Annotated in this window: 82 protein-coding genes, 1 tRNA gene, 2 rRNA genes and 1 pseudogene; 55 read left to right on the top strand and 31 right to left on the bottom strand. The window is 63.1% G+C overall.

The genetic code is table 11. The features are described 5' to 3' along the window. The 12 genes from EPO50_RS00975 to EPO50_RS00920 form a co-directional block, all read left to right on the top strand. Positions 1 to 330: ribosomal RNA gene (locus EPO50_RS00975) — 23S ribosomal RNA — on the top strand; the annotation flags it as partial. Positions 331 to 412: 82 nt separating this feature from the next. Beyond that, positions 413 to 527: ribosomal RNA gene (rrf, locus tag EPO50_RS00970) — 5S ribosomal RNA — on the top strand. 55 nt (positions 528 to 582) lie between these two features. Further along, a tRNA-Met gene (locus tag EPO50_RS00965) sits at positions 583 to 659 on the top strand. A 472-nt stretch (positions 660 to 1,131) separates the two neighbouring features. Then, complete coding sequence (locus EPO50_RS00960; protein WP_296340767.1) at positions 1,132 to 2,718, top strand: hypothetical protein; 1,587 nt, start codon at positions 1,132 to 1,134, stop codon at positions 2,716 to 2,718. Next, a complete protein-coding gene (locus EPO50_RS00955; RefSeq protein WP_296340766.1) occupies positions 2,715 to 3,140 on the top strand; it encodes a hypothetical protein in 426 nt (141 codons plus the stop codon). Before EPO50_RS00960 ends, EPO50_RS00955 begins: the two co-directional genes overlap by 4 nt. Positions 3,141 to 3,293: 153 nt before the next feature. Beyond that, on the top strand, positions 3,294 to 3,689 hold the full coding sequence (locus tag EPO50_RS00950; RefSeq protein WP_296340765.1) for a DUF4440 domain-containing protein: 396 nt from the start codon (positions 3,294 to 3,296) through the stop codon (positions 3,687 to 3,689). Between the two features lie 16 nt (positions 3,690 to 3,705). Further along, positions 3,706 to 5,145, top strand: a complete 1,440-nt coding sequence (locus EPO50_RS00945; protein WP_296340764.1) for an amidase — start codon at positions 3,706 to 3,708, stop codon at positions 5,143 to 5,145. A 69-nt stretch (positions 5,146 to 5,214) separates the two neighbouring features. Continuing rightward, a complete protein-coding gene (locus EPO50_RS00940) occupies positions 5,215 to 6,168 on the top strand; it encodes an ABC transporter permease (RefSeq protein WP_296340763.1) in 954 nt (317 codons plus the stop codon). Then, positions 6,165 to 7,058 carry an ABC transporter permease gene (locus EPO50_RS00935; protein WP_296340762.1) on the top strand — a complete coding sequence of 298 codons (894 nt, stop codon included), beginning with the start codon at positions 6,165 to 6,167 and terminating at the stop codon, positions 7,056 to 7,058. Before EPO50_RS00940 ends, EPO50_RS00935 begins: the two co-directional genes overlap by 4 nt. A gap of 41 nt (positions 7,059 to 7,099) precedes the next feature. Next, the gene (locus EPO50_RS00930) at positions 7,100 to 8,803 is read left to right on the top strand and encodes an ABC transporter substrate-binding protein (RefSeq protein ID WP_296340761.1); all 1,704 of its coding nucleotides are present in this window, start codon (positions 7,100 to 7,102) and stop codon (positions 8,801 to 8,803) included. A 5-nt stretch (positions 8,804 to 8,808) separates the two neighbouring features. Continuing rightward, positions 8,809 to 9,804, top strand: a complete 996-nt coding sequence (locus tag EPO50_RS00925; RefSeq protein ID WP_296340760.1) for an ABC transporter ATP-binding protein — start codon at positions 8,809 to 8,811, stop codon at positions 9,802 to 9,804. Then, the gene (locus EPO50_RS00920) at positions 9,785 to 10,780 is read left to right on the top strand and encodes an ABC transporter ATP-binding protein (RefSeq protein ID WP_296340759.1); all 996 of its coding nucleotides are present in this window, start codon (positions 9,785 to 9,787) and stop codon (positions 10,778 to 10,780) included. Before EPO50_RS00925 ends, EPO50_RS00920 begins: the two co-directional genes overlap by 20 nt. Positions 10,781 to 10,786: 6 nt before the next feature. On the opposite strand, the gene EPO50_RS00915 is transcribed toward EPO50_RS00920, so the two are convergent. Together EPO50_RS00915 and EPO50_RS00910 are read right to left on the bottom strand one after the other, a co-directional pair. Next, positions 10,787 to 11,614, bottom strand: a complete 828-nt coding sequence (locus tag EPO50_RS00915) for a helix-turn-helix transcriptional regulator (RefSeq protein ID WP_296340758.1) — start codon at positions 11,612 to 11,614, stop codon at positions 10,787 to 10,789. 62 nt (positions 11,615 to 11,676) lie between these two features. Further along, positions 11,677 to 12,594 carry an alpha/beta hydrolase gene (locus EPO50_RS00910; protein WP_296340757.1) on the bottom strand — a complete coding sequence of 306 codons (918 nt, stop codon included), beginning with the start codon at positions 12,592 to 12,594 and terminating at the stop codon, positions 11,677 to 11,679. Between the two features lie 200 nt (positions 12,595 to 12,794). Here EPO50_RS00910 and EPO50_RS00905 point away from each other — a divergent pair, with 200 nt between their 5' ends. The 4 genes from EPO50_RS00905 to EPO50_RS00890 all read left to right on the top strand — a co-directional run bounded on the left by EPO50_RS00905 (position 12,795) and on the right by EPO50_RS00890 (position 18,580). Then, positions 12,795 to 13,319 (top strand): RNA polymerase sigma factor, encoded by a 525-nt coding sequence (locus EPO50_RS00905; protein WP_296340756.1) that lies wholly within the window; start codon positions 12,795 to 12,797, stop codon positions 13,317 to 13,319. Between the two features lie 107 nt (positions 13,320 to 13,426). After that, positions 13,427 to 14,386, top strand: coding sequence for a FecR domain-containing protein (locus EPO50_RS00900; protein WP_296340755.1), 960 nt, complete (start codon positions 13,427 to 13,429; stop codon positions 14,384 to 14,386). 118 nt (positions 14,387 to 14,504) lie between these two features. Further along, positions 14,505 to 17,009 carry a TonB-dependent siderophore receptor gene (locus EPO50_RS00895; protein ID WP_367268016.1) on the top strand — a complete coding sequence of 835 codons (2,505 nt, stop codon included), beginning with the start codon at positions 14,505 to 14,507 and terminating at the stop codon, positions 17,007 to 17,009. 17 nt (positions 17,010 to 17,026) lie between these two features. Further along, positions 17,027 to 18,580 (top strand): PepSY domain-containing protein, encoded by a 1,554-nt coding sequence (locus EPO50_RS00890; RefSeq protein ID WP_296340754.1) that lies wholly within the window; start codon positions 17,027 to 17,029, stop codon positions 18,578 to 18,580. On the opposite strand, the gene EPO50_RS00885 is transcribed toward EPO50_RS00890, so the two are convergent. The 9 genes from EPO50_RS00885 to ccoN are packed head-to-tail and all read right to left on the bottom strand — an operon-like array spanning position 18,528 to position 26,486. Beyond that, positions 18,528 to 18,722 carry a hypothetical protein gene (locus tag EPO50_RS00885; protein ID WP_296340753.1) on the bottom strand — a complete coding sequence of 65 codons (195 nt, stop codon included), beginning with the start codon at positions 18,720 to 18,722 and terminating at the stop codon, positions 18,528 to 18,530. The two genes, EPO50_RS00890 and EPO50_RS00885, sit on opposite strands and share 53 nt — an antisense overlap. Before the next feature lie 10 nt (positions 18,723 to 18,732). Beyond that, positions 18,733 to 18,873: a cbb3-type cytochrome oxidase assembly protein CcoS gene (gene ccoS, locus EPO50_RS00880; RefSeq protein WP_296340752.1), complete on the bottom strand. Its 141-nt coding sequence runs from the start codon at positions 18,871 to 18,873 to the stop codon at positions 18,733 to 18,735. Beyond that, positions 18,873 to 21,260 (bottom strand): heavy metal translocating P-type ATPase, encoded by a 2,388-nt coding sequence (locus EPO50_RS00875; protein ID WP_296340751.1) that lies wholly within the window; start codon positions 21,258 to 21,260, stop codon positions 18,873 to 18,875. The genes ccoS and EPO50_RS00875 overlap by 1 nt, the downstream gene beginning before the upstream one ends. Then, positions 21,257 to 21,733, bottom strand: coding sequence for a FixH family protein (locus tag EPO50_RS00870; protein ID WP_296340750.1), 477 nt, complete (start codon positions 21,731 to 21,733; stop codon positions 21,257 to 21,259). Before EPO50_RS00870 ends, EPO50_RS00875 begins: the two co-directional genes overlap by 4 nt. 12 nt (positions 21,734 to 21,745) lie before the next feature. Next, entirely contained in the window at positions 21,746 to 23,233 is a 1,488-nt protein-coding gene (gene ccoG / locus EPO50_RS00865; RefSeq protein ID WP_296340749.1) for a cytochrome c oxidase accessory protein CcoG, read from the bottom strand. A gap of 18 nt (positions 23,234 to 23,251) precedes the next feature. After that, positions 23,252 to 24,112 (bottom strand): cytochrome-c oxidase, cbb3-type subunit III, encoded by an 861-nt coding sequence (gene ccoP / locus EPO50_RS00860; RefSeq protein ID WP_296340748.1) that lies wholly within the window; start codon positions 24,110 to 24,112, stop codon positions 23,252 to 23,254. Between the two features lie 13 nt (positions 24,113 to 24,125). After that, positions 24,126 to 24,275 carry a cbb3-type cytochrome c oxidase subunit 3 gene (locus EPO50_RS00855; protein WP_296340747.1) on the bottom strand — a complete coding sequence of 50 codons (150 nt, stop codon included), beginning with the start codon at positions 24,273 to 24,275 and terminating at the stop codon, positions 24,126 to 24,128. Positions 24,276 to 24,285: 10 nt separating this feature from the next. After that, positions 24,286 to 25,011 carry a cytochrome-c oxidase, cbb3-type subunit II gene (gene ccoO, locus EPO50_RS00850; RefSeq protein WP_296340746.1) on the bottom strand — a complete coding sequence of 242 codons (726 nt, stop codon included), beginning with the start codon at positions 25,009 to 25,011 and terminating at the stop codon, positions 24,286 to 24,288. Positions 25,012 to 25,022: 11 nt separating this feature from the next. Beyond that, positions 25,023 to 26,486, bottom strand: coding sequence for a cytochrome-c oxidase, cbb3-type subunit I (gene ccoN / locus EPO50_RS00845; RefSeq protein WP_296340745.1), 1,464 nt, complete (start codon positions 26,484 to 26,486; stop codon positions 25,023 to 25,025). A 124-nt stretch (positions 26,487 to 26,610) separates the two neighbouring features. On the opposite strand from ccoN, the gene EPO50_RS00840 reads away from it, so the two are divergent. After that, complete coding sequence (locus tag EPO50_RS00840) at positions 26,611 to 27,432, top strand: DUF2189 domain-containing protein (protein ID WP_296340744.1); 822 nt, start codon at positions 26,611 to 26,613, stop codon at positions 27,430 to 27,432. Here EPO50_RS00840 and EPO50_RS00835 read toward each other — a convergent pair. After that, positions 27,407 to 28,144 (bottom strand): sulfite exporter TauE/SafE family protein, encoded by a 738-nt coding sequence (locus EPO50_RS00835; protein WP_296340743.1) that lies wholly within the window; start codon positions 28,142 to 28,144, stop codon positions 27,407 to 27,409. The genes EPO50_RS00840 and EPO50_RS00835 overlap by 26 nt on opposite strands. A 101-nt stretch (positions 28,145 to 28,245) precedes the next feature. Here EPO50_RS00835 and EPO50_RS00830 point away from each other — a divergent pair, with 101 nt between their 5' ends. From EPO50_RS00830 to EPO50_RS00805, 6 genes are all read left to right on the top strand, one after another. Next, positions 28,246 to 29,082: a universal stress protein gene (locus tag EPO50_RS00830; RefSeq protein ID WP_296340742.1), complete on the top strand. Its 837-nt coding sequence runs from the start codon at positions 28,246 to 28,248 to the stop codon at positions 29,080 to 29,082. After that, entirely contained in the window at positions 29,082 to 30,425 is a 1,344-nt protein-coding gene (gene hemN / locus EPO50_RS00825) for an oxygen-independent coproporphyrinogen III oxidase (protein ID WP_296340741.1), read from the top strand. Before EPO50_RS00830 ends, hemN begins: the two co-directional genes overlap by 1 nt. Before the next feature lie 15 nt (positions 30,426 to 30,440). Then, positions 30,441 to 30,656, top strand: a complete 216-nt coding sequence (locus EPO50_RS00820; protein ID WP_296340740.1) for a hypothetical protein — start codon at positions 30,441 to 30,443, stop codon at positions 30,654 to 30,656. A gap of 59 nt (positions 30,657 to 30,715) precedes the next feature. Continuing rightward, positions 30,716 to 32,269 (top strand): PAS domain S-box protein, encoded by a 1,554-nt coding sequence (locus EPO50_RS00815; protein ID WP_296340739.1) that lies wholly within the window; start codon positions 30,716 to 30,718, stop codon positions 32,267 to 32,269. Then, positions 32,259 to 32,864 carry a response regulator FixJ gene (gene fixJ / locus EPO50_RS00810; RefSeq protein WP_296340738.1) on the top strand — a complete coding sequence of 202 codons (606 nt, stop codon included), beginning with the start codon at positions 32,259 to 32,261 and terminating at the stop codon, positions 32,862 to 32,864. Before EPO50_RS00815 ends, fixJ begins: the two co-directional genes overlap by 11 nt. A 95-nt stretch (positions 32,865 to 32,959) precedes the next feature. After that, positions 32,960 to 33,616 (top strand): helix-turn-helix domain-containing protein, encoded by a 657-nt coding sequence (locus EPO50_RS00805; RefSeq protein ID WP_296340737.1) that lies wholly within the window; start codon positions 32,960 to 32,962, stop codon positions 33,614 to 33,616. 15 nt (positions 33,617 to 33,631) lie between these two features. Here EPO50_RS00805 and EPO50_RS00800 read toward each other — a convergent pair whose 3' ends face one another. After that, positions 33,632 to 34,033, bottom strand: a complete 402-nt coding sequence (locus EPO50_RS00800; protein ID WP_296340736.1) for a translational machinery protein — start codon at positions 34,031 to 34,033, stop codon at positions 33,632 to 33,634. Continuing rightward, complete coding sequence (locus EPO50_RS00795; RefSeq protein WP_296340735.1) at positions 34,030 to 34,239, bottom strand: hypothetical protein; 210 nt, start codon at positions 34,237 to 34,239, stop codon at positions 34,030 to 34,032. The genes EPO50_RS00800 and EPO50_RS00795 overlap by 4 nt, the downstream gene beginning before the upstream one ends. Positions 34,240 to 34,442: 203 nt before the next feature. Here EPO50_RS00795 and EPO50_RS00790 point away from each other — a divergent pair, with 203 nt between their 5' ends. The 5 genes from EPO50_RS00790 (at position 34,443) to EPO50_RS00770 (ending at position 38,778) form a co-directional block, all read left to right on the top strand. Further along, complete coding sequence (locus EPO50_RS00790) at positions 34,443 to 35,585, top strand: acyl-CoA dehydrogenase family protein (RefSeq protein WP_296340734.1); 1,143 nt, start codon at positions 34,443 to 34,445, stop codon at positions 35,583 to 35,585. A gap of 193 nt (positions 35,586 to 35,778) precedes the next feature. Then, the gene (locus tag EPO50_RS00785; RefSeq protein ID WP_296340733.1) at positions 35,779 to 36,753 is read left to right on the top strand and encodes a tripartite tricarboxylate transporter substrate binding protein; all 975 of its coding nucleotides are present in this window, start codon (positions 35,779 to 35,781) and stop codon (positions 36,751 to 36,753) included. Positions 36,754 to 36,913: 160 nt separating this feature from the next. Further along, a complete protein-coding gene (locus EPO50_RS00780; RefSeq protein ID WP_296340732.1) occupies positions 36,914 to 37,771 on the top strand; it encodes an IclR family transcriptional regulator in 858 nt (285 codons plus the stop codon). A 155-nt stretch (positions 37,772 to 37,926) separates the two neighbouring features. After that, positions 37,927 to 38,295 carry a DUF6152 family protein gene (locus EPO50_RS00775; protein ID WP_296340769.1) on the top strand — a complete coding sequence of 123 codons (369 nt, stop codon included), beginning with the start codon at positions 37,927 to 37,929 and terminating at the stop codon, positions 38,293 to 38,295. Positions 38,296 to 38,307: 12 nt separating this feature from the next. Further along, complete coding sequence (locus EPO50_RS00770) at positions 38,308 to 38,778, top strand: DUF6644 family protein (protein ID WP_296340731.1); 471 nt, start codon at positions 38,308 to 38,310, stop codon at positions 38,776 to 38,778. Between the two features lie 161 nt (positions 38,779 to 38,939). Here EPO50_RS00770 and EPO50_RS00765 read toward each other — a convergent pair whose 3' ends face one another. Then, positions 38,940 to 40,871 (bottom strand): primary-amine oxidase, encoded by a 1,932-nt coding sequence (locus EPO50_RS00765; RefSeq protein ID WP_296340730.1) that lies wholly within the window; start codon positions 40,869 to 40,871, stop codon positions 38,940 to 38,942. 37 nt (positions 40,872 to 40,908) lie between these two features. Further along, positions 40,909 to 41,352, bottom strand: coding sequence for a MarR family transcriptional regulator (locus tag EPO50_RS00760; protein ID WP_296340729.1), 444 nt, complete (start codon positions 41,350 to 41,352; stop codon positions 40,909 to 40,911). A gap of 280 nt (positions 41,353 to 41,632) precedes the next feature. On the opposite strand from EPO50_RS00760, the gene EPO50_RS00755 reads away from it, so the two are divergent. From EPO50_RS00755 to EPO50_RS00690, 14 genes are all read left to right on the top strand, one after another. Then, entirely contained in the window at positions 41,633 to 42,727 is a 1,095-nt protein-coding gene (locus EPO50_RS00755) for a substrate-binding domain-containing protein (RefSeq protein ID WP_296340728.1), read from the top strand. A gap of 123 nt (positions 42,728 to 42,850) precedes the next feature. Then, entirely contained in the window at positions 42,851 to 43,708 is an 858-nt protein-coding gene (locus EPO50_RS00750) for a branched-chain amino acid ABC transporter permease (RefSeq protein WP_296340727.1), read from the top strand. A gap of 2 nt (positions 43,709 to 43,710) precedes the next feature. Continuing rightward, positions 43,711 to 44,940 carry a substrate-binding protein gene (locus tag EPO50_RS00745; RefSeq protein ID WP_296340726.1) on the top strand — a complete coding sequence of 410 codons (1,230 nt, stop codon included), beginning with the start codon at positions 43,711 to 43,713 and terminating at the stop codon, positions 44,938 to 44,940. Beyond that, positions 44,934 to 45,998, top strand: coding sequence for a branched-chain amino acid ABC transporter permease (locus tag EPO50_RS00740; protein ID WP_296340725.1), 1,065 nt, complete (start codon positions 44,934 to 44,936; stop codon positions 45,996 to 45,998). Before EPO50_RS00745 ends, EPO50_RS00740 begins: the two co-directional genes overlap by 7 nt. Before the next feature lie 7 nt (positions 45,999 to 46,005). Continuing rightward, positions 46,006 to 46,740 (top strand): ABC transporter ATP-binding protein, encoded by a 735-nt coding sequence (locus EPO50_RS00735; protein WP_296340724.1) that lies wholly within the window; start codon positions 46,006 to 46,008, stop codon positions 46,738 to 46,740. Next, complete coding sequence (locus EPO50_RS00730; RefSeq protein ID WP_296340723.1) at positions 46,733 to 47,434, top strand: ABC transporter ATP-binding protein; 702 nt, start codon at positions 46,733 to 46,735, stop codon at positions 47,432 to 47,434. The genes EPO50_RS00735 and EPO50_RS00730 overlap by 8 nt, the downstream gene beginning before the upstream one ends. 32 nt (positions 47,435 to 47,466) lie before the next feature. Next, on the top strand, positions 47,467 to 48,981 hold the full coding sequence (locus EPO50_RS00725) for an amidase (protein ID WP_296340722.1): 1,515 nt from the start codon (positions 47,467 to 47,469) through the stop codon (positions 48,979 to 48,981). Between the two features lie 204 nt (positions 48,982 to 49,185). Beyond that, positions 49,186 to 49,665, top strand: a complete 480-nt coding sequence (locus EPO50_RS00720) for a sigma-70 family RNA polymerase sigma factor (protein WP_296340721.1) — start codon at positions 49,186 to 49,188, stop codon at positions 49,663 to 49,665. A gap of 77 nt (positions 49,666 to 49,742) precedes the next feature. Then, on the top strand, positions 49,743 to 50,720 hold the full coding sequence (locus EPO50_RS00715; protein WP_296340720.1) for a FecR family protein: 978 nt from the start codon (positions 49,743 to 49,745) through the stop codon (positions 50,718 to 50,720). A gap of 116 nt (positions 50,721 to 50,836) precedes the next feature. Beyond that, positions 50,837 to 53,257, top strand: coding sequence for a TonB-dependent receptor (locus EPO50_RS00710; protein WP_296340719.1), 2,421 nt, complete (start codon positions 50,837 to 50,839; stop codon positions 53,255 to 53,257). Between the two features lie 7 nt (positions 53,258 to 53,264). After that, positions 53,265 to 53,579, top strand: a complete 315-nt coding sequence (locus EPO50_RS00705) for a hypothetical protein (protein ID WP_296340718.1) — start codon at positions 53,265 to 53,267, stop codon at positions 53,577 to 53,579. 1 nt (position 53,580) lies between these two features. Then, positions 53,581 to 55,134, top strand: a complete 1,554-nt coding sequence (locus EPO50_RS00700) for a PepSY domain-containing protein (RefSeq protein WP_296340717.1) — start codon at positions 53,581 to 53,583, stop codon at positions 55,132 to 55,134. Further along, positions 55,131 to 55,841 carry a cobalt ABC transporter substrate-binding protein gene (locus tag EPO50_RS00695; RefSeq protein WP_296340716.1) on the top strand — a complete coding sequence of 237 codons (711 nt, stop codon included), beginning with the start codon at positions 55,131 to 55,133 and terminating at the stop codon, positions 55,839 to 55,841. The genes EPO50_RS00700 and EPO50_RS00695 overlap by 4 nt, the downstream gene beginning before the upstream one ends. A 407-nt stretch (positions 55,842 to 56,248) precedes the next feature. Further along, the gene (locus EPO50_RS00690; RefSeq protein ID WP_296340715.1) at positions 56,249 to 56,524 is read left to right on the top strand and encodes a hypothetical protein; all 276 of its coding nucleotides are present in this window, start codon (positions 56,249 to 56,251) and stop codon (positions 56,522 to 56,524) included. Between the two features lie 76 nt (positions 56,525 to 56,600). On the opposite strand, the gene EPO50_RS00685 is transcribed toward EPO50_RS00690, so the two are convergent. Next, a complete protein-coding gene (locus EPO50_RS00685) occupies positions 56,601 to 57,467 on the bottom strand; it encodes an amino acid ABC transporter substrate-binding protein (RefSeq protein WP_296340714.1) in 867 nt (288 codons plus the stop codon). A gap of 84 nt (positions 57,468 to 57,551) precedes the next feature. Then, positions 57,552 to 58,769, bottom strand: a complete 1,218-nt coding sequence (locus EPO50_RS00680) for an LLM class flavin-dependent oxidoreductase (protein ID WP_296340713.1) — start codon at positions 58,767 to 58,769, stop codon at positions 57,552 to 57,554. A gap of 179 nt (positions 58,770 to 58,948) precedes the next feature. Between EPO50_RS00680 and EPO50_RS00675 the strand changes: the two genes are divergently transcribed. Then, the gene (locus EPO50_RS00675) at positions 58,949 to 60,214 is read left to right on the top strand and encodes an acyl-CoA dehydrogenase family protein (RefSeq protein WP_296340712.1); all 1,266 of its coding nucleotides are present in this window, start codon (positions 58,949 to 58,951) and stop codon (positions 60,212 to 60,214) included. A gap of 205 nt (positions 60,215 to 60,419) precedes the next feature. After that, entirely contained in the window at positions 60,420 to 61,604 is a 1,185-nt protein-coding gene (locus EPO50_RS00670) for an alanine--glyoxylate aminotransferase family protein (RefSeq protein WP_296340711.1), read from the top strand. Positions 61,605 to 61,613: 9 nt separating this feature from the next. Here the strand turns inward: EPO50_RS00670 and EPO50_RS00665 are convergent, their stop codons facing one another. Next, positions 61,614 to 61,949 carry a GIY-YIG nuclease family protein gene (locus EPO50_RS00665; protein ID WP_296340710.1) on the bottom strand — a complete coding sequence of 112 codons (336 nt, stop codon included), beginning with the start codon at positions 61,947 to 61,949 and terminating at the stop codon, positions 61,614 to 61,616. Between the two features lie 62 nt (positions 61,950 to 62,011). Here EPO50_RS00665 and EPO50_RS00660 point away from each other — a divergent pair, with 62 nt between their 5' ends. Continuing rightward, a complete protein-coding gene (locus tag EPO50_RS00660; RefSeq protein WP_296340709.1) occupies positions 62,012 to 62,599 on the top strand; it encodes a DUF2239 family protein in 588 nt (195 codons plus the stop codon). A 7-nt stretch (positions 62,600 to 62,606) separates the two neighbouring features. Here EPO50_RS00660 and EPO50_RS00655 read toward each other — a convergent pair whose 3' ends face one another. Next, positions 62,607 to 63,368 carry a pyridoxamine 5'-phosphate oxidase family protein gene (locus EPO50_RS00655; protein WP_296340768.1) on the bottom strand — a complete coding sequence of 254 codons (762 nt, stop codon included), beginning with the start codon at positions 63,366 to 63,368 and terminating at the stop codon, positions 62,607 to 62,609. 96 nt (positions 63,369 to 63,464) lie between these two features. Here EPO50_RS00655 and EPO50_RS00650 point away from each other — a divergent pair, with 96 nt between their 5' ends. Both EPO50_RS00650 and EPO50_RS00645 read left to right on the top strand, forming a co-directional pair. Beyond that, the gene (locus EPO50_RS00650; RefSeq protein WP_296340708.1) at positions 63,465 to 64,973 is read left to right on the top strand and encodes a PLP-dependent aminotransferase family protein; all 1,509 of its coding nucleotides are present in this window, start codon (positions 63,465 to 63,467) and stop codon (positions 64,971 to 64,973) included. Between the two features lie 67 nt (positions 64,974 to 65,040). Continuing rightward, positions 65,041 to 66,630, top strand: coding sequence for a serine hydrolase (locus EPO50_RS00645; RefSeq protein ID WP_296340707.1), 1,590 nt, complete (start codon positions 65,041 to 65,043; stop codon positions 66,628 to 66,630). 28 nt (positions 66,631 to 66,658) lie between these two features. Here the strand turns inward: EPO50_RS00645 and EPO50_RS00640 are convergent, their stop codons facing one another. Both EPO50_RS00640 and EPO50_RS00635 read right to left on the bottom strand, forming a co-directional pair. Next, positions 66,659 to 67,471 (bottom strand): glucose 1-dehydrogenase, encoded by an 813-nt coding sequence (locus EPO50_RS00640; protein ID WP_296340706.1) that lies wholly within the window; start codon positions 67,469 to 67,471, stop codon positions 66,659 to 66,661. A gap of 74 nt (positions 67,472 to 67,545) precedes the next feature. Then, positions 67,546 to 68,346, bottom strand: coding sequence for an IclR family transcriptional regulator C-terminal domain-containing protein (locus tag EPO50_RS00635; RefSeq protein WP_296340705.1), 801 nt, complete (start codon positions 68,344 to 68,346; stop codon positions 67,546 to 67,548). A 57-nt stretch (positions 68,347 to 68,403) separates the two neighbouring features. On the opposite strand from EPO50_RS00635, the gene EPO50_RS00630 reads away from it, so the two are divergent. Genes EPO50_RS00630 through EPO50_RS00620 form a run of 3 tightly spaced genes read left to right on the top strand, consistent with a single transcriptional unit; the run spans position 68,404 to position 70,300 of the window. Then, on the top strand, positions 68,404 to 68,880 hold the full coding sequence (locus EPO50_RS00630) for a MaoC family dehydratase (protein WP_296340704.1): 477 nt from the start codon (positions 68,404 to 68,406) through the stop codon (positions 68,878 to 68,880). Between the two features lie 11 nt (positions 68,881 to 68,891). Then, entirely contained in the window at positions 68,892 to 69,341 is a 450-nt protein-coding gene (locus tag EPO50_RS00625; RefSeq protein WP_296340703.1) for a MaoC family dehydratase, read from the top strand. After that, positions 69,338 to 70,300 (top strand): tripartite tricarboxylate transporter substrate binding protein, encoded by a 963-nt coding sequence (locus tag EPO50_RS00620; protein ID WP_296340702.1) that lies wholly within the window; start codon positions 69,338 to 69,340, stop codon positions 70,298 to 70,300. Before EPO50_RS00625 ends, EPO50_RS00620 begins: the two co-directional genes overlap by 4 nt. A gap of 26 nt (positions 70,301 to 70,326) precedes the next feature. Here EPO50_RS00620 and EPO50_RS00615 read toward each other — a convergent pair whose 3' ends face one another. Continuing rightward, on the bottom strand, positions 70,327 to 71,751 hold the full coding sequence (locus tag EPO50_RS00615; RefSeq protein ID WP_296340701.1) for a carotenoid oxygenase family protein: 1,425 nt from the start codon (positions 71,749 to 71,751) through the stop codon (positions 70,327 to 70,329). Positions 71,752 to 71,781: 30 nt separating this feature from the next. Further along, positions 71,782 to 72,387: a TetR/AcrR family transcriptional regulator gene (locus EPO50_RS00610; protein ID WP_296340700.1), complete on the bottom strand. Its 606-nt coding sequence runs from the start codon at positions 72,385 to 72,387 to the stop codon at positions 71,782 to 71,784. A 67-nt stretch (positions 72,388 to 72,454) separates the two neighbouring features. Here EPO50_RS00610 and EPO50_RS00605 point away from each other — a divergent pair, with 67 nt between their 5' ends. Next, the gene (locus EPO50_RS00605) at positions 72,455 to 73,075 is read left to right on the top strand and encodes a glutathione binding-like protein (RefSeq protein ID WP_296340699.1); all 621 of its coding nucleotides are present in this window, start codon (positions 72,455 to 72,457) and stop codon (positions 73,073 to 73,075) included. A gap of 115 nt (positions 73,076 to 73,190) precedes the next feature. Beyond that, a complete protein-coding gene (locus tag EPO50_RS00600) occupies positions 73,191 to 73,898 on the top strand; it encodes a DUF4198 domain-containing protein (RefSeq protein ID WP_296340698.1) in 708 nt (235 codons plus the stop codon). Here the strand turns inward: EPO50_RS00600 and EPO50_RS00595 are convergent. Beyond that, positions 73,895 to 74,728, bottom strand: coding sequence for an enoyl-CoA hydratase (locus EPO50_RS00595; RefSeq protein WP_296340697.1), 834 nt, complete (start codon positions 74,726 to 74,728; stop codon positions 73,895 to 73,897). The two genes, EPO50_RS00600 and EPO50_RS00595, sit on opposite strands and share 4 nt — an antisense overlap. Further along, a complete protein-coding gene (locus tag EPO50_RS00590; protein WP_296340696.1) occupies positions 74,725 to 75,921 on the bottom strand; it encodes an amidohydrolase family protein in 1,197 nt (398 codons plus the stop codon). Before EPO50_RS00590 ends, EPO50_RS00595 begins: the two co-directional genes overlap by 4 nt. A 38-nt stretch (positions 75,922 to 75,959) precedes the next feature. Here EPO50_RS00590 and EPO50_RS00585 point away from each other — a divergent pair, with 38 nt between their 5' ends. Then, the gene (locus tag EPO50_RS00585) at positions 75,960 to 76,703 is read left to right on the top strand and encodes a fumarylacetoacetate hydrolase family protein (protein WP_296340695.1); all 744 of its coding nucleotides are present in this window, start codon (positions 75,960 to 75,962) and stop codon (positions 76,701 to 76,703) included. Positions 76,704 to 76,732: 29 nt separating this feature from the next. After that, on the top strand, positions 76,733 to 76,966 hold the full coding sequence (locus EPO50_RS31460; RefSeq protein WP_367268015.1) for a DUF1127 domain-containing protein: 234 nt from the start codon (positions 76,733 to 76,735) through the stop codon (positions 76,964 to 76,966). Between the two features lie 8 nt (positions 76,967 to 76,974). Here EPO50_RS31460 and EPO50_RS00580 read toward each other — a convergent pair whose 3' ends face one another. Together EPO50_RS00580 and EPO50_RS00575 are read right to left on the bottom strand one after the other, a co-directional pair. Then, entirely contained in the window at positions 76,975 to 77,304 is a 330-nt protein-coding gene (locus tag EPO50_RS00580) for a hypothetical protein (RefSeq protein WP_296340694.1), read from the bottom strand. A gap of 103 nt (positions 77,305 to 77,407) precedes the next feature. After that, positions 77,408 to 78,187, bottom strand: coding sequence for an enoyl-CoA hydratase/isomerase family protein (locus EPO50_RS00575; protein ID WP_296340693.1), 780 nt, complete (start codon positions 78,185 to 78,187; stop codon positions 77,408 to 77,410). Positions 78,188 to 78,267: 80 nt separating this feature from the next. Between EPO50_RS00575 and EPO50_RS00570 the strand changes: the two genes are divergently transcribed. Further along, positions 78,268 to 79,008 (top strand): carbonic anhydrase, encoded by a 741-nt coding sequence (locus EPO50_RS00570; RefSeq protein WP_296340692.1) that lies wholly within the window; start codon positions 78,268 to 78,270, stop codon positions 79,006 to 79,008. A gap of 21 nt (positions 79,009 to 79,029) precedes the next feature. Here the strand turns inward: EPO50_RS00570 and nirD are convergent, their stop codons facing one another. From nirD to EPO50_RS00555, 3 genes and pseudogenes are all read right to left on the bottom strand, one after another. Beyond that, positions 79,030 to 79,356 (bottom strand): nitrite reductase small subunit NirD, encoded by a 327-nt coding sequence (gene nirD / locus EPO50_RS00565; protein ID WP_296340691.1) that lies wholly within the window; start codon positions 79,354 to 79,356, stop codon positions 79,030 to 79,032. 5 nt (positions 79,357 to 79,361) lie between these two features. Continuing rightward, positions 79,362 to 81,812 (bottom strand): nitrite reductase large subunit NirB, encoded by a 2,451-nt coding sequence (gene nirB / locus EPO50_RS00560; protein ID WP_296340690.1) that lies wholly within the window; start codon positions 81,810 to 81,812, stop codon positions 79,362 to 79,364. Between the two features lie 287 nt (positions 81,813 to 82,099). Continuing rightward, a pseudogene (locus tag EPO50_RS00555) lies at positions 82,100 to 82,295 on the bottom strand (serine--glyoxylate aminotransferase); the annotation flags it as partial.

Below are 82,295 nucleotides of genomic sequence, written 5' to 3'. Positions count from 1 at the left end.
GCCGATTAAAGTGGTACGTGAGTTGGGTTCAAAACGTCGTGAGACAGTTTGGTCCCTATCTGCTGTGGGTGTTCGAGACTTGAGAGGAGCCGTCCTTAGTACGAGAGGACCGGGATGGACGTACCTCTGGTGTACCGGTTGTGACGCCAGTCGCAGCGCCGGGTAGCTATGTACTGGAGGGATAAACGCTGAAAGCATCTAAGCGTGAAACCCGCCTCAAAACTAGGTCTCGCTGAGAGTCGTGGTAGACCACCACGTTGATAGGCCGCATGTGCAAGTGCAGTGATGCATTCAGCTTAGCGGTACTAATAGCTCGATCGGCTTGATTTCATTCGTTCCGTGCAGCGGTCGACATCCGCTGCCGGCCTTGTGCACGACAGACCCAAGACTTTCTTTCTTCGCGCTTTGACGATCTGGTGGCACTAGCGAAGGGTGTACACCCGATCCCATTCCGAACTCGGACGTGAAAACTTTCAGCGCCAATGGTACTGTGTCTTAAGGCACGGGAGAGTAGGTCGCTGCCAGATCTTCCAAGCGCGAAGAAACCTCTTCCGATTACGATCAATCAACGCACGGATTTGACGCGGGGTGGAGCAGCCCGGTAGCTCGTCAGGCTCATAACCTGAAGGTCGTAGGTTCAAATCCTGCCCCCGCAACCAATTCCTCTCGCGATACCAGATCGTGCAGCTCAGCCGCCCTCGTCAGGGCGGCTGTTTTGCGTTGTGGCGAACGTGGTCGCGACTGCATGTAGATCAACGCTTCATCAGAGAAATTAAATACACCGCCGAAGGTGTGGTTTCTGCGCCGTAGCGGAGCGTCACCCAATTGTGTGAAGCGGACGGCGTGGAAAGAGGCTAAATTTCGAACCGAAGAGGTCCGTTTGACAGGCTCGATCGGACGCTGCGATCTCAGTGAGGCGCAGCCAGGTGTAAAAGCGTTGAACACCAGTACGCTGAAGATCAAAGCGTCGTTGGCGTCTCCGGAGTTCATCCGGAATTTGCCTAGTACTTTCCGCTCTTAGTTCACGAGAATCGTCGCAATCCACTCAAGCGGTCTCTGTCTACGACGGAGGACACTATGATCTGGGCTCACCACCGTGAAAGGCAGCCTTCCTTTGCGCGCGCCGCGTGCATGACCTTCCGCACCACCTTGATGGCTGCCGCCCTGACTTCGGGTGCCGGTTTCATCCATCAAGCTTCGGCGCAAGCGAACCCCGAGCAACTTGGCACCGTACATTTCGAGACTTCATGCACTCCGGAAGCGCAGAAGCTCTTCGACAAGGGAATGCTGTATCAGCACTCGTTCTGGTACAGGGCGTCGCAGCGAACTTTCGAGGAGGTCCTCAAGAAGGATCCCGAATGCGGCATCGCCTACTGGGGCATTGCGCTCAGCCTACTCTGGAATCCCCACGTGCCGCCCCCTGCGAAAAATCTCGCGGATGGCGCGGCGGTTTTGACGAAGGGAAAGGCCGTCGGTGCAAAGACCCAGCGCGAACGGGACTATCTCGATGCGCTTTGGGTCATGTATGCCGACTACGACAAGGTCGATCACCGCACGCGCGTCGTGGCCTATGCCAAGGCAATGGAGCAGCTGGCACAGCGCTATCGCGACGATGACGAGGCCCAGATCCACTACGCACTTGCCCTGAACACGTCGGCTTCGCCGGCGGACAAGACCTATGCCAACCAACTCAAGGGCGGCGCGTTGCTGGAGCCTATTCTTCAGCGGCAACCGGATCATCCCGGCGTGACCCACTATCTGATCCACCTCTATGACTATCCGCCAATCGCGGACAAAGGCCTCGATGCGGCGCGCCGCTATGCCAAGATCGCTCCTGCTGCGGCGCATGCCCAGCACATGCCCTCACACATCTTCACGCGCCTCGGCCTTTGGGACGATTCGATCAAATCGAACGCCGAGTCGGCACGTGTCGCAAAAGAGGACGGAGAACCCGGCGATCAACTGCACGCCATGGATTACCTCGTCTACGCCAACCTGCAGTTGGGGCAGGACCGCAAGGCCAAAGCCGTTATCGACGAGATGACTGTGATCAGGGGCGGCGACGCCTACTTCCCGGCCCGCTATGCGCTGGCCGCTTCACCGGCGCGGTACGCCATCGAGCGCGGCGACTGGAAGGAGGCGGCGGCACTGCCGGTGCTTGCCGGAGCGCAGCCGCACGTGCAGGCGATCAGCCACTGGGCGCGGGCGCTCGGTGCGGCGCGCAATGGCAACCCGGCGAGCGCCAAGGCCGATATCGCCAAGCTGGTGGAACTCCGGGACAAGCTCCGCGAAGCCAAGGATGCCTACTGGGCCGAGCAGGTCGACATCCAGATCAAGGTCGCGAGCGCGTGGGTTCTCTACGCCGAAGGTAACTACGACGAAGCACTGAAGGCGATGAGCGCCGCGGCGGATGCCGAGGATCGTTCGGAGAAGCATCCGGTGACGCCAGGTGTCCCCAAGCCTGCGCGCGAACTCTACGGCGTCATGCTCCTGGAGCGCGGAAACGCCGCGGAAGCGCTGGTCGCCTTTGAGGCAACGCTCAAGAAAGAGCCCAATCGCCTCGCCGCGCATGCAGGGGCGGCAAAAGCTGCTGAAATGAGCGGCGACAAAGCCAAGGCGCGACAGCATTTCACCAAGGTGACGACAATTGCTGCAGGCGCCGATGAGGAACGGGCGGAAATTGCCGACGCACGCCAGTTCCTGGCCAAGAATCAATGACCGCCTGGCTTCCATTACCAGGGCGCGTCGCGAAAGCCGCGCTGCTTGCGGCCGGACTGATTGGGTTCGGGGCAACAGCGAACGGCGAGTCCCTGCAGATCACCGGTTACATAGGTGTGCTCGGCGAATGGGAGCTGACGGGTAATCTCACGGCCACCGGCTCAGACCGGGCGAAGGAATTCGTAGGGCCGGTGAAGATGCTGCATGTCGGTTACTGCACACAGGATGGACCGGAGGAAAGGACTGGTGAAATCCGCGTTCGTCTTTCGGGGACATCCCCCTCGCGCATGACGGCCGCTCTGATCGTCAATGGCGTCGAGTGCTCCTACAGCGGCCGCCAAACGGATACATATACGGGCATGCTCAAGTGCCCGGATAGGCGAGCTGTTCCACTGACCATCTGGCTCAAGCCCGAGGGCTGAGCGGCAACAATCTCCAATGGGTCTGGCCATCGGGTTCGATGGCCGGCGAACTGCTTTGGGAAAATCCACCGGCCGCGGAATTGCGCAAACGCGGTCACGTACCCCGTCGCTGCATACGCCACTGTCTCGTCAACACGAGAGAGTGGAGCGCATATGAACAACGGATCGACCGTCCGGCAGGAAATCGAAGCGGCTGTGCAGCGCTTCGCGACGCTGGCGAATGCTGGCAGCCTCGAGGCTTTTGCTGATCTCTACACCGAGGACGCACTGATCATGATGCCGGGCATGGCGGCCGTGAGTGGCCGTCATGGCGCCGTGATCTTTGGCGAAAGCATCCGATCGCGTCGTCCGGCGCGTCTTGCGCTCGCTACCCAGGAGGTGGAAGGCAGCAGTGATGTCGCTTGGGAGCGTGGTACTTCCGAGTGGATCCAGCCCGATGGCCAGGTGACGGATCGCGGCAAGTACATCGTGATCTGGAAACGCACCGAGTCTGGCTGGAAGCTCCATCGCGACATCATGAACAGCGATGTCCGCCTGGTGCGCGGCTGATAGCGGATCACGGCTCATGAGCGACATCGCCGAATACGATTCCTGGGATGGCCTCGGCATGGCCGAGCTGGTCCGAGCGCGCCAACTTCACCCCGGCGAACTGTTGGAGGCGGCGCTGGAGCGGGCCGCCCGTTGGAACCCGCACCTCAACGCGCTGTCGGCTTCATTTCCCGACCGCGCCCGTGCCGCGATCGCCGATGGCTTGCCCGATGGGCCGTTCCAGGGCGTGCCCTTTCTGCTGAAGAGCCTGTCGGCCATGCTTGCTGGCGCACCCTCGACCCTCGGCTCGCGGCTCTTCGCTGATTTCGTGTCCGATCATGATTCGACGTTGGTTGAACGCTACAAGCGCGCCGGTCTGGTCATCTTCGGCATGACGACGACGCCGGAAATGGGTCTCTCTGCTTCGACCGAGACCAGCTTCACCGGCACGACACGCAATCCCTGGAATCTCGCCCACAGCCCGGGCGGCTCGTCGGGTGGTTCGGGTGCGGCCGTTGCCGCCGGCATCGTGCCTTTCGCCCACGGCAGCGATGGCGGTGGCTCGATTCGCATTCCAGCATCGGCGTGCGGTCTGTTCGGACTGAAGCCAACGCGCGGCCGCACCCCGTCCGGGCCGATGGCCGGTGAGGGCTGGGGCAGTCTGGCGACCAGCCACGTCATCTCCCGCTCGGTGCGCGACAGCGCGGCCGCCCTCGATGCCACGCACGGCCCAGCGCCCGGCGATCCCTATTGCGCACCTCCGGTCGGCGAAAGCTATCTCTCGGCGTCTGGCACCGTGCCTGGTCGCCTGAAGGTAGCACTCCAACTCGAACCCTTGTCGGGCGTGTCTGTGGCGCCCGAATGCCACAGCGCCGCATTCGATGCTGCCAAGCTGCTGGAGGCACTCGGCCACCATGTCGAAGAGGCGCGACCGGAAGGCTCCTGGGAGGAGCTTCAGCACGCGTCGTGGGTGCTGGTGGCCAGCAATGTCCGCTTGGCCTTGCGTCGCCGCGCGCAGGCATTGGGACGCACGCTGTCCGCGGCCGATGTCGATCGCGTGACGTGGGCCGCAGTCGAGGACGCCGCCTCCATGACCGCCGAGGCCTATGCCGCCTCCGTGCAGACGATACATCGCCACAGTCGGCGCATGGCGGCCTTTCACCAGACCTACGACATTCTTCTCAGTCCAACGCTTGCGACGCCGCCCGTGCCGTTAGGCGCCCATCACATGGACAATCCCGATCCGGCGGCCTGGCGTGAGGCCATGCGAGCTTTTTCACCGTTCACCAGCCTGTTCAACATGAGTGGCCAGCCGGCCATGTCGGTGCCGCTGGCCTGGAGCGACGGCGGTTTGCCGATCGGTGTCATGTTCGCCGCCGGATTCGGTGAAGAGGCGACGCTATTCCGGCTCGCCGGTCAGCTCGAAGCAGCGCGGCCATGGATGCATCGGCGTCCTTCTCTGCCGACAGGCACCTAAGGGCAAATTCGCAATCGCGGCGCCGCACCCGGCGGTCGCTGTCTCTATCAAGGCCGCTGGAGTGGAGCGATGCAGGCTTTTGTCATTCGCCGGATTGGGGCTTTGGTGCCGACGCTGTTCTTCGCGAGCGTCATCGTATTTGTGGTCGTGCGTCTGATCCCTGGTGACGTTATCGATCTGATGCTGTCGCAGGACAGCGGCGCCGACAAGCTCGACCGTGAAACGCTGGAGCGCGCGCTCGGCTTCGATCGGCCGATGGTCGAGCAGTACCTGCGCTGGATCGGTGGCGTACTTTTACATGGCGATTTCGGCCTCTCGCTGTGGCGCCAGACGCCGGTGGCGGACATGTTGCTGGCCCGCTTGCCTGTCACGCTCGAGCTGTCGCTGCTGGCGCTCACGGTGGCTCTCCTGATCGCCTTGCCGATTGGCATCCTGTCGGCGGTCCGTCAGGACACCGTTGCGGACTACATCGCGCGATCTTTCTCCATCTTCATGCTGGCCGTTCCGGGCTTCTGGATTGCCACCATCGTGGTCGTGTTTCCCGCGATCTGGTGGGGGTGGTCGCCCGAGGTGAGCTTCACGCCGTTCCTCGAAAGTCCGCTGGCCAACCTGAAGCAACTCATCGTGCCGGCGCTGATCATGGGAACATCGCTCTCCGCCGTCACCATTCGCATGATGCGCACGACCATGCTGGAAGTGTTGCGCCAGGACTATGTGCGTACGGCTTGGGCGAAAGGGCTCAGCGAGCGTGTCGTGGTCACGCGGCACGTGTTGAAGAATGCGCTGATCCCGGTCGTCACGGTGATCGGCCTGCAGGCGACGCTGCTGATCGGTGGCTCGGTCATCATGGAGCAGATCTTCGTCATCCCGGGCATGGGCTTGTTGCTGATCGAGGCCGTATTCGACCGCGACTACCCGATCGTCACCGGCGTCTTCCTGGTGACTGGCGTGGCGATCGTGCTGATCAACTTCCTCGTCGACCTGTCCTACGGCCTGCTCGACCCGAAAGTGAGGCTGGAGTGACTGCCATCGCCCAAACCGCGCCGTCACGGCGTGAGCGCGGTCCTATCGTCTCGTTTCTGCGCCGCCTGTTTCTTGGCAAGCCGCTCGGTGCCGCCGGAGCGATTATCTTCGCCGTCTTTCTGGTCTGCGGGCTGTTCGCCGACGTGCTGGCGCCCTACGGCTACAATCAGGTCGATCCGATCAACCGCCTGAAGCCACCGTCGCTGGCCTTCCCGTTCGGCACTGACAATCTCGGCCGCGACATGCTCTCGCGTGTCCTCTATGGCGCACAGCTCTCGGTCATTATCGGCTTCTGCGGCGCAGCGCTCGCTACCGTGGTGTCGATCGTGATCGGCATCCTGAGCGGCTATCTCGGCGGCAAGTTCGATGTCGTCGTGCAGCGCCTGGTCGATGCCTGGATGAGCTTTCCCGACCTCGTCATCCTGATCGTCGTCGTCTCGGTCCTCGGGCCCGGGATGTGGCAGGTGATCGTCGTGCTGGGGTTTCTCTACGGCATCGGCGGCTCACGCATCATCCGGGGTGCGGTCATCTCGGTGCGCGAGAACACCTATGTTTATGCCGCGCAGTCGATCGGCGCTGCCACCGCACGCGTTCTGATCTTCCACGTGCTGCCCAACGTCATGCCGACAGTGATCGTGCTCTTCACCATGCGTGTCGGCGCGGTGATCCTGGTCGAAGCGGGCCTGTCGTTCCTCGGTCTTGGCATTCCGCCGCCGGCGCCGAGTTGGGGTGGCATGCTGACCGGCTCGGGCCGCACCTTCATGTATCTCGCGCCCTGGCTGGCGCTGGCTCCCGGCATCTGCCTCACGCTGGTGGTCTACGGCATCAACATGTTCGGCGATGCGCTGCGCGATCTTCTCGATCCGCGCATGCGCGGCGGCCGTCGGTAGGAAATTTCACTAGCGATCTTTCTCCGGGGGATGGAGGCACTATGGGACAAGCATTCAAGCGACTGCTGCTGGCCGCGATCGCCGCAGCCGGCCTTACGACGGCGGAAGCGTCGGCACAGCAGGTGTCACAGACGCCACGGCACGGCGGGAGCATCGAGATCGGCACTGTCTATCTCACCCTGGCTCCGCTGTCGTGGGATCCCCGCGACTGGGGTTGGAAGTTCAACCACGATACCGGACAGTTCTACGAGCAGCTCTTTGCCGCCGATCTGTCCAAGTCGGAGGGCAGGGGCGGCAACCACAAGTTCGTGGCCGACGCCTGGCTGCCGGCGGACGCCATCCGCGGCGAACTCGCGGAAAAGTGGGAGTGGCAGGACGATCCGCTCGCCGTCGTCGTCACGCTGCGCAAGGGTGTCATGTTCCCGGAGAAGCCGGGCGTGATGGCCAGCCGCGAGCTCACTGCCGACGATGTTGTCTTCGCCTTCGATCGCGTGAACACCAGCCCGCAGAACGCCCGGGGCTTCTTCGACTACATCGACAAGATGTATGCGCGCGACAAGCATACGCTCGTCATCCAGATGAACCGCTATCACTCCGAGTGGAACTACCGCTTCGGCTATGGCCACTATTCCGGGATCGTGCCGCGCGAGGTGATCGAGGCCGGTGCGACCAACTGGAAGAACGCCAACGGCACCGGCCCCTTCATGCTCGCTGACGTCGTGCAGGGGAATTCCAACGTCTATGTGAGGAACCCGGTCTACTGGGGCAGTGAGGAGATCGACGGCAAGGACTACAAGCTGCCGTTCCTCGACAAGGTGGTGTTCCGTTTCATCAAGGATGAGGCAACCTGGATCACTGCATTGCGCACGGCAAAGCTCGACATCCTGGAATCGGTCCGCTGGCAGAACGTCGAGAGCCTGAAGAAGAGTTCGCCGGCGCTCAAATGGCGCCGCTGGCTCGGGCAGGCGGGTATCTTCCTGTCGATGGACGTCAACACCAAGCCGTTCGACGATGTGCGCGTACGTCGTGCGCTCAACATGGCGGTGAACAAGCGGGAGATCGTCGACGCCTATTACAATGGCCACGCCGAGCTCTTCGCCTATCCGCAGCATCCCGACTTCGGCGGTTACTTCCAGTCGCTGCAGGAGATGCCGGCCTCGGTGAAGGAGCTGTTCGACTACAACCCGCAGAAGGCGAAGGCGCTCCTGGCCGAAGCGGGCTATCCCAACGGCTTTACCTTCAAGACGCAGGTCTGCTCGTGCTTCCCCGACCATATGGAGCTGTTGCCCCTGGTCGCCGGCTACCTCGCGCGAGTGGGCGTCAAGGTCGAAATCCAACCGATGGAACCCGGCGCCTACTTTGCTGCCCTCAGTTCGAGGAAGATGACTCCGGGTTACTTCTTCTCCATCGGCCATTCCAATCCGACGACGACGATTGCGCGTAATTTCCGTTCGGGTTCGCCCTGGAACCCTTCCGGCTGGGCCGACCCCGAGTTCGACGCCAAGATCACCGAGATGTACGCGATTCGCGACGAGGCCAAGCGCCAGGAGCACGTACGCGCCATGACGGTCGAGATGCTCGACAAGGCGCCGTACATCTGGCTGCCGACACCTTACGCCCATACGGCGTGGTGGCCGTGGGTGAAGAACTACAATGGCGAGCTGCGTGCCGGAGCGGTGCGTCCTGGTCCGATCTATGCTCGCATCTGGGTGGACCAGGACCTCAAGAAGAAGCTGGGGTACTGAGCGCCATGACTCCGGTCGCAACGCCCCTCCTCGAAGTCGACAATCTCTCTGTCCGCTTTCACACCGATCGCGGCATCCTGCCGGCGGTCGACGGTGTGTCGTTCGACGTCGCGGCCGGCGAGACCCTGGCCATCGTCGGCGAGAGCGGATCGGGCAAGAGTGTGACGGCCATGTCGATTCTGCGGCTGGTGCAGCGCCCCGCCGGCGAGATCGCCAGTGGCCGCGTGATGTTCGAGGGCCGGGACCTTCTGAAGCTGTCCGAGCAGCAGATGCAGGAAATCCGCGGCGACGGCATCGCCATGATCTCGCAAGAGCCGATGTCGTCACTCAATCCGGCGCTCACCATCGGCCTGCAGGTCGGCGAACCCCTCAACCGTCATCGCGGTCTGTCCTGGTCGGCGGCGCTGCAGGAGGCGGAAGCCCTGTTGCGTCGGGTGCATATCCCCGACGCGGCGAACCGTGTGCGGGCCTATCCGCACGAATTCTCCGGCGGCATGCGCCAGCGCGCGATGATCGCCATGGCGCTTGCCTGCACGCCGCGGCTGATCATTGCCGACGAGCCCACGACCGCACTCGACGTTACGGTGCAGGCGCAGATCCTCGAACTGCTGAAGCAGCTCACGCGCGAGGTTGGCTCGGCGATGATCTTGATCACCCACGATCTCGGCGTTGTTGCACGCTATGCCGACCGCGTCTGCGTGATGTATGCCGGACGTGTCGTGGAAAGCGGTACAGCCCTCGAGATCTACGAGGATCCCCGCCATCCTTATACCTTGGGGCTCATGGCCTCCGTGCCGCGGCTCGACGACGATGCGCGCCAGCGCCTGGTGCCGATCGACGGACAACCGCCGGACCTTGCCAACATGCCGCCTGGTTGCGCCTTCGCGCCGCGTTGCCGCTTTGCCATCGATCGATGCCGACGCGAACAGCCGGCTCTCGACCCCGTCGACGGCAGTCAGCACAGAAAGGCTTGCTTCGCAGATGTCACTGAGATCCACTGAACCGCTACTCGCCGTCGAAGGCCTGCGCGTCCATTTCCCGGTGCGCCGTGGGCTGCTGGCCAAGCGGCACATCGGCTCCGTCAAGGCCGTGGACGGGATCGATTTCACCCTCGCCGCCGGTGAGACCCTGGGCCTGGTGGGCGAGTCGGGGTCCGGCAAGTCCACGGCCGGTCTTGCTGTCTTGCGCCTGCTCGACGTCACTGCGGGCAAGGTGCGTTTCGAGGGGCGCGATCTCACAAACCTCAGCCGAGGCCAGATGCGGCCGATCCGCCGGCGTATGCAGATGGTCTATCAGGACCCGTTTAGCTCACTCAATCCTCGCATGAAGGTGGCCGATATCGTGGGGGAACCGCTGATCGTGCATGGCGAGGCCGGCGATCGCGCGGGCCGCCGCGAGCGGGTGGCCGAATTGCTGGACATGGTCGGCTTGCGGCCGGAAATGGGGCGCCGCTATCCGCATGAGTTCTCGGGTGGACAGCGCCAGCGCATTGGTATCGCCCGCGCACTCGCGGTCAATCCGGCGCTCATGGTGTGCGACGAGCCGGTGTCGGCGCTGGACGTGTCGATTCAGGCCCAGGTGGTCAACCTGTTCCAGGACCTGCAAGCCAAACTCGGCCTGACTTATCTGTTCATCGCGCACGATCTCGCCGTCGTGCGCCATATCAGTGATCGCGTGGCGGTGATGTATCTCGGCAAGATCGTCGAAGTGGCGGCGCGCGAGCAGCTCTACAAGCGGCCGCAACATCCCTATACCCGCGCATTGCTCGCGGCGGTGCCGATCCCCAATCCCCGACTCGAGGCGCAGCGTTCCCACCAAGCACTGGTCGGCGAAATCCCGAGCCCGCTGAAGCCGCCTTCCGGCTGCCGCTTCAATACGCGCTGTCCGATGGCGACCGATCTTTGCCGGACGGAGGAGCCGCCGTTGCGGGAACTGGCAGTAGACCACCGTGCTGCCTGCCATTTCGCCGGTGCCTAGAGAGATCTAAAGCAGCAGGGAAAGATCTTCCGGGCGGACGCCTGCTTCCAAGGGGATGTAGAGCCTGATCTTCTGCTCGACATCCACCCGATAGGAGGGGTCGTTCAGATAGCGCATCAGGATCGACCGGTCAGATGATCGCGCATTCTTCAATGCTGTATCGCGATCGAGGCGACGCCATACGGCATCTGGCTGACCGCTGAGACAGGCGTGCCAGCCGCCGTCAAGGCATCGCTGTTCCAACCGGAAGCGGCCATCGACAAAGTCGTTCTCCCGCGCGCAGGCATGGGCGAAGATGCGGGTTGGTGAGAACACGCCGAACACATTCTGGTTGAGTATAGGGACCGCGGCGATCTCGAGCCGACCCATGAGTTCATCGTAGGCCGACCAAGCGCCGGCCCAGCTCCGCTCGATATCCATGGTCCGCATCATCAGAGCCGGCAATTCGACGACCGTGGCGTCCACGCTTTCCAGGAGGCTGACGCATTCGCTTTGGGCGCTGGGAACGATACCGAACTGCCGACGATAGGCGCGGGTAAAGGCCTGGGAGCTCTCGTAGCCCGAGTCGAAGGCGATCTCGGTGACACTTATCGTCGGATCGGCGGCGAGACGTCGACGCGCTGTCTGCAACCGCAAGCGCCGCAAGGTCGCCTGCGGCGTCTCACCGACAGCCTGCTGGTAGAGGCGGATGAAGTGAAAAAGCGACAGGCAGGCGACGTCTGCCAGCTCCGCGAGTTTCATCTGCGCGTCGGGTTCGGCCTGAAGACGACGCTCGACATGACGCACCGCGCGACGTATGCGGCGGCGGCGCTCGACGCTCGTTGCTAGTCGCATGCCCATATCCAGCTCCGGCGGCCCCGTCCCCTCCCGAGACGGTAGCACAATCCAGGCCCAGCTCAGCGCCTGGCAGCGAAGGCGAGGGCCCGGTCGATCGCTGCCCGGACGTCCTCGCTGTCGGTCGCCGCGTCGAAATTGTGCGGCGCTCCTGGAACATTGATCAACTCGAATCCGACGTCGGCGGCCAGAAGATCGGCTGTCGTCTCGTCGAGCAGTTTCAGCAGGCCTGGCAGCGCATCGCCGCCGCCGCGCAGGATCAGGAGCTGTACCCGCTGGCTGGCGAGGCGCTTCGCGGCCGCGGAGAGGCTCATACGGGTGGTCAGCGCCGCATCGGTCACGGCGGCCGTCGGGCTACCGGGAACGACACCAGTCGACGGATAGAACATGGCGATGCGGTCGAAACGCAGGGGGCGGCTTTCATTCAGAAGCTCGGGCACGAACAGGCCGCCGGCCGAGAAGACGAAGGCACCGAGGCGCTGGGTGTCGAGACCGCGGCCGGGGCCTTCCTTGGCCAGCCAGGAGAGGACGGCATCCGTCTCGCCAAGTGCCTGGTCGAGACGGCGGCGCGGTACGCCGAGCGAATGGTCGAACATCACGGCGGCAACGCCGCTGGCCGCCAGAACGGTGCCCCAGTCGCGGAAGACCTGCCAGGCCTTCGGCCGGATCGAGGCTTCATCGGGTAGGCCGCCGTGAAGCAGGAGCACGACCGGAATCGGCTTACCACCGGACGGTCGCGGAAGGGTGAGGTCGATCACGATCGGCGTACCATCACTGCGCTTGCCGACTTCGGCACTGTGGCGATCGACGTTGGTAGCGTCGCGCAGAGGGTGCTTCAAAGATGCTTTCGTCGCTTCGATATAGCGCGCGATCGCCTGCGCGCGGGCGTCATTGGTCGGTGGAGTCTGGGCATGCGAGGCAACAGGCGCCGAGAGGGCTGCCACCAGAGCGAGCGATGCGAGTCGTTCGTTGATTTTCATGGCCAGGGTCCCCGTCCGGCAATATCACCGCACGTAGGGCGGCGGGGCCGATGCTAGGGCCGAGCCGATGCTGGCACGGTGCCGGGATTGCCAATTTGAGCTGATCTTCCTGGGCAAGGCCAAGGCGATCGTTTGTGGCGTGGGCTTGCAGATGTCCGGCGGATGATTCTATAGAGAATTGCGAATCATTCGCATTTGGAATGGATCTTTTGGCGCCGCTGAATTCCTCGCTTTCCGTCTATCTGGAGCATCGGGACGAACTCCTGAGATATGCGAGTCGAATCCTCCATGATCGGGCAGGCGCAGAAGACATTGTGCAGGAAGCGTGGTTCCGGTTCTCGTCACGCGATCCCGATGCCGCCGAGATCACGCAACCGAAGAGCTATCTCTTTACGATTGTCCGCAATCTGGCGCTGGACTGGTTGAGGCGGGCTTCAAACAGTGTGGTAGCGCCATCGCCTGGCGTTTCATTGGACAGCGTTGCGAGCGATGTGCCGTCGGCGGAACATGTCCTTTATTATCGAGACGAGCTGAAAGGACTGCAGGCCGCACTCTCCGAGCTGCCGGAAGGCACGCAGATGGCCTTCCGTTTCCATCGTATTGAGAAACGAACCCTCCAGGAGACGGCTGAATTGCTCGGCATCTCACTCGTAGCAGTTCATAAGCGCGTAAAGCGCGCTACGCTGCACTGCGCTAGGCGAATTTATGGAATTGAAGAAGATTGATGCCAAGCTACCTTTAGTGGCTGGTTAAAATTCGCGGACGTGACACGTCTTCAAGGTAAGCGCTGTAAAATGCACGACAAGACAGGATATCGGTGAGGAGCAGTAGCGTGAGCCCAGCGCCGAACAAGGGGCAGTCCCTTCGCGGCCAGGTGATCGACTGGCATTTCCGCCTCGAATCCGCGCCGGACGATCAGGCTTTGCGCGCTGAGTTCGACGCGTGGCTGGCTCAGAGTGACCGTCATCGGAAAGCCCATGAAACCATACAGTCGATCTGGCACGATGCTGAGCAGCTGCAGCCAGCAGCGCCGGCGCGCCAGCAAGCAGCGAACGTTGCGAAGCTCCAGCACCCTCGACCAAGGTCACGTCGTTTTTACTACGTAGCCGCGTTGGCGGCTTGTCTTGCTATCCTGATGCTGCCGGCGGTTCAGCTCCGCCTTGCAGCCGATCATATGACGGGCATTGCCGAACTGCGGGAGCTCATGCTCGACGATGGCAGCCGCGTTACCCTGGATGCGGCTAGCGCCATAGCAGTCGACTTTTCGACCGCACGCAGATCGATCAAGTTGTTGTCCGGGCAGGCGTTTTTCGAGGTTGTTTCCTTGCCAGACCGCCCTTTCGTGGTGACGGCATCCGACGTGAATGTGACGGTGACAGGGACATCGTTCAGCGTTGGAACATCGGATATGGGTGTCGGGGTAACGGTTGAGACTGGCAATGTCCGCGTAAGTCGAGACGGCAAGGAGCTAGCGGGCTTGGTGGCTGGCGAGCGCTTGCGAGTAGACCCGGATGGGGTGGCAGCTCAGGAAAGCGTCAATCCGGGCGATGCCGCTGCCTGGCGAAGTCAACGTTTCATCGTGCACGAGGCAACTGTTCGTGAAGTTGTCGAACAGATCGGTCGGTATGTCCCGGGTGCGATCATTTTCCGTGATCAACAGGTTGCGGACAGGCGCGTGACAGGCGTGATCGACCTCCGTCGACCTGACGAAGCCCTTCATGCCGTTGTGAATTTGCAGCAGGGAAAGATCCTGCAAATCTCGCCGTACCTTACGGTGATTTCGGCTCGATAGAGTAGGGCATTCCGGCAGCCAGGTTGTCGTCGGCTCTTTTTTTGCCGCACAGGTTAAAATGCCAGGGATCACTGCGTCACACCCCTGAGGCGTTCGCGGAGAACGCGCGTCACAATCCGTGATCCCGCCGGCACGGTTGCTTGGGGGATTCTCGGTGTCATCGATTACGGCGAAGGCCCTGGCGGGTCGTGAGGTTGTCTCTGCGGCTTGGCGATGGGGGGCCGTGTTTGGCCTTTTGGTTGGCTTGCCATCTTTCGGCGTCCGCGCTCAGGAATCCGGCCCGCAAGAAGCGCAGACGACCCGAAGCATTTTCTTCGCTATTGCACCTCAATCCCTCTCTTCCGCTTTGACGGACTTCGGACGCCAGTCCGGTCTTCAGATCGTCGTGGAGCCCGCAACGGTATCAGGCCGCACAAGCAGCGGAATCTCCGGCACGATGACAGCCGAGCAGGCAATCCAACGCCTTCTCGCCGGTACCGGTATCTCCTATCGCTTCACCTCTGCGAACTCAGTCTCGGTCGGAGCGACCGGATCGACGGGTGGCGCCATACAGCTCGATCCGGTGCAAGTGCAGGCGGGTGTGCCACCACAGGCGATGATCGACAACATCCCGCCAGCCTATGCCGGTGGTCAGGTTGCGACCGGCGGACAACTGGGCCTGCTTGGCAACCGCGACGTCATGGACACACCGTTTAACCAGACGAGCTACACCGCCAAGAAGGCGCAGGACCAGCAGGCGCAGAACATACGCGACGTGCTGATCGACGATCCGTCGGTGCGCATCGTCCGGCCGACCGGCAACAACGGCGCGCAGAACATGATGATCCGCGGCTTCACCGTCGAAAGCATGGACATCGCCTATGGCGGTCTCTACGGCCTGCTGCCGACCTATTCGGTGGGTGTCGAACTCGCCGAACGCATCGAGGTGCTGAAGGGGCCGAGCGCGATGCTGAACGGCATGGCACCCAGCGGCGCCATCGGCGGCACCATCAACGTCGTGCCCAAGCGCGCCCACGACGAGCCGATGAATCAGGCGACGATCGCCTACAGCTCGAACGCGCAGTTCGGCGGCGCCATCGACATCGGCCGCCGCTTCGGCCCGGAGAAGGAAGTGGGCGTGCGCGTCAACGGCTCCTACCGCGCCGGCCAGACGGCGGTGCTGTGGAACGCCGAGGAGACGGGGCTGGGCTCGATCGGCGTCGACTATCGCGGCAACGGCTTCCGGGTCTCCGTCGACGGCGGCTACCAGTCCCAGTACATCAGCGGCGGCATCGGCTACGTCAGCGTGGCGCCGGGGGCGCAGGTACCGGGCGTGCCGGACCTCAACAACAACTTCATCCTGCCCTGGACCTTCACGACCACCCAGGACCTGTTCGGCGCGCTGCGGGCCGAAGTCGATGTCTGGCCGAACGTGACGCTCTACGGCGCCATCGGCGCCCACGACAATCGCTGGGCGTCGCTGTGGTCCGGCGATCCCATCGTCACTAGCCTCAACGGCAACGCCACGCAGACGCCGCTGTACAACACCTCCTACGAATCGAAGTGGACGAGCGAGATCGGCCTGCGCGGCGAGGCCCGCACCGGCCCGGTCGATCACACCTTCGCCGTGAGCGCGATGCGCTATCAGCAGGTGTTCGGCTTTGGCCGCGGCATCGGCACCGCCTACGCCTCGAACATCTACACGCCGAACGTCATCGCGCGGCCCAACATCACGACCATGTCGCCGCAGAAGTCGAGCACGCTACAGCTCACCAGCTTCGCCATCGCCGACACGCTCTCGTTCGCGGAGAAGCGCGTCCAGCTCACGCTCGGCGCGCGCTACCAGCAGATCACCGGCGAGAACTTCGATCTCGTCTCGGGCAACCGGACCTCGAGCTACACCCAGGATGCGCTCAGCCCCTCGGTGGCGCTGGTCGTGCGGCCGTGGAAGCAGGTCTCTTTCTACGGCAACTTCATCCAGGGACTGCAGCCCGGCACGGTCGTGGGACCGACCTTCACCAATGCCGGCCAGATCTTCCCACCCTACCAGTCGACGCAGTTCGAGTTCGGCACCAAGATCGACTGGGGCAAGTTTACCACCACGCTGAGCGCCTTCCAGATCAGCCAGCCCAGCGCCGTCGCCAATATCGCCACCAACACGCTCACACAGAACGGCCTGCAGCGTAACCGCGGCATCGAGATCAACATGTTCGGCACGCCGACCGAGGGCGTGCGGTTGCTGGGCGGCGCGATGTTCCAGGAATCGATCCTGGTCAGCACGGCCGGCGGCGTGAACGACAACTGGCAGGCCGCCGGCGCACCCAACGTGCAGATCAACCTGGCGGGCGAATGGGACACGCCTTTCGTGCCGGGCCTGACGCTCGACGGCCGCATCATCTACACCGGCACGCAGTATGTCGGGCTCACTACGCCGCGGCTCAGCATCCCCGACTGGGTGCGCTTCGACATCGGCGCGCGCTACGTGCTCGACAATGTGAAGAGCCCTACCGGCAAGCCGGTGGCGATCCGGTTCAACGTCGAAAACGTGCTCGACACCAACTACTGGTCGATGGTGTCGTTCAACACGCGCCTCAATGTCGGCACGCCGCGCACCTTCCGGCTGGCACTGACGGCGGATTTCTAGAGCGTCGGTTAGCTGAGATGGAGACCGGCTTCCGCGCCTCCATGAACTGGCTGCATACTTGGGCAGGAGTCGTCCTGGGCGGACTACTGTTCGCCATTTTCTGGATGGGCACGCTTTCGGTGTTCGATCGCGAGATCGACCGCTGGATGGCGCCGATGACCCGGCTCCCGGTGACGGACAAGGCATTCTCCCTCGAGTCACTGCGGCCTTCCTACGAGGCTGCGGCGGCGGCAAAAGCGCCATCCTGGCTTGTGACCCTGCCAACCGAACGCGACCCGGTGCTTCAAGCAATCTGGCGCGAGGCCTCGGGCTTTGTCGTGCGCCTGATCGATCCCGCGACGGGCGCTGCGCTGCCCGATCCGGGCACATGGGGAGGCACGCGCTTCCTTTATCCCTTCCACTACATGCTGCATATCAAGCTCGGCTACTGGATCGTGGGGGTCGCGGCCATGGCCATGTTGGCGCTCTGCGTCTCGGGTGTGGTGATTCACCGCAAGATCTTCGTCGACTTCTTCACCTTCCGGGCCGGGAGACAGCCGCGCCGGCTGGTGCTCGATCTGCACAATGTCACCGGCGTGCTGGGCCTGCCGTTCCACTTCGTGATCTCCCTGTCTGGGTTGATCATTTTCTATTCCGTTTATTTCCCGGGCACGATTCAGATCGCCTACGACGATGAACCGCGGGCGTTCGCCAGGGAAGCGTACGGACACTATGAGAGGCCGAAGCTCGGCAAACCCGGCGAGCTTGCGTCACTCGACGCCATGGCAACCGAGGCGCTGCGCCGGTGGGATGGCGCGGCGCCGCGATACCTATTCGCCAGGAATCCCGGCGATGCGGCCTCCTCCCTGCAGATCGCGCGGCTCGGCGAGGGTCGCGTCTCCGGCAGCAACGACGTGGTGTATTTCGACACGGCCACCGGCGCACTGCTGCATCAGCGTAGCGAGCCGCAGCCGGTGTTGACGGTGCAGCGCTTCATCTCCGGCCTGCATCTGATCCAGTTTCGCCACTGGACGCTGCGTTGGGTCTACTTTGGGCTAGGCCTCACGGGCTGCGTGCTGATCGCGACCGGCTATCTCTTCTGGCTGGAATCGCGAAGGAAGCGACATGCGCAGCTCGGGCTGCATGGCGTACCCATCGTCGAAGGCCTGACGATCGGCTCTGTCACGGGCATCGTCATCGCCACGTTGGCGTTCTTCGTCGTTAACCGGCTGCTTCCTCTCGGAGTGACCTTTCTCGGCGAGGATCGCGCCGCGCTGGAGATATGGACCTTCTATCTCGTGTGGCTCGCGACCTTCGCCCATGCATGGTTAAGACCGGGCCTAGCCTGGGTCGAGCACTGCTGGGCCATCACCATATTCGCCCTCTCTGCGGTGTTGCTGAACTGGATCACCACCGGTGATCACCCCCTACGCAGCCTGTCTTACCGTCATCTCTGGCCCATCGCTGGCATGGATCTACTGCTGCTGGTCGGCGCGGCGATTGCAGCGCTGACCGCATGGACGCTCCAGCATCGCGCCGCTAAGCCTCACGCTGCGCGTCACTCCCTTCGGCTTCGTCGTAGGCCGTCTTGATCATCCACCAGCAGAACAGGATGGCGAACAGCGAGAGGGCGAGGCCAAAAGCCAGGATGCTGCTGTCGCGTGCCGCGCCGGCCATGAACAGGCCGGCGAGGCCGAGAAGGCCTACGAATACGCCCATAATCCAATGAGACATCTTTCTCTCCTCAATCGTCGTCGAACAGGATGCGGCCGGCAGACCCGTCCGGGTCGTCATATTGACCGTTGCGCAGCGCCCAGAGAAAGGCTGCCAGAGCCAACAGACCGAAGAAGAGGGCCGCCGGTACGAGAATGAGCAGGCTGTCCATCAGTGCACCTGCCGGAAGTCGGGAAGCCGTGGGGAGCGCGGACGGGCACCGAGGCGCAACGAGTTGCCGATCACCAGCAGCGAGGACGAAGACATCGCCACGGCGGCGATCAGCGGCGTGACGTCGCCCAGGATCGCGAGCGGCACCGCAGCGAGGTTGTAGAACAGAGCCAGTGCCAGGTTCTGACGCATCAGGCGATTGGCGCGGCGCGCCACGTGAAGCGTTTCGACGACCGGCTGCAGCGCATCACCCTGGAAAACGGCATCGGCGGCATTCTGCGTCGCTTCAGCAGCTGTCGTTGGGGAGATCGACGCATGCGCGGCGGCAAGGGCTGGCGCATCGTTCAGCCCGTCGCCGACCATGAGCACGCGTTTGCTCTGCGCCGCGAGGCCGGCCAGGTGTTGTGCCTTGGCGGCTGGCGTCACTTCGGCATGCCAGACATCGAAGCCTGCAGTACGTGCGGCGTCCGCCACGGCGGCTGGCCGGTCACCCGAGAGCAGTTCGACCGTAAGGCCGTCGCGATGCAATGCCGCAACGGAGCTTGTGGCGTCGGGACGAAGTCGATCGGCAAAGGCAAATCGAACCGGCTTACGGTCTGGCTCGGCGTACCAGAGTTCGGAGCAGCCATCGTCGACAGGGCTGTCGATGCCGCAGAACCTCGCTGACCCAAGCTGCGTGTTGCCGCTTTGCAGGCCTTCGCCAGGATATTCGACGACGTTCGAGACGGCGGTTGCGTCCGGTATGGCTCGCAAGAGCGCTCGGGCCAGAGGGTGACGGGAATTTGCCGCCAACGCGGCGGCGCGACGCCGAATTTCAAGGTCGGCCGGACCATCAACCAGTTCGGGCCGTCCCAGGGTCAGGGTCCCGGTCTTGTCGAAGACGACATGGTCGACCTGCGCCAGGCGTTCGAGTGCCGTGGGCGAGAGGAGCAGCACACCCGAGCGCAACAGGCGCGTGCCTGCCACAACCTGTACGACCGGCACGGCGAGGGCGAGCGCGCAGGGGCAGGTGATGATCAGCACCGCTGTCGCGATCAGCAGAGCGCGGTCCCAGGCAAGATCTCCCAGCAACATCCAGCCAAGGAAGGTCAGCAGTGCTGTAACATGCACGACCGGCGCGTAGGCGCGCGCGACACGGTCGGCGATCGCGGTGAAGCGAGACCGCCCGCGTTCGGCAGCTTCGACGAGCCGGACGATTTCGGCCAGCAGCGTGCGGTCGCCGGCAGCGGTCACTCGTACACGGATCGGCGCCCCGAGATTGACCATGCCTGCGAACACCTGAACGCCCGGCTCGACAGCCTGTGGCACGCTTTCGCCGCTGATCAGGGCAGCATCGAGCGACGACCTCCCTTCGCTGACGACACCATCGGCGCCCAGACGCTCGCCAGCCGCCACCAACAGCACATCGCCTGGCGTGAGTGCGTCGACACGGCGCGCGGCCGTGTTGCCGTCGGCTGAGATAACCGTGACGCTGCGGGCCGTCAGCGCCAGCAACGCGCGCACAGCATGGCGTGCGCGGCCGCGGGCGCGACGATCGAGGTAGCGGCCGACCAGTAGGAAGAAAAGCAGCGTGATCGCCGAATCGAAATAGGCATGTGGCCTGCCGACCCAGGCTTCGTGCAGGCTGACGACGCAGGCCAGGACAACGCCAATCGAGATCGGAACGTCCATGTTGGTGCGGCCAGCCTTCAGGGCGGTGATCGCCGAACCGAAGAAAGGTCGGCCTGCATAGGCGACAGCCGGCAGGGCGATGGCAGCCGAAAGCCAATGGAAGAGGGTTCGTGTTGCCTCGCCCATGGAGCCGTCATGGCCTGACCAGACAGCCACCGACAACAGCATGACGTTGGCTGCGGCAAATCCTGCGATGCCGAGTGCGCGCAGCAGATCGCGAGAGGCGCGATCGTCGTCGGCAGAGGCCGCGACGATATCGTAGGGTGCCACTCGGAAGCCGAGGGCAGCGACGAGGCCAGCATGGGCATTGGCGTCCTTGGCGGGGCCGCGCCATCCAAGAGAAAGGCGCCGCGTCGAGAGATGTACGCGAGCCTTGGTGATGGCCGGATTGCGCGCCAACAGGCTCTCGATCAGCCAGACACAAGCAGCGCAATCGAGACCTTCGACCAGCAGGTCGAGCGTTGCCTCGTTTCGGCCAGTCACGTGTGCATGGCCGGCGAAGTCGGTTTCGAGCGGCTCCGGCCGGCGGGCATGCCGCTCCTCCAGGCGCCGGTAGAAGGAAGCGAGGCCGGCCGCTCCGATGATGGCGTGCGCGCCGGCGCATCCGGCGCAACAGAACTTGCTGTCGGAGAGTCCGCGTAAGACCTCGCCACAGTGCGCGCAGGTCCGCTCTGCCGGTGCGACGGACGAGGGCGCGAACAGGGCGGCGTCAGTCATTGCAGGAACATCCGGCGCGTCTGCGCGAAGCGCTGGCCGTCTCGCTCGATCACGATGTCGATGTCCCAGTTCCCGCGGGCTGGCAGGTCCACCGTCCCGGCGAGCTGTCCCGGCCCGACAATGGCCATGGCGATGGCGAGCGGTGGTCGCTTTTCCGTGGGTCGGACCAGTTCGACGGTAGCGTGAGCGTTGGTGAGTGGCCGACCGTCGCGATCTAACAAGGTGAGGTCGAGCCGATGGCTCTCCGGTTGCCACCTCGATTCGATGCGCCATCCTAGAATATCCCGGCTTTGCTGGGCGGTGAGGACGTCGTTGTAACGCAGCCCACGATCGCGGGGCTTGGGCGTATAGAGGCCCGAGAATGACCCCACGGCAAACCAGATCATGGTGCCGTTGACCGCGACGACGAGCATGAACCCCAGGACGAAGAGCCAGGGAATGTAGCGACCGCGCGACGCGAGAGTAGTGCTCATCGGCAAGCTCCTTTAACGGACAGGTCCGACAAAGACGGCATCGTGCGAGGCTCGGCGGGCCTGTGACGTCTCGCGCACTTCGAACGTGATGGGCTTGGAGCCCGCGGGCGCCTCCTTCGACGGAACCGTGACAAGCACCCGGAAGGTGCCGACCATGTCGGGGTGCACAGCCAAGGTCGTGGCTCCCGACGCACCGTCAGCATCGGCGCCGACGAATCCCAGCACGGCCGAAGGCAGGCCTTCGATGGAGAGCCGGAAGTGAGCCTCTTCGCGGCGCTTGTTCAGGATCTTGAGGGTATAGGAGTTGCGAATGTCACCGTTGGACAAACGGACATAGTTCGGGCTGCGGTCGCGCTGTACCGTCAATTCTGCGTCGCTGCGCAGCAGGAACGCCACCAGCATGATTGCCGACACGAGGCAGAGCAGGCCCGCATAGAGCAGGGTGCGCGGCCGTAGCGGCCGCCACGCCACGCGGCCAGTGCCTTTGGTCGCGCTGCTCTCCTTGGCATGCTGGTTGGCCAAGGTGTCCCAGCAGATGAGGCCGAGCGGCCGGCCGACCTTGTCCATGGTCTGGGTGCAGGCGTCGATGCAGAGGCCACACCCAATGCATTCGATCTGCTGGCCATCGCGGATGTCGATGCCTGTCGGGCAGACGGCAACGCACAGCCGGCAGTCGACGCAGTCGCCGCGACCGTCCCAGGTATCGCCGGCCTTGTGCTTGCCGCGTTGTTCGCCGCGCCACTTCTGATAGGTGACGCTCAGGCTCTGTTCGTCGAGCATCGCTGCCTGGAAGCGCGGCCAGGGACACATGTAGGTGCAGACCTGCTCGCGCGCCCAACCTGCCAGGACGTAGGTGGTCGCGGTGAACAATCCGACGAAGGTGTAGACTTCGAGTGAGGCCTCACCGCGGAAGATCTTGATCAGCGTGGTCGGAGCGTCGACGTAGTAGAACACCCAGGCGCCGCCCGTCGCCGCTGCGATGACAAGCCAAGCGATATGCTTCAAGCCCTTGCGGGCGGCCTTGGTTGCCGACATCGGCTGGCGGTCGAAGCGCATGCGCTCATTGCGATCGCCTTCGATCCAGCGTTCGACCAGCATGAAGAGATCAGTCCAGACGGTCTGCGGACAAGTGAAGCCGCACCACACACGTCCGAACAGGGATGAGGCGAAGAACAGGCCGAGCGAGGCCAGAATCAGGAGGCCGGTGACGAAATAGACTTCCTGCGGCCAGATGACGACGTCGAAGAACCAGCCGCGCCGGCCATCGAGGTCGATCAGGATCGCCTGGGCGGGTGCATTGGGTCCGCGGTCCCAGCGCAGCCAGGGCACCAGATAGTAGAGGCCGAGCAGCAGGACGAGGACGGCCCATTTGATTCGCCGCCACTGGCCGGCAATCGCGCGCGGGTAAACCTTGATCCGGGTGACGTAAAGCGGCAGCTCGGCCTTCTGTGCGGCGAGCGAGACCGCTTCGTCATCCCGGACCTTTGTGTCGATACCCATGATCCGCCCGCATACTGCCTAGCGGCCGCCGCCCAGCGCGTGGACGTAGATCGTGAGCATCTTGATGGTCGCTTCGTCGAGGCGTCCGGCCCAGGCCGGCATGCTGCCGTTGCGGGCGTAGAAGATCGACCGGTAGATCGCATCACGATCGCCGCCATAGAGCCAGATCCCGTCCGCGAGGCTGGGCGCGCCAAGCTCCTGGTTGCCCTTTCCGTCGGGGCCGTGGCAGGCCGCGCACTGTTCCTGGAAGAGCTGCGTGCCTTCCGGTGTGGCTTTCGCCTTGCCGGACAGGCTCAGCACATAGTCCGTTACCGCGGCGACCTGGGTGCCCGTCAGCAGGCCGTCGACGCCGAAGCGCGGCATCATCGACTGGCGGGACTTGTCGTCGGTATTGCGGATGCCGTGCTCGATCGTGGCGCGGATCTGCTCGAGACTGCCGCCCCAGATCCAGTCGTCGTCCACTAGGTTGGGGAATCCGCGGCTGCCCGCACCACCGGCGCCGTGGCACTGCATGCAGTTCGTCTGGAAAGCCGAGCGACCGCCAGCCATCGCGAAGTTGAAGAGCTCCGGTTCCTTGGCGATATCGGCGAGCGAAGTGGCCCGAATGCGATCGACGAAGCCTGAGCGTGCCTTGGCCTGGGCATCGAGCTCCTGGGTAAGCTCGGCACGGCTCCAGTAACCCAGCATGCCCTTCGCGTGGCCGTTCAGCCACGGCCAGGACGGGTAGAGGGCGCAGTAGACGATGGCGAACACCACCGTGGCGTAGAAGGTATAGATCCACCAGGTCGGCAGTGGCGTGTTCAGTTCCTTGACGCCATCCCACTCGTGGCCAGTCGTGTTCTGGCCCGACAGCGTATCCTTCTCGATCTTGGTCGGCATGGCCGGTCCTTCGTCATTCGTCGTTGAGCGGGATGCGGGCGTCCTTCTCGAACCGGCGCCGGTTTTTCGGACGCCATGCCCAGAAGGCGATGCCGGCGAAGACCAGGATCGCCCAGATCGTCCAGATCGAGGTCAGCAGCTCGCCAAGCGCTTCGAGAGTCATGTCCGTTCCCCTATTGCCGCAGCCGCTCGGGCGGGATGTCGCCGAAGCGCACCAGCGTGCCCAGCATCTGCAAGTAGGCTACGAGCGCATCCATCTCGGTGATCGCCGTCGAGTCGGCGTTGAACTTGCCGACGACGGCCCGCGGATACCGCTTCTCCATCGCTGTCGGATCGAGGTCCGGATTGACCTGCGCTTCGAGGTCGGCGCGGGCGTTGGCGATCATTGCGTCGGTGTAAGGCGTGCCGACCGCACGCAGGGCTTCGAGGTGTTTTGCGATGTCGCTGTAGTCGAGCTTCTTTTCGGCGAGGAACGGATAGGCGGGCATGACGCTCTCCGGCACGACGGCGCGTGGCGAGATGAGATGGGCGACATGCCAGTCGTTGGAGTAGCGGCCGCCGACGCGCGCGAGGTCCGGCCCCGTGCGCTTGGAGCCCCATTGGAACGGCCGGTCGTACATGCTCTCGGCGGCGAGGCTGTAGTGACCGTAACGCTCGACTTCATCCTTGAAGGGGCGGATCTGCTGACTGTGGCAGGTGTAGCAGCCCTCGCGGATGTAGATGTTGCGGCCCAGCAGTTCGAGTGGCGTGTAGGGGCGAACCCCGTCGACCCGCTCGATCGTGGTCTCGATGGAGAAGAGCGGGATGATCTGCACCAGGCCGCCGATCGAGACCGTAATCAGGGTCAGGATCACCAGCAGGATGGCGTTCTTTTCGATCGCCTCGTGACGAATGAACATTTGCGCGTCTCCTAAGCCGCGAGAGCGGGCTGGTGACGCGCGGAAGTCACTACGGCTTCGCTGCGGATCGTGCGCCACATGTTGTAGGCCATGAGCAGTCCGCCGGTCAGGAAGCAGACCCCGCCCAGGAAGCGGATGAAGTAGAAGGGCTGCATGGCCGCGACGGTCTCGACGAACGAGTACTGCAGGAAGCCCAGCTCGTCGTAGGCGCGCCACATCAGGCCCTGCATGATGCCGCTCACCCACATCGCGGTGATGTAGAGAACGATGCCGATAGTGGCGATCCAGTAGTGCCAGCCGATCAAGCGCGTCGACCACATGGCCGGGCGGTTCCACATCTTCGGCACCATGTAGTAGAGCGTACCGAACACGATGAAGGCGACCCAGCCCAGGGCGCCGGAATGGACATGGCCGATTGTCCAGTCGGTGTAGTGGCTGAGCGAGTTGACGGCCTTGATCGACATGACCGGGCCTTCGAAGGTCGCCATGCCGTAGAAGCCGACGGCGGTGACCGAGAAGCGCAGGCCAGGATCGGTGCGCAACTTGTCCCAGGCACCGGAGAGCGTCATCAGGCCGTTGATCATGCCGCCCCAGCTCGGCATCCACAGCATGACGGAGAAGACCATGCCCAGCGTCTGGGCCCAGTCAGGCAGCGACGTGTAGTGCAGGTGGTGCGGACCGGCCCAGATGTACATGAACACCAGGGACCAGAAGTGCACGATCGACAACCGGTAGGAGTAGACCGGACGGTTCGCAGCCTTCGGGATGTAATAGTACATCATGCCGAGGAAGGCGGCAGTCAGGAAGAAACCGACGGCGTTGTGCCCGTACCACCACTGGATCATGGCATCCTGGACGCCCGACCATGCGCCGTAGCTCTTGGAGCCGGTGATCGACACCGGTATCGCCATGTTGTTGACGATGTGCAGGCCGGCGATGGTGATGATGAAGGCGAGGTAGAACCAGTTTGCCACGTAGATATGCGGCTCTTCGCGCTTCAGCACGGTGCCGAGATAGGCCACCAGGTAGGCGACCCAGACGATTGTCAGCCAGAGATCGACGAACCATTCCGGCTCGGCGTATTCCTTGCTCTGGGTGATGCCGAGCAGGTAGCCGGCGGCGGCCGTGACGATGAAGAACTGGTAGCCAAGCAGAACGAACCAACCGAGCGGTGCGCCACCGAACAGGCGGGCACGGCAGGTGCGCTGTACGACATGGAAGGCCGTGCCGATCAGTGCCGTGCCGCCGAACGCGAAGATGGCGGCCGACGTGTGCAGCGGCCGCAGGCGACCAAAGGTCAAATACTCGCTGTCGAAGCTGAGTTGGGGCCAGACGAGTTGGGCAGCGATGACGACGCCCGCCAGGAAAGCAACGACGCCCCAGAACATCGACAGGACAACCGCCGCTCGGATCACATCTTCGACGTAGCGCGGCGCGGGCGGGCGACCGGTATTCAGGACTGCTTGGCTCGACATGCTTTCTCCCCGCGAAGGTCGGGCGGACCCTAGGAGATCGCCACCGGAGAACCTTGATTTGGGTCAAGGCCCGCGTCGGCTGGACCGATATCAAGTGACGCATGCACTTCGAGAGTGAAATGCCATGAGCGAGTCCATTGCGGTTTTCCCCGGACCGCAGCCGCGCATCCGGCGCGTCGCAATCGATCGGCCATGGACCTGGCTGGCGGCGGGCTGGAACGATCTATGGACCGTCCCGGTCATCAGCCTGTCTTACGGTGTGTTCCCCGTTGTCATAGGCTGGCTGGCCATCGCGCTGCTGCTGCGGTTCGACTATCCCTCGCTAGTATTGCCGCTCAGCGCCGGCTTCTTCTTTGTCGGGCCGTTCATTGCGGTCGGGCTCTACGAAACCAGCCGGAGACTCGAAGCCGGCTTGCCTGTCGATGGCGACGCCACCTTGAGTGCCTGGCGTCGCAATGCCGATCAGATCGCCCTGATGGGCCTCGCCCTGCTGTTGCTGCATCTCGCCTGGATGCGTATCGCGCAGCTTCTCTTTGCCATCTTTCCCTGGCAGAGCGTCCCGTCCTGGACCCATTTTACGGATCTGCTCTGGCACGCGACACGCAGCCTGCCATTTCTTGCGGCAGGCGTAGCGATTGGCGCCGTGCTCGCCGCAGTGGCGTTCATCATCGGGGCCTTTTCGATTCCCTATCTCCTGGACCGCCGCTGCTCGAACCTGTTCGAAGCAATCGCCATCTCGGTCGCTGCAGTAAAGCTCAATCCCAAGCCGATGCTCCTGTGGGCCGGGCTGATCGTCATGCTGGTCACCATGGCGATGGTGCCTGGCTTTCTTGGCTTGATCCTCGTGTTGCCGGTCGTGGCGCATTCGACATGGCATGCCTATCGCGACATCGTACGCTTCGAGGCGTTGCCCGAACCTGTTAGAAGCGCTGGCTCGCCAACGTAAGCATCACCAACGCGTTCCCGAGCAGGAGGGGAGCGCTCATCCACCGGCCTGCGCCGCGCAGCTTTCGGCGCATCAGCAGGCCACCCCAACCCACGGCGACCAAGGCAGGCATCGTACCGATCGCGAAAGCTGCCATGGCGAGACCACCGCCCAATCCGGAACCTGTGCCGGCTGCTGCGGCTAGTGCGCCATAGAGCAAGCCACACGGCAGGAAACCAAGCAGGACCCCCAGGCCATATCTCGCGGCATTCCCCGTGGCGCCGGCAAGGGATCCGGCGAGGCGTGACAGCGAGGCCTGAAGGCCGAGTCCATTCATACCCAGCGACAGTCCCAGTGCTTGTGTGATCAGTAACGCCGCTGCCGTGATCAGCAATGCGCCAGACAACCAGCCGAATGCCGCGGTCGAGGCGAAGAGTCCCGTAGCCTCGCCGGCGACCGCTCCCAGCAGCACATAAGTCGTGAAGCGGCCGAGATGGTAAGGCGCGAGCGCGGCTCCGGCGAGCCGACGCCATTCCCCATAGCCGGCCGGTGCTGGCCGATCCGTGTCGGCAATGACCTGCCCGAGCACGAAGGGCCCGCACATGCCCGTGCAATGAATGAGGCTGCCGGCCAAACCGGCGAGAAGCATGGCAACGGGCAATCCGGCAGGATTCGCTGCCGCCGTTTGCAGCCCGTCGCCGCAGAGCGCCAGGAACCGGACAATCGTCTCCATGCCGACAGTAGATCATTTCGGCCCGGCCATGGACTTGACGCAGGTCAAGGCGGTCGCCGTGCGCCGACGGCACAAGGAGGCGTCACCGGAGGAGATTGGCCATGGGATACAAGACGATCCTCGTCCACTGCGATGCCGCGCCCAACGTCGGCCAACGGCTCGTCGTTGCGGCAGAGCTTGCGCAGCGATATGGCGCCCATCTGGTCGGGGTCCATGCCCGTCCGCCATTCGAGGCACCCGTCTTCTTCGAGGGTGGCATGCCGATGGACTCGCTGTTCGCGTCCTACGAGGCTGGCGCCAAGGCCGATGCGGAGGCGGCGCGGGCTGCTTTCGACAAAGCTCTGAAAGGACGACATCTCTCGCATGAGTGGCGGACTGTCGACGGTTTCATCGACAGCGAGCTCGCGATCCAGGCGCGTTACGCCGATCTCACCATCGTCGGGCAGACCGATCCTGATGCCCAAACGCCCACACCCTCCGATCTCCCCGAAGCCGTCGTGCTGGCGACGGGCCGACCCATGCTGATCGTGCCGCATGTCGGCGTGCGTTCACAGCCTGGTGAACGGGTGATGTTGTGCTGGAATGCCAGCCGAGAGAGCGCGCGTGCGGCAGCAGATGCCCTCCCGCTCCTGCAGATGGCGAAGAAGGTCATCGTGCTGGTCGTCGATCCGCATAGCTCGCCCGACGGCCATGGTGCCGAGCCGGGTGCCGACGTGGCGCATTGGCTGGCGCGTCACGGTGTCGATGTCACCGTCCAGCGCGATGTCGCAGCTGATTCGGATGTCGGTGGTGTGGTTCTCTCTCGCGCGGCCGACCACGATATCGACCTGGTCGTCATGGGCCTCTATGGCCATTCGCGCGTGCGCGAGATGATCCTGGGTGGCGCCAGTCGCACGCTGCTGTCCAGCATGACCGTTCCTTTGTTCGTTTCCCACTGATGGACGCCCGCACACTCGCGACTTACGACCGTCCCGTACCGCGATACACTAGCTATCCAACGGCAGCGCAGTTTCACGGCGGTGTCGGCCCGGTCGAGCATCGGACCTGGCTGCAGGACCTCGCCCGCACAAGCGCGACGTTCTACCTGCATGTTCCGTTCTGTGCCCGGCTCTGCTGGTACTGTGCTTGCCATACGTCGGCGGTGAATCGGCCGGGGTCACTCGATGCCTACGCGCGGGCGTTGGCAAAGGAGATCGACCTCGTCGCGGCTGCGGCCCCCGATCTCTGCGTCGGTTCGATCCAGTGGGGTGGCGGTACGCCGTCGCAACTCGGCGTGGACCGGATCGTGTCGGTCGCCAGGCAGCTTGGGGCCCGCTTCGATCGACATTGTGGTGAAGAGACCTCGATGGAAATCGATCCTCGTTTCTGCGACGAGGCACTCGTCGGCGCGCTACAGGAGATTGGCGTTAGTCGCGTAAGCCTCGGCGTTCAGGATTTCGATATCGACGTCCAGCAGGCGATCAACCGGCTGCAGTCGGTCGACGACACGGCAGCAGCGGTCGGTCGGCTGCGCGAGGCGGGCATCCGGCGCATCAACATCGATCTCGTCTATGGTCTGCCGCGGCAGACCCCCGAGACGCTGGCGCGCACGCTCGATGCGGCCTTGCAGTTGGCGCCCGATCGCTTCGCAGTGTTTGCCTATGCTCACGTACCGTGGATGAAGGCACGCCAGAAGCTGATCGATGTCGAGGCCCTTCCAGGCGCGGCCCAGCGGTCAGCCATGTCGGCACTCGTGTCGGAGCGGTTGCTCGCCGGTGGCTATGTGAAGGTCGGGCTGGATCACTATGCACGTCCCCAGGATGCTCTGGCGATGGCGGCAGGACGCGGCCAGCTCCGCCGCAGCTTTCAGGGTTACGTCGCAGAGGAGCAGCCGTGGGTCGTGGGCCTGGGCGCCTCGGCCATCTCGAGCCTGCCCTGCGGCTATACGCAGAACGCTACCGATACGACGCGTTACCGGTCCCTCATGGAAGCCGCCACTTTTGCAACGGCGCGAGGCCTCGAGCTTTGCGCCGCCGATCGCCTGCGCGGCGAGATCATCGAGCGTCTGATGTGCACCTTCTTTGTCGATCTCGGAGAGGTTTGCCACCGTCATCAAGTGTCGTCGCAAGCCCTTCTGGCCGAGATCGAGGCGCTCCCGGCGCTCGTCGATGACGGCCTGGTCGAGAGGGAAGGGGATAGGCTGAGGGTCACCGAGCGTGGCCAGCCGTTGGTGCGCTTCGTCTGTGCGGCATTCGATCATCACTTGCACCATGCCGACGGCCGCCATTCGCGCGGTATCTGAAGGAAGGGTTTGGTCATGAGCACACATCAGCTGGTCGCTGGGCATGTCGAGGCGGCGCTTGCCGAGGCTGGCAGCAAAGGAATCTCCGACGACGTCGTCGCACGGTGCCTCCTGTCGGAGGCGATACGGATCTTCCAGCGCAGCCGTCCGAACGACGACATTGCGGCAGAGCTGACGGCCGCCGCCGACAACCTCGATGAAGCCAGCCCCCTTGCTTTCATCAGGCCTTGAAGCGGCTTGTCCGTGTTGCCGCCGGCCATGCTATCGTGGCTTGGAAAGGCATTGCATCGATGAGTCAGTCCTCCCATTTCGCGACGTCGTCGGAGGAAGTTGCCGCCGTCGTTGCAGCGTCGGCTCACGCGCAGCTGCTCTTGAGGCCGGATCTGCGTATCATCACGGCAAGCGACGGCTATTGCGCTGCGCTGGGGCTCGGGCGCTCGGCGCTGGTCGATCGGACGCTCGACGAGGTCTTCGCACCGGGCCCAGGGCTGGATATTCTCAAGTCATCCCTCGAAGCAGCGCGCGAGACACACCGTCCGCATCGCAACGACAGGCCCGGCCGACTGCTGGCGCAATCGACAACCGGAAGCGTCGCGGGCTTGTCGCTTGCCGAAGCCGTCAGCAGCCCTGTGCTGGCGTCCGACGGCACGGTGATGTGGTTGCTGCATGGTGCGGCGCTTCCCGGTGAGGCCGGTCGCACTCATCTGGCTCAGGCCCTGGAAGCAGCGGAGGCCCGGCTGAGGTCGGTTCTGCAGACCGTGCCAGACGCCATGATCATCATCGATGAGCGGGGGCGGATCGAGTCGCTCAGCACGACGGCGGAGCGATTGTTCGGCTTCAGCACCAGCGAAGTCGTTGGGCAAAACATCAGCATGCTGATGCCATCGCCCTATCGCGAGCAGCACGACGCTTATATCGAACGCTATCTGTCGACCCGCGAGCGGCGCATCATCGGTATTGGTCGCATCGTCGTCGGCCAGCGCAAGGACGGCACTACCTTTCCCATGCATCTTACGGTCGGTGAACTGCAAGCCGGTGAACGGCACCACTTTACCGGTTTCATCCGAGATCTCACAGATCAGCAGATGACGGAAAGCCGCCTCAAGGAGCTGCAGTCCGAAGTCACGCACATGTCGCGCTACACGGCGCTCGGGGAGATGGCCTCGACTCTGGCGCACGAAATCAATCAGCCTTTGACCGCAATCAGCAATTATCTGAAGGGCTCGCAGCGCCTGATCGATCGCCTTGACGGGGAACCGGTGCCTCAGCTGCGCGACGCTGTCGGAAAGGCCGCTGAGCAGGCGTTGCGTGCCGGCCAGATCATCCGTCGCCTGCGCGAGTTCGTGTCGCGCGGTGAGAGCGAGCGCCGGATCGAGAGCCTGCCCAAGCTGATCGAGGATGCGAGCACGCTGGCACTGGTCGGCATCAAGGAAGCCGGTGTCGAGGTGCGTTTCCGGCTCGACCCTCGAGCAGACCAGGTTCTGGCGGACCGCATCCAGATCCAGCAGGTCCTCGTGAACCTGATCCGAAATGCCATCGAGGTCATGGCCGACAGCGAACCGCCGCGCACGCTGGATATTGCGACCGCGATCGGATCAGACGATACGGTCGAGGTGAGTGTCGCCGACACAGGCGGCGGTCTCGCTCCTGAGATCGCTCACCATCTCTTCCAGCCATTTATGACAACCAAACGCAAGGGCATGGGGCTGGGGCTCTCGATCTGCCGTACGATCGTCGAAGCACACGGCGGAAAAATCTGGGTAGAGGCGCGTGCCGGCGGCGGCACCGTCTTTCGCTTCACGTTGCGTGGCCTTGGACGGCAAGAGGCAGGTCATGGCCGCTAGCCAGGTTGTGCACGTCATCGATGACGACGCCGACGTTCGTCAATCGTTGGCCTTTCTGCTCAGTACGGAAGGGCACGCCGTCCGGGTACACGACTCCGCGCTGGCTTTCTTGAAGGCACTTCCCGACGCGCAGGATGGCTGCGTCGTTACCGACATTCGCATGCCCGAAATGGACGGGCTGGAACTTCAGCGCCGCCTCAACGAGCTGAAGGCAGGATTTCCTGTGATCATCATGACCGGGCATGGCGATATATCGCTTGCTGTGACGGCGATGAAAGCCGGTGCCGTCGATTTCATCGAGAAGCCGTTCGACGACGAAGCACTCTTGTCGGCAGTCCGGACGGCGCTGGCTCGGCATGCCACCGACAGCGAGCGCCAGGCGCGGTTGGCGGCCGTGCAGAGCCGCCTTGCGGCGCTGTCGGCGCGCGAGCGCGAAGTTCTGCAGGGGCTTATCGCAGGTAAGGCCAACAAGGTGATCGCTTACGATCTCGGCATCAGTGCACGTACCGTGGAAGTTCACCGGGCAAACGTGATGACGAAAATGCAGGCCGACAGCCTTTCCGAGCTCGTCCGAATGGTGCTTGCGGCTACGTAGAATCCCTTAGATCAAGACCTGAATAGTTGCCCGCCGGCAGGAGGGATATCGATCTGCATCGACAGCGCTTCCAGCTCAAAGCCCGGGAGATACCGATGCAGACCCTCGCGAACGTTATCCGGATGCCCACCCCTCTCGTCGTGAGGGGCGCTGCGTCGGCCGGGGTGCTGGAGGTATTGAGAAAGGGTGAGGAGCTGTTTGCCGAGGGCGACGCTGCCGACTGGTTTTACAAAGTCATGACGGGCGCCATACGGACCAGCAAGTTGCTGAGTGATGGCCGGCGGCAGATCGGCGCCTTCCATCTCGCTGGCGAGATTTTCGGGTTGGAGGCCGGTGAGGTGCATCGGTTCACGGCGGAAGCACTGGCTGGCGCCACGGTTCTGGCCTTTCGCCGGACATGTCTGGAGCTGTCGGCTCACGATAGTGAGGCATTGCGCGAAGAGGTTCTCGCGTCGGCAATTCGCAGTCTCGATCGCGCGCAGGAGCACATGCTGCTGCTCGGACGCAAGACGGCACAGGAAAAGGTCGCTGCCTTCCTTCTCGATATGGCCGATCGTATGCTCGACGGCGAGGGCCCGTTCGAATTGCCCATGTCGCGCTCCGATATTGCCGACTATCTCGGCCTGACCATCGAAACGGTATCGCGGACGCTCAGCCAGTTCACGCGTGACAGCCTGATCCGGTTACCTGCCGCCAGCCGATGGATCGAACTCTGTAATCTGCACGCGCTACGGCAGCTCAACGTCTCGTAGATATCAAGAAGGCACTCATCCAACGGCTGTGTTGGGTCGCATCCGGTCGATGGCCTTGAAGGCACGACGCGCCTGGCTGAGCAGTTCCCCATCGGTCGGATGATCCATTGCCTCGACGCTCACGAGTTTGGCGTGAACCCACGGCATTGTCTTCTCGACATGACGAACCAGCTCGAGCTTGGCCTGCGCCGGGCCAACCAGGAGCCACTCTGTGGTGCCACGCAGAGCATCGATGATGTGATCCATAAAACTCAGATCGAGCGCCATGTGGCCTGAGCCCATGACGCCAGCCTTGTGATGAACCTGCCGAAACGGATTGTGCGCCTTGATGGTGTCCTGCTCGACTTCGGCGGCATTGAAGCGGAAGATCCGGGCTTCCCTGGTATCCATCCAGACAATGGCATGGCTATGGGTCATCTCAGTTCCTCGATATGTCGTGGCAGGTTTGCTGTCGTCAGCTGCCGGTCAGCCAGAAGCCGGCCGTTGCGCGGATCGACGATATGCAGGCGGCGGCACGCCAAGCAGTGCTGCCCGACATAGGTTGGCAGCGGCGAGTTAGCCTCCTCGAAGCTTCCCTGGACGTTGTAGCCCGTGCTGGGACAGCGGAAGACGAAGGTCTGCATGTGGCGAGCCGTAGCGTCTCGGGAGATCCGGTGCCTTGATCCAGCGCAAGCGAGAATGGATGACGGCCGGACCGGCGTGCCGACGGGCGGTACAACGTGCGGATTTTTCAGTGATCTCCGGCTTGATCCGTTGACCTCCATTTTGGATACGGGCACTTTTTTCCAGCAGAAGTGAATTCACTATTGAGAATGGCTGTTGGCTTATGGATTTCTCCTTCTCAGAACAGCAGGTCGCCGTGCGCGACACGGTCAGGCGCCTGTGTCAGTCGGAGCACCAGCGACTGGTCGTCGCCGCGGAAGAGAGCGAAGTTTTGCCACGCGAGGTGTTCGCGCGCTGGGGTGAGCTTGGGCTTCTGGGCGTCCGCTATCCCGAAAGCGACGGCGGCAGTGGGCTCGACAAGATCAGCGACTGCATCGTGCGCGAGGAACTGAGCTACATGAGCCAGGGATTCGCGTCGAGCTGGTCAGCGCATAGCCACCTCGGCATCTGGCCGATCTGGAAGATCGGCACTGAAGAGCAGCGCGAGCGCTTCTTTCGGCCCGCTGTGGCGGGGAAGAAGATCGCCGGTTTTGCGCTCAGTGAACCCGACGGCGGCTCGAACATCCGCGCGCTCAAGACCCGCGCCGAACGTACCGCCGGCGGCTGGAAGCTCAACGGCAGCAAGCTCTACATCACCAACGCGCCGATCGCGGATTTCCTGCTCGTTGCAGCCCGCACCGCCCCCGAACTCAGGGGCGACGCCATCAGCCTGTTCATCGTCGAGCTGCCAGCCAAGGGCATGAACATCGACAAGCTGAAGAAGGAGGGCATTCGCGCGTCCGAAACCGGCCTGATCCATATCGAGGATGTGTTCGTGCCCGACGATTGCGTTCTTGGCGGTCGCCTGGGGACCTATCCGGTGATCCTGGAGTCGCTGAGCGAGAACCGTGTCGGTGTTGCCGCCAATGCCCTCGGTATGGCGCGCGCGGCCTTCGATGCGGCCACGGCCTATGCTCAGGATCGCGTGGTCGCGGGCAGGCGCATCGGTGACTACCAGGCGATCGGTCACAAACTCGCAGAGATGTCGGCCCAGATCGAGGCGGCCAAATGGCTCGTCTATTACGGCGCCTGGCGTGTCGACCAGAATACGCTGGACGCAGCGACCGCCGCGCGGGTCAAGCTGATCGCGAGCGAGACCGCGGTGGCTGTCAGTGAACAGGCGATCCGCATTCACGGTGGCGCCGGGATCATGCGCGAGTATCCGGTAGGCCGTATTCACCGTGACGCACTGGTCTACGTGATCGGTGAAGGCACCAGCGAAATCCAGAAGAACATCATCGTGCGCGAACTCGGCTTCAAGCCCTGAGAGATCGAGTGTCCTTCACGAAATCAAAGAAACGAGATGACCGACTTGTGAGCTGCTACTGGCCGGTGCCGGAGTGGCTTGCCAACCAATCGAGTTCACTATTGAGAATAGTATTCTCTTAGAAGAGAATTTGCTGTCGCATCTCGATACAAAAAAGCATCAAGACAGAAAAGACATAAAAGGAGGAAACCCCATGAAAATTGCTCACTGGTTCGCTGGCCTCGCTGCCGCTGCGGGCCTCATGGCTGCCGTACCCGTCACGGCGCAACCCTATCCGAACAAGCCGATCAAGCTCATCGTGCCTTTCGCGGCCGGTTCCGGAAGCGACATCCTCGCACGTATCCTCTCCGAACCGCTGTCTCAGGCATTGGGCCAACCGATCATCATAGAGAACAAGCCCGGGAACAACACGACACTGGGCACCGAGATGGTCGTGGCAGCAGCACCAGACGGATACACGCTTGGGCTCCTGACCAATTCCGGCCTTGCCGCGAGTCCTGCCGGCCTGACCAGCGGGGTCCGCTACGATCCGGCCAAGGATCTGAGCTATGTCACGCTGGTCGCGTCGGTCAACTACGTCTGGCTCGTCAACAACGACGTCAATGCCAAGACTGCACCCGAGCTGATCAATCTGATCAAGGCCAATCCGGGAAAGTACAATTACGCGAGCGGTAACACGGGTGGCATCGCCTACGGTGGTTACATCAAGAATGCCCATAAGCTCGACATGACGCACGTGCCCTACAAGTCGACGCCACCGGCGCTGGCCGATGTGGTCAGTGGACACGTGCAAGTCATGGTGGCCGATGTGCCCGCTTCGTTGAGCATGATCCGGGCTGGCAAGATCCGGCCGGTCGGGGTGCCGTCAGCTCAACGCTATCCGATGCTGCCTGACGTGCCGACCTTCGCGGAGAGCGGCCTGCCGACTCCGCCGAACATGGATGGCTGGTGGGCCCTTGTCGCGCCGGCCGGCACGCCCGACGAGATCCTCGATCGCTTGAACAAGGAGGTGGTCAAGGTCCTCGAAACGGAGTCGATCAAGACGAAGCTGCTGCAAAGCAGTTTGATGCCGACGCCGTCGACGCGCCAGCAGGTGGTGCAGTATCAGAAGGATCAGCTCCAGGTGTGGAAGACCATCGTGAAGGACCTCAATCTCAAGGTCGAGTGAGGAGGGGCATGGCACGCTGATTGCCGGTGGATCTTCTCGATCCGTCGGCAATCAAGCTCGCCGGGCTCGGCTGACCGGCAAGCCCGTCGATGGTCTGGCCCGGCGATAGTGACGCCGACATCGTTCAGCTCTGCATTCGGAGGGATGGCGATCATTTCCGATGCAGAATAATGTGGCCAACCATTGCCCGAAATGCTGCGCGACACTCTGGATGTCACGAACGATTGCCATGCCAAGTGAAAAGCCGGCGCCCGAGAAACTCGTTGGTGCCCTGATCGGTGGCCTCGCCGTACTGCGCTACCTCGCGGCGGCGCAGGCTCCCGTTGGAGTCAGCCGGATCGCGCGGGACCTAGCGCTCAATCCGAGCACCTGTTTCAACCTCCTCAAGACGCTGGTGCACGAAGGGCTCGCGGTATTCGACGAGACCACCAAGACCTACTCCGTGGGACTGGGTCTGCTCGCGCTGGCCAAGGGGACGCTGGAGCAGGCGAGTTACATCGCGATGGTCCGGCCGCATTTGCGTGAGATAGCCGTAAACCATCGCGTGACCTGCACCCTGTGGCACGTGATGAGCGGCGAGCGCGTGGTGCTGGTCGATCGCGCCGATAACGATGCTGCAATCCGGGTCCACATGAGCATCGGCCAACGCCTGCCGATGTACATCGCTGCACTAGGCCGGGGCATGGCTGCGCATTCGGGATTGACCACGTCGGAGTTGCGCTCGCGCTTCATCAAGCTGCGCTGGGAGGGTGACCTGGCTTTCGATACCTACCTGGCTGAGGTCGAAGATACGCGTAAGCGCGGCTACGCCGTCGATCAGAGTCATTACGTAAGGGGCGTGACTACGGTTTCGTCCGTGGTGCTCGACGCGCGAGCCAAACCGCTGATGGCGATCAGCGCCGTTGGCTTCGGCGCGCAGATGAACAAGGCCGACGTCAGGGCGCTCGGTGGAGATCTGCGCGACCGCGCAGCCGCAATCTCGTTCGCGATGGCTGGTCAGCATCGCCCCCGCAGCTGAGGGGCCTGCCGACGGGGTTGTTGCTCGACAAGTCGTGACAACATCTCGATCATCGTCGTTGCTATGATGCCTCTGGTCTGGACGAACACGGATTTCCGCCACGGAGGAAAAAGATGCCCGCTGTGATGACCGATAATTACTTAAGCCGACGTCGCATGGTCCTGCTTTCGGCGGGTATTGTCCTCGCCGGGTCGAGCCAGCCGGCATCCGCTCACCACGGCTGGTCGTGGGCCGAAGATGCGCAGACTGAGCTGAAGGGTACTATCCGCTCCATTTCGATGGCGCCGCCACATCCTTCCCTGCAGGTGACTGCCGCCGACGGCGTCCTCTGGCAGATCGACCTTGGCAATCCCAACCAGACGGAGCGCTCGGGGTTCACCGCGACGTCCGCCAAGCCAGGCGATGCGATTGTCATCCTCGGCAATCGTCACCTGGACAAAACCAAGATGCAGATGAAGGCCGTGCGTATCACGATCGCTGGGAAGAACTACGACCTGTATCCCGAGCGGATCCGTACGAACTGAGTCTGGTGTCCGGTGCCGCTCTTGGATTGGATCGGCGCCTGGCCTGGTGCCATTCTGCTGCAGCGATCGGGAACGGCATATCTGCTGGTCAACGCCCTGCATATTCTTGGGGTGGGCGTGCTCCTTGGCGGTATTCTGCCACTCGACCTTCGGCTGATCGGCTTCTTCCGCTCCGTTCCACTCGTCGCGATCGGCCCATTCCTGTCGCGTAGCGCCGGCGTCGGTGTCGTCGTGGCGATCACAACAGGGCTGTGGCTTTTCACGGTGAAGCCCACGGAGTATGTCGGCAACACGGCCTTCCTGTGCAAGATGGCGCTGCTCATTCTGGCGCTTGCCAACGTCGCGTTACAGCATCGAAGTCGCCACCTTCGCACTGCCCTGGCGGGCGGCGAGCTTCACCTGAGTGTCCGCCTCGTCGCCTGCTGCTCGGCTGTTCTCTGGCTGTCGGTGCTGATCGCCGGGAGATGGATCGGGTTTCTCTGAACTCGGGAAATGCAGCACAAGACCTCAAGTCCGTTCATGAGAGCCGTTCCTGCAACTCGGGGGGCGGTCTTCTTGCTGCTCTCGAGGTCTGGTACCGTAGGGTTCCTTCAGTGCCAGTTTGAGGGTCTTGCCGTCTACGACCTCGAAGTCTGTGACGAAGCTCAGCAGCAACTCATGCTGCTTTTGGTGGGTGGGACATCGAGGGCAGGGTTTTCGGAGAAGAACCCGACAGGATGAAGGGCGAAGCCCGCCGTCGTCACGGGCTGAACCGGGAAATCCTCGGGGCGGGGGATATGGTGCAGGCCGAAGCTGTGCCAGACGACGATATCGGTATCGACCAATGGGCGATCCGCAGCAGTCCAGGCGGGTAAGCCATCGCCGCCACTGCTTTGATTGGGATAGCGACCGGCGGCGTAGAGTTCCTCGGGGTGATACGCCGTAACCCAGAGCTGGCGGGTCATAAAGGCGGCCCGTTTCGCCACCATCGACTGCTGCCCTGAGAACATGGGAACCGGGCTCAAAGGCACCAGCTTGTAAGCGGTGGGTTGGTCCAGTGCATTGCGAGAGCCGGCGCTCGCAATCTTCCAGAAACGAGCCGCGTTGAAATCGACGTTGCGCTGTGCAGCCTTCTCGGTTTTCAGAACGGTCTCGCGGATGGTGAAGGCGTTGCCATACGGATTGTCAGGGCCTTCAGGCACCGCCACGGTGTCGACTTCGACGACCCGGTTGCGCTCGCCATCGATCGCCATATCGAGGCGCATGTTGAAGACATGCTGATGGTAGTGCGCGTAGACGCCAGGCGACACGATGGTGCCGTAGTCCGGCGGCTCGCCAGGCTTGAGGCCCGCCGTGTTCAGAATTCCCGTCGCCTTGATCTCGAAGTGGATCGAGCCATCTTGATGGAAGTACCAGAACAGCCCGTACTCGTAGTTGCCGACGGTCGAGATCGACGAGACGACCAGCCGGCGAGCGCGTCGGACATCGACCTCCCCGGTGAAAAGATCGGTGTGCTTCCAGAGGATCCCGAAGTCCTCTTCATGCAGGCACACCGCGTTTTCGATCTTGTAGGGATCGCCCTTGCTGTCGGCCAGCCAGGCATCGAAGTAGCGAATGGTTCCGAGGCAGTCGCACCCGAGCGTCAGGGAGTTGGCGAGCACCCCGATTCCATACTCACCGACATCGAAGGCATTCTTGCGGAAATGCCCGCCACCAGGATGTCCATAGGGCACGACCATTTCGGACAGGGCCGCTCGATGAAGCACCGAGCGCAGCTTGCCGTTGTCTTCGTAGCCAATCGCATGGAGGACCAATCCCTCGCGTGCATTGAAGCCCACGCGGAAGCGCCATTTCTGCCAACGTACTTCATTGCCCTCGACGGTGAAGCTGGGGCCGTCCGACTGCACGATTTCCAGCGGCTTCACATCGTCCCGGAAGACTTTGCGGTAGCGTGAGGCATAGTTGCGATTCTGCATGGGCACCTCGGCTGCCCCGTAGTCGTCGACTCTCAGCACCTCGGCACGATCGAGATCGATCACGGCACAGAGCCCTTCGATGGGATGGGCATAGCCGTTGTCATTCTTTTCCGTTCGATACCAGCAGAACGTATGGGAGAGCCGTCGTCCTTCTTCGTCCGGAAGGCCGTAATTGCCTGCCGACCAGGGATCGACTTGGACGTTGTCGATGTCGGTGATGCCACGTCTGGCCAGCGCCGCCTGGAAGCGTGGATCGGCCCGCGCAACCTCTCCGACCAGGGTGATGTCATCGAGCAGGATACGCGGCCGCACGCCTGGGACATGATGCCAGTCGACGATCGTGTCGGCGACGAGGTCGACCTTGGCTTCGTAGACCTTGCCGTTGGTGCGGTCGAATGCACAAACGAAGGCTTCACGTGGCACGGGGGCACCCGGCTGGAATTCTTCTACGACCTTCTTGTCCGGCTCGCGCAGCGTGATCGTCTCAAACATCATGCCGGGGCCAAGGTCGTGTGCCGTCCGCACGGCCGCGGCGGCGCGACGGATCTCGTCCGGCGCCAATGGATCGAGTGGGTGGCCTGACGTTGCCATGTCGCGGGACTGAGTGGTGATATCAGGCATGCGGCGTCCCTCGAGGTGCGACGGCTGAAGTAGACGGCTAGCCAGCGCGTTCTATCAAGTCTTCGAGCAGTCGCTTGAGCTGCGCGGTTGCCTTGCCGCCGTAGTTCTTGGCGATGTGCGCTTCCTGGCCGAGTGCCAACGGCACCAGGCGCTTCACGAGGTCCTTGCCGCGATCGGAACAGAAGATCAGGACCTTGCGGCGATCCGCGGGATCGGAGATGCGATAGACGAGCGAGTCCGCCACCATGCGGTCGATCGTCTTGGTGAGCGTCGGATGGTTGAGCAGGGCGGCTTCGGCCAGTTCACCCATGGACCGTCCATTGCCATCCGACAGCACCTTGAGGATGCGCCATTGCTCGACCGGCACGCCTTCGGCGCGCAGCCGCGCATCGAGCTGGCGGTTGATCTCGCGATTCGCCTGAGCAAGCAGATAGGCCAAATGCACGGTGATAGGTGAATCAGCAGAAGACGAATCCGACACGGGCGACCTCAGAACCTGTCAAAGGCACGGAACATGCATGCTCGACGGTGCGCCTTTATATGTGCTTCAATTGTTGAAAGTTCAACAAATTTTGGTGACGGGCTGATTTGCCAGTGGAGGACGCGGTTGATGGTTTCGGACGCGTGGCCAGGAGCCCATGATGGCGGGATGCGGAGGCTGACATGCAGCGATCTCCCTTGAGCCTTGTCGATGGGGCGGCGAACCCGTGCTGATGCTCGGGGAGCCATATTCGGCACTTGGATCTGGCGGACAGGCGCCCATGCCTGGTGCCCTGTTTCCCAACCTGCCGAAAGCCCCTCAGCGCGACAAATCCAAGCTACGAGTTGCACACTTTGTGACGATGACCGGCACGGCGGGAATCTGGGGGCCGTCGTCGGTCAATTGCGCCGTCCTCGCCGCCCACCAGATCAACGCGCGCGGCGGGATCCTGGGACGCGAAGTCGAACTCACTATCGTCGATACCGGTGCTGCGATCGAGGATGTGACGCGCGACGCCGAGGACATTGTCGAGTTCGATGGCGCCGATGTGATCGTCGGCAACCATATCAGCGCGGTCCGCATGTCATTGCGCGGGACATTCGCCGGCCATCTCCCCTACATCTACCCATCGATCTACGAAGGTGGCGAGCGAACGCCCGGTCTGTTTGCCATCGGTGAGACCCCGCCACGGCAGGCGCGGCCGGCGATTGCCTGGTTGGCCGAACGCAAGCGCGCCCAGCGCTGGTATCTGATCGGCAGCGACTATGTCTGGCCCTGGCTCTCGCATCGGGAGGTCAAGAGTTACATTGCCGAGACCGGAGGGCGGGTCGTGGGCGAGGATTTCGTCCCGCTGGGCGGCGACGACCACCATCGCTATGTCGAGCGCATTCAGGCGCTGCAGCCCGATGTCGTTTTCATATCGCTCATCGGCCTCGACGGCATTCTCTTCAACCGGCTGTTCGCCGAGTACGGTCTCAGCGAGAAGGTGCTGCGGCTGGCGAACTGCATCGACGAAACCGTCCTCCTGGGGATCGGTGCCGAGAACACGGCGAATCTGTTCGCGGCCTTTGGTTACTTCGCCAGCGTGAGAACCATGCACAACGAAGCCTTTCTCACCGCCTACCAGAAGGCGTTCGGGAACTGCGCGCCGGTTCCGGGCGCCGTCGCACAGGCAAACTACGAAGCGCTGTACTTCCTGGAGGCGTTGGCGCGCCGATCCGAGACGTTGCACCTGCCCAGCCTGACTTCCAGCGCCTCAAGCATGGTCTATCGCGGGGGGCGGGGACCAGTCGGGTTGCGCCATCGGCGCGCCGAGATGCCGATCTATTTTGCGGAAGCCGATGGCTTCGACTTCAAGTTGCTCGAAAAGTTCTGACGCGCAGGCGTCGAACTGAAACTATTTGAAAAGTAAAAAGTTTCTGTTTTAAATACATGGAGTGTGCGGTTCTCGCGTCGTCGACGCGTTGGGCCGCAGTGGTTGCGATCGCATGCGGTGACCATGGGTATCGAAATCAAGCTTGTGTTCGATCTGCTCGCCTTCATGTCGGTGATGGTGCTGATCGTGCTGGGGCTTGGAATCATCGCCAGCATGATGGGCATCTTCAATTTCGCCCATGGCGAGTTCGTTCTTCTGGGCGCCTACACCGTCTATATCTTCGAAAGCAGCGGTCTGTCCGCCTGGGCCGGGATCCTGGCCGCGCCGCTGGTGCTGGCGCTGATCGGCCTCGTCCTCGAACGGCTGGTCATCCGTCGCTTCTATGCGTCGCCCATCATCGCGATGCTGGGTACCTATGCGGTCGGCCTGGTCATTCGCGAGATCGTGCGCGGCCTGCTGGGGGGCCACTACAAGTCGATCTCCGAGCCTCTACCAGGAGCGTTCACCGTCTTCGGCGTAGACTTCTCGATCTGGCGCACCGTGATCGTCGTCGTCACAGCCTGCGTCATTGCCGGGACATGGCTGTTCCTTGCGCGCACATCGGTCGGCCTTCAGGTTCGCGGATCGCTCGAGAATCCCAACCTCGCGAGAGCCTGCGGGATCTCGACATCGCGGCTCTACGCCTTCACCTTTGCCTTCGGCGCGGCACTTGCTGGATTGGCCGGCGCTTTGATCGTGCCCCTCTATCAGCTCTCCGCCGACATCGGCACGCGCTTCCTGGTGCAAGCGTTCCTGTCGGTGATGCTGGGCGGTGTCGGAACCTTCGAAGGTCCGGTCCTGGGTGCCGCCGTCGTCGGCGGCATGGCGGCCGGCCTGCCATGGCTCGTCATTCCGGTGCTCGCGGATCCGCTGGTTTTCATTATCGCGTTGGTAATTGTGAAGTTCCGTCCACAAGGATTCATTACGCAGGGGAGGCTCTGAACATGAGCGACAAGATGCATTCTCTGGGTCGGCGACGTTTCTTGGGAGCAGGTGCGCTCAGTGCTGCCGGCTGGATCGCCGGGGGCGGTGGCTGGATGCTGGCGCCGAAGGGCGCCTTTGCCGCCGATCCCATCCGTATGGGCATCGCTACCGACATCACGGGCGCCATCGCCCCATCCGGCAACGCCAACTGGCAGGTGGCGCAGTTCGTTGTGGAACAGATCAACAAGAGCGGCGGGATCGTCGGCCGGCCGATCGAGCTTTTCCTGGAGGACACGGCGTCCGATCCCAAGATCGCCGTTGGCAACGTGCGCAAGCTCATCCAGGAACGGAAGGTCAATGTCGTGCTGGGTGGCATCACCTCGGCGATGCGGCAGGCGATCAAGGACCCGATCGTCAATCGCGGCCGCACGCTCTACATCTATCCGCAGCTGTATGAAGGGCAGGAGTGTACCAAGGCGCTCTACTGCACCGGCCCCACACCGGCGCAGCAGTGCGACAGGCTCATTCCCTATCTGATCAAGACGGCCGGCAAGAAGCGCTTTGCCTTGCCGTCGGCCAACTATGTCTGGCCGCAGCTCCTGAACAAGTATGCCCGCAAGGTCATCGAAGCCAACGGCGGCGAGGTCGTGTTCGAGGAATACTATCCTCTCGACCAGGCGGAATACTCGGCGACCATCGGCAAGATCCGCGACGGCAAGGTCGACTGTGTCTTCAACACCGTCATTCCGCCGGGGCTGCAGCCTTTCGTGAAGCAGCTCTACGAATCGGGCTTCCAGAAGAACGGCGGCGTCCTGAGCTGCGTCTACTACGACGAGAACCTGCTGAACTATCACCCGGCCCAGGAGATGGACGGGCTCTACAGTTGTCTCGACTATTTCCAGTCAGTCGACGATCCGTTCAGCAAGCAGCTCCAGGCCGACTATTCCAAGAAGTTCCCCGACACCAAGTATCTGTTCACGGCAGGCTCGGCCTCGACCGGCATGTATCGCGGCATCAAGCTCTACGAAGCGGCGGTCAAGGCGACGAACGGCGACCTCGCGCGCGATCCGGTGTCGGCGGCCATGGACAAGGCCAAGATCGAGCAGGGGCCCGGCGGTGGCGCCGAGATGGTGCCCGGCAAGATGCACTGCAAGATGAACATGTACATCGCGCAGTGCAAAGTCGACGCCGGCAAGACGCGCTACGAGGTGATCGAAAGCGACAAGATGGTCGATCCCAAGGAATGCTGACCAAGGAAGCGTCCGGACTGGTTGTGGCGGCCGAGCGCGTGCCCGAGCGTCGGGCAACGCGCCCCCGCGCCCTGCGTCGTGTCCTGCCCTATGTCGAAGGGGCCACGCTCGTTGTCGCGTTGATCGTGCCGGCGGTGTTGAGTGAGAGGACGGATCTCATCACTTTGGCAACCAATGTTCTGATCCTGTCACTGCTCGCCATCAGTTTCGACCTGTGCTGGGGCCTGTCAGGCATCATGAGCTTCGGGCAGGCTCTCTTCTTTGGTGTTGCGGGGTATGCGATCGCTCTGGTCGGACGTGACCTGGAGTTCAGCGAACTCTGGGGGACGTTGCCGCTCGCCATGCTGGTCGGCCTGCTGCTGGCGGGCCTGTTCGCGGCCTTCCTGCTGCTCGGCCGTAAGCCGCCGACCACGATCTTCGTGGCGCTTGGCACGCTCACGGGTGCATATGCGGCCGAACGTCTGGTTTCGGGCTGGCAATATGTCGGCGCCGGTAACGGCCTGTCCTCGGTGAAGCTCCTGAAGCTCGGCAGCTACGAGTTCGTCGAGGGCACGGCCTTCTACTTCCTCGCGTTGGCGCTCTTGATTCTGATCTATGCCGGCGCGCGTTTTCTCAAGCAGTCCCAACTCGGCCTTGTGCTGGCAGGCATGCGCCAGAACGAGGAGCGGCTGGCCTTCTTCGGCTATCGCGTGCAGCTCTTCAAAGCGGTTGTGTTTTCCCTGGCCGGTCTGGTCGCCGGCTTGGGCGGCGCACTCTACAGCTACCACCAGGGCTTCATCGGCCCCGGCAACATGGGGCCCGGCCTGTCGACGACGGCAGTGCTCTACAGCCTGCTGGGCGGATCGGGTACCCTGATTGGTCCGATATTCGGCGCAATCACCGTCGAAGTTCTATCGTACGTGCTGTCCGACATCGACGCGATCAAGCCGATCTGGCCCGTGATCCTCGGGCTGGTGCCGCTGGGCGTCGTGATGTTCCAGCCCAAGGGCATCCTCGGCCTGTTTGTGTCGGACCGCGAGCGTATCGGCTCCTACGGCCGGCGCCGGCGGGACGGGTGAGGTCACCATGGCGCTCCTCGAGATCCGCGGCGTCAGCAAGACGTTCCGCACCTTGAAGGCACTGGACGGCGTCGACATCGACGTGCAGGCGGGGACATTCCATGGACTGATCGGCCCCAACGGCTCGGGCAAGAGCACATTGCTCAAGGCAATCGCCGGCGCGCATTTCGCCGATAGTGGTACGGTCGTGTTCGACGGCCACGACATCACGCGCGCTACGCCCTATGAGCGGGCGCGCGCCGGCCTCAGCCTGAAATTCCAGATCACCGCGGTGCTGCCGGAACTGTCAGTCTACGACAATGTGCTGCTGGCGATGCAGTCGACCGAGAGCCTACCGCGGCTGCTGCTCTCGCTGTCGCGGCGGGCGCTGGACGCCGAAGTCACCGGCCTGCTCGAACGGTTCCGGCTGATCGATCGTGCCGACGACCTGGCGGGCGAACTGAGCCACGGCCAGCAGCAGTGGCTGGAGATCGCCATGGCGCTGGCGTTGCGGCCGAAGCTGTTGCTGCTCGACGAGCCGACCGGTGGCATGAGCCCGGAAGAGCGCCATGTCACCGGCAAGCTCCTGGAGCCGATCAAGGCTCATTGCGCGCTGATCATCGTCGAGCACGACCTGCATTTCATCCGCGATATCTGTGACCGGCTGACGGTGCTCGACCAGGGCAAGGTGTTGGACCAGGGCGATGTCGAGGCGATCCAGCGCTCTCCCAAGGTCCAGCAGGTGTTTACGACCCGTGTCTGACGCAAACCTCCTGCAGGTCGACGGTCTCTGCGCCGGCTACGGCCGCAGCCAGGCGTTGTTCGGCGTCTCGATCAAGGCGCCGGCTCGCGGCGCCATCGCTGTGCTGGGCCGCAATGGTGCGGGCAAGTCGACCCTCCTGAAGGCGCTGTTCGGCGAAGTGCCGCCCATGTCCGGCACGATCCGCTTCGACGGTTCCGCAGTGGAGCGGGAAGCGGCCGAGCGCCGCGTGCGGCGCGGCATCGGCTATGTGCCGCAGGAGCATGGCATCTTCACCAAGCTCACCGTGCGCGAGAACCTGATGCTGGGTTGTGTGCGCCAACCCGATCGTTCGGGCATGGACTACGTACTCGATTTCTTTCCCAAGCTGGCGCAGCGCCTGTCACAGACGGCCGGCACCTTGTCGGGGGGCGAGCGCAAGATGCTGGCGATCGGCCGCGCCGTGCTGGGCCGGCCGAAGCTCATCATGTTGGACGAGCCGACCGAGGGCGTATGGGTGGGGGTGATCGAGGAGATCGCCGACCGCCTGAAGCAGCTCGCGCGCGAGATGGCGGTGATCCTGGTCGAGCAGCATATCGAGCTGGCCCTCGAGGTCGCGCACTACGCCTATGTAATGGATCGCGGCCATGTCGCCCTCGAAGGCGCGGCGGCTGCGGTAAAGGCCGATCCGCAACTGATGCGGCATCTCGCACCGTAAGACCCGATTTTCGATTGAAAGAGGAGGAAACCATGGCCGTTCAAGTTCCGACCGAAGAGCAACTGCGCGAGGTGGCAGCCGAGGTCGGCCTGTCGCTGACCGATGCCGACGTGAAGTCGTACATCGACCTCATGCGGTCGAGTGTGGCGGCCTACAACGTGGTCGACGCGATGCCCGACAACCTGCCTCGCGTGAAGTATCCACGGACGCCGGGTTATCGGCCGACTGGTGACGAGAACAAGCACAATGCCTGGTACATCAAGACCAAGGTCGAAGGCGCCGCCCGCGGCAAGCTGAAGGGCAAGACGGTGGTGCTGAAGGACAACATCATGCTGGCCGGTGTGCCGATGATGAACGGTGCCGCGACACTGGAAGGGTACGTGCCCGACATCGACGCGACCGTCGTCCAGCGCGTGCTCGACGCGGGCGGCACGATCGTGGGCAAGGCGCATTGCGAGAACTTCTGCCTGTCCGGCGGCAGCCACACCAACGCGACAGGGCCGGTGCACAATCCCCACAAGATGGGTTACTCGGCCGGCGGTTCGTCGTCGGGCAGTGCCGTGCTGGTTGCGCTGGGCGAAGTCGATATGGCGCTGGGCGGCGACCAGGGTGGATCGATCCGCATGCCGTCGTCCTTTTCCGGCACCTACGGCATGAAGCCGACGCACGGGCTGGTGCCTTACACCGGCATCATGCCGATCGAAATCTACGTCGATCACACCGGCCCGATGACCGCCAATGTCAGCGACAATGCCCTGCTGCTGGAAGTCTTGGCGGGGCCCGACGGTTACGATTCACGCCAGATCAACGTCAAGACGCACCCCTACACCAAGGCGCTTCAGGGCGACATCAAGGGCATGAAGATCGGCCTTGTGACGGAAGGGTTCGCCCAGGCCAATGCCGAGAAAGACGTGAACGCCAAGGTCAGGGAGGCAGCCAAGAAGTTCGAGGCGCTGGGGGCAGAAGTCGGCGAGGTCTCGATCCCCATGCATCTGGTCGCCCCGGCGCTCTGGATGCCGATCGGCACCGAGGGCCTGACGCAGACCATGATGTGGGGAGACGGCTATGGTGTCAGCCGGCCGGACCTCTACGTCACCAGCCTGATGGACTTCCATCGCAACTGGCGCAACCGCGCCAACGAGATGTCGGACACCACCAAGCTCTTCACCATGTTCGGCACCTACATCCGCCGCAACTACGGCAGTCGCTACTACGGCAAGGCGATGAACCAGACGCGGCTCCTGACCGCTGCATACGATGCAGCGCTCGACGAGTACGATCTGCTGATGATGCCGACGACGCCGCTCAAGGCGACGCCGTTGCCGCCTGCCGACGCGCCGCGCGAACTCTATGTCGAACGCGCCCTCAATATGATCTCCAACACTGCACCGTTCGATATCACACATCACCCCGCCATGGCCGTGCCTTGCGGCATGTCGGACGGCCTGCCGGTTTCGTTGATGCTGGTGGGCAAGCATTTCGACGAGCCGACGATCTACAAGGCGGCTTTTGCGTTTGAGCAGTCAGGAAACTGGAAGAAGATGTGAAGCGCCTGTCTGCTTGGCGATATTCGCGCGACTGGCGCAGGGATCGTCTATCCTCAGGAAGGTGACCCGGGCGGCGATGGAGTTCCACTAGGCAAGGGTTGCCGTGCCAGTAGCCCTTGCCTATAAGGAAATTGCGAATCATTCGCATTTCCTAAGGGGCAGCATCCAAGCGTGAGTCAGGGACAAGCAACCCTTGCTCTTTACATGGCGCATAGACGTGAGCTGGTGAATTACGCCAGCGGCATCGTCGGTGACAGGGCGCGTGCCGAGGATGTGGTCCAGGAAGCCTATCTTCGTTTTGCCGACGTGGCCGGCCGGCGACTGCTCGACGAGCCACTGGGCTATCTCTATCGGATTGTGCGCAATCTCGCGCTCGACGGCCGGCGCCGGCAGGCTCATGAGGATCGTTTCCTGTCGCCAGCGGACAGCGTCGACCTCAGCCAGGCGGCCGAGGCACGACCGTCGCCGGAAACCGAAGCGGTGGACCGGGCCGAACTGCAACTTGTGATGGACGCTTTGGCCGAGCTGCCGGAGCGGACGCGGCGAGCGCTCGAGATGCATCGCTTTGGCGGGCTTAAACTGCGCGAGATAGCGGAGCGCCTAGGGATATCCGTCACACTCGCCCATGCGCTGGTGGCGGAGGCGGTGGAGCACTGTCGTGCACACCTGCGCAAACTTTCGTGACTATCTGTCGCTGAAAAACTGCCATACCGGAACGTCTATTCAAGAGGAGCCCCCGTCTTGGGTGGCTGTGGAGTGGGATGGCGGTAGCAGGCGATAGCGCGGATCGACGCGCGTCGAGGGAAGCGACGGACTGGCTTATCGCTCTGCGCGAGGACCCGGACGATGCGGCGTTGTGCGCTCGTTTCGAGGCCTGGATCGCCGCTGATCCGGCGCATGAAGCCGCTTGGGAGGAGACGCGCCACCTCGATGGTCTCATTGGTCGGGCACAGCCTGCCTTGCTGAAACAGCAGTCGCAGATTGTTGATTTGGCCGCGAATCGAGTACGCCGCGGGCCGCGTCAGTTGGTTTTGGCTAGCGCCCTGTCGATGGTCGCGGCGTGTCTGATCCTGGTTTTTGCGCCTGGTGTTTTGCTGCAGCTTCAAGCGTCGCACGCGACGACGACTGCCGAGATCAGGTCGTTGCGTCTCGAGGACGGCAGCACGGTGCAACTCGGACCAGCTAGTGCAATCGATGTTGCCTTTGAAACCGGCGTGCGGCGCGTTCATCTCCTGAAGGGTGAGGCTTTCTTCGAGGTGGTGCCGGACGCCAGCCGACCTTTCGTGGTGCAAAGCGGCGAGGTGCGAACAACGGTCGTGGGTACCGCCTTTGATGTGCGCTGGGCGGCGGGCAACACGGAGGTGGCGGTTCGCTCGGGCATCGTGCGTGTGGCATTCGAGGCGGCAACGCCACCGATCCTCGAAGAACTCATGGCGGGCGACACGCTGCGCGTCGGCCCGGCAGGGCAGGTGAGGCGCGGGCATGGCGCGCCGGACGAGGTCGCGGCCTGGCTGAGCGGCCAGATCGTCGCGCGCGATCGGTCTGTCGCGGACATCGTCGAAGAACTGAGGCGCTACCATCGCGGCGCCGTGGTCATTGCCGACGAGGGGCTGGCTCGGGAGCGGGTGACCGGCGTCTACAATCTTTCCGACCCTTCTGCAGCTCTGCGGGCGGTGGCCAGTGCCCATGCGGCTACTGTTCGGCAGATGACGCCCTGGCTCGTGGTTTTGTCGCGCTGAACCTTCGACTGAAAATTTTCTGACCCCATTCGTTGACTAGGCAGGGGTGAGCTTAAGTCGCATTCGCACTATGAGGCGATACCCCAGTTCACTGCGTGGTTTTCGGGGTCCTGGTCATGGCGAAGGCGTATTGGTCGAAGGTTCTGGCGGCGGCGATCGGGGCGACAGTCGTGACGGCGGCAAGCCCAATGGCGGTGCTGGCACAGACACCCTCCGCCCAGTCCCGGACATTCAACATCCCACCACAGCCGCTGGCGGACGGCCTTACCGCCTTCGGGCGCCAGTCCGGCCTGCAGGTCAGCGTCGACGCCGCCCTGGTACGTGGCCAGTCGACCGCGGGCGTTTCCGGCACCCTGACCCCGGTCGAGGCGCTGAATGCCCTGCTGGCCGGCACGGGCATTGTTTATCGCTTCACCAACGCCACGACGGTGACCCTCGAACGCCCTGGCGCGGCAAGCGGTGCGTCGGGGGCCATGCAGCTCGATCCGGTGCGCGTGCAGGCCAACACGCCGCCGCCGCCACAGGCCGAGATCGGCAACCTGCCTCCCGTCTATGCCGGCGGCGAGGTGGCGCGCGGCGGCAAGGTCGGCCTGCTCGGCAACCGCGACTATATGGACTCGCCGTTCAGCGAGACTGTCTACACCGACAAGTACATCCAGAGTCAGCAGGCCCGTACCCTGACCGACGTGCTGGCTGGCGACCCGACGGTTCGCCTGGGCTGGCCCAACGGCAACGTCTTCGACGATCGCGTGATGATCCGCGGCATCCTGGTGCAGAATCCCAACTACGGCCTGGGCGGCATCTACGGCATCGTTCCCGGTCAGGTCGACACGACCGGCGTCGAACGCGTCGAGGTCTTCCGTGGTCCGACGGCCTTCCTGAACGGTGCGCTGCCCAGCGCCGTCGGCGGCACCGTCAATCTCGTGCCGAAGCGCGCGACGGACACGCCGATCACCCAGTTATCCGCGCTCTATCTTTCCGATGGGCAGGTCGGCGGCACGGCGGATGTCGGGCGCCGCTTCGGTCCGGACAATGCGCTCGGCGTCCGGGCCAATGCGACCTACATCAACGGCGAGACGTCGGTGAACAATCAGACCGCCGAGCGCCTCGCGCTGACTCTGGGCCTCGATTTCCGCAGCGACGATACCCGGATCGACGCCGACATTGGTTACCAGATGCGCAACATCGGCGGCTTCCAGGGCAGCATCTTCCTCGCGGCGGGCGTGCCGCTTCCGCCCGCGCCCAACGCCCACAACAGCTCCTACCAGCCCTGGGAGCGCCTGCAGGCAAACGATCTCTACGGCGCCCTGCGCTTCGAGCACGACATCACCCCGGGCCTCACCGGCTTCATCAAGGTCGGCGGCAGGCGCAGCAACACGACGTCGGTGTTCCTCAACCAGAACATCGTCAACTACAACGGTAACACGACGACCCTGGGGGCCGGACAGTTTCGCTCGATGGCCGAGGTGCTGTCGGCGGAGGTCGGCGCCCGCGCCACGTTCCGCACCGGTCCGGTAAAGCATGAAGCCGCGCTGGTCGGCGACTATCTCAAGACGATGAACTACTCGCTGAACAATCCGCTGGCGATCCCGTCGAACTCGAACATCTACAATCCGACTTTCCTGCCGGCTCCCATGCTGACCGGCCTGAACGCTTCCACACCGCTGACGTCAGACTCGCTCTACACCAGCGTCGGCCTCGTCGACGCGATTTCGTTCGCCGACGATCGCGTGCAGATCATCGGTGGCGCGCGTCTGCAGCGGTTGCAGTCGGCGAACTATCTCCCGAGCGGCCTGCCGGCCAACGGCGCCGACCAAACCGTCGTCTCGCCCTCGGTCTCCTTCGTCGTCAAGCCGACCAAGGAGATCATGATCTACGGCAATTACATTCAGGCGCTGCAGCAGGGGCCAACGGCGGGGGCAGGCCTCACCAATGCCGGCCAGACCTTTCCACCGTTCGTGACCAACCAGTTCGAGGTCGGCGTGAAGGCCGATTTCGGGACTTTCGGCGCGACCCTCAGCGCTTTCCAGATCACCCTGCCGAGCTCTTTCACCGACATTTCGACCAACACGCTGGTGACCGACGGTCAGCAGCGCAATCGTGGTATCGAATTCGTCGCCTTCGGCGAGCCGCTGCCGGGCCTCAAGTTCCTGGGCGGTTTCACCCTGCTTGACGCGAAGCTCACCAGCACGGCCGGCGGCCTGAACAACGGCAACACTGCCGTCGGCACGGCGCCCTTCCAGGTCGCCGCGGGCCTCGACTGGGATACACCCTACGTCAAGGGGCTCGGGATCTCGGGCCGCGTCGTCTACAACGGCCAAGTCTATCTCAATCCTGCCAACACACAGGCGGCGCCACCCTGGACGCGCTTCGATGCCGGCCTGCGCTATACCTTCGAGCGCGCCGACGGCAAGCCGATTTCGCTGCGTGCCAACGTCATCAATCTCTTCGATGCCAACTATTGGGTCGCGACGACGGCGTTCTTCGCCCAGAACCAGCCGCGCACCTTCATGCTGTCGTTGACCGCCGACTTCTAGAGACGGGATGGTCCGCGAAACCTCTCCTTCCGCACCCGTCGGCGCCGGTCGAGTGGTTCTGCGCGTGCTGGCGATCGTCGTCGGCAGCTATGCGGCAGCCTCCGCGCTCGTCGCCGCGGGCGCAGTGACTTTGCCTTTGCTCGGTGTGGCGCGAAGCGATGCCCTCACGCTCTGCGGCATCCTGGGCTTCCTGATTTATCTCGCCCTCGCACTGTGGGCCGCCGCGGAACGACGCCTGATCCTGCTGATCGTGACGCTGTTGGCGCTTACCGCCGGCGGCGCAGCGGTAGCGGCTCTGATCAGCCTCTCGGCGAAGGCCTGACATGGAGCAGACGTTTCGACAATCGTTGAACTGGCTTCACACTTGGACGGGCGTCGTCCTGGGGCCGTTACTGTTCGTCGTCTTCTGGACGGGGACGATCTGCGTCTTCGACAAGGAGATCGATCGCTGGATGATCCCGCAGACGCGGCTCGTCTACTCGGGAGAACCAGTTTCGGCCGATGCCCTGCTCGTCGAAGTAGCCAAACTGCCAGCGAGAAACGCCCCTTGGGCGATGATCATGCCGACGCAACGTGATCCCTTCGTATGGATCGCCTACCGCACCCCGACCGGCTTCGATCGCAAGTTCTTCGATCCCGCCGGCCTCAAGCTGTTGCCCGATGCGGAAACCTGGGCAGCCACGCGGTTCTTCTTCCCGTTCCACTACACACTGCATATCAGCAGTTGGAATATTGGCCTGTGGCTGGTTGGCCTCGCCGGCATGGCGATGCTGGCGCTCTGCGTTTCCGGCGTGATCATCCACCGCAAGATCTTCGCCGATTTCTTCACGCTCCGGCGATCACGCCAGCCGCAGCGACTGATTCTCGACATCCACAATACCGCCGGCACGCTCGGCTTCATCTTCTATGTCGTCATGGCCTTCTCCGGCCTGACGATCTTTGCGGCGACCTACTTTCCGTCGGGTTGGATGGCCGGTTTCAACGGGAAGCAGCAAGCCTATTTCACCGAGGCCTTCGATTCTTACTTCCGACCGAAGTTCGACAAGCCGGGCGGTCCCGTGGCGTCGCTCGACGCAATGGCCGACACGGCCAGGCGCGCGTGGGGCGGGCTGGGACCCTATTTCATCCGCATCTACCACGAAGGTGACGCTAACGCCTTTGTCGAGGTGCGGCCGTCCATCGAGGCCGAAGTGGCGATGCGCACCGATCCCTTCTACTTCGATGCCGCTACCGGTGCCGTGTTGCACCGAAGCACGACGCCGCAAGTGACGGGGATCCAGCAATATCTGACCGGGCTGCATTTCGTGCAGTTCCGGCACTGGACTTTGCGCTGGGTCTATTTCCTGTTGGGCGTGCTCGGATGCGTGCTGATCGCCACCGGCTTTCTGTTCTGGGTCGAATCGCGCCGTAAGGCACACGACGCCGCCGGCCTGGGCGGTGTGAAGTTCGTCGAGGGTCTGGCGACCGGCAGCACGGCTGGCATGGTCGTGGCCACGTTGGCTTTCCTTATTGCCAACCGATTGCTGCCCTCGGGCGCAACGCTGCTCGGCGGCCAGCGCTACGAGCTGGAGATCTGGGCCTTCTTCATCGTCTGGGTAGCAACCTTTGCCCACGCCTGGCTGCGGCCGGGGCGGGCCTGGATCGACCTTTGCTGGATCGCGGCTGCGTCGGCGATGACTGCGGTTCTGTTGAATGCCCTGACCACTGGCGACCATCTCGCGCGGAGTATTGCGCAAGGCAAGTGGGCCGTCGCTGGCATGGATCTGGTGCTGCTGGTCGGCGCTATCGTCGCGGCCGTGACCGCGCGCCGGCTGCAACGTCGCAAGGCCGCTACCAATCCCACCAATCTCGTTCATCAAAGAGGAGTGACCTCATGAAGATCATACTGCGTTTTGCGATCGCCCTGACTTTCTGTCTGGGAGCCAGTTCTGCATTCGCCCATCACCTGTGGCTGGAGCAGACCGGGCAGGGCGTGCGCCTCTATTTCGGCGAGTTCGGCGAGAATTTGCGTGAGGCATCGCCGGGCGCGCTCGACAAGCTGCAACCGCAGGCCAAGGCTACGTCAGCAGCAGGCGAGCGACCCCTCACGGTCGAGAAAAAGGCGGATGGCTTTACCGTGTCGGGCAAGGTCGACGGATCGGACAGCGTTGTTGTCGAGGATGTGCGCTATCCGGTCTTTGTGCGCACCAAGGACGGCACGACCACGCGTTCGATCTATCTCCCCGCGGCGCGGATCGTACCGGATCGAGCTGCACGCACGCCGCTGCTGGCGCTGGATATCGTTCCGGCCGGCGGCGACAAGTTCAAGGTGGTGTTCAAGGGCAAGCCGCTCGCCAAGACCAAGGTCTCGGTGGTCACCAATGCGGGCTGGGGGCGTGAGCTTTACACCGGCGACGATGGCGAATTCACCGTCGGCTTGCCGTGGCGTGGTCCCTATGTCTTCGAGGTCCAGCACGCCGACAAGACTCCGGGCAAGCGCGGCGAGGAAGCCTACGATGTCATCAACTATGTGACGTCGCTGACCGTTGGCCAGCCGCAGGGCCTCGAGCCGCTGCCGGCATTGCCAGCCGCCAAACCGCATTGATGCCGGTGGGCACCTCGATCGTCTCTTGGCACGAACGAGACATGGCACCAGATCTGGACGGGAAGGCGCAGTCCTTGCAGGGAGGACCAGCTTCCCGTTCACTTGTCGTTGTCGATTCGATTGTGCCGTTGCGAGATGAGACGTCGCTTAACGGAGCGCTACAAGCTCCAACACGGGGCCACCCGCGGTGATGACCAATCCGACAATCGCCAGGATTGCACTTGCGGCCGCAATGATGCGGAGCCAAGCGCCAAGCTCGTGCAGCATTGTTCCCTCCCGGTGAGATTTGGATATTCCTTGCCTTCAGGGTGGCACGAACGGCCTGCTGCGTCACTGTCATTGGGCCTGCCCTTGTGGACTAAAGCCATCCAGCTACAGTGAGCGATCAGAGGCTTCGGGAGGGCACAATGTCGGACGATCGCAAGAAGGTCTTTGAACGCTTCGGAGACCGGTTGGCAAAGTTGGAAGCGGCGCGTCACGAGATGCCCGCGCGCTGGCAGGTGTTTCATCTCCACAATGCGCTCAATGTTCTGGAGACTGACCACAATGCTGCGGACCTGCACCTCGATGAGTTCGATCGGCATGAACTCGAAAAGGAGTATCCCGAACTCGAAGCTGATCGTGTCCCCACGGTCGACGAGCTCCGGTCGCGGTTCGACCTGATCGCCGGAGGTGCGTTCTAGGCACTATCGGGGCCTGGGAGTCGCCAGCAATAAGAACTGGCGAGCGGCCATTGCTCCGCATTCCTGCCTGCTGCACTCATTCTGGCAAGGCAGACATCATGTACACTCCGAGCAGCGATTCAGAAGGTTTCGCGGCTGGACCGAAGGAAGCGGCGAAAATCTTGGCGATTTCGCCGGAGCGATAGATCTCACTCAGTGCGCGATCGACAGCCAGACGAAAATCCTCGTCGCCGCGTCGCAAGGCCAGCGCGTAGCGTTCCATGCTGAGATAGGTGTCCGCAATCATCAGCCCGGACTGCGGCCCGCTTTGCACAAGAAGGAAAGTGAGTATGCCACGGTCACCGTAGTAGGCGGCGGTTGATCCTTTCTCCACCGCGTCGATGCCTTCCTTGTGTGTCTTGGCAACGATAACTTCGGCGTTAATCCGGCCTGCCTCGAGAGCACGCTTTAGATCAGCCTCCGTCGTGGTGTTCGCCAGCACACCTACTTTCTTGCCTTCGAGACTCTTGATGTCCTTCGGCCCATTGGCTCGAATGATGAAGGTCGCGCCGTCCACGAAGGTCGGAAGGGAGAAGGAAACTGCCTCGCGCCGCTTGAGTGTCTGGGTCGTGGCTTCGCATAGCAAGTCTGCCTTGCCGTCGGTGATCGCCTCGAAACGGTTGGTGGAGGTGACGGGCACGTACGTTAGCTTGAGATCGGCGATCCCGAGTTGCTTGCCGATCTTTGCCGCGACGGATCGGCAGAGATCCAGCGTGAAACCTGCGGGGGCCGTCGGATTCGCATTATCTCGCTTGAAGGAAAAGGGCGGAGCATCCTCTCGGTATGCGATGCGGATGTCTGACTTCGCCCGGACATCGTCAAGAGTGCCGGCATTCGTTACGCCAGCCATCAGTACGCCGATCGCAATGACTGCTGAGAAGATCGTCTTGCTACGAGTCGTCATGAATACCTCCATATTGGAACGCTCCACTACTCGTGCACCCTCAGCGGACCGTCCTAGGCCTGGCATCCACCGGGATGATGTCCGTCACTCAGCGGCTTGGGCCTTCGCAGTGCTTGGCGAAATGGCCTTCATGGTCCCGCCATATCGATCCGTGAAGGCAGAGGTATCGATCTCTTCGAGTTCGATTTCCCGGTTCAGAACCTGCTCCTTCCACTTCAGGAGCTGGGGATGTGCCGCCTGGAATTCCGGCATCACTTCCTTTCCAAAAAGCTCCAGGGATTCGCAGATGTGCTCGTGCGTGTTCCTGCCGGCCTGATTGAGAAGGACGACCTGATCGATATTCGACGACTGGAATTTGCGGAGTTTGCGCCGGATTGTCTCGGGTGACCCGATCAGGCCACCGCGCAGCGCCGCGGCGTGCGCTTCGGGATTGGCCTTCTTCCACTTGTTGTACTCGTCCCACATGTTGACTGAGCCGGCCGGCGGTCTCGCACGGCCTGCCGATTGCCCATAGAAGCGCAACGCGAATTGAAAGAAGGTGCAGCCGTCGGCACGCTCACGTGCCTCTTCGTCCGTCTTCGCGCACATGAAGAACGAGACGAGAGCAATATTCGGATTCGTCCTGTAGTCGGCGAGCTTCTTCTGCCGCTTCACGAAGGCGTTGTAGTAGGCATGCACCCAGGCATGGGCGGCGTCCGCCGAGACAAACTGGAAGCCGAGCGCTCCGAAACCCCATTCACCACACTTGGCCAGGGTTTCGAGCTGGGAGCAGGCAACCCAAAGCGGCGGGTGCGGCTTCTGCAGCGGCTTGGGCATCACATGGCGCAACGGCATGTTGAAATACCTGCCCTGATGCTCGCTCGGGCCATCCTTGAACATGGGGAGGATCGCGCGGACCGCTTCCTCGAAGACTTCGCGCTTGTTCTCCATGTTGACGCCGAACGGTTCCAGTTCGGTGATGGACGCGCTTTCGCCCATGCCGAACTCGCAACGGCCACTGGACAGCAGATCAAGCGTGGCGACTCGTTCGGCGACCCGGGCGGGATGGTTGGTCGTCAACTGGTAGATGCCGTGGCCAAGGCGGATTTTCTTCGTTCGCTGGCTGGCGGCCGCGAGAAAGGACTCGGGCGCCGGCGAATGAGAATATTCTTCGAGGAAGTGATGCTCGACCTGCCAGGCATGGTCGTAGCCCAGACGGTCGGCCAGTTCGAGCTGCTCCAGGGCATTGAGATAGAGCCTGTGCTCGTCGCCCTCGTTCCAGGGCCGCGGCAACTGCAGTTCATAGAAGATGCCGAACTTCATGAAGGCGTTCCTCCAGTTTGGCCGACAGCATGAGGCCTGAGCGCGCCGGGGCAAGGGGGCCGGACGCTCGCTTTTCGCAGCCAGAAATTGCCGGGGAGCATCCGGGCAGGGTGAGGATTGACCTATCAAGGGAGGTCTGTAGGGATGGACGAGCAACCGTTCGAACAGAGGAAATTCCCATGCAAGCCAAGGCCGCCGCGGCTCCCCGCCCCGATCTCGATGCCGAGTTGAACAATCTCGCCATGTCCAAGGCGGCGAAGCCGCTGTTCGACGCGGTGAAGAAGCACATCGACGAGAATGTGGCTCCGATGTCCGAGGAGTTCTTCCGACTGGGTGAAGGCCGCAAGGATCCGTGGAGCTGGGCGCCGGGCCAACTTGAGTTGCTGGAGGTCGCCAAGAACAAGGCAAAGGCCTCGGGCCTGTGGAACTTCTTCCTGCCCAACTCAGAAATCGGGCAGGGTCTGACCAACCTCGACTACGCCTACATCGCCGCGGAGCTCGGCAAGCAGCCACTGGCCTCGGAAACGCTGAACTGCTCGGCGCCAGACACTGGCAACATGGAAGTTCTCGAGCGGGTCGGCACGCATGAGCAGAAAGAGAAGTGGCTGAAGCCGCTGCTGAACGGCGAGATCCGCTCGGCCTATGCGATGACCGAACCGGGCGTCGCTTCTTCCGATGCCAAGAACGTTGCTACGCGCGCCGAGCTGGTCGGCGGCGAGTGGGTGATCAACGGCGAGAAGTACTACATCTCCGGCGCCGGCGACCCGCGCTGCAAGATCATGATCGTCATGGTCAAGACCAGCCCCGATGCCTCACCGCAGTTCCAGCAGTCGCAGATCCTGGTGCCGATGGACACGCCTGGCGTGCGCATCCTGGGGCCGATGCAGGTCTTCGGGCATGACCATGCACCGCGTGGCCACATGCATCTCAAGTTCGAGAATGTCCGCGTTCCTGAGTCGAACATCCTGCTGGGCGAGGGTCGCGGTTTCGAGATCTCGCAGGTGCGCCTCGGCCCGGGCCGCATCCATCACTGCATGCGTTCGATCGGCCAGGCTGAGAAGGCGCTCGATCTGCTGGTGAAGCGCGGCTCCAACCGCACCGCGTTCGGCAAGCAGCTCATCCAGCTCGGCAAGAACCTGGAAACCGTGTCGCGCGCGCGTATCGAGATCGAGGCGATGCGGCTCATGGTGCTGAAGGCGGCCAAGGCGATGGACGTGCTGGGCAACCGCGAAGCGCGCGTGTGGGTCAGCATGGTCAAGGCCATGGTGCCCGAGCGGGTGTGCCAGATCATCGACCAGGCAATCCAGATCCACGGCGCCACTGGCATCTCGCAATGGACGCCGCTCGCCGACATGTACACCAACCAGCGGCATCTCCGGTTCGCCGACGGTCCGGACGAGGTACATCACATGGTGGTGGGACGCGCCGAGTTGAGCCGTCACTAGCTCACGGGGACGCGAAGCGATACTTCGGCTGCAGGTGGCCAATACGCAGGAGAATCTCCTCGCCTACCTTCGGCTATGCTAATCTTTTCATCGCGGTGCCTGGATTTCCGGTCGTCAGCACAACCGGTACCAGCACCGCGATTTTTTGTGAGTGTAGCGTCGTGCCGGTGGCAATCATGACACCGGAAGAGCTCGGAGGCAGAAGATGAGCGTGCGTGCGGGGCGTGAGTTCCTGGCCATTCCCGGACCGACGACGGTGCCTGACGAGGTGTTGCGGGCGATGCATCGTCCGGCCGTCGACATCTATTCCGGCCCGTTGCTTGCGTTGACGGACGGGCTGCTGCGCGACGTCGCTCGCGTGTTCGGCACCAAGGGCCGGGCCTACATCTACATCGCCAATGGCCATGGCGCCTGGGAAGCCACGCTCACCAACGTCCTCTCCAAGGGCGACAAGATCTTGGTGCTGGAGAGTGGCCGCTTCGCCATAGGGTGGGGCGACAATGCCCGCCGCATGGGCGTCGAGGTCGAGGTGCTGAAGGGCGACATGCGTCGCGCCGTGCGGCCGGCCGAAGTCGAGGCGCGCCTCAAGGCCGACAAGGGCGGCACCATTAAAGCCGTGCTCGTGGCGCAGATCGATACGGCCTCGGGCGTGGTGAACGACATCGCCGCGATTGGCCAGGCAATGCGAGCCGCGGGACACGACGCGCTGCTGATGGTCGACGCGGTGGCGTCGCTGGGCTGCATGCCGTTCGAGATGGACAAATGGGGCGTGGACGTCGCCATGTCGGGCTCCCAGAAGGGCCTGATGGCGCCACCGGGCCTGGGCTTCGTCGCCGCGAACGACCGCGCGCGCGAGGTGCACAAGAAGGCCGGGCTGCGCACGCCCTATTGGGACTGGACCGATCGCGAGGGCGATCTCCATTACCAAAAATACGCCGGCACGCCGCCCGAGCATCTGCTGTTCGGCCTGCGCCAGGCCCTCGACATGCTGTTCGAGGAAGGTCTCGAGAATGTGTACCAGCGTCATCGGCTGCTGGCCGAGGCGACACGCCGCGCTGTCGGCATCTGGGCGGAAGGCCAGGCGATCGGCTTCAACATTATCGAGCCGAGCGAGCGCTGTGACACCGTCACCACGGTGCAGTTGAACGGCTACGACCCCGAGACTTTACGGGCCTATTGCAATCAGAAGTGCGGCGTCATCATTGGCCACGGCATCGGCGACCTTTCCGGTAAGGGCTTCCGCGTTGCCCATATGGGCCACGTCAACGCACCGATGATGCTCGGCACGTTGAGTGTGATCGAGATCGGCCTCGGTGCGCTCGGCATCCCACATGCCAAGGGCGGCGCCCAAGCGGCGATCGATTGGCTGGCCGACCAGGTAAAGCCCTAGCCGGACGTTTTAGATGGCTTCGGCCTGGAGCTTTGATCGCCAGTGCTCCAGGTGCCTCTTCAGAAGCGCGTCCCTGAAGTAGGGCGACTCTTCATTCTCGAGGTGTTCGACGACTTCGAAAACGAAGCTGTCGGCGCCATGGTCGCGCCAGGCTTTCTGAAGGCTCGGATGAGGGCTGCTGCCCTGGCGGAGCGTGAACCAGATGCGATTCTGGACGGTATCGAGGTTCGGGCTTTGCCCGACCCAGACTTCGCCCGAGGCAAGGCAACGAACCAGATAGATCCCGATGACGGCCTTTCGCTCCTTGTAGGCTGCGATCGCCGCTTTTCTGTCGATGGTCTTCATGGGTCTCTAATATTATACGGGTAATATTGACTCAAGATATTTTACCAGGGTAAAAATATGGCATGACGAATGACCATGCCTCCGCCTCGTACACCGCATTTGAAGGCAGCCGGTTGCTGTTCGCCGGCCCCCTGGTCGAGGTCGTCCTGGCGGTGAAGGCCGCGACTGAGCGCGGGACGGTTGACCCTGTCCTCGTCTTCGACGACGCGACGGGTCGTGCTCTCGATTTCGACCTTCGTGGCACCAGAGCCGATGTCATCGAACGCCTATCGCTATCGCAGCCGAGCCCTGAGCGTCGCGGGCGGGGGCGCCCCAAGTTGGGTGTAATCGGTCGTGAAGTGACGCTCCTGCCGCGCCACTGGGAGTGGCTTGCCGCTCAACCAGGCGGCGCCTCGGTGGCGCTTCGAAAGCTCGTGGACGAGGCCCGGCGAACCGGCGGTCCTGGGCAGGCATTACGAGCCGCCAAGGAGGCGGCCTATCGCTTCATGTCGGCAATGGCGGGCAATTTGCCGGGCTTCGAGGAGGCCGCTCGCGCGCTGTTCGCGAACGACCGCCCTCGTTTCGAGCAGCACGTTTCTGATTGGCCGGACGATATCCGCACCTACGCCACTCGACTTGCTTTTCAGCCGCAAGAGATAGCGGCGCCGTAGCAATCGTTCAGTCGCCGAACGTCCGGCGATAGGTCTTGGTCATAATCTCATCGAGCCGGTCGCCGGGCGCGAAGTCGACCATTTCGTCGGGCCGCGTCAGGCCGGCGAGCTGGCGCGGGCAGTCGGACGGTGCGCCCAGAACCTGCGTGATCGGATAAAGCGCCGACCAGGCGGGTACCGCCTCGTAATCCTCCTCGTCGTCCGCCACATGCTTGTCGCGGATCTTGCCCGACGCAGTCTCGATCTCCATGCCCATCATCGTCGTCGCCTTCAGCTCCTGCTTGTTGGGCTGACGGATGAGCTGAGAGCGGCCGGGGTAGATGCGGTCGATGAACCGGTCCATCAGCTTCAGCTTGTGGTCGACGTCGTCGATAATGTGCGCCTTTCCGAACGCCATCACCGCGCGATAGTTCACTGAGTGGTGGAAACCCGAGCGCGCCATGACCAGCGCATCGAGATGCGTGACGGTAAGGCAGACATCGACGCCTTCCTTCTGGGTGCGAATCATTCGGCTGGCCGACGAACCGTGCCAATAGAGGTGATCGCCCTCGCGCCAGAAGCTCGTGGGCGTGCAGTAGGGTCGGCCGTCGATGACATAGGCGATGTGGCAGACCAGTGCCGCATCCAGGATTTCGTAGATGGTCTTCTTGTCGTAGCGTCCCCGCTCGTGCACGCGCTTGACCTTGTTGACCGGCGAGACCGCAAAGCTCGACACGGCGCCGTCCGCCTCTGCCGTCACTGTCGCTTCCGCTGTCGTCACGCTCGTCATGTTTCCGCACTCCTGCTGGATCAGTTCGGGGCGGACCATGCTGCTGATATGGTCTATAAGAAAGATCCAGTTTAGCGAAAGTAGGCTGTACCAGTTATGAGGCCGCGCGCCCGCAAAGCGCCCCCATTGGGCATCGTGCTCGACCCAACCCGGTCCGAGCCATTGCATCGGCAAATCGGCGAGCAGCTCCGTCGCGCGATCCTCGAACGGCGGCTGGCGCCCGGAACAAAGCTCCCGTCGTCGCGCCTGATGGCCAAGGAGCTCGATTGCGCTAGGGGAACGGTGCTGTTGGCGGTCGATCAGCTCATCGCCGAAGGCTATCTCGTCACGCAGGCCGGATCTGGAATCTCCGTTGCGGCGAACTTGCCGGAGGAGATGCTGGTCTCGCCCAGCGTCGATGTACCGCCGGCAGGTGGGGCGGCGGACGAGCCGATCCTGTCTCGCCGCGCCGTCGAACTCCTGGCAACTGGCCTCTCGCCGCAGGCGCCGTTCGGCGATCCAGCGATCGCCTTTCCTCTCGGGCAGCCCGACCGCGAGGCCTTTCCCTATCGGCTCTGGGCCAAGCTGCTGGAGCAGGAATGGCGCAAGCCATCCTGGCAGGTGGCAGGCGCGCCACATCCCTTCGGCCATCCCGGTCTGCGCGAAGCGATTGCGTCTTACCTGGGTATCGCCCGCGGCTTTGCGTGCGACCCACGCGCTGTCGTCGTCACGTCGGGCCTTCGCCAGAGCATCGCGACCTTGGCGCGCATGGTTTTAGACACGGGCGACGCGGCGTGGATCGAGGATCCCGGCTTTCGCGGCACGCGCGAAGGGTTGGCCGCGGCCGACGTGCGGACGGTGCCGGTACCGGTCGATGCCTCGGGCTTCTCGCTCGATGCCGCGCTGGCCTTGGCGCCGGAGGCACGCCTGGCGGTCGTGGCGCCCTCTCATCAGTTCCCGCTCGGGATCGTACTCGGCTTGCAGCGACGTCTCGAGTTGCTGAGCTGGGCCGAGCGCACGCGAAGCTGGATCGTCGAGGACGATTTCGATGGCGAGTATCGCTACTCGGGTCGTCCGCTCGCGCCGTTGCGCGCTTTGGATCGCAGCGGGCGCGTAGCCTATCTTGGGAGCTTCTCCAAGCTCATGTTTCCTACGCTGCGATTGAGCTTCCTGATCCTGCCGGCCTCGCTCGTCGATGCGGCCGAGAAGATCATGGTGGGTGTGTCTCCGCGCGCCTCGCTGCTGGGGCAGGGGGCATTGGCTCGTTTCATTGCCGAGGGCCATCTCGCGGCGCATCTGCGGCGCACGCGTCTCCTCTATGCCAGCCGTCAGCAGGTGTTGATCGCCTCGGCGCAACACCATCTCGCCGGTCTCCTCGAGGTGACGCCAGATCCTGCCGGCATGCATGTGGTTGCCAGACCTCATGCCGCTCTTGCGCCGACGTTCGACGACGTTTCGGCGGTTGCTTCTGCCGCGGCGGCTTCAGTCAGTGTCGCGTCGCTTTCAGCCTGCTATGTCGGCGCAAAGAAAGAGCACGGCCTCATTCTCGGCTATGCCGGAACGCCGGAAGTCGAGATCGAGCGCGCTATTGCGCGATTGCGGAGCGCCCTGCGCGGCCACTACTAATAGTTGACGATAATGAGGGGCAGGGCGGATGGTGGGTCGAGGCACATTGGCTTTTGTGGTGACCGTTATGACGTTGGCCCTGGGGTTATCAGGCAGCCCCTCTCTCGCACAATCTACCAATGCAACCCCGGCGGACGGTCCGCGCGGCAAGGCGGCGTTGGAAGTGCGCGGCAAGTTCATCGATCAGCGCATTGCCGAGTTCATGGAGAAACATGACGTGCCGGGGCTGGCGATGGCCATCGTCCAGGCGCCTTATATTCCGCGCTCTGCCGGATACGGTCGCGCGAGCCTGACGCACGATGAGCTGGCCTCGACGCGAACCACATGGAACATCGGCCCGCTGACGCAGGGCTTTACCGCCGTCGCCATCTTCCAGCTTCACGAGACGCAGAAGCTCGATATTCACGACGCCATCGACAAGCATCTGACGGGCCTGCCTGCAGCCTGGGCGAAGACCACGGTGCTGGAACTCCTGCAGCATGCCTCAGGCATTCCCGACTATCGGGCAGCTCCTGGCTTCGACTCGAGTCGCGCTTATAAGCCGGCTGAGCTGCTGGCGGCGGTATCCGCGGCGCCGGTTCTGTTCGAGCGCGGCAGCCAGGTGCGGCTGAGCGCGACCAATTTCCTTCTGCTTGGGATGATCGTCGAACGCACAAGCGGCATGTCCTTCCACGACTATGTGACGCGGCATCAGATCGAACCGCTGGGCCTGCGCAGCACCATGTTCGTCGGCGACTTTCCGACGAAGTCCTTTACCGATCGATCACCCAAGGCCGCTGGCAAGAAGCAGCACAGCCGCTTCACGTCCGAGATCGCCTTCATCAACCCCGTCGAACCTGCGACCGGTCACAAGACTGTCGACGGCAAGCTCGTGGCAACGGACCCCAAGACGTCGGCAAATCTCTTTGCCTTCGGCGATCTCTGGTCGTCAGCGGAGGATATCAGCGCCTGGGACATCGCCTTGGCGGGTGGCATTCTCGTCAAGAGCGAGGCGAACCGGGCACTCATCTACAAGCCGACCAAGCTCGGCAACGGGACGATTGTTCCGGCCATGGCCGGCTGGGAGTTCACGCACCATCCCGGTTTCATGGAGATCAAGGGATCCGCGCCAGGCTTCAGTGCCTATCTCAGCCGCTTCACGGCGGTCGACGATCTGGTTTGCGTAACCTTGCTCGTGAACAAGGAAGGTTTGGACCTGACCGTCCTCGCGCGGGACATCGCCGACTCGTACAAAGCGGGCCTCGGCGCGGGCGTGGCTTCCGAAGGGATCGTGGCGCAGGAAAGCAAGTTCCCGGTCGATGAAACCGTTTCCCGGCTGGAGGCGCGGCTCAAGGCGCAGAATGTACCGGTCTTCGCGACCTTCGATCACAGCGCCAACGCGCAGCAGGCCGGAATGCAATTACGACCGACCAAGGTTCTGGTCTTCGGCAATCCCAAGGTCGGCACCAAGCTCATGCAGGACAACCAGGCAGTTGCGCTCGATCTGCCGCTGCGTCTGTCGGTGTGGGAAGATGGCCGTGGCCGCGTCTGGGTGGGCTACCACGCTCTGGATCGCCTCGCCGCCGAGTACGGCATCAAGGACGAGGCGACCGTGACAGCAATGGCGCAAGCGCTCGAGAAGTTGGTGGCGAAGGCCGTCAACGTCTACGACTACTGACGGCTGTCCGACGCGTCATGCCAATACGCTAACGTGACGCCGGCTTGGCTGCGAGATTCGTGACGGCACCGCCCGTCGCGGTTCGCCCGCCATCGACCACGAACTGGCCGCCGGTGGTATTGGCCGCGAGGTCTGAGCAGAGAAACAGGACCATGTTGGCGATCTCCTCGGGGGTCGTATAACGCCCCGTCGGTTGCGCGGCCCGATAGCGCTCGCCCATCGCGCTGGCGTCACCGGGCGCGATCTGTTCTTCCAGCGCGTGGATCATGCGTGTGTCGACCGGCCCGGGGCACACGGCGTTCACCCTCACGCCCTGCCGTGCGACTTCGCCTGCCGTAGTCTTGGTCAATCCGATCACGGCATGCTTCGATGCGACGTAGGCCGGCATGCCGGGCGTTCCGACCAGACCGGCTACGGAGGCGGTATTCACGATCGAGCCGCTGCCCTGCCGGATCATCTCCGGCAGGACGTGACGCAGTCCGAGAAACACGCCTTTCACATTGACGCCGATCACGGCATCGAAGATCGCCTCGTCGTACTCGGCGGTCGGCGTCACCTTTCCTTCAATGCCAGCGTTGTTGAAGAAGCAGTCGATCCGTCCAAACGTTTCTATCGCTGTCTTTACATAGGCTTTCACGTCGGCGGACTTGGTGACGTCCGCCGTCACGGCGATGGCTTCGCCGCCATTCTGACGAATAATGCCGGTCGTGGCGTCAGCGGCCGAGCCGTCGAGGTCGACCACCACGACTTTCGCGCCGTGCTTTGCAAAGCCCAAGGAGGCTGCCCGGCCGATCCCATTGCCGCCGCCGGTAACCAGAGCGACCTTCCCTGTGAAATCCATGTCTTCCATCCCCAGTCCAGCGCGGCGGCCCGATCACCGCCGGACGGGAAGTCTATCATCGCCGGACGGCGAGGCTATTGCTGCGGCATCTGCATCTGGATGTCCCGGGCGGCCTGTTGCAGGGGACGCAGGAAACGCCGCTTGGCGCCGGCTTCGGTCAGCGTGCCCGAGATGGTGTTGATACTGAGGGCGGCGATCACCTCGCCCGACGGCTTGCGGACCGGAACGGCCATGCCGCAGATCGCGAGGTCGAGTTCGCCATCGACCCAGGCATAGCCCTGCTCCACGACCTTCATGAGCTCCTTCAGCAGGACGTGCGGATCGACGGTGGTGCGCGGCGTCAGCTTCTTGAACTCGACCTGCCCGAGAAGCCGGTCGAGATCCGGCGCTGGAGTGGCAGCCAGAAGGATCCTGCCCAACGATACAACGTGAGCCGGGAGGCGGCTGCCGACGCCGAGATTGGTCGTAAGGATTCGGCGCGAGGGCAGGCGCTGCACATAGACGATCTCCGTCTCGTCGAGGACCGCCAGGGCGCAGGACTCGGACGTCTCGTCGCGCAGGCTTTCGACGGTCCGGTGTGAGTTCGCCCAGAATGGCAGGGAACTCAGATAGGAAAGACCGAGCCCCAGCGCCCGCGGCCGGAGCTGAAAGTAGCGCCCATCGCTGGCGCAATATCTCATCGCCACCAGGGTCGCCAAGATGCGGCGCGCCGTTGCGCGCGTGACGTTTGCAAGCCGCGCCACTTCGGACAGCGTGTGTCGGCCGGGAGGGCGGCCGAGCGCCTCGACGACACCGAAACCGCGGGCGATCGCTCGCACGAAGCCGTCGCTTTCCTTTACCGCCACTGTCTTGCCAGGGGGCTTGGTAGCTGCCATGGATGTTCGCCAGACACAAATAATGTACGCCTGGCGAACACTAGGAGAAGAAACGCAATGGCGCAAGCGCAAAACTTCGAAACCGACTTCTGGAAGGACGCCAACCTGCGCAAGAGCTGGGACGAGATCGTGCCCGGCGAGCCGCGCAAGACGCAGCCCTACCTGCTGACGCAGGAAGCGATCGCGCTTTACTGCAAGGCGGTCGGCGAAACCAATCCGCTCTATCTCGACGAGAAGGTCGCGAAGGCCGGTCCGCATGGCGGGCTGGTCGCGCCGCCCTCGATTCACATCCTGCTGATGTTTTCCTGCACGCCGGCCGACGACTGGATGCGCAGTCCCGGCACGATCAATGCCGGTCAGTCGTGGAGCTACAACACCCACGCCCGCCCCGGCGACACGATCCGCCTCGAAGCGCGTGCGCTCGACAAGTTCATTAAGCGCCAGCGGCTGTTCGTCGTGCACGACAACGTCTTCTTCAACCAGCACGACCAGGTCATCTGCTCCGGCCGCGGCCAGACCATCCGGCCGACGTGAGGAATACGAACATGACTACCGATTTCGACAAGCTTCACGATGGCGACGTGATCAACGGACCATCTTTCGCCGTGTCGCGCGAATCGATCCGTCTCTTCTGCGACGCCTCGCTCGACTACAACCCGCTTCATCTCGACGACGATTACATGAAGGGCGATTTCGGCCGGACGAACTTCGGCGGGATCATCATGCACGGCATGAACAACTTCGGCCTGATCTCGCGCATGATTACCGATTGGCTGCCACCCGAGGGTGTCCATCGCCGGCTCGAGACGCGATGGGTGAAGCCCGTACGGCCGGGCGACACTATCCAGCCGACGGCCTCCATCAAGGCCCGGCAGGTCACGCACAAGTCGCGCTGGGTGCTGCTCGACGTGCAGGTGCGCAACCAGAAGGGTGAACAGGTCGCGGTCGGCGAGGCCATGGTCGAGTTCCCGCTGCCGAAGGGAGCTGCGGCATGAAGCTTTTGAGAAGGGCCGCGCTGGGCCTGGCATTCGGTCTCGTTGCCGGCGGTGCTGTAGCGCAAGAACTACCGAAGTCGATGCGCATCATCGTGCCGTTCCCGCCGGGCGGCACGACCGACATCTTGGCGCGCTACGTCGCCCAGGAACTGAATGCGAAGTACGGCATCTCGGTGATCGTCGACAACCGCGCCGGTGCCTCAGGCACCGTGGGCTCGGAAGTGGTCGCACGGTCGCCGGCCGATGGCGCGGTGCTGCTGCTGACGGCGACGCACCATGTCATCAACCCGGGCCTCTTCAGCAAGCTCCCCTATGACACCAAGGCCGAGTTCTCGCCGGTCGCCTTGATTGCCACGGCGCCCAACGCTCTGGTGGTCAACAAGGACTTTCCGGTCAAGGACGTGGCCGAATTGATCGCTTTGGCAAAGAAGGAGCCGGGCAAGCTTTCGTTCGGTTCGGCGGGCACGGGCGGGGCAAACCATCTGTCGGGCGAACTCTTCAAGCAGATGGCGGGCGTCGATATCGTCCATGTGCCCTACAAGGGCGCCGCGCCGGCGATGAATGACCTCGTTGCCGGACATATCCCGATCATGTTCGACACGCTGCCGACGGTCATCCCCAATGCCAAGTCCGGCAAGCTGCGCGTACTGGCCGTGACATCGAAGGAGCGGGCGCCCTCGCTGCCGGACGTGCCGACCTTGGACGAAGCCGGCGTGAAAGGCTTCGAGGCAACCGCTTGGTTCGGTCTCTACATGCCGAAGGTAACGGACCCCGCGGTCTATAATCGGCTGGTGACGGCGGTCGCCGGGATTCTGGAAGATCCGGCCCTGGCGGAAAAGTTCGCCAGCCAGGGTGTTGCGGCGGGCAAGGTATCAGGCGAGGCGTTTCGGAAGTTTGTCGACGCGGAAATCGACAAATGGGGCGTCGTCGTCAAGACAGCGAAGATCCCTCAGGAGTAGGCTGAGATCGAGAAACGCCGCCCGTTTCAACCGGGCGGCGTTTTGTCATTTGCGGCAGCAAAACAACCGTGCAGGGAGAACGGCACGTGATGGCGTAGCCTGGCGGTGAAGAGCGGCCGGGCAGCGAGATCGCGCGCATCCAGGCCGACGATCGAAGTCTTGTTGCTCACGCTATCGAACACCAGCGTGACAATGACGCCGTCATCCTCTGCGTCGCCGGTCGGAATGAACAACGGCTCTCCGGGATAGCCGTTCGGCCCGAAATCGTGTCGCGTGACGGCGCCACTTTCAAAGTCGATACGCGCGAGCTGCTGTTGCAGGCCGATCGTGCGATCTGCCGGATTGCAGGCAATGTAGGCATAGCGCTGCCGGCGGCCGGTGAAAGCGAGGTTGATCGTCGGAAACTCGTTGGCCACGCCGGTGTTAAAGGTGCGCCGATGCGTAAGCCCCGTCGCGAGGTCGACCGTGAGCCTCGTCAGCGCAGCCATGCCCTTGGCCGGCCAGTCCGACCGCCAGTAGTCACGTAACGTCTGGCCGATCGTGAGGTAGTCGGGATAGAGCGCGAGATCGAGGATCAGCGCACCGTCCTGCTCGAAGCCATTGGCGAAGTGGAACTGGAAGAACGGATCGGTTTCGATCAGCCGCGGCGCGCCGCGTCCGTCGCGTGGCACCAGCAGGATCAGAGTGGGCTTGGTGCCTGCCCAATGCAGCGCGCGGTCGAAGCTGCTGAAGCCCAGCAGGAACTTGATCGGTTTGACGAGGATAGGGCCGATGCAGAAGACCAGGAAGTGCTCGGTCAGCACGAAATCGTGGTTCATCACCGGATAGGGCAGAGTGACTGGCGGCAGGCGGGTCGCAATGCCGCGCTCCAGCCGGTAAGGGGTCAACGTCGTCTTGGCGCCATAGTCGATGCCGAAGTTGAACAGCTCACCGGTTGCGGGATCGATCTTGGGGTGAGCCGAAAAAGCCTTCAGCGCGCCGGCGTAGGTTTCGATGCCTCTGGTGTCGAGTGTCGTAGGATCAATTGCTGTCGGCGGCCCACCCTCCCAGAGGGACAGGAGCTTGCCGTTCTCCATCACGACCGATGTGTTCGAGACATTGGCCGGTTGGCGGAACGCATTGCCCAGCATGCCGTAGGGTCGCATCTTGCCGAAGCCGCGATGAACGATGCGCTGAGCCTTCGCCTCGTCGCGATAGCTCTCGGTCGCGACATATCGATTGCGGTAGTGGATGCCATCGTCGGCGAAGCGGATCGCCGAGATCATGCCGTCGCCGTCGAACCAGTGCGGAAACCACTGGCCGCCCAGGTCGTTGCGGCCTGATCCGTTGCGAAAGAGGGTGCCGCGCAAGGCAGTTGGTACAGCGCCGTCGATTTCCTCGACGCGGTAGCTGTGTTCCTCCGCCAACGTCCGGAAGCCCGGGCTCCACGGATGGGGCGCCTTTTGATCCATACGCCAGTCTACCACGGCGAGAGGTGCACTCTACCGGCAGATCACCGGGACCATCGAGTTGGCGAAGGCCCGCAGCTCGGCGGCCTTCATGCCGATGCGGGCGCGAATGGCGATGGCATACATGATGGCACCGGCCATGCGAGCGCGAGCAGCCGGCGTCGGCTCAGGTGGAAGTTCACTGGCAGCAAAGGCGCGCTCCAGACTCTTCTCGATATTGGCCAGAAGCTCGGCAGCAGCGGCGGCGATCTTCGGGTGGGTCGGCGACTCCACTGCGGCCGTACCCACGATCATGCAGCCGAGCTTGGTCGGCGGCGCTGTGTAGAGGTCGATGGCCGCCATATAGACCTTGCCCAGGCGCTGCTCGATCGAGCCGGCACTGGCCAGGATCGTGTCGAGTGCTTCCACGCTCTTGGTGCCGTAGAAGCGCAGAGCCTGGATGTAGAGCTGCTCCTTGTCGCCGAAGGCGGCATAGAGGCTCGGTCGGTTGAGGCCGGCCGCTTCGGACAGCTCGTCGAGCGAGGTGGCTGCAAAGCCCTTCTCCATGAACACGCTGCGCACGCGCTCCAGGACCTCGGCCGTATCGAAGGAACGAGGGCGGCCGCGAGGCTTCTTCGTTGATTCTGTACTGGTTCGCATAATTATCCTTGACGTCGCTTCCACCGCATATTTATGTACTACATCGCACAAAATTAAGGAGGATGCGATGGAACTCTTCGCTTCACCACTTGCGTGTTCATTGGCGTCGCATATCACGGCTGTCGAGGCCGGTCTGCCGGTCAAGGTCAGGTTCATCGAGAACAAGAAAACCGACGATGGTGGTGATTACTTTGCGATCTCTGCTAAGGGATATGTCCCAGCGCTGCGTCTGGAGGATGGTCGCATCCTGAACGAGGGGCCGTCGGTCCTCCAGTATCTCGCCGATCGCAAGCCCGACGCTGCGCTGGCCCCGGCTTGGGGGACGATCGAGCGCTACGAGCTGATCGACACGCTGAACTATCTCTCGACCGAAGTGCACAAGCGCATCTTCGCCAACGTCTTCTCCCAGACCGCAGCCGAGCCGACCAAGGCGGCGGCCCGCGCCCTGATGGAGCCGACGCTGGACTATCTCGCCAAGAAGCTGGGAGATCGCGACACGCTGGTCGGCACGAACTTCACCGTGGCCGATGCTTACTTCGTCACGCTCCTGAACTGGTTCGGCTTCGTGGGTGTCGATCTCAAGAAATGGCCGACGATCAACGCCTACTATCAGAAGCACCTGCAGCGGCCTTCCGTTGCCCATGCGATGGGCATCGAAATGGCTGAGCGTAAGCGCCGCGCGGCCTGATCCGCGGGAGAGGGCAGGCGGCCTTCAGGTCGCCTGCCTTCACTCCTTGTGTTTTAGATTGCGTCTAGTAATCGGTCGCCTCCGCGAGTATTTCTCTCCTCCGGAGGACATCGTCATGCGTCTTGTCATCGCCGCTCTTCTTTGGCTGTCGCTCACCGCCGCTGCGTCGGCGCATGCGCTCTGGATCGAACCGGAGGGCGACGGCTTTCAGCTCTATTTCGGCGAGTTCGGCGAGAATTTGCGCGAGGGTTCGCCAGGCCTGCTTGATCGCTTCGAGCCGCTGCCGGCCGCCAAGGCGTTCGGTACTTCCGGCGATACGGCGTTGAAGGTCGAGAAGGGCGCGACGGCATTCCAGCTCGGTGGTGCTTCGGCCGGCACCGGCAGTGTCGTTGCCGAGCAGGCGCGCGTCACGGAGCGCAAGCAGGGCGACAAGGTCACGCGAACGCTGGGCCGGCTGTCGGCGCGCTACGTCAGCGACTTCTCCGAGCGCAAGCCGTTGATCCCCCTCGACATCGTGCCGACGGGCAAGCCGGGCGCCTTCAAGGTCTTCTATGACGGCAAGCCGCTGCCCAAGGCGAAGGTCGAGGTTGCCACAGAGACCGGCTGGCAGCGTGAACTCAAGACCGACGACAACGGTGCGTTCGACGTCGATCTGCCGTGGAAGGGAACCTACATGATCGAGGTGACGGCGATGGATTCCACGCCCGGTACACACGGTACTGAGGCCTATGACACGATGCGGTTCGTGACCACGCTCACCTTCAAGGTGCCGACCGGCCTCGAAGCACCGCCGCGGCCGCCGGTCGTCACGCCGAAGCGCTAGCCTGCCTTCTTGTTGAGGACAGCGAAACGGTCCTTCGGGGCCTTCTCGCGGGCAGCAGGTCCATAGGTGCCCATCTCCATGCGATGCGGGATGGTCAGCATGTAGTTCTTGAAGGCGCCTTCCATGGCCTGCCGCCAGCCCTGGGCGTCCTGCGTCTCGTTGACTGAGGCCTTGGCGAGCTTCAGCGCATAAGGATCGCGCTCGGCGATCTTCTGGGCCAGCGCCATGGTCTCGGTCTCAAGTTTCTCCCGTGGCACCACGCGATTCACCAGGCCTGCCTTCTCGGCCTCGGCCGCCGAGACGAATTCGCCGGTGAATAGATACTCCTTGGTCCTGCGAGGGCCGAAGTCCCACGGCATCGAAAAATACTGGACGTGCGAGCCACCCCATTTGACGGCGCGGTCCGCGAACTGCGCATCCTCGCTCGCAATGATGATGTCGCAAGCCGACGCGATCATCATGCCGCCCATGATGCAGTAGCCTTGGACCTGGGCGATGGTGGGCTTGGGCAGGTCGCGCCAGCGCATCGTGTTCTCGAAGAAGCGCTCCCACAGGCGCCGGTACTCGCCCTTGAAGCCGGGCTCCAGCGCCGTCTTCTTCTGATCCTCCATCTCCTGCGGACTGCCGAGATCGTGACCGGCGGAGAAATGCTTGCCGGCACCCGCCAGGATGATGACCCGCACCTCGGGATCGTCGGCGGCACGGAGAAAAGCGTCGTCCAATTCCTCGAGCAGGACACGGCTCTGCGCGTTCAGCACGTCCGGTCGGTTGGTGGTGATGGTGCGGACCGCGCCGGTCTGGCTCTGAAGAAGCGTCGAGTAGGTCTTCATGCTGCTGCCTGTGTCGGATGGCGCAGATCGGCGGCGAGGCCGTTGCCCATCATGTCGATGAAATTGTCGCAATAGAACTTCTGCTTCTGCCGCTCGCTGGTGCCGGCTTTTTCCATCGAGGCCTCGAAGCGTTTGATAGGGTGGCGACCACCTTCGACGTGCGGATAGTCCGAGGAGAAGAGGCAGACCTCGTCGGCCGTGTTGGCGATGATCCAGCCGGCATCCTCGTGCGGATAGGGCGTGACGCGAACCTGTCGGGCCACGAACTCCGAGGGTTTGAGCGACATCTTCTGCAGCCGCTCCTCGTTCTTGTAGAAGGCGTTGTGGGCGCTATCCATGTTGCGCATCCAGCCCGGCACCCACGACGCGCCCTGCTCGATGACACCGAACTTCAGTCGCGGGAAGCGGTCCAGCACGCGATCGACGATCAACGCGGTCAACGCCTTCATCGGTGGATAGGCGATGGCCATGTAGTCGATCGACTTGAAGTTATCGTCGCCGCCGTGGAAGTCAGGGACCGGTGGCAGCCCATTGTTGAAGTAGGCTTCCTCCAGAAGCTTCCCGCCGCCGCCGACATGAAACACGATCGGCAGGCCGGCTTCCTGGGCGACGGCCCACAATGGATCGAAGCCAATATGGCTCGGCGAATGAGTGTCGGGGCAACGCGAGGGGATCATCAGCGCCTTGGCGCCGAGGTCGATCGCTTCGCGCGCGGCCTTGGCGGTACACTCGAAGTCGATCAGCGGCACATAGCCTGTGGGCAGCAACCGGCGATCGACCGAGCAGAAATCCACCATGTGGCGGGTATGCGCGCGGGCCACGGCGTAGGCGAGGTCAGGATCGCGTCCACCTTCGAGCACCGAGGAGTAATTCAGCAGGGCCGTCGTGAACATGAGCTGGCTGGCGAAGCCCAGCAGCTCGACCGACCGCGGACGATCCTGCTTGCGATAGGCACCGAGCGCATCCCAGTTCTTGGCGAGCATGATCTGCGCTTCGTCGAAACCGCTTCCATCGGCGACACCCTGCCGATGATCGTCCTTGAGATGGCTATGAAAACCTTCGTGCCGAGGGAACAGCACCTTGTCGGTCACTGTCGCCCGATGCCTAGATTCGAGATGATCCTCGAGGAAGCCTGGCACTTCCATGATGTGGGCGTCGGCGTCGTGAATGACGCGCCCGCTCGCGTAGGGCATTGTTCCTCCAGCTTTTCGTCGTTTTGTGCGAGCTTAACATGAGCATCGACATTTCCCACGCCGTGCGGACCCTCCTGGAAGCACGGCGTTCCGGCACGCAGGTGGCGCCCCCGATTGCCCTACCGGATCGCTCTGCGGTCTATGCCATTCAGGATGGTGTAGCCGCAGCGACAGGACCAGTCGCCGGTTGGAAAGTCGGCGCGCGGACGCCGACGGCAGAACCCAATCCCGCGCCGCTTCTGGCCGGTGCACTCGTGGCCTCTCCGGCGCGTTTCGACGGCAAGGCGATGCACATGATCGGTATCGAGATCGAAATCTCTTTCCATATCGCGCGCGATATCGAAGCGCGCGACACGCCGGTCGGTTACGACGAAGCTCTCTCCAGCGTCGGCGATGCCTTTGTCGGCATGGAAGTCGTCGACACGAGGCTTGCCAATTTCCAGCAGCTCGATCCGGAATGGCTTCTCGCCGACAACCAGATGAACCATGCGCTGGTGGTAGGTGGGGCGATCCAGAACTGGAAAGGTCTGGACTGGGCGAATCTCCGGGTGATGCTCGAAATCGACGGCCAAACGGTCGTCGATCAAAAAGGTGGGCTCGGTGCCGTTGATCCGTTGCGGCCGCTTGCCTGGATGATCGACCATGCGGTGCGCCACCGTAGTGGCCTCCGTGCAGGACAGGCGATCACGACCGGTTCATGGACCGGTCTGCGCTATTTTCCGCCGGGCACTCGCGCCCGCGGCAGCTTCGTGGGACTGGGTTCTGTCGAGGCGCACTTCTGACGCTTCGACGGAGGCCGTAACACCGGACAATGCCCGCCCGGCATTGTCCGGCCATGCAGCACATTCTTCAAATCATCGTCGGTCCGGCACCGCCTCGCGTTGCCGGGTTCGTGCACTCTCTGCAGGCCAAACTCGCACTCTGGCGGTGCCGTAACCGTACGCGTCGCCAGCTCACGATGCTTGACGCTCGTGCGCTGGCCGATCTTGGCCTGAGCTCCGCGCAGCAAAGCGCGGAGGCCGGGAAGTGGTTCTGGCAGCCGTAGGCTTGCGGCTAGTAGTACCAGCCAGGATAGGGATAGCCGCCCCAGGGGCCCCAATCCCAATCGTTCATGGCGTTCTCGTCAGCCGTCATCTGCTGCTCGTCCGCCAGGTTCTTCTGGAAGACGTTGTTGCGGTAGGTGCCGTAGGCCGCCGAGTTGCCGACGTAGATGCACACGCAGACGGTCGGGTCAGGATAGACATAGAAGACCTGGCCGTTCTTGATCTCGCGCGAGAACTTGTGCGGCGGCAGGTTGCGGAAGGCCGCCTGGCGCTGCGGCGTGTTCGCGGGCACGAACTTGAAGCCAGCCGCGACCATCATGTCTTCCTTGTTCGCAATCACTTGCTTCGGATTCTGGCAGGCGGCGGCGGCTACGCACAGGCCCAGAACCGTAGCAATTTTGGCAATCCGTATCATTACGTCCCCCTCGATGGTCGTTCCTTAGTCAGGCGCCAGACCATTTGGGCGCCCGCTTCTCCAGGAAGGCCGCCATGCCCTCACGGAAGTCGGCGCTACCGTAAGCCAGTCTGACGAGATCGTCGATATTCTCGTCGCCTAAACGCGCCTGAAGTCGTCGCAGCGCCTCCTTGGTGACCTGCATGGTAATCGGTGCGTGGCCGGCAAGCGTCCGGGCCAGTTCCTCGGCCCGGGCATAGAGGGCCGTCGGGTCCGGTAGCAGTTCGCTCACAAGCCCGCAGGCCAGTGCCGCCGGAGCGTCGATGAGCTTGGCCAGCATCAGCATTTCCTTGACCCGCTGGGGGCCGACCAGGGCGACCAGCCGAGCATAATTGGCCATCGACAGGCAGTTGCCCAAAGTGCGGGCGATGGGGAAGCCGAACTGGGCATTGGCGGCGGCGATCCTGAAGTCGCAGACGGCGGCAATCGCCGCACCGCCACCGGTGCAGAAGCCCGAGACGGCTGCGACCGTGGGCACGGCGCAGGCCTCGATCGCACCGACGATGCGATCGATCTTGCGCTCATAGGCGATGCCGTCGTCACCGCTTTCGAAGCTCTTGAACTGGGCGATATCGGTGCCGGCGGCGAAGGCCTTTTCGCCAGCGCCGGTAATAACCAGGGCACGGACTTCCTTGGTCTCGCCGACCCGACCGCAGATCTCGGCCAGCCCTTCATACATGGCAAAAGTCAGCGCGTTGCGTGCTTTCGGCCGGTTGAATGTCACCCAGCCGATGTCGCCGCGCCTCTCGTAGAGGAGTTCTTCAGTCATACCGCACAAACTGTTGGATTTGTAGAATGCGGCATCATCGTCTATGTCGCCGCACCCCGTAAACAGGCACAAGGTAACCCATGGCGCTGGAACGGCTTCTCAAGGGTTTTGCGGATTTCCGCCTGGGCTACTACCGCGAGCATCTCGACCTGTTCGAGAAGCTGGCGACCGAGGGACAGTCGCCCAAGATATTGATCGTTGGGTGCTCCGATGCCCGCGTCGATCCGGGCATTCTGACCCAGACCAAGCCAGGCGACATTTTCACCGTTCGCAACGTTGCGGCCATGGTGCCGCCAGCGCAGATTCCGCCCGACGAACGGCAGCACGGTACCTCCGCTGCCATCGAATATGCCGTGCGCGGGCTCGAGGTCGAGCATGTGGTCATCCTGGGTCACGCGCTGTGCGGTGGCATTGCCGCGCTCGTCGACGGGCAAGATAGCGCCTTCGCCAGCTTCGATTATCTCTCGACCTGGACGAGCGTCGCCCGCGAGACGCGCGACATCGTGGTTCGCGAGATGGCGGGGCGCCCGCGCGCAGAGGTCGTGCGCGCCGTCGAGCAGGCGGCCGTCGTCAACAGCGTGAAGAACCTGATGGGCTTTCCCTGGCTCGCCGAGCGGGTGTCGGCCGGTAAGCTGGTGCTGCACGCGTGGTGGTTCAATCTGGCAGAAGGCCAGCTCTATGCCTTCCATCCCGAAACGGCGACTTTCGATCCGGTGCACGGTGTCCAGCTCGAGCCCGCCGTCAGTCGCGATACCCGCCTCTCGGCACTGAAGCCGGAACGCTTCGTCGCCGCCCTGACCGGCAAGACGCCGGACTTCTGACCCATCGTACATCCGGCATCGTCAGGCTGCCTTGGCAGAGCGCTCCAGGGCAATGAACAGTCGCCTGTCCTCGACTTTGACCGGATGCGTGCGGGTTTGGCCTTCGTCGGCGCCGAGCGCCTTGCCGGTCTCGAGGGAGATCACCCAGTTGTGCAATGGGCAGGTCACCGATGTGCCGTGCACGATGCCCTGCGACAGCGGCCCGCCTTTGTGGGGGCAGTGGTCCTCAATGGCGAAGACCTGATCCTCGGCGGTACGGAACACCGCTATCCGACCGAGCGGTGTATTCACGCAACGCGCGCCGCGGACCGGGATGTCGTCGAGGGAACCGATGGCAATCCAGCTCATGTTCTTCACTCCGCCGCTTCGGAGAAGCCGACGGCCGCCAGGGGCCGGAACTCGTGCTTGTCCTTCCCCGAGACCCGCTCGGACCAGGGATCGACCTGGGCGAACTTCTGCGAAAAGACGAAGCGGTCGAAGTAGGCGCGCCGCGTCTCGCCATTATGCAGGATCTGCCGGCGCACTTCGTCGATGCCGACGCGCTTGGCCCATTTGTAGATGCGTTCGAGGTAGCGGCCCTGTTCACGGTACATCTGGACGAGGGCTGCGATGTGTTCGAGCGCTTCGTCCTCGGTCCTGACGAGACCCAGTACTTCGGTGCCCTTGATGTCGAGGCCGGCTGCACCGGCAAAGTGGATTTCGTAGCCGGAATCGACGCAGATCACGCCGACATCCTTGCAAGTGGCCTCGGCGCAGTTACGCGGGCAGCCGGACACCGCCATCTTCACCTTGGCCGGAGTCCACGAGCCCCACATGAACTTTTCGATGCGGATGCCGAAGCCGGTCGAGTCCTGTGTTCCGAAGCGGCACCAGTCGGTGCCGACGCAGGTCTTCACTGTGCGCAGTCCCTTGGCGTAGGCATGGCCCGATACGAAGCCGGCCTTTCCGAGGTCCGCCCAGACCGCGGGCAGGTCTTCCTTTCGGATACCCAGCATGTCGATGCGCTGGCCGCCGGTTACCTTGACGGTCGGGATGGCGAACTTGTCGACGACGTCGGCGATGGCCCGCAACTCGGCGGCGCTGGTGACGCCACCCCACATGCGCGGCACGACCGAGAAGGTGCCGTCCTTCTGGATATTGGCGTGCACGCGCTCGTTGACGAAGCGCGATTGGTAGTCGTCGGCGTATTCGTCGGGCCAGTCACAGACGAGATAGTAGTTGAGGGCGGGCCGGCACTTGGCGCAGCCACACGAGGTCTTCCACTCGAGCTCCTGCATCACGGCAGGCACGGTCTTGAGCGACTTGGCCTTGATCAGACGTCGCACCTCGTCGTGACCCAGCGCTGTGCAGCCGCACATCGGTTGGACCGCGGTGCGGTTGTAGGTGTCGCCGAGAGTGAGCTCCATGAGCTGCTCGACAAGGCCGGTACACGAGCCACAGGAGGCCGAGGCTTTGGTGTGTGCCCGCACGTCGTCGAGTGAGGTGAGTCCCTTGGCCTTGATCGTATCGACGATCCGGCTCTTGCAGATGCCGTTGCAGCCACAGATTTCGGCATCGCCGGGCAGCGCGTCCACAGCCGCCTTGGGGTCGAACGTGCTGCCGCCCTGGTAGGCCTGGCCGAAGATCAGCGTATCGCGCATCGACGATACATTGGCCGCCTTCTTCTTCAGATCGTTGAACCAGGCGCCGTCACCCACTTCGCCGAACAGCACGGTGCCGACAATGCGGTCGTCTTTCAGGACGACGCGTTTGTAGATACCGGCTGCTGCATCGCGCAGCACGATCTCTTCGCGATCGTCGCCGTCGGCGAAGTCACCGACCGAATAGACATCGATGCCCGTAACCTTGAGCTTGGTCGGCGTGTCGTTGTGGACGAAGTCGGCCGTCTCGTCGTCTGCCAGTCGCGCGGCGGCGATGCGTCCCATCTCGTAGAGCGGCGCCACGAGACCATAGACATGGCCGCCCACCTCGGCGCACTCACCGAGGGCGAAGATGGCGGGATCGGATGTGCGCATGCCCTGATCGACTACAATGCCGCGATTGACGGCCAGCCCGGCGTCTCTTGCGAGCGCCGCGTTGGGGCGGATTCCCGCTGCCATGACCACCAGGCTCGCGGGGATGATCGTGCCGTCGGCCAGCTCCACCGCCTCGACCTTGCCGGCACCGTGGATCGCCTTGGTGTTGGCTTTGGTCAACACCTTGATCCCGCGCTCCTCCAACGCCTTCTGCAGCAAGTAGCCTGCGGCAGGATCGAGCTGGCGCTCCATCAGGCTCGGCATGAGGTGGACGACGGTGACGTTCATGCCCTGCGCCTGCAGACCGGCCGCCGCTTCGAGGCCGAGCAGGCCACCGCCAATGACCACGGCCTCGGTGCGCGACTGGGCTGCCAGCAGCATCGCGTTGACGTCGTCGAGATCGCGATAGCTGAGCACACCCGCGAGATCGTGCCCCGGCACGGGCAGGATGATCGGCAGAGAACCCGTGGCAATGACCAGCTTGTCGTAGCTTTCAGTCACGCCCTCGGCGGACGTGACGGTGCGGGCTTCGCGATCGATCGCTTCGATCCGGTGGCCTTTGTAGAGCGTTATGTCGTTGCGGACGTACCAGCCATCGCCATGGATGATGATCTGCTCGTAGTCCTTCTCACCCGAGAGGACCGGCGACAGCATGATGCGGTCGTAATTGACCCGCGGCTCGGCGTTGAAGATGGTGACCTTGTAGCGGCCAGGCGCACTCTCCAGGAGATGCTCCAGCATCCGCCCCGGCGCCATGCCGTTTCCAATGATGACGAGCTTCTCTGTCATATCCTTGGCATCCCCCAAAAGCGTCAACAGCCTGCGGAAGGCTTCCCCGCGTTGGATGCGAAAAAGCGCAAACGATCGGCTGCTTTGCCTGGAGCGCCCGCCATTGGACGCGACTTTGTGGAACTACGTTGTCCCGCAGGCGGTGAGAGGAGCACGATCCGTGCCAATGCGGATCGCGCTGCCAATCACGGTAATCAGAAGAAGCGCACACGCACGTCGCTGTCGAGAAGCAGCGACGTGACTATCTTTTGAGCGTCTTGCCCAGCTACTGGCCGGGCGAGCGGGCTTCAGTTCGCCAGCGACTTGATCGCAGCATCCACGCCACCTGGCACGAACGGTACGCCCGATGCCTTCATCGCAAGTTCGGTCGTGGCGAGGCAGCCCAGCAGCATCGGCTCGTTGAGATCGCCCATGTGGCCGATGCGGAACATCTTGCCCATCATCTTGCCGAGCCCGCCGCCCAGCGACAGGTTGAAGCGATCG

Origin of the sequence: Reyranella sp. (assembly GCF_004297405.1) — a bacterium.
GTDB lineage: Bacteria > Pseudomonadota > Alphaproteobacteria > Reyranellales > Reyranellaceae > Reyranella.
The sequence above is the reverse complement of the archived record's forward strand: the minus strand, read 5'-3'. Positions and strand labels throughout refer to the sequence as shown.

Coding starts and splice junctions, on each gene's coding strand:
- EPO50_RS00635 (WP_296340705.1), bottom strand. CDS start 68,346: ATGGCAGCTACCAAGCCCCCTGGCAAGACAGTGGCGGTAAAGGAAAGC.
- EPO50_RS00890 (WP_296340754.1), top strand. CDS start 17,027: ATGGAGACCGGCTTCCGCGCCTCCATGAACTGGCTGCATACTTGGGCA.
- EPO50_RS00700 (WP_296340717.1), top strand. CDS start 53,581: ATGGAGCAGACGTTTCGACAATCGTTGAACTGGCTTCACACTTGGACG.
- EPO50_RS00585 (WP_296340695.1), top strand. CDS start 75,960: ATGAGCATCGACATTTCCCACGCCGTGCGGACCCTCCTGGAAGCACGG.
- EPO50_RS00755 (WP_296340728.1), top strand. CDS start 41,633: ATGCCTGGTGCCCTGTTTCCCAACCTGCCGAAAGCCCCTCAGCGCGAC.
- EPO50_RS00820 (WP_296340740.1), top strand. CDS start 30,441: ATGAGCACACATCAGCTGGTCGCTGGGCATGTCGAGGCGGCGCTTGCC.
- hemN (WP_296340741.1), top strand. CDS start 29,082: ATGGACGCCCGCACACTCGCGACTTACGACCGTCCCGTACCGCGATAC.
- EPO50_RS00910 (WP_296340757.1), bottom strand. CDS start 12,594: ATGAAAATCAACGAACGACTCGCATCGCTCGCTCTGGTGGCAGCCCTC.
- EPO50_RS00940 (WP_296340763.1), top strand. CDS start 5,215: ATGCAGGCTTTTGTCATTCGCCGGATTGGGGCTTTGGTGCCGACGCTG.
- EPO50_RS00750 (WP_296340727.1), top strand. CDS start 42,851: ATGGGTATCGAAATCAAGCTTGTGTTCGATCTGCTCGCCTTCATGTCG.
- EPO50_RS00795 (WP_296340735.1), bottom strand. CDS start 34,239: ATGCAGACCTTCGTCTTCCGCTGTCCCAGCACGGGCTACAACGTCCAG.
- EPO50_RS00775 (WP_296340769.1), top strand. CDS start 37,927: ATGGTCCTGCTTTCGGCGGGTATTGTCCTCGCCGGGTCGAGCCAGCCG.
- EPO50_RS00665 (WP_296340710.1), bottom strand. CDS start 61,949: ATGAAGACCATCGACAGAAAAGCGGCGATCGCAGCCTACAAGGAGCGA.
- EPO50_RS00605 (WP_296340699.1), top strand. CDS start 72,455: ATGGAACTCTTCGCTTCACCACTTGCGTGTTCATTGGCGTCGCATATC.
- EPO50_RS00645 (WP_296340707.1), top strand. CDS start 65,041: ATGACGTTGGCCCTGGGGTTATCAGGCAGCCCCTCTCTCGCACAATCT.
- EPO50_RS00955 (WP_296340766.1), top strand. CDS start 2,715: ATGACCGCCTGGCTTCCATTACCAGGGCGCGTCGCGAAAGCCGCGCTG.
- EPO50_RS00840 (WP_296340744.1), top strand. CDS start 26,611: ATGAGCGAGTCCATTGCGGTTTTCCCCGGACCGCAGCCGCGCATCCGG.
- EPO50_RS00670 (WP_296340711.1), top strand. CDS start 60,420: ATGAGCGTGCGTGCGGGGCGTGAGTTCCTGGCCATTCCCGGACCGACG.
- EPO50_RS00945 (WP_296340764.1), top strand. CDS start 3,706: ATGAGCGACATCGCCGAATACGATTCCTGGGATGGCCTCGGCATGGCC.
- EPO50_RS00790 (WP_296340734.1), top strand. CDS start 34,443: ATGGATTTCTCCTTCTCAGAACAGCAGGTCGCCGTGCGCGACACGGTC.
- EPO50_RS00720 (WP_296340721.1), top strand. CDS start 49,186: ATGGCGCATAGACGTGAGCTGGTGAATTACGCCAGCGGCATCGTCGGT.
- EPO50_RS00815 (WP_296340739.1), top strand. CDS start 30,716: ATGAGTCAGTCCTCCCATTTCGCGACGTCGTCGGAGGAAGTTGCCGCC.
- EPO50_RS00705 (WP_296340718.1), top strand. CDS start 53,265: ATGGTCCGCGAAACCTCTCCTTCCGCACCCGTCGGCGCCGGTCGAGTG.
- EPO50_RS00685 (WP_296340714.1), bottom strand. CDS start 57,467: ATGACGACTCGTAGCAAGACGATCTTCTCAGCAGTCATTGCGATCGGC.
- EPO50_RS00780 (WP_296340732.1), top strand. CDS start 36,914: ATGCAGAATAATGTGGCCAACCATTGCCCGAAATGCTGCGCGACACTC.
- ccoS (WP_296340752.1), bottom strand. CDS start 18,873: ATGGACAGCCTGCTCATTCTCGTACCGGCGGCCCTCTTCTTCGGTCTG.
- EPO50_RS00675 (WP_296340712.1), top strand. CDS start 58,949: ATGCAAGCCAAGGCCGCCGCGGCTCCCCGCCCCGATCTCGATGCCGAG.
- ccoG (WP_296340749.1), bottom strand. CDS start 23,233: ATGGGTATCGACACAAAGGTCCGGGATGACGAAGCGGTCTCGCTCGCC.
- EPO50_RS31460 (WP_367268015.1), top strand. CDS start 76,733: ATGCCCGCCCGGCATTGTCCGGCCATGCAGCACATTCTTCAAATCATC.
- EPO50_RS00595 (WP_296340697.1), bottom strand. CDS start 74,728: ATGAAGACCTACTCGACGCTTCTTCAGAGCCAGACCGGCGCGGTCCGC.
- EPO50_RS00740 (WP_296340725.1), top strand. CDS start 44,934: ATGCTGACCAAGGAAGCGTCCGGACTGGTTGTGGCGGCCGAGCGCGTG.
- EPO50_RS00785 (WP_296340733.1), top strand. CDS start 35,779: ATGAAAATTGCTCACTGGTTCGCTGGCCTCGCTGCCGCTGCGGGCCTC.
- EPO50_RS00625 (WP_296340703.1), top strand. CDS start 68,892: ATGACTACCGATTTCGACAAGCTTCACGATGGCGACGTGATCAACGGA.
- EPO50_RS00725 (WP_296340722.1), top strand. CDS start 47,467: ATGGCCGTTCAAGTTCCGACCGAAGAGCAACTGCGCGAGGTGGCAGCC.
- EPO50_RS00735 (WP_296340724.1), top strand. CDS start 46,006: ATGGCGCTCCTCGAGATCCGCGGCGTCAGCAAGACGTTCCGCACCTTG.
- EPO50_RS00710 (WP_296340719.1), top strand. CDS start 50,837: ATGGCGAAGGCGTATTGGTCGAAGGTTCTGGCGGCGGCGATCGGGGCG.
- EPO50_RS00930 (WP_296340761.1), top strand. CDS start 7,100: ATGGGACAAGCATTCAAGCGACTGCTGCTGGCCGCGATCGCCGCAGCC.
- EPO50_RS00905 (WP_296340756.1), top strand. CDS start 12,795: ATGGATCTTTTGGCGCCGCTGAATTCCTCGCTTTCCGTCTATCTGGAG.
- ccoN (WP_296340745.1), bottom strand. CDS start 26,486: ATGTCGAGCCAAGCAGTCCTGAATACCGGTCGCCCGCCCGCGCCGCGC.
- EPO50_RS00695 (WP_296340716.1), top strand. CDS start 55,131: ATGAAGATCATACTGCGTTTTGCGATCGCCCTGACTTTCTGTCTGGGA.
- EPO50_RS00800 (WP_296340736.1), bottom strand. CDS start 34,033: ATGACCCATAGCCATGCCATTGTCTGGATGGATACCAGGGAAGCCCGG.
- EPO50_RS00575 (WP_296340693.1), bottom strand. CDS start 78,187: ATGACTGAAGAACTCCTCTACGAGAGGCGCGGCGACATCGGCTGGGTG.
- EPO50_RS00875 (WP_296340751.1), bottom strand. CDS start 21,260: ATGACTGACGCCGCCCTGTTCGCGCCCTCGTCCGTCGCACCGGCAGAG.
- EPO50_RS00885 (WP_296340753.1), bottom strand. CDS start 18,722: ATGTCTCATTGGATTATGGGCGTATTCGTAGGCCTTCTCGGCCTCGCC.
- nirD (WP_296340691.1), bottom strand. CDS start 79,356: ATGAGCTGGATTGCCATCGGTTCCCTCGACGACATCCCGGTCCGCGGC.
- EPO50_RS00640 (WP_296340706.1), bottom strand. CDS start 67,471: ATGGATTTCACAGGGAAGGTCGCTCTGGTTACCGGCGGCGGCAATGGG.
- EPO50_RS00570 (WP_296340692.1), top strand. CDS start 78,268: ATGGCGCTGGAACGGCTTCTCAAGGGTTTTGCGGATTTCCGCCTGGGC.
- EPO50_RS00835 (WP_296340743.1), bottom strand. CDS start 28,144: ATGGAGACGATTGTCCGGTTCCTGGCGCTCTGCGGCGACGGGCTGCAA.
- EPO50_RS00830 (WP_296340742.1), top strand. CDS start 28,246: ATGGGATACAAGACGATCCTCGTCCACTGCGATGCCGCGCCCAACGTC.
- EPO50_RS00805 (WP_296340737.1), top strand. CDS start 32,960: ATGCAGACCCTCGCGAACGTTATCCGGATGCCCACCCCTCTCGTCGTG.
- fixJ (WP_296340738.1), top strand. CDS start 32,259: ATGGCCGCTAGCCAGGTTGTGCACGTCATCGATGACGACGCCGACGTT.
- EPO50_RS00870 (WP_296340750.1), bottom strand. CDS start 21,733: ATGAGCACTACTCTCGCGTCGCGCGGTCGCTACATTCCCTGGCTCTTC.
- EPO50_RS00655 (WP_296340768.1), bottom strand. CDS start 63,368: ATGACGAGCGTGACGACAGCGGAAGCGACAGTGACGGCAGAGGCGGAC.
- EPO50_RS00690 (WP_296340715.1), top strand. CDS start 56,249: ATGTCGGACGATCGCAAGAAGGTCTTTGAACGCTTCGGAGACCGGTTG.
- nirB (WP_296340690.1), bottom strand. CDS start 81,812: ATGACAGAGAAGCTCGTCATCATTGGAAACGGCATGGCGCCGGGGCGG.
- EPO50_RS00600 (WP_296340698.1), top strand. CDS start 73,191: ATGCGTCTTGTCATCGCCGCTCTTCTTTGGCTGTCGCTCACCGCCGCT.
- EPO50_RS00765 (WP_296340730.1), bottom strand. CDS start 40,871: ATGCCTGATATCACCACTCAGTCCCGCGACATGGCAACGTCAGGCCAC.
- EPO50_RS00745 (WP_296340726.1), top strand. CDS start 43,711: ATGAGCGACAAGATGCATTCTCTGGGTCGGCGACGTTTCTTGGGAGCA.
- EPO50_RS00915 (WP_296340758.1), bottom strand. CDS start 11,614: ATGCGACTAGCAACGAGCGTCGAGCGCCGCCGCCGCATACGTCGCGCG.
- EPO50_RS00680 (WP_296340713.1), bottom strand. CDS start 58,769: ATGAAGTTCGGCATCTTCTATGAACTGCAGTTGCCGCGGCCCTGGAAC.
- EPO50_RS00620 (WP_296340702.1), top strand. CDS start 69,338: ATGAAGCTTTTGAGAAGGGCCGCGCTGGGCCTGGCATTCGGTCTCGTT.
- ccoP (WP_296340748.1), bottom strand. CDS start 24,112: ATGCCGACCAAGATCGAGAAGGATACGCTGTCGGGCCAGAACACGACT.
- EPO50_RS00950 (WP_296340765.1), top strand. CDS start 3,294: ATGAACAACGGATCGACCGTCCGGCAGGAAATCGAAGCGGCTGTGCAG.
- EPO50_RS00920 (WP_296340759.1), top strand. CDS start 9,785: ATGTCACTGAGATCCACTGAACCGCTACTCGCCGTCGAAGGCCTGCGC.
- EPO50_RS00960 (WP_296340767.1), top strand. CDS start 1,132: ATGACCTTCCGCACCACCTTGATGGCTGCCGCCCTGACTTCGGGTGCC.
- EPO50_RS00630 (WP_296340704.1), top strand. CDS start 68,404: ATGGCGCAAGCGCAAAACTTCGAAACCGACTTCTGGAAGGACGCCAAC.
- EPO50_RS00610 (WP_296340700.1), bottom strand. CDS start 72,387: ATGCGAACCAGTACAGAATCAACGAAGAAGCCTCGCGGCCGCCCTCGT.
- EPO50_RS00660 (WP_296340709.1), top strand. CDS start 62,012: ATGACGAATGACCATGCCTCCGCCTCGTACACCGCATTTGAAGGCAGC.
- EPO50_RS00615 (WP_296340701.1), bottom strand. CDS start 71,751: ATGGATCAAAAGGCGCCCCATCCGTGGAGCCCGGGCTTCCGGACGTTG.
- EPO50_RS00925 (WP_296340760.1), top strand. CDS start 8,809: ATGACTCCGGTCGCAACGCCCCTCCTCGAAGTCGACAATCTCTCTGTC.
- EPO50_RS00590 (WP_296340696.1), bottom strand. CDS start 75,921: ATGCCCTACGCGAGCGGGCGCGTCATTCACGACGCCGACGCCCACATC.
- EPO50_RS00650 (WP_296340708.1), top strand. CDS start 63,465: ATGAGGCCGCGCGCCCGCAAAGCGCCCCCATTGGGCATCGTGCTCGAC.
- EPO50_RS00855 (WP_296340747.1), bottom strand. CDS start 24,275: ATGACTCTCGAAGCGCTTGGCGAGCTGCTGACCTCGATCTGGACGATC.
- EPO50_RS00715 (WP_296340720.1), top strand. CDS start 49,743: ATGGCGGTAGCAGGCGATAGCGCGGATCGACGCGCGTCGAGGGAAGCG.
- ccoO (WP_296340746.1), bottom strand. CDS start 25,011: ATGTTCATTCGTCACGAGGCGATCGAAAAGAACGCCATCCTGCTGGTG.